Source organism: Pseudomonas sp. KK18, from assembly GCF_037094675.1.
Taxonomy (GTDB): Bacteria; Pseudomonadota; Gammaproteobacteria; order Pseudomonadales; family Pseudomonadaceae; genus Aquipseudomonas.
Window position 1 is genome coordinate 3,528,633 of record NZ_CP146605.1, and the last position, 115,343, is coordinate 3,643,975.

Here is a 115,343-nt window from a genome sequence, read left to right on the forward strand (position 1 = left end):
AGTGCCGCCTGTGAAAGGCGGCATCGGGGGGCAGTCAAGGCAGTATGGACTTGACCTTGTCACGCAACTGATCAATCGAGAACGGCTTGCCGATCACCTGCATGTCGGCTGGCGAATCGATATTTTCGGCATAACCGCTGGCGAACAGGATGGGCAGGGCGGGGCGTATTTCACGGGCCTTGAGGGCCAGTTGCTTGCCGTCCATGTCCGGCAGGCCGACGTCGGTCATCATCAGGTCGATGGTCTGGTCGGTGTCTTGAACAATTTTCAAGGCTTCTTCGGCATCGGCCGCTTCAAGCACTTGGTACTCCAGCTCTTCGAGGACATCGACGATCAACATGCGCACGATGGCGTCGTCTTCGACTACAAGGATGGTGGAGGGGGCGGCTGACATAGTGGAGGTTCCCGAACAGTGGAAGGGGCAGGTCTTGGGCGATGGGAAGACCGTTTTCATCCTGAGTATTGTCGGTCCCGGCAAGTTCCCCAGATAAGCAAAACATTGTGCCGGTAACGGCTACAAATGTCGCGTATCACCGCCACTCACTTGCCAGGGGCTTGCTGGAACAACCAGCAAGCCCCGGCCATGGTCTCAAGCTGCCGGTTTTATCGGTTAAAGGGATCCGTACACCAACCCATGCACCCGGCTCTGGTTCTCGCTTGCCTTGAATGTGCTGACCGTATATTCCGGGTTTGTCGGCGTCCCAAACGCTCCCGGGATGAGCGGCGTCTTACTGTTGGCCAGCGATTCCTTCATTCCTTTTTTCATGGCGTCCTCGGTCGGAAAATTGACCAATCCGAAATTGGGGTCGAAATAGAACCATTTTCGCGTGCCGCCTTCCACGATCACTCCCGCTGTCATCGCGTGGACGGGCGTGGCGATGATGAGTGTCTTGGACGTCGTCGCGTTGGCCAGGTCATCGATGATGGCCTGATAGGACTTTTGCGTGACGACTTCAGCCGAGTGCGGTCGCTTTCTGAAGTGATCCTGGGCTTCGCTCATGTCCTTGATGAACCTCGCCGATTTTGGGTTGGTTTCCTTGGTTGCCGCCGCAATGAAAAGCTTGTCGATGTACTCGTCCTGTTTTCCAACGGACACGGCGTAGGCCATTGCGTTGGCTAACACGCCACATTCGCCTCCGGTCACCGTGTCCACATGGCTCAAATAGAAATTCTGGGGCATGCCCCTGAGCTTGATGCCGGGGATGCGCTCAATTTCGGCTTTGTAGAACTCATAGTTTTTAAGGCCGACTTCTGATCGCTTTTTGCCTATTGACTGTGCCAGGGCGCCGATTTCTTCGGGGCTTCGATTCGGCTTAAGTGCCAGTTCCATGAGCTCTGCGATATCCATGGAGCCCGAGTAGCCCGGGATGTCATCCACTACCCCGTTGTTATAGCCACGCATATACGAATCGTGGCTCGTTGTTCTGGCGTGTTCCTGCGTAGCCTTGAATGAGTTGGATAATTGCTTGGAGGGTGTGTTTTGCGCCTTGGTGGCCGGCCCTCCGACAAAGTACTCCCAGAAGCTTTCAACGTTGTCCTGGATCGACACGGTCTGTGGCGTGAACCCCTTCAACGGTGGGCCATAGGGTTGTTTCTTGAGGGCGTCGTACGCGTACCATTCGCCCTTGTTCAATACAGCGGAGGCTTCGACGGTTTGATCCGCCAGCTTGATGGTGCCGATTGCCGCGACGCCATGCTCCTTGCCGGCGGCTTTCAACAGGTCATGGCTGCCGGCTGCCCCCTTGAGTTTGTTTAGCCCGTTAATGCTTTTTTCGACTACAAACTTGCCGCCCCGGTTAATCAGTCCTGCGCCTCCCAGAAGCAAATCGCCCAAGCCGCCCACCGGGTTCAAGGCGCCGATGGTGGCGACACCGATCTTTTTGGCAACATTCAGCGCCTTGGCGCCTGCACTGAGGGCTTTTGTGCCCGCCTGTGCCGCTTTGGACGAACCCAGGCTGACAAAGCCCAGCAGGTCCAACTGGAGGTCAATCGCCCCCTCCAGGTAATTACCCTTGGTAAAGTTGGCAATCGCTGACTTGAAGGGAATGAGGTCGAGGAAGAAATGGGTCACCTTCAGCTCGGTTTCCATTTGCTTGTCGTAGGTCGTGGCGCCTTTGGCTTGCTTGACGACATCCTCGTTGCCCAGGTCGAGGTTTTCGACAAATGCCTCCGCGATGTACTGGGTACGGGCGGTGGCAAAGCTGTTGGGAGGCAGTGGGTTCGTGTCTGTACTGGCTGAGCGCTCGGGCTCAGTGGCCTCTGAAGCGTCGAATTTTTTTATTCTGTTTTCCTCGATCGCCAGTTCCCAGGTACTCGCAGAGAAATCCTGGGGCGTTACTTTTTTGATGCTGCCGTTTTTTATGTCCAGCCTATAGGTAACAGGTTCCGTGCCACCCTCTACCTGTATCAGCAGCTCATTTTTAATCGGTTTGAAAAGCGAGGTGACCAGGTTTGGGCCCAATTGATAAACAGAGGGCTGGTAAAAAGTGAGGTTGCCCTGCTCGATGTTTTTTCGATCTTCCAGCGGCAGGCTGGCGATCAGGTGCTTTACGGTGGTGGCAACCCCGTCATTCAGCGACTTGATCGACGCTTCAAACTGCTTTTGAAATGTCGCGTTTACGTCGAACTTGAGCGACTGGCCTTCCAGTGCCTGGGTGATGTCTGGATCCTTGGATTCCCAGGTGTAATCGCCCAAGCCACTCATGGCGATGTCCAGCAACGAATGCAGGCCCGCAGGTGCGCGGTTTGGGTCGTAAAGCGGTACGCCAAACTGTTGTTGGCGGGTGTCCTTCACCGTCAGGGCCTTTTTTTCAAACGGCACATCTTCGCCAAATCGCTCCTTGAGCTGGGCCAGTGCAATGGCCTTGCGGCTCGGGATATCGGTCTCCAGCAGGGTGGAGGCCTTCATGCGTTCATCCACCTGCTGAGTGAACTCGACGCGTATCGCTTCCAGCTGGTCGGGGCTGTAGGCATCGTTGGGTTGTTTGCTGATAACGCCGTTGGCCACGGCCCAATCAATCAGCGCTGCCCTCTGTGCGCTTTGGGTCACGGCGGGCTCGGCGAGTGCAGCGCTTTCGGCCTTGAGCATCACTTGGGCGAAAGTCATGTTCGGTACCGAGCCCGGCGACTGCGCTTCAATCGACGCCGCCGCAACCGCCAGGTTGACCCAGGCCGGGCTGCCATAGGTCACGCTGGCCGGGATGTCTTTGATCAGGAACTCCGGGGCTGTTCTTGCCAGCAATACGTAAGCACCCGCCTGGGCCATCTCGGGGCTCGTTCTGCCCTCGCTCGACAGGTGTGCGCTCAGCCCGTTGACGATGGCAGAGGCCGGCTTGCCCCAATGTTCTTCACTGGCCACGTCGAAACCGGCCAGTTTGTTCCGTTGAGGCGCCTGGATTGACTCGGGATCCATCTGTGCACTGATGGCGGCCAGCAGGTAGTCGTAATGGCTGTTCTTGGTCTCGATACCATTGAGCCCGCGCTGCAGGGCCTGGCCCATCAGCTGGCCTTCGGGCGAGCTTAAAAGAAACTCGAGGATCTTCGCCGGGTCGTTCAAGGCGGCCACAGGAATGGGATTCTGGTACGCGAGAAAGTCCAGGACGCTCTTTGTCTGCGTGACTTGCGGCTGATCGCCGAGGTGGTGGGCGTGGTTCATCGCAAGCAGGCGCAACTGAGTTTGCTGGTTCTGGTCCAGCGGTGCGGGCCAGGACAGGGCACCGCCCAGGTCACCGAAAGGGTGGGCGGCGATCCTGACGGTCGCTTCCAGTTTCAGCTTGAGCAACTCGGCCTTGGAGGTTGGCAGAGGCACCCCGTTGGCATTCAGGAATGCCTCCAGGCTTTGGTTGACCCTGGTCCCCATATCCAGGGTGTTGTGATGGGACGAGTCCGGATGAATGGCCATTTGTGTGAGCTTCAGGACGGACTGTACATAGGGGGCGGTGTCGTAGTCTTGCAGGGCCGGGGCAGCGAGGTTGATGGCGTCCAGCAGGTTCTGCCAGTTCTGCCGGTCGGCCATGGGCTGTTTCAGCACATCGGAGCGGCTGGCGGCTGATGCTGGCGCTGCTGCAACGGCAGGGGGCGTGGCTGGCAGGGGGCTCAGGGACGATGCCCCGGAAGCAGGGGAGGAAAAGAATTGGGGCGCAGGCTGTTGCACGGAGAGGTTGCTGACATTTTGCATCGGTGGGTACCTGTTTTATTAGGAGATACGCGCCTTTTCCGGGGAGGTTCCCTGTTCCCCACGGCACCCCTTTGGGTGGGGCGGCCCACACACAACGTTCCAGGCTCACTTCGGTTCCCATGTAAGAAGGAAAGTCAATTGCCGAGTGTTAAAAACACATCCATTCGTCTATTTATCAATGGGTTATGTAATCCATGTCGCTACGGGTAGCAGAAAAATAGCGCTCAGGCGCAACTTTGGGGCAAACTCCTCGTTTTTCCGTATTGGCCAAGGCATGCCCATGACTCCCGCGTCGTCTGTCGATGAGAAAAGCTTCCGTAAATTGCTGGGCCGCAACGTGGCACTGCCGTTGGGCGTTGGCGTGCTCAGCGCGGTGTTTTTCGTCGTTCTGATCACCTACCTGTTGTCGGTGATCCAGTGGGTCGAACACACCGACCGGGTAATCAACAATCTCAACGAAACCTCGAAACTGACCGTGGACCTGGAAACCGGCATGCGCGGCTTCCTGATTACCGGTGACGAGCATTTCCTCGACCCGTACGAAGTGGCCAAGCCGCGGATCATTTCCGACTTGCGCAACTTGCAGGCACTGGTGGCGGACAATCCGGAGCAGGTGGACCGGCTCAAGCGTCTGGAATCGTTGCAACAGGCGTGGAACACCTACGCCCAGTCGATGATTGACATGCAGCGGCAAAACGGCGATTACCGCACCGCCGTGAAAGCCGGGCGTGGCAAGAGCCTGACGGACGAGATTCGCAAGGAGTACGACCGGGCGGTGGCGATGGAGCAACAGTTCCGCATCACCCGCAATGAAGACGTTACCCGCACCACGATCATCAGCGTCACCTTGTACCTGGTGTTTGTGCTCGGCCTGAGTGGCTTCCTGGCGTATGTCGGCCGAAAGAATCTTTTAGAACTTTCAAACAGTTACAGCGAAAACCTGATGTCGCAGCAGAGGATCGCCAAGCGCCTCGAGCAGCAAGCCTGGTTGCGCAACGGCCAGACCGAGCTGGCCGAGCAGGTCCTTGGCCAACTGACGCTGAACCTGCTGGGGCGCAACATTTTGCAGTTCTTTGCCCAGTACATGGGCTCGGCGGTGGCGGCGTTGTACGTGCGTGAAGAGCACGGCGGCCTCACACGCGTGGCGACCTATGGCTTCTCCCGCGAGCAGGAGCAGCAGGAACAGTCGATCTACAACGACGAAGGCATCGTCGGCCAATCGGCCCGGCAGGACCGCCTGATTCGCCTGGACGATGTGCCGGTGGATTACTTCAAGGTCAGTTCCGGCCTCGGCGAAGGTTCGACCCGCAGCGTGCTGGTGGTACCGACCAGCGATGATGGCCGGGTCAACGGGGTGATCGAACTGGGTTTCCTGCGTGCACTCGATGACCGTGATGTCGAACTGCTGGAGTTGATTGCCGACAACATCGGCACCTCCATCGAAGCCGCGCGTTATCGCCAGCGCCTGCAAGAAGTGCTGGCCGAAACCCAGCAGCTCAATGAAGAGCTGCAAGTGCAGCAGGAAGAGCTCAAGACGGCCAACGAAGAGCTGGAAGAACAGTCGCGCATCCTCAAGGAGTCCCAGGCCCACCTGGAAACCCAACAGGCGGAGCTGGAACAGACCAACGAACAATTGGCCGAACAGACCCAGACCCTGGCCGAGCAGCGCGATGCCATGGACCAGAAGAACGTCCAGCTCAACCGCGTACAGATCGAGCTGGAAGAGCGTGCCGACGAGTTGCAGCGCTCCAGCAAGTACAAGTCCGAATTCCTCGCCAACATGTCCCACGAGCTGCGCACGCCGCTGAACAGCTCGTTGATCCTGGCCAAGTTGCTGGCGGAGAACCCCCAGGAAAACCTCAGCGCCGAACAGGTCAAGTTCGCCGAGTCGATCTACTCGGCCGGTAACGACTTGCTCAACCTGATCAATGACATCCTCGATATCTCCAAGGTCGAAGCCGGTAAGCTGGAAATGCGCCCGGAGAACACCAGCGTTGCGCGCCTGGTGGATGGGCTGCGCGGCATGTTCGAGCCGCTGGCGGCCGACCGCAAGCTCGGGTTCCAGGTGGAGGTGCAGGAAGGCTCGCCACACATGCTGTTCACCGACCGCCAGCGCCTGGAGCAGATTCTGAAGAACCTGCTGTCCAACGCCATCAAGTTCACCGAGAAAGGTGAGGTCAGCCTGTCGGTATCCCGGGCACCGGGGGAGGGCATCGCCTTTACCGTACGCGACTCGGGGATTGGCATCGCCCCGGACCAGCAGGAAAGCATCTTCGAGGCCTTCCGCCAGGCCGATGGCACCACCAACCGTCGTTACGGCGGCACCGGCCTGGGCCTGTCGATTTCCCGGGACCTGGCGAACCTGCTGGGCGGCTATATCAGCGTCACCAGCGAACCTGGCCAGGGCAGTATCTTTACCCTGGTGGTGCCCGAGCACTATGTAGAGCGTGACGAAGACACCCCGGCGCTGGAACAGCCGCGCGCGGTAGTCCCTGTGCCTGCACCGGCGCCGATCAAGGTGTCGCCGATGCCGATCGCCCACGAAGCGCAGATCCCGCGCTTTATCGATGACCGCGACAAGGCTCCGTTCGCCACGCGTTGCATCCTGGTGGTGGAAGATGAGCCCAACTTTGCCCGCATCCTCTTCGACCTCGCCCATGAACTGGGTTACCACTGCCTGGTGGCCCATGGCGCAGACGAAGGCTACGCCCTGGCGGAACAGTACATTCCCGACGCGATCCTGCTGGACATGCGCCTGCCGGACCATTCCGGCCTGACCGTGCTGCAACGGCTCAAGGAACATGCCGGGACCCGCCATATCCCGGTGCACGTGATTTCCGTGGAGGACCGCGTCGAAGCCGCCATGCACATGGGCGCCGTGGGCTATGCAGTCAAGCCGACCACCCGCGAAGAGCTCAAGGATGTGTTCGCCCGCCTGGAAGCCAAGCTGACGCAGAAGGTCAAGCGTGTGCTGCTGGTGGAAGACGATGACCTTCAGCGAGACAGCATTGCCCGCCTGATCGGCGACGATGATATCGAGATCACCGCCGTAGGCTTCGCCCAGGAGGCCCTGGACCTGCTGCGCACCCACATCTACGACTGCATGATCATCGACCTCAAGCTACCGGACATGCTCGGCAACGAGCTGCTCAAGCGCATGTCCATCGAGGACATCTGCTCGTTCCCGCCGGTGATCGTCTACACCGGGCGCAACCTGACCCGCGATGAAGAGGCCGAACTGCGCAAGTATTCGCGCTCGATCATCATCAAGGGCGCGCGTTCCCCCGAGCGCCTGCTGGACGAGGTGACACTCTTTCTGCACAAAGTCGAATCGCAGTTGTCCCATGAACGCCAGACAATGCTCAGGACTGCCCGCAGCCGCGACAAGGTGTTCGAGGGCCGCAAGATCCTGCTGGTGGATGACGATGTACGCAATATCTTCGCCCTGACCAGTGCCCTGGAGCACAAGGGCGCGATTGTCGTGATCGGCCGTAATGGCCGCGAGGCGATCGAGAAACTCAATGAAGTCGATGACATCGACCTGGTACTGATGGACGTGATGATGCCGGAGATGGACGGGTACGAGGCCACCGCCTTGATCCGCCAGGACCCGCGCTGGCGCAAGCTGCCGATCATCGCGGTGACGGCCAAGGCCATGAAGGACGATCAGGAGCGCTGCCTGGCGGCAGGCTCCAACGATTACCTGGCCAAGCCCATCGACCTGGACCGGTTGTTTTCATTGATTCGCGTGTGGCTACCCAAGATGGAACGGATTTAATTGGAACGAAGCACTGACATCGAACTGCGCTTGTTGATTGAGGCGATTTACCTCAAGTACAGCTACGACTTTCGCGACTACTCCGGCGCTTCGGTCAAGCGCCGCGTGGCTCATGCGTTGCGTCAGTTCGACTGCGCCACCATCTCGGCCTTGCAGGAACGGGTGCTGCATGACCCGACGGCGTTCATGCAGTTGCTGCAGTTCCTGACGATTCCGGTCAGCGAAATGTTTCGCGACCCCTCGCACTTCCTGGCGATTCGCAAGGAAGTGGTGCCGCTGCTCAAGACCTACCCGTCGATCAAGATCTGGATCGCGGGCTGCAGTACCGGGGAGGAGGTGTATTCCATGGCCATCCTGTTGCGTGAGGAAGGCCTGCTGGAACGCACCATCATCTACGCCACCGACATCAATCCCCGGTCCCTGGAAAAAGCCAAGCAGGGGATTTTTTCCCTCGAGAACATCCGCGCCTATACCCACAACTACCAGCAGGCCGGTGGCCAGCGTTCGTTTGCCGATTACTACACGGCGGCTTACGATCATGCGATCTTCGACAAGACCCTGCGGGAGAACGTGACGTTTGCCGATCACAGCCTGGCGACCGACAGCGTATTCTCCGAAACTCAATTAATTTCCTGTCGCAACGTATTGATTTACTTCAATAAAAAGTTGCAGGATCGGGCGTTCGGACTGTTCCATGAGTCGCTGTGTCATCGCGGCTTCCTGGTGCTGGGCAGCAAGGAAACCCTGGATTTTTCCGCCTACAGCAAACAGTTCGAACCCCTGGTCAAGCAAGAACGGATCTACCGAAAATTATGAATGAAGCTACTGCCAGCCCGGTATCCGGGATCGAGGCCATTGTGATCGGCGCTTCCGCGGGCGGTGTCGAGGCATTGCTGAGCATTTTTGGCGAGCTGCCGGCGAGCTTCGGCCTGCCGATCATTACCGTGCTGCATTTGCCGGACGAGCGCCGCAGCCAGTTGGCGGAAGTGTTTGACCGACGCGTATCGATGAAGGTGGTGGAGGCCCGCGACAAGGAAGTGCTCCAGCCTGGCACCCTGTATTTTGCCGGCCCCGGTTATCACCTGTCGGTGGAGCACGACCGCAGCCTGTCACTGAGCCAGGAGGACCGCGTGCACCATTCCCGCCCGGCAATCGACTACCTGTTTGATTCAGCCGCCGATGTCTACGGCAAGGGGTTGCTGGCGATTTTGCTGACGGGGGCCAACCAGGACGGCGCCCGGGGCCTGGCCCACGTCAAGCAGAGCGGCGGTACCACGGTGGTGCAGGACCCTTTGGAGGCCCGCGTCGCCGTGATGCCCCGGGCCGCCCTGGCGCTGCATGAACCTGACCATATCCTCACCTTGAGCCGCATCGGCACCTTGCTGGCTTCCCTGGAATCCTCCCCATGTTAAGTACTGTCCAGGCCAAACTGCTGATCGTCGACGATCTGCCGGAAAACCTGCTGGCCCTTGAAGCGCTGATCAAGCGCGAGGACCGCCAGGTCTATAAGGCATTGAGCGCCGACGAGGCCTTGTCGTTGCTGCTGGAGCACGAGTTCGCCATGGCCATTCTCGACGTGCAGATGCCGGGCATGAACGGCTTCGAGCTGGCCGAGCTGATGCGCGGCACCGAAAAGACCAAGAACATTCCCATCGTGTTTGTCAGCGCTGCCGGCCGTGAGCTCAACTATGCGTTCAAGGGCTACGAAAGCGGCGCCGTGGATTTCCTGCACAAGCCGCTGGATATCCACGCGGTCAAGAGCAAGGTCAACGTATTCGTTGACCTGTACCGCCAGAGCAAGGCGATGAAGCAGCAGGTTGAAGCCCTGGAGCAAAGCCGGCGCGAGCAGGAAGCCTTGCTCACGCGCTTGCAGGCCACCCAGGCCGAACTGGAGCAGGCCGTGCGCATGCGCGATGACTTCATGTCGATCGTCGCCCACGAAGTGCGCACGCCCCTCAACGGGCTGATCCTGGAAACCCAGCTGCGCAAGATGCACCTTGCCCGGGACAACGCCGCGGCGTTTACCCTGGACAAGATGCACGCCATGGTCGACCGCGATGAGCGGCAGATCCAGAGCCTGATTCGCCTGATCGAAGACATGCTCGACGTGTCGCGCATTCGCACGGGCAAGCTGTCAATTCGCCCCGGTCGCTTTGACCTCACGCAACTGGTGCACAACCTGCTGGAAAATTTTGCGCCGCAGGTGGCGGCGGCGGAGTCTTCGGTGGCCTGGGTCCAGGAAGGGCCGGTGGTGGGCAACTGGGATGAATTCCGTATCGAACAGGTGGTGTCCAACCTGTTGACCAACGCCTTGCGCTACGGGGCCAAGAGCCCGGTGGAAGTGCGGGTGTACGCCGAGCATGGCGAAGCACGGGTAGAAGTACGTGACCACGGGATCGGCATCAGCGAAGACAACCAGAAGCGTATTTTCCAGCAGTTCGAGCGCGTGTCGGCCAACCATGCCGTGGCGGGTCTGGGCCTGGGGTTGTTTATCTCCGAGCAGATTATCGCGGCCCACGGCGGGACCATTGAAGTGGAAAGTCGGATAGGCGAGGGCGCGCTGTTCCGTGTCTGCCTGCCCCTGGAGGCCGGGGCATGAAATCAATCGCAAATCCGACGCAACCTCTGCGTGACCCCATGGTCGTATCAGCAGCAATTGACCGGACAAAGGCTTCCCATGAGTGAAGATGCACAAGATGTTGTACTGATCGTCGAAGATGACGAATCGATTATGTTTGTGTTGGGCGAGTACCTGGCGGGCCTGGGGTATCGGGTGTTGAAGGCGATTGACGGTGAGCAGGCGTTTGAAATCCTGGCCACCAAGCCGCACCTGGACCTGATGGTGACCGACTACCGCCTGCCTGGCGGCATTTCCGGGGTGCAGATCGCCGAGCCTGCGATCAAGCTGCGACCGGAATTGAAAGTGATCTTCATCAGCGGTTACCCGCAGGAGATTCTCGACTGCAACAGCCCGATCACGCGCAATGCGCCGATCCTGGCCAAACCGTTTGACCTGGATACGTTGCAGGAACATATCCAGCGGCTGTTGGCTTAACGTCTTGAGAAGAGGGAGCACACTCCCTCTTCAAGCCTTGATCATCTCCCTCACCTTTGCCGTCAACAGATCAAAGGTGAACGGCTTGGTGATCATCTGCATGCCCGGGTCCAGAAAACCGCCCCGTACAGCCGCATGCTCTGCATAGCCGGTAATAAACAACACCTTCAACTCGGGCCGCACCTGCCGGCCGATCTCCGCCAGTTGCCGGCCGTTCATGCCGGGCAGGCCAACGTCGCTGATCAGCAGGTCAATGCGCTGGCTGGACTCGATGATCGGCATGGCACTGTCGGCATCACCGGCTTCGACGAAGGCATAGCCCAGTTCACTCAGCACGGCGCTGACCAGCACCCGCACGGCCGGGTCGTCCTCGACGATCAGCACGGTCTCGCCGGCATTGGCGAACGGCAGCAATGCCGGGTTGAGCGGTTCATCTGCAATGACCTCGCCGACATACCTCGGCAGGAACAGGCTGACGGTGGTGCCTTGGCCCACCACACTGTGGATCGACACATGCCCGTGGGATTGGCGCGCAAACCCGTAGATCATCGACAACCCCAGCCCGGTGCCCTGGCCGATGGGTTTGGTGGTGAAGAACGGGTCAAATGCACGGCTGATCACGCTCTCGGGCATGCCGCAGCCGGTGTCGCTGACGCTCAGTTCCACATAGTCGCCAGGGGTGAGGGTGCCGTAGGCTGCGGTAAACACACTGTCCAAGTGGCGGTTGGTGGTTTCCACCACCAGTTTGCCGCCGTTGGGCATCGCATCCCGGGCATTGATGGCGAGGTTGAGCAGGGCGCTTTCCAGCTGGTTGGGGTCGGCTTCGGCGGTCCAGAGTTGCTCGGTCAGGCGGATATCCAGGGCAATACTTTCATTCAGGCTGCGTTGCAGCAGCTCACCCATCGAACTCACCAATTGATTGATCTGTACCGGTTTTGAATCCAGCGACTGGCGACGGGAAAACGCCAGCAAGCGGTGGGTCAGGGCGGCCGCGCGGTTGGCTGAAGTGACACCCAGGTCGATCAGGCTGTCGAGGTCTTCGGTGCGGCCCCGAGCCACGCGCCTGCGCAGCAGTTCCAGGCTGCCGATGATGCCGGTCAGCATGTTGTTGAAGTCATGGGCGATGCCGCCGGTCAATTGGCCGACGGCTTCCATTTTCTGTGACTGGCGCAACGCTTCTTCGTTATTGCGCAGCTGCGCCGTGCGTTCTTCCACCTGTTGCTCAAGGGTTTCCAGGGTGCTTTGCAGGCGCTGTTCGCTCTGGCTCAGGTCGATCAGCCGGTCGCGGGCCTCGTATTGCCGACGACGTCCGCGCAGCGCCGTGGTCACGAGGCTGATCAGGGTGATCGGGTGGAACGGGCGCTCCAGGAACGTCACGTTGCCCAGCAAGGTGCTCAGGTGCGACGAGCCATTCTGTTCGCTGCCGCCGTGGTGCGTCATCAGCACAATCGGCAGGTCTGACCACGCCGGTTGTTGATGCAGGTGCGTGAGCAGGGGTTCCAGGTCGATACCGCGCAGGGCTTCGGCAGCAATGACCAGCAAGCCGGCACCGTGCTCCAGCTCCTCGCAGAGCATCTGCAAATGGCTGGCGATGATGCCGTTGAAACCAGCCTCATTGAGCATCATCAACGCCAGGGAGCTGTCGCGACCCAGGGGCGCCAGAATGATCGCCCGTTCGAAAATGGCCGGCAGGCCACTCATGAACTTTCATCCTTGAGCAGCGGGTTGTCGGTGCCCATGTAGGTCGGTACGCCGCGCAATACACCCTGGAACGCATCAAGCGGTTCGCCGATGGTCATGCCACGACTGCCGATGCGGTATTCGCGAATGGTCGATTCGTGGCTGCCGGTGCGTTTCTTGATGATCGAAATCGCACGCCGCACCTTGCCCAGGGCTTCGAAGTAACGCAGCAGGATCACGGTGTCGGCCAGATAGGTAATGTCCACCGGCGCCTGCATGTCCCCCACCAGCCCGTGCTGGGCGACGGTCATGAAGGTCGCAGCGCCACGGCGGTTGAGGTACAGCAGCAGTTCGTGCATGTGCAGGATCAACGCGTTCTCTTCCGGCATCGCGGCCTGATAGCCATTGACGCTGTCGATCACCACGGTCTTGATCCCGCGTTCGTCCACACAGCGGCGCACCCGATGGGAGAACTCGCCGGGGGACAACTCGGCGGCGTCTACCTGTTCGATCAGCAGGTTGCCGGTGGCTTGCAGGGCCTCCAGGTCGATGCCCATGTTCTTCATGCGCTCGAACAGCAGGCCCAGCTCTTCGTCAAAAATGAACAGCGCGGCTTTTTCGCCCCGGGAGACGGCTGCCGCGGCAAAGATCATCGAGATCAGCGATTTGCCGGTACCGGCCGGGCCCAGGATCAAGGTGCTGGAACCGGTCTCGATCCCGCCGCCCAACAGGGCGTCCATCTCGCGGATGCCGCTGGTGAGGGTCTGGCGGTTGTAGCCGCCACGGTGCTCGGCTGCCACCAGGCGCGGGAACACATGTACGCCGTCTTCCATGATGGTGAAGTCGTGAAAACCGCCGCGGTATTTCTGGCCACGGTACTTCACGATCCGCACGCGGCGGCGCTCGGCGCCGTAGTTGGGGGTCAGTTCTTCCAGGCGAATCACACCGTGGGCCACGCTGTGTACGGTCTTGTCGAGGGACTCGGTGGTCAGGTCGTCCAGCAGCAGCACGGTGGCGTCGTAGCGCACGAAGTAGTGCTTGATCGCCAGGATCTGCCGGCGATAGCGCAGGGAGCTTTGCGCCAGCAGGCGGATTTCCGAAAGGCTGTCGATCACGACGCGGGTAGGCTTGACCCGTTCCACCACTTCGAAAATCTGCCGGGTGGCTTCGCCCAGCTCAAGGTCCGAGGAATACAGGAGGCTTTGCTGGTGCTCGGCGTTGAGCAGGCTTTCGGGGGGAGTCAGTTCAAAGATGTGAATGTGTTCGTCCAGGTCCCAACCATGGGACTTGGCACCCTGGCGCAACTCGCGCTCGGTTTCCGACAGGGTGATGTACAGCGATCGTTCGCCGTTTTTTGCGCCGGCCTGGAGGAAATGCAGGGCCACGGTGGTTTTACCGGTGCCGGGTTCACCTTCCAGCAGGAACAAATGGCTGCGGGAAAGCCCTCCGGCAAGAATGTCGTCCAGACCTTCAATACCGGTGGCCGCCTTTGCTGTGAACAGCTCTTTGGATGTAGACAAGAAGTGCCCTCGGGTCACAAATAAGTAGTCGGCAGCGCCGTCTGGGGCGCGCCATATTTACTTGACCTTGGCGCCGTGTGGCGGTTCAACGTTTTGTATCAAATACCGCTTTTACAGGCCCTGTTGCAGCGCCGGGTCGTCCGGATTCTGCTGTTCAAGCTGTGCCAGCAGCACCTGCACATTCTGCAACTGGCCGGTTTCCTTCCAGTAATTGACCAGCAGCACCCTGGCTTTGCGATTGGCCGGGTTGCGCTGGATGATTTCTTCCAGCTGGCGCTGGGCGGCCTCCAGTTCCTGCTGGGCGTGCAGGGTGGTGGCCAGGTCGTAGCGGTAATCCTGGTTGTTCGGTTCGAGCTCCACCGCCCGGGACAGGCTGAGCAGGGCAAAGGCGCGCTCGCCATGGTGCAGCAGCCACATGCCCAGGGCATGTTGCAGGTAGGCCGAATCGGGGTGGGCCTGCAACTGTTTGGCCAGGAGTTGGCGGGACTCGTCGACCTTGCCCTGTTTGTCCAGCAGTTCAATTTGCGCGACCACGGCTTGCAGGTTGTCCGGTTGCAGGCGCATCGCCTGCTCCAGGGCGTTTTGTGCGTCGGGCAGCAGCGCGCTGTGAATGTACAGGCGTGCCAGCTGGATCCAGCCTTCGGGGCTTTCGGGTTGGCCCTTGAGCAGCTTTACGTATTCGTCGAGCACTTGCTGCAACGGGCCGAAGTACAGGCCCAGGGTATCCGGGGACAGCCCGAGCAAGGCATTGGCCGCGGCAAACCTGACGCTTTGCTCGGGGTCATCCAGCAGTGGCCCGAGCAACAGCGTGCGCTGGCCGCTGGGCACCAGGCCGACAATGCTGTGAATCGCCGCCTCGCGCACCATTGGCGCGTCGTTGGCCAGGTCCTTGTCCGCCAGCTTAAGGGCCTGGGGGCTGGGGTAGTTGGGCAGTTCGGCATGCAGGGCGGCGCGGCGCACATCGGAGAGGTCCGGGCGGCCCAACTGTTGATACAGCACACGGGCGGCGCCGGGTTCACCGTTATGCGCCTGCTTCAAGGCCTTGGCGTAACCATGGGCGATGGCCGGGGGCACGACCACCGGCGTGGTGCGGGTGAAATACCAGGTGATCAGCACAATAAACAACAGGGCGCACAGGCCGACGATGGAGTAACGGCGTGACTTTGACATGCAGGCGTCCGAAAGCTGGGCAGCTAGTGCAAAGCCATCAGCTTCGGTCAGGTTATCGCGAGTGTCAAACCCGCATCACGTCAGCACGAACTCAATCGGCTCAAGGGCCGGCGGCAGCGTGGTTTCGCCGAGGGCGGCGAGAATCTCGCGCTCCAGGGTGCGCACGATGGCGTTGCAGGGCAGGTCGTTTTCGTCGAAGCCGAACGGGTCTTCGAGGTCGTCGCCGATTTCGTCCAGGCCGAAGAAGGTGTAGCTGACGATGGCGGTGAACACCGGGGTCAGCCAGCCCAGCGGCTCGGCCATGGCGAAGGGCAGCAGGATGCAGAACAGGTAGATGGTGCGGTGCAGCAGCAAGGTGTAGGGGAAGGGCAGCGGGGTGTGTTTGATCCGCTCACAGGAGGCCTGGACCTGGCTCAGGCCGTACAGCCGGGTTTCCAGTTGGGTGTAGCGCCAGTCGCTGATGTGGCCCTGTTCGGCGAGGTTCGAGCAGCGGGCGCCGAGGTCTTGCAGGATGCTGTCGGGCAGGTTCGGGTGGCCGGGTTCTGGGTTGGCCCACGGTTTGATCGCCTGGCTTTCGTCTTCCAGGCGCAGGCGGGCGATCAGGCCATGGGCGAAACCGCACAGGCTGCGCAGGACGTGTTTGCGTTCGGCAGGGTTGAGGACCTGGGTTTCGCGGACCAGTGAGCGGATCTCGATGATCATCTGGCCCAGTTGTTTGCGGCCTTCCCACCAGCGGTCGTAGCAGGCGTTGTTGCGAAAGCTCATGAAGATGGACAGTGACAGCCCCAGCAGTGTGAAGGGTGTGGCGTTGACCTTGGAAAAGTAGGCCGGGTGCAGGGTTTCTACCAGCACGATGACTGAGGCCAGGAGGGTGACCAGCAGGCTGCGCAGCGCAATGCGTTTGGCGATCGAGCCCTTGAGGGAGAACAGGATGCCGAGCAGGTTGGGTTTGGGACGGACGATCATGGGCGAGCTTCTTGGGTGGCGCAGGCTGTCAGGTTAGAAGCATGTTTGCGTTGCGTCCAATTGCTTGGGCTGACTGGGTGATTGGTGGGGTCTATCGGGATTGGGTACATATCCGTTTTTTCGGTGACCAGAGCGAAAGCAGATCTGCTTTTCTGTGGGAGCGGGCTTGCTCGCGAAAAACCTGAGGGCGCCGCGTTCATCCAGAATGCCAGCGTCATCGTTAACGACCTTCGCGAGCAAGCCCGCTCCCACATTTGGACCGTGCCCGCTTTAGCTTTTGATTTGGCTTCTAAACACTCAAGCCGGCCGGGAGGCCGCTGTGCTCTTGCTTTTGATCTTGATCTTGATCTTAGGCGCCCCGTTAAACCACGCTGGCCGAACGCAGGCTTTGGAGCGTGGGTAACCCGGCAGGACGCCGGGTTAGCCGTCCTGGGCCAAGGATGGCCCATGACGGCGGCCCACGGTCCAAAGCCGGAGTGAGGGCACACCGAGCCTAGGCGAGGTGCCGAGTGGTGGGGCAAGAGCGTTTTGCTTACTTTTGCGCTGTTCAAAAGTGAGCCGCTGTAAGAGCGGAACCAATACAAGCCATCACCCAAAAAACGAATATACACACACACCAAACAGCGCCCCCCATTGGCCAAACCAGTCAACCAAGTTGAAAGCTTTGACCATTGCCCACCCACCGCTCTAGAGCGACTATTTCACCGGTCTACGTACCCATCCTGAAAATAAAAAACACACAGGGATTTGAAGCGATGCGTGATTACTCGGCTGCCACCACCCAGTTCAACTACCAACACACCGTCGACGCTGCCTTGTCGGGCAACCTGCAGGCCCTCAACGCCTGCGTCGAATGCTGCGACCGCCACGCATTACCTGGCCGCATCGCACTGTTCTGGGAGGGCAAGGACGGCCGCAGCGCCACGTCCACCTTCACCCAACTGCAAGACCAGGCCGCACGCTTCGCCAACTTCCTCCTGGCCCAGGGCGTCAATCGCGGCGACAAGGTAGCAGGCCTCCTGCCACGCACCGCCGAGCTGCTGGTGGTCGTCCTCGCCACCTGGCGCATCGGCGCGGTCTATCAGCCGCTGTTCACCGCCTTCGGCCCCAAGGCCATCGAACACCGCCTGAACAGCTCCGGCGCCGCGCTGGTGGTGACCGATGCAGTAAACCGTCCCAAACTGACGGAAGTGGCCGACTGCCCGACCATCGTCACCGTCGCCGGCCCCAACGGCGAAGGCATCGTGCGCGGCGATTTCAGCTTCTGGGCCGAGTTACCCAACTATTCCAACCTCTGCGAACCCGTATTGCTGGCCGCCGACGACCCGTTCCTGCTGATGTTCACCTCAGGCACCACCGGCCCGTCGAAAGCCCTGGCCGTGCCGCTCAAGGCAATCGTTGCGTTCCAGAGCTACACCCGCGACGCCGTCGACCTGCGCCCCGAAGACGCATTCTGGAACGTCGCCGACCCGGGCTGGGCCTACGGCATCTATTTCGGCGTGACCGGCCCCTTGTCCATGGGCCACCCGATCACCTTCTACGATGGCCCGTTCACCCTCGAAAGCACATGCCGTGTCATCAACAAATACGGGATTACCAACCTCACCGGTTCTCCCACGGCCTATCGCCTGCTGATTGCCGGGGGCGAGCAGTTCGCCAAGTCGATCAAGGGCAAGCTGCGTATTGTCAGCAGTGCCGGCGAGCCGCTTAACCCGGAAGTGATCCGCTGGTTCGCCGATAACCTCGGCGTGACCATCCACGACCACTACGGCCAGACCGAGTTGGGCATGGTGCTGTGCAATCACCATGGCCTGGAGCATCCGGTGCACGTCGGCTCCGCGGGCTTTGCCTCGCCGGGCCATCGCATCGTGGTGCTGGACGACAACCATCAGGAGTTGCCCGCCGGCCAACCGGGCATCCTCGCCATCGACCGCGAGCAATCGCCGATGTGCTGGTTTGCCGGTTATGACGGCGTCAAGACCAAGGCCTTCGTCGGCAAGTACTACCTCAGCGGCGATACGGTGGAGCTGAACCCCGATGGCAGCATCAGCTTTGTCGGGCGCAGCGACGATGTGATCACCACCTCCGGCTATCGCGTGGGGCCGTTCGACGTAGAGAGCGCCTTGATCGAGCATCCGGCCGTGGTGGAGGCCGCCGTAGTGGGCAAGCCATGTCCGGAACGCACCGAGATCGTCAAGGCGTTTGTGGTGCTCAGCGAGCAGTACCGCGCCGAGCCGGCCCTGGCCGAAGAGCTGCGCCAGCACGTGCGCAAGCGCCTGGCCGCTCACTCGTACCCGCGGGAAATCGAATTTGTCAGCGAGCTGCCCAAGACCCCGAGCGGCAAGCTGCAACGCTTCATTTTGCGTAATCAGGAAATTGCCAAGGCCCAGGCGGCCACGGCGTGACCCATTCTTCAAGGAAACAATGATGCAGATTGAGAACAAGGTTTTTCTGGTCAGCGGTGGCGCTTCAGGCCTCGGCGCGGCAACCGCCGAGATGCTCGTGGCGGCCGGTGCCAAGGTGATGCTGGTGGACCTGAACGCCGACGCAGTGGCCACCCAGGCGCAAAAGCTCGGCGCGCAGGCCCGCAGCGTAGTCGCCGATATCAGCCAGGAAGCCGCTGCCGAAGCGGCGGTACAGGCCACCGTCGCCGCCTTTGGCGGTTTGCATGGGTTGGTCAACTGTGCCGGTGTGGTGCGGGGCGAGAAAATCCTCGGCAAAAATGGCCCGCACGTGCTGGCCAACTTCGCCCAGGTGATCAACGTCAACCTGATCGGCAGTTTCAACCTGCTGCGCCTGGCTGCAGCGGCTATCGCTGAAACCGAGGCGAATGCCGATGGCGAGCGCGGTGTGATCATCAATACCGCTTCAGTGGCAGCGTTTGACGGCCAGATCGGCCAGGCGGCCTATGCCGCTTCCAAGGGCGCGATTGCCAGCCTGACCCTGCCGGCGGCCCGCGAACTGGCGCGCTACGGGATTCGGGTGATGACCATCGCCCCCGGTATTTTCGAAACTCCGATGATGGCGGGCATGACGCCGCAAGTGCGCGAATCCCTCGCCGCCGGCGTGCCATTCCCGCCGCGCCTGGGCAAACCGGGCGAGTACGCCGCGCTGGTGCGGCATATCATTGAAAACAGCATGCTCAACGGCGAGGTGATCCGTCTCGACGGGGCCTTGCGCATGGCAGCCAAATAAGGAGATTTTCATGACTGATCCAATCGTTATTGTCAGCGCGGTACGCACCCCGATGGGCGGGTTCCAGGGCGATCTCAAAGGCCTCACCGCTCCGCAACTGGGCGCTGCGGCGATTCGTGCAGCGGTCGAACGCGCCGGTATCGCTTCCGATGCCGTGGATGAAGTGCTGTTCGGTTGCGTGCTGCCCGCCGGCCTCGGCCAGGCGCCGGCACGCCAGGCGGCGCTGGGTGCTGGCCTGGACAAGTCCACGCGCTGCACCACCCTCAACAAGATGTGCGGCTCGGGCATGGAAGCCACGATCCTGGCCCATGACGCGTTGCTGGCAGGCAGCGTGGAGGTGGTCATCGCCGGTGGCATGGAAAGCATGTCCAACGCGCCGTACCTGCTGGACCGTGCCCGCAGCGGCTATCGCATGGGCCACGGCCGGGTGCTCGACCACATGTTCCTCGACGGCCTTGAAGACGCCTACGACAAGGGCCGCCTGATGGGCACCTTTGCCGAGGACTGCGCCGAGCACAACGGCTTTTCCCGCGAGGCCCAGGACGCGTTCGCGATTGCGTCCCTGACCCGTGCGCAACAGGCGATCACCGACGGCAACTTCATCGCCGAAATCGTCCCGGTGCAGGTCACCGTGGGCAAGGAACAGAAAACCATCATCCACGACGAACAGCCGCCGAAAGCCAAGCTGGACAAGATCGCCACCCTGAAGCCGGCCTTCCGTGAAGGCGGCACGGTGACGGCAGCCAACTCCAGTTCGATTTCCGACGGTGCGGCGGCGCTGCTGCTGATGCGCCAGTCCGAAGCGCACAAGCGCGGGCTCAAGCCTCTGGCGGTGATCCATGGCCACGCGGCGTTTGCCGATGAGCCTGGCCTGTTCCCGGTAGCGCCGGTGGGGGCGATCCGCAAGCTGATGAGCAAGACCGGCTGGAACCTCGACGAAGTCGACCTGTTTGAAATCAACGAAGCCTTTGCCGTGGTCAGCCTGGTGACCATGAGCAAGCTGGAGATTCCCCACAGCAAGGTCAACATCCACGGCGGTGCCTGTGCCCTGGGCCATCCGATTGGCGCGTCCGGCGCGCGGATCCTGGTGACCCTGCTTTCGGCCCTGCGCCAGAAAGGCCTCAAGCGCGGCGTTGCAGCGATCTGCATCGGCGGCGGTGAAGCCACGGCCATGGCCGTTGAATGCCTGTACTAAGGAACACCTATGCTACCGAATGACGAACAACTGCAAATCAGCGAAGCCGCCCGGCAATTTGCCCAGGAACGCCTTAAACCGTTCGCTGCCGAGTGGGACCGCGAGCATCGCTTTCCCAAGGAAGCCATTGGTGAAATGGCCGAGCTGGGCTTTTTCGGCATGCTGGTCCCGGAGCAATGGGGCGGCTGTGATACCGGCTACCTGGCCTACGCCATGGCCCTGGAAGAGATCGCTGCCGGGGACGGCGCCTGCTCGACCATCATGAGCGTGCACAACTCCGTGGGCTGCGTGCCGATCCTCAAGTTCGGCAATGATCAACAGCGCGAGCAGTTCCTCAAGCCCCTGGCCAGTGGTGCGATGCTCGGTGCGTTTGCCTTGACCGAGCCCCAGGCCGGTTCCGACGCCAGCGGCCTGAAAACCCGTGCCCGGCTGGAGGGCGATCACTACGTCTTGAATGGCTGCAAGCAGTTCATCACCTCCGGGCAAAACGCCGGGATCGTGATTGTGTTTGCAGTCACCGATCCGGCTGCCGGCAAACGCGGCATCAGCGCCTTTATCGTGCCCACCGACTCGCCGGGCTACAGCGTCGCGCGGGTCGAGGACAAGCTCGGCCAGCATGCTTCCGACACCTGCCAGATCCTGTTTGAGGATGTGAAGGTGCCGGTGGCCAATCGTTTGGGCGAGGAGGGCGAAGGCTACCGGATCGCCCTGGCCAACCTCGAAGGCGGGCGTGTCGGCATTGCTTCGCAAGCGGTAGGCATGGCACGGGCGGCGTTTGAGGCGGCCCGGGACTACGCCCGCGAGCGGGAAAGCTTTGGCAAGCCGATCATCGAGCACCAGGCCGTGGCCTTCCGCCTGGCGGACATGGCGACGCAAATCGCCGTGGCGCGGCAGATGGTGCATTACGCCGCCGCCCTGCGTGACAGCGGCAAGCCGGCGCTGGTGGAAGCGTCCATGGCCAAGCTGTTTGCTTCGGAAATGGCCGAAAAGGTCTGCTCGGCAGCCTTGCAAACCCTCGGCGGTTACGGTTACCTGAGCGACTTTCCCCTGGAGCGGATCTACCGCGATGTGCGGGTCTGCCAGATTTACGAAGGCACCAGCGATATTCAACGCATGGTCATTTCACGCAATCTCTGAGGAGTCTCTATGAGTTACGAAAGCATTTTGCTGGACGTGCAGGGCCGGGTCGGGCTGATCACCCTCAATCGCCCGCAAGCGCTGAACGCCCTGAACGCGCAGCTGGTCAGCGAGCTGAACCAGGCGCTGGACAGCCTGGAAGCCAACCCGGAAATCGGCTGCATCGTGCTAACCGGCTCGAAAAAAGCCTTTGCCGCCGGTGCCGACATCAAGGAAATGGCCGAGCTGACCTATCCGCAGATCTACCTCGACGACCTGTTCAGCGACAGCGATCGCGTGGCCAACCGCCGCAAGCCGATCATCGCGGCGGTCAACGGGTTTGCCCTGGGTGGCGGCTGTGAACTGGCCTTGATGTGCGACTTCATCCTGGCGGGTGACAACGCCAAGTTTGGCCAGCCGGAAATCAACCTCGGCGTGCTGCCGGGCATGGGCGGCACCCAGCGCCTGACCCGCGCCGTGGGCAAGGCCAAGGCCATGGAAATGTGCCTGACCGGGCGCTTTATCGATGCGGTGGAAGCCGAACGCTGCGGGATCGTCGCGCGCATCGTGCCGGCGGATGAGCTGTTGGACGAAGCATTGAAGGTCGCGACCCTGATCGCCGGCAAGTCGGTGCCCATCAGCATGATGGTCAAGGAAAGCGTGAACCGCGCGTTTGAAGTGAGCCTGTCCGAAGGCGTGCGCTTTGAGCGCCGGGTGTTCCACGCGGCGTTTGCCACACTGGATCAGAAGGAAGGCATGGCGGCGTTTGTGGCCAAGCGTGCGCCGGAGTTCAAGGACAAGTAAACACTGTCCTGAAACGCTGAAGATCAAAAAATGTGGGAGCAGGCTTGCTCGCGAGGGCGGTGTTACAGTCACCCGATGTATTGACTGATCCACCGCCTTCGCGAGCAAGCCCGCTCCCACATGGGTTATGCGAAATACCTGTTACAGCTGGTAGTTTTTCAATTCTCTGGCAATCACCATCCGCTGAATCTCGCTGGTGCCCTCGTAAATCTGGGTAATCCGCGCATCCCGGTAGTAACGCTCCACCGGGTAGTCCTCCAGATAGCCATAACCCCCATGAATCTGCATGGCTGAAGAGCACACCTTCTCGGCCATTTCCGAGGCAAACAGCTTGGCCTGGGAGGCCTCCGACAGGCATGGCTTGCCCGCACTGCGCAATCGGGCGGCATGCAGGATCAGCAGGCGCGCCGCATTCAGGCGGGTTTGCATGTCGGCCAGCAAGTTGGCCACGCTCTGGTGCTCGATGATCGCCTTGTCGAACTGCACCCGGTCACGGGCATAGGCCAGCGCGGCCTCAAAGGCGGCACGGGCGATACCCAGCGCCTGGGCGGCAATCCCGATGCGTCCGCCTTCGAGGTTGGACAGGGCGATGGCCAGGCCCTTGCCGCGTTCACCCAGCAGGTTGGCTTCCGGTACGGTGCACTGGTTGAGGGTGACGGCACAGGTGTCGGAGGCACGAATGCCCATCTTGTGTTCGGTACGGTCCACCGCGAAGCCCGGGGTGTTGGTCGGCACCAGGAACGCCGAGATGCCTTTCTTGCCCAGCTCCGGGTCGGTCACTGCAAATACGATCGCCAGCTTGGCGCGCTTGCCGTTGCTGACAAACTGCTTGGCGCCGTTGATCACCCACTGGCCGTCCCGCAGTTCGGCACGGGTGCGCAGGTTGTGCGCTTCGGAACCGGCCTGGGGTTCGGTAAGGCAGAAGCAACCGATGGCCTGGCCGCTGGCCAGTTCCGCCAGCCAGGTTTCCTTTTGTGCTTGTGAGCCGTAGTTGAGGATTGGCCCGCAACCCACTGAATTATGGATACTCATCAGTGCGCCGGTAGCGCCGTCGCCAGCGGAAATCTCTTCCACTGCCAGGGCGTAGGCCACGTAGTCGACGTAGGTGCCGCCCCATTCTTCAGGCACCACCATGCCCAGCAAACCCAACTCGCCCATCTTGGCGACCAGGGCATCGTCGATCCAGCCGGCCTTTTCCCAAGCCTGGGCGTGGGGGGCGATTTCGCCACGGGCAAAGTCCCGCGCCATGTCGCGGATCATCACTTGTTCTTCTGTAAATTCAATATCTTGCATGATTTAGTTCCCGTTCTTGTCGAAGTCGCGGAAGAAGCTTTCGACATGATCAGCCTCCAACGCCTGCAGGGTTGGAGGGTTCCAGCGAGGGGTTTTGTCCTTGTCGATCAGCAGGGCGCGGACGCCTTCGATCAGGTCGCCACGGGCAAACCATTGGCGGTCCAGGTGCAGTTCCAGGGCAAAGCACTGCTCCAGCGGCAGGTGGCGCCCGCGACGCAGCATCTGCAGGGTCACGGCCATGGCCAGAGGGGAGCGCGTCTGCATCAGGCTGGCGGTGGTCAATGCCCAGTCATGGCTGTCGGCGACGGTGACTTGCTGCAATTGCTCAACGATGCTCGGCACGTCCGGCAAGGCAAAGAAGTGATCGATGGCTGGGCGTAGCGCCGCCAGAGGGGCGTCGGGCAATTGTTGCACCGCGAGGCTGGCCAGCAGGCCTTGCAGGTCCTTGAGGGGAGAATCGTGCCATTCCAGGCGGTCCAGGCGCTGGTCGAGGTCGGCGAGCCGGGTGCTGTCGAGGTACCAGTCCGCCAGGCCGCAATACAGGGCGTCGGCGGCACGAATCTGCACGCCGGTCACCCCGAGGTAGATCCCCAGTTCCCCGGAAATGCGCGGCAGGAAATAGCTGCCGCCCACGTCAGGGAAATACCCGATCGCCACCTCGGGCATTGCCAGGCGGCTGCGGTCGGTGACCACCCGCAGGTCGGCGCCTTGCACCAGGCCCATGCCACCGCCAAGGACGAAGCCGTCCATCAGTGCCAGGACCGGTTTGCGATAGTTGTGAATGGCGAGGTCGAGGGCGTATTCCTCGACGAAGAAGTCTTCGTGGAGGGTGTCGCCGCTCTTGAAGCTGTCGTACAGCGAGCGAATGTCGCCGCCGGCGCAGAAGGCTTTTTCACCGGCACCGCGCAACACCACGGCATGCACCTGGGGATCGTCCGCCCACGCCTGCAAATGCCGGCTGAGGCTGCGGACCATGTCCAGGGTGAGGGCGTTAAGGCCTGCGGGGCGATTGAGGGTCAGGTGGCCAATATGGTTGCGTACGTGCGCCAGGACCTCGTCTTGCACAATCCCGGCGCTGCTTGCCTCGGATGAAACCTGAGCAGTCATCTCTAACTCCCTGCTTTTATTGTTCTTTATCAAGATGTTCGCGGGCGAACCATCTCGCGATCGTACCAGTGCAAATTTGCCCAGTACAAGTCGGAATCATGCAGGTCGTTTTTGCATTTTTGCCTTATGGAGGAGGCTGGCCCTGGTGCTGGAAAACCGCGCCGATGGTGCGCCGCCGGGCATACCGCTCGCTGGCCTGGATCAGCTCTTCCAGTTCCTGCGGGGTAACGTCCAGGAACTGCTCGCGCTCGGCGAGGGCCTGCTTGAGGTCCTCGGCGCTGATCCCGGGGTTTTCGGTGGCGATTGGCATAAAGATCGGCGCAGCCGGTTCGCGGGTGCCCTTGGGGTAACGCGTGCGCGTGGCGTTGTTGTAGGCCAGCGCGCAGGCCAACAAGGCCGTGGCGCCCAGCATGACTGCGGCAAGTTCGTGCCAGCCCATGGCAATCGAGGCGGGGTCAGCCAGCACCAGGCTCATGGCCAGGCCGCCCGCCGGTGGATGCAGGCAGCGCAGCCAGCAGATCAGGATCACGGTCATCCCGGCAGCCAGGCATGCGCTGCCCAGCGTTCGGCCCAATACCCGGGCCACCAGCAGCGCAACGATCCCGGCACACAGGTAGCTGCCGATGATCGACCAGGGCTGGGCCAGCGCGCCGGAGGATACGGCAAACAGCAGCACCGCCGAGGCTCCCAGCGGGCCTATCAGGTGCAGGGCCACCTCGGTGCCGAACACCTGGGCGCACACCCAGACGCTGAACAGTGTGCCCAGGGCCATGCCGATGGCGGCACGACTCCATTCGGCAGGGCGGGTATTGATGGCAGCGGGTAACCAGCGAGCGAGCATTGACAGACGATCCGTGAAAAGCGGGCGAAAAAAAAGGCTTGCCTGGTTTCCCGGAAAAGCCCTTTAAAGAAGTTCCTGCATTTGGGGGAGGAACCTGCGCAGTGTGCCAATCGATGAAGACTGCTGCCAATGCATATTAATGCAGGTCAAGTGCAGTATTTTTGCAGTAAAACGTGTCAGCCAAACGGTATCAGGCGGGTTGGCGGTGGCATGGGGTTGCTGATCTTGCCCAGCACACGGTCATCGGTTTCCTCGTTGATCAGCAGGTTTTGTACATTTTCCCGCAGCGATGGATTGTTGGCCAATGGCCCCTTGAGCACCACCAGTGCATCACGCAGTTCCATGAGCCGATCCAGTTTTGGCAGCGGGATGTAACCCGCATTGACTCTGTCGCGGGACAAAGGCGCGACAGCGTCAGAGGTTGAGGGGTCGGGCAATCGACGGTCGGACACAAAACATTCCTCTAAATGAAATAAACGGCAGCGCTGAATGCTGTTTAAAACGTCTTTATTGTTATTTCGACTGTTCGTTTAAGCGGGGCATGTCTTGATTGATGGCTTGCTGCTACGTTCGTCGAGTTTCTTTCGAAAGTAACAGGAATGCCTTACACCGCACCTTTGGAACTTCTGAAAATAGTTAAAAGGTATTAAATAATTAACTCGCTTGGCAGGCGAGTCTACAGTCGAGGGCTAGGGGCGGGAAGAGGGCGTCTTATCGGTAGCAGCGTATAGATGCGTAGGATGTTTCTCGATAGTTGCTACGCTAAAAGTTTCGAAGTTGAAGGGGCAAAGAAGTTTCTTACATACACTTGGATTTATAACTACTGAATGTACTGGCGCGGGATAAGCGGTTGGTTCCGCTTATCCCGCGCCCTGTATCAAGGTTGTGCGGGTTTGATCAAATGCAGCAGTACGTAGGGGTTCTTGTCGAACTGGCCGGTCAGTACCGGCTGCAGTGAACGAAAACGCGGGTCGCTCAACGCTTCATAGTCCGACTGGCTCATGATCAGCCATGCAGGAGCCTGGATCGGCGCCAGGTCGGCAGGCAACTGGGTAAACAACGGCACCCGGTCGCAATCGAGGTTGACCATGAACTTGATGGCTTTTGCGTCCTTGCCGAGTGCGTGCAATACCAGCGGCGCCGGTTGTTGCTGGGTCAGCGCATGGGCCTGGAGGGTAAAGGTGCGCGTGTCATACAACCGGCGCTCCAGCGGCTCGACCATCACGATATACGCCAGCCACACCGCCAATACCGCGGCGAAGGCCGGGCCCACGTAGCGAAGCCGCCGGTTGAACAGCAAGCCCAGTGCCAGCACCTGGATCGCGATCAGGATCCCGAACACCGGATTGAGGCTGCCAATCTGCTCGGGGAAGCGGTGACGCGCCACGAACAAGCCTGCGATCAGCAGCCCCGGAATGACCGTCCACAACCCCAGCATCAGCCAGCGCAGCCCGGCGAACAGTCTGCCTCGCGACACCTGGAACGGGTACGCGGCGATGATTGCCGCCAGGGGCAGCATCGGCAGCACATAGCGCGCTTTTTTTGCTTGGGGCACAGACAAGCCGATCATCACGATCAAGCCTGCAGCGAGGCAGTACAACACCAGCTTCAGCGCCGGGCCCTTGTCCTCCCGGCCACCGGCGACAATCGCAACCAGCGCGAGTATTGCCAGCGGATACGCCGGTGCGTAGTTGCCCAGCGAACTGCTGAAATAATACAGCGCGCTGCCGGAGCCTTCGGTGCCATCCATGCGACCCAGGAACTGCATGCGGATTACGTCCTGCATGAACGTTTCACCGCCACTGAGCTTGGCCAGCAGCAACAGCAGGCCCACGCACGCCGCCAGTAACGCCAACGCCAGCAGGCCGAAACTGAACAGCTGGCGCCATTGCCGGTTGATCAGGTAATAGCTGCACAGCATGCCGGTGGGAATGACCAGGCCAATCGGTCCACGGATTGCAAACCCCAGGATCAGCAGCGCAAACAGCCAGTGCAGGCGCTTGGCGGCGCCGAAGTGGTCATGGGCATAACCCAGGTAAAACACCGCCAGGGCCACGGCAGCCAACATCTGGTCGAGGGACACCGCGCGGGTTTCGCTGATGAAGGTGCTGCTGAGCAGCATCACCGCGATGCTCAGCAGCGCCCAGCGCCGGGAGTAGGGCGCCGTCAGCCGGTAGACCAGCACCACGAGCAGCGCCGAAGCGATGGCCGTGGGCAGCCAGGCCGTCAGGCTGGTGACCTGCCCCAGGGGCAGGGACAGCAGCCAGGTCATCAGCGTCGAGGTGGCCAGGTAATCGGCATAAGGTTGCCCGTACGTCGTCGGGAAGAACCCCGGCCCATGGCGCAGCATCTCCTGGGCGAACAGCACGAAGCGCGAATCAAAGCCGATGATTGCCTGGTTCCAGTTGCCTGCGATAAACAGGGCCAGTGCCAGCAGCCCCAGCACCCATGAGTGTCGGCGGATCGTCGGGCTGAGCAGGGGCGGATGAACTTTGTCCACGTCTTAGGCTTCCTCGGCCTGAGGCACCCAGTTTTGCTGGGGGATCGGCAAATTGCAGGAATCGCCACGGCCCATCGGGAAGTACTGGATGCCTTTGCGCGCCAGGCGTTCGCCGTCGTACAGGTTGCGGCCGTCGAAGATCACCGGGGTTTTCAGGCGTTGCTGGATCAGGTCGAAATCCGGTGCCTTGAACTGTTGCCATTCGGTGCAGATGATCAAGGCGTCAGAGCCACTCAGGGTGGATTCCGGGGTGCCCATCAGCATCAGGCGCGGGTCATCACCGTAGATGCGCTGGGTTTCCTGCATGGCTTCCGGGTCAAACGCACGTACATTGGCGCCGGCGGCCCACAACGCTTCCATCAGCACCCGGCTTGGCGCATCGCGCATGTCGTCGGTGTTGGGCTTGAACGCCAGGCCCCACAAGGCGAAGGTCTTGCCACGCAGGTCGCCCTTGAAGAACGCGTTGGCGCGCTCGAACAGCTTGCTCTTCTGGCGCTGGTTGATGGCTTCCACGGCTTCCAGCAGGTCGCTGGAGCAGTTGGCGGCCTTGGCGCTGTGGATCAGGGCGCGCATGTCCTTGGGGAAACACGAGCCGCCATAACCGCAACCTGGGTAGATGAAGTGGTAGCCGATACGCGAGTCGGCACCAATGCCCAGGCGCACGGCTTCGATGTCGGCGCCCAGGTGTTCGGCCAGTTCGGCGATCTGGTTGATAAAGCTGATCTTGGTTGCCAGCATGCAGTTGGCGGCGTACTTGGTCAGTTCGGCGCTGCGCAGGTCCATGAAGATGATGCGGTCGTGGTTGCGGTTGAACGGTGCATACAACTCACGCATCACCTCGCGCACTTCCTCACGTTCGCAGCCGATGACGATCCGGTCCGGGCGGCGGCAGTCGGCAACGGCCGAGCCTTCCTTGAGGAATTCCGGGTTGGAGACGATATCGAACTCCAGGTGGCGGCCGGCAATGCGCAGGGCTTTTTCCATGTGCGCACGCAAAGTGTCGCCAGTGCCTACAGGTACGGTGGATTTTTCCACGAGGATCACCGGGTCGATACGGTGGCGAGCCACTGCATCGCCCACGGACAGCACGTATTTCAGGTCGGCCGAGCCGTCTTCGTCCGAAGGGGTACCCACGGCGATGAACAGCACTTCGCCGTGTTCGACCGCGAGTTTTTCGTCATAGGTAAACGTCAGGCGTCCGCCTTCGAGGTTTTCCTTGACCATGGCCGCCAGGCCCGGCTCGAAAATGCTCACATGGCCCTGTTGCAGCAACTTGACCTTTTTCTCGTCAACGTCCATGCAGATGACATCGTGGCCGACTTCGGCCAACACGGTGGCCTGTACGAGACCGACGTAACCGCTACCAAATACACTGATTTTCATGGGGCATTCCTGGGACTTGTGGTGCTAGCACGACGAGAGTTGATAGTCAGGACTCCGAGAATGACCAAGGCCACTCCCGCAGTTTTTGAAAGCGAAAAATGTTCGTTGAACACCGGCAGGCTGGCGGCCAGCAGGTAGACCAATGCGTAGCTGATGCTGAGCAGCGAATAGGCGCGGCCCAGCGGCAGGTCTTTGAGCGCGCCGAGCCAGCAGAGCATCGACAGGGCATAGGCGATGATCGCCAGGATCACCACGCCCAGTGCGCCGAGGTCGATGGCACCCGTGTTGAGTGCTGTCAGCCATTCAGCAGGCAGTGGCAGGCGCGTCATGCTCCAGCGCATGCCCAACTGCGCACCGCTGACCAGTGCCACGCTGCCCAGGGCCAGGGCAAAACCGCGAGCGCGACTCATACCTGGCGCCCCAGCAGCACCACACCGGCAATCACCAGCAGCACGCCGAACCAGTGGCGACCATCGATGTGTTCATGGAACACAAAGCGCGCCACCAGGGTGACCAATACAAAGTTGAGGCTCAGCATCGGGTAGGCGATACCGACTTCCAGGCGTTGCAACACCAGCAGCCACACCAGCAAACCCAGGCCCAGGCACACCAGCGCCGACCACAGCCACGGCGAGCGCAGCTTCGGGGCCCAACCGTCGGGCTGGTCACGCCAGCCTTCCACGGCAAACTTCTGGGACACCTGGCCCATGCAGGTCAGCAGGCAGGCACCTAACAACAGCAGCAGAGTGGTCATGGCGCGCTCTGCGGGAAGATCAGAATCACGATATTGCCCTGCTCGTAACGCTTGCCGTCTTTGGGCAGCAGGTCCACTTCCTGGCGCTCGTCGTCACCCTTGACCCGCATCACCACGCCCACCGAGCCTTGCTTGCGCGCCTCGCTCATCCATTGCTGGACGCTGGCGGCATCGATCTTGCGGTAAGCGGTGTCCGGGAAGGCGATGCCGTATTTCACTTCGCCAACGGTGTTGTAGAGCATCACTTCAGGACGCTGCAGGCGCCATGACAAGGCCGATGCGGCGCCGAGGTCGTTGCTCAGCAATGCAGTGGTCGGCTGCAGCTCCTGGAGGTGGTCGATGATGAACTGGTCGGGGGTCTTGTTATAAACCACCGAGTGCGGCAACGCGGCCGGCACCAGCGCCACCAGCAACCAGCTGCCCATCACCGGTGCGGCCCACATGTGCAACGGGCGGGCGGCTTGCAGCAGGTTGGCGATGATCCAGCCGAACAGGAAGATGAACACCAGCACCAGGCTGAGTGTTTCCTGGCCGTGCTCGTACACCGGTTTTTTCAGCTGGAACCAGGTCAGGGCCAGCAACGCCAATACGCCAATGACCAGATTCACCCAGCCGTTGATGCGCAGTACGCGGCCACGGGCCTGGGCCAGTTTGTCGGCGAGGGTATGCCCCATCAGCAGCGCCAGTGGCAGCAGGCACGGCATGATGTACGACGGCAGCTTGCCCTTGGCCAGGCTGAAGAACGCCAGCGGCATCAGTAGCCACAGCAGCAGGAAGGCGACCTTGCTGTTGCGTTTTTCCAGCCATGCCTGCTTCACGGTGGACGGCAGCAACGCCATCCACGGCAGGGTGAACGCAACCATCAGCGGCAGGTAATACCAGAAGGGCTCGGAGTGCTGGGCGTCGTCGCCGGCAAAGCGCTGGATGTGCTCGTGCCAGAAGAAGAAATTCCAGTAGTCCGGTTCCTGGGCATGCACCATCAGCGCCCAGGGCAGGCTCACGACAATCGCCACCACCACGGCCACCAGGCCATAGGTGAGCAGTTCACGAATGCGTTTTTGCCAGAGCACGTAGGGCAGGGCGATCAGCACCGGCAGCAACCAGGCAAGGAAACCCTTGGTCATGAACCCCATGCCGCAGGCGAACCCGAGCAAGGCCCACGACCACAGCCGGCCGCGGGTGGTGGTGCTATCGAAGCAGAACCACAGCGCCGCCCCGGTCAGGTTGACCCAGAAGGTAAACTGCGGGTCGAGGTTGGCATAGCCCGCCAGGAACGCGACGCTGACAAAACTCATGTACAGCACGGCGCTGACCAGGCTCTTGCGCGGGTCGTTCCACAAACGCCGGGCCACGAAATACACCAGCAGGATGCTCAAGCCAGTGCTCAAGGCCGAGGCAAAACGCACGCCGAACAGGTTCTGCCCGAAAATCGCCTGGCCCAGCGCGATCATCCAGTAACCGGCCGCCGGTTTCTCGAAGTAGCGAATCCCCATGAAGTGTGGCGAGGCCCATTTGCCGGTCAGCAGCATTTCCTGGCTGATCTGTGCATAGCGGGTTTCGTCGGGAATCCACAGCCCGTGGGTGGCCAACGGGATCAGGTAGAACACCCCGAAGGCCAGCAGGAGCAGGGGCAGGGCCCAGCGCCGGATCATGCCTTTTGCACTCCGAGCCAGCCTTCACGGCCGCTCAACGCACCACGCACCAGCTGTTGCTGGGGCAGGGTGGTGAGGTCGGCGGGCAACAGGTCGCCCAACGGTTTGAACGCGATGCCGCGCTGCCCTGCCTGGGCGAGCAACTGGCGAAAATCATTGGCCATCAGAATCCCTTCTACTTCTGCGTGGATCGTATAGACGTTGAGCTTCGACGGCTTGAAGCGGTCGAGGATGTAGCTATTGAAATCCTTGGCGGCCACCACCGGGCCCACGACTTCGTCGAAGGTCGGCATGTCCACCGGAATTTGTGGCGTGCCGGCACTGCCATCCGCCAGGGTTGGCCGGAACAGGCTGGTACCACGGCAATCGCTGTTGTAGCGGAAATTGAACTGTTGCTTGGCTTGCACCACGCGCTCATCGGCACGCCAGCCGGCGGCGGCTGAGCAGTCGATGGGTTCACCGAGGATGTCGCTCAAGGTGTCGACGCCACGGCGAATCTGCTCGATCAGCTGTGCATCGCTCCAGCGCCCGGTGTTGGCTTGCCAGCCGTGATGATCCCAGGCGTGCAGCCCGACTTCATGCCCGGCGGCCTTGGCCTGGCGCATCAGGTGCCCCAGGTCGCGGCCAATGGGTTTGCCCGGCCAGGCGGTGCCGGCCAGCAAAATGTCCCAGCCGTACAAACCGGCCGCGTTGGAGCGCAGCATCTTCCACAGGAACTGCGGGCGGATCAGGCGCCACAAGTGGCGCCCCATGTTGTCCGGCCCGACGCTGAAGAAGAAGGTCGCCTTGACCCCGGCTTCATCAAGCGACTCCAACAACCTTGGCACCCCTTCACGGGTGCCTCGGTAAGTGTCGACGTCGATGCGTAGACCCGCTTGCATCAACGCTTGTCCGCGATTTCGAGCATGGCTTCACGCAGGAAGAAATCCAGAGTGTTGCCGATGGTTTCGCTCATCTCCACGGTAGGCTCCCAGTTCAGCAGGCGCTTGGCGTTGTCGATGCTTGGCTTGCGGTGCGCCACGTCCTGGTAACCGGTGCCGTAGAACGCCTTGCTCTCTACGTCGCGGAAACCGGCAAACGGAGGGAAGTTGCTGCGCAGCGGGTGAGCTTCGAACTGACGCAGCAGTTCTTCTCCCAGCTGACGGATGCTGGCTTCGTTTTCCGGGTTGCCGATGTTGATGATCTGGCCGTTGCAGTTGTCGTTGTCGTTATCAATGATGCGCGCCAGGGCTTCGATACCGTCGGCGATGTCAGTGAAGCAACGCTTCTGCTCGCCACCGTCGAACAGACGGATCGGCGTGCCTTCCACCAGGTTCAGGATCAACTGGGTGATGGCGCGGGAGCTGCCGATACGGGCCGAATCCAGGCGGTCGAGGCGCGGGCCCATCCAGTTGAATGGACGGAACAGGGTGAACTTCAGGCCCTTGTCGCCGTAGGCCCAGATCACGCGGTCCAGCAGTTGCTTGGAGACCGAGTAGATCCAGCGCTGCTTGTTGACCGGGCCCACCACCAGGTTGGAGGTGTCTTCGTCGAAGTACTGGTCCTGGCACATGCCATACACTTCGGAGGTCGACGGGAAGATCACGCGCTTGTTGTACTTCACGCAGTAGCGAACCAGTTTCAGGTTCTCTTCGAAGTCCAGTTCAAATACGCGCAGCGGGTTGCGGGTGTATTCGATCGGGGTGGCGATGGCCACCAGCGGCAGGACCACGTCGCACTTCTTGATGTGGTACTCGATCCACTCGGAGTGGATGCTGATGTCGCCTTCCACGTAGTGGAAGTTCGGGTGACTGCGCAGGCGCTCGATGGCGTCGGAGCCGATGTCCAGGCCGTAGATTTCGTAACGGTCGTCACGCAGCAGGCGCTCGGACAGGTGGTTACCGATGAAACCGTTCACACCCAGGATCAGCACGCGGGTACGACGGGGCTTGCGGCCGGACTCGGCGCCGCGCAGTACGGAACCGTCCACCAGGCCCAGTTCATCCGCCAGGGACGGGCCGGCCAGGTACAGGCCGTTTTCGTTGCGCTGGCCGAACTTGACTACCAGGGAGTCTTCACCGCAGGCGATGCGCAGCGGGTTGACGCTGATCACTCGGCCTGGCGCCAGGCCTTCGTTGCCCTTGACGACTTCGGCGCTCCAGACGATCAGCTTGTGCTCGCCCACGGCGCAGAAGGCACCCGGGTATGGTTGGGTAACGGCGCGAACCAGGTTGAACAGCTCTTCAGCCGGTTTTTTCCAATCCAGTTTGCCGTCTGCGGCGGTGCGACGACCGAAGTAGGTGGCCTTGCTTTCGTCCTGGGCGGTTTCGGTCAGCTTGCCTTGAGCCAGTTGCGGCAGGGCATCGCGCAGCAGGTTGGTGGCGGCGTCACGCAGTTTGGCGTGCAGGGTCAGGCCGGTGTCGGTGCGCTCGATCACGACTTTCTGCTGGGCCAGGATCGCGCCGGCATCGGCACGCTTGACCATGCGGTGCAGGGTCACGCCGGTTTCGGTTTCGCCGTTCACCAGCACCCAGTTGGCCGGTGCGCGGCCACGGTACTTAGGCAGCAGGGAGCCGTGCAGGTTGAACGCGCCTTTCTTGGCGGTGGCCAGCAGGGCTTCGCTCAGCAGGTTGCGATAGTAGAACGAGAAGATGTAGTCCGGGTTCAGCTTGGCGATGCGCTCGATCCACAGCGGGTGGTTGGCGTCTTCCGGGGCGTGTACCGGGATGCCATTGCGGGCGCACAGCTGGGCGACGGAACCGTAGAAATTGTTTTCCTTGGGATCATCGGCATGGGTGAACACGGCAGCAATTTCGTAACCCGCATTGAGCAGGGCTTCAATGCCAGCACAGCCAATATCGTGGTAAGCGAAGACAACAGCTTTTGAATTCATGACGAAACCTGATCGGAAGGAGAAGTAGAGGTGTGGGAGGACGTCAGGCCGTCGACCGTAAAGGTCTCGGCCGGTGCTGCCGGTTGGTTGCGCAGCACTTTTTCGATAAAGAACCGTGGGCGGGCCCGCACATCGCTGTACATGCGGCCCAGGTATTCACCCAGGAGGCCCATGCCGATGAACTGGCCACCGGTGAACACGAACAATACGGCGAACAGCACGAACATGCCGTCGCCAGCCCAGCCGGAGCCGAAAGCGAGACGCAGCACGATCAGTGCAAAGGCGAAGAGCATGCCCAGGGCCGCCAGGCTGAAACCGACGATGCTCAACAGGCGCAATGGCGTGGTGGTCATGCAGGTCAGCAGGTCGAACATCAGGCTGATCAGGCGCATCGGGCTGTATTTGGACTCGCCGTGTTCACGCTCGGCGTGATGCACCAGGATTTCCGTGGTGTGGCGCGCAAAGCTGTTGGCCAGGATCGGGATAAAGGTGCTGCGCTCGCGGCAGGCCAGCATGGCGTCGACGATGGTGCGGCGATAAGCACGCAGCATGCAGCCGTAGTCGCTCATGGCCACGCCGGTGGAGCGTTGCACGGCGAGGTTGATCAGGCGCGACGGCCAGCGGCGAAAGGCCGAGTCCTGGCGGTTGTTGCGCACGGTGGCAACCACGTCGTAGCCCAGGGCGGCCTGTTCGACCAAACGCGGGATTTCTTCCGGCGGGTTTTGCAGGTCGGCGTCCAGGGTGATCACCACGTCGCCCCGGCAATGCTCGAAGCCGGCCATGATTGCGGCGTGCTGGCCGTAGTTGCGGTTGAGGATCACCGCCACCACGTTGCTGCCTTCGAGCGCGGCGGCGTCTTCCAGCAATTGCGCGGAGTTGTCGCGGCTGCCGTCGTCCACCAGGATGATTTCGTATTCGTAAGCCAGTTGTTTGCAGGCCGCCATGGTGCGGCGCAGCAGTTCAGGCAGGCTTTCTTGTTCGTTGTAGACCGGGATAACGATCGACACGCAATGAATTGGATAGGGTTTCAAAGATTCATTACCTCGGGGGTTAGAGCAACTTGGAGCGTAAAGACAGCAGTTATCGTCAGCCTCGGATGCCGGGCATCCGATCAAAGATAGCGTTGATTTGTGGCATTCATTCGACAGTCCTGACAGGTCACAGTGGGTCTTCCATGGCATACGTGAGTAAAGACTAAAATGCTCAAAGGTAAAGCGGAATCAACGAGTTAACCTGCAAAGTACGGTTCGTTCTCAAGTCGTGCCGCCAAGATTAAGCGCAAAAATGTTCAACGAATATGAAACGCAGATGAAAAAGTCGTTTTTTTGGCAGGTAGACAGCTAGGGTTCAGGTAAACAGCAGAAGCACGGACAACGCCGTGCCGATGAGGGGAGAAGGGGCGGTAGCCTTTTTCTTCACGCGGGCAGGTTCCTGAAGAATCTTCTCTGCAATGCCACGCAAGTGCCGGTAAAGTAAGCCATCTCTTGCCAGGGCAGTCGGATGAATAGCGTGCAGCGTTTACGGCCAATGTTGATGGTGTTGTTGATGACGGTGGCCTGGGCCACGAGTGTGCGGGCCGATGACGGCGTGGCACTGACGTCCATCGACCAGGTGCCCGATGGCGTAGAAGTGCGGGGTAAACAGGTCGGCGCCTTCGTCTGGAGCGACAAACAGGGCAAGAACCTGTTGGTACTCGCAGAGCAAGTCAGCGAACGCGACGACGACGGTGCGCAGTCGGCCTTTGTCTACGCCGCCCAGTACCTGCTCGACGGTGACCGGCCCAAGCGCCTGTGGATGCTCTACGACGACGTGCAGCATTGCGAGTTCGATGCCGGCGCGCACTTCAATAGCGACGCCACCCGGGTCACCGACCTGCTGGGCGATGGCATCAGCCAGGTCACCGTGGGGTATAGCCGCACCTGCACCAGTGACGTCAGCCCCAATGATTTCAAGCTGATCATGCACATCGGCAAGTCGCAGAAGTACCGCCTGCGTGGCATCGACCGCTATGGCGCCAGCTGGTGGGATGAAGACGCCGGCGCCCTGCAGGGCATGCCGTTGCCCAAGGATTGCAGCATCGCCGCCCAACAGGCGCTGGTCAGCCAGTACAAGGAGCAGGGTACCGAGCTGCCGCTTCCTGGCTGTTACGGCGACGAAGAAGATTTTGCCAAGGCGCCCAAACCGTACCTGGAGTTCATGCGCCAGCACTGGTTTGCCTTGATGCAGAAGCAGGACACCGACTGGAGCCAGCAGCAGACGCCAGCCCCGGCGGAAGACGATCAGGAATAGCCCCGGGGATTGACCTGCGCTAGACTCGGCGCTCGCCAATTCACTAAATATGTCGATTAAACAGATGGTTAGTCGACATATTTAATCCAAAGGCTGATCTACCTTGACTGAGTCTACCCGCAACCCGCTGACCCTCTATCTCACCCGCCTGGCGCCCTCCAGCCAGCTGACCATGCGCTACGTGCTGCAGGACGCCGCCGACCGCCTGGGTTTTGAAGACATCAACCTCGAAGACATCGACTGGCACCTGCTGCAGCCCGAACACGTCATGGCCCTGGTGGCGGTGCTGCGGGAAGACGGGTATGCGCCGAACACCTCATCGCTGTACGTCAACGCCGTGCGCGGGGTGATGAACGAAGCCTGGCGCATGAGCCTGATCAGCCAGGACCACCTGCTGAAGATGCGCTCGGTCAAGGCCATGGCCGGCACCCGCCTGAGCCAGGGCCGCAACCTGCGGCGTACGCTGATTCGTGAGTTGATGGAAGTCTGCGCCGCCGATCCGCGCCCCCAGGGCCTGCGGGATGCGGCGGTGATCGGGATCCTGTATGGCTCGGGCATGCGCAAGTCGGAATCGGTGAACATCGAGCTGGGCCAGGTCAACTTTGACGAGCGCAGCCTGCAGGTTACCGGCAAGGGCAACAAGCAATTGATCAAGTACGCACCGGCCTGGGCCTTTGCCAAGCTGGAGGCATGGCTGGAGTTTCGCCGCAGCCAGCTGAAACCGGGGGAACAGGACGACGGTTTCCTGTTCAACCGGATTCGCCGGGGCAGCCATATCACCCGCGAGCGCATCACCAAACACGCGATTTACTACATCGCCCGCCAGCGTGGGGAACAGGTCGGCGTAAAAATCATGCCCCATGATTTCCGCCGTTCGTTTATCACGCGGGTCATTGAAGAGTACGACCTGTCGATCGCCCAGAAGCTGGCGCACCACACCAATATCCAGACCACCGCCACCTACGATGTGCGCGACGACAATGAGCGGCGCAGGGCCGTGGATCGGTTTGACCTGTAGGGCCGCCCGTAACCTGGCCCGCCAACTGCCTTGAACTCTGCCCGGCAGCCGCGCTCGCAATAGTAGGGCGCGGGTTTTGCCGCGTGCCGTGTTTATTCAGTCGAAGGAGCAGACCATGGATACCTACAACATCAACAAGACCGGCACCGGTTGGGCGTTGACCAAGCAGGGCTCGGCACGGCCGTCGAAAACGGCAGAGACCAAGGAGGCGATCGTTGAGTTGGCGAAAGAGTTTCTCAGCGACAAGACGGCGTCGCTGAGGATTCACAGCATGGATGGGCGGATTCAGGAGGAAAGAACCTATCCGCGCAAGGCTGACCCGACACGATCTCCGGGCTGACCGAGCACCCAATGTGGGAGCGGGCTTGCTCGCGAAGGCGGTGGTTCAGTCACAGGTGCATTGCCTGACACTCCGCCTTCGCGAGCAAGCCCGCTCCCACATTGGATTTGCATCCGACCCTAGAGAATCGGCTTGCCACCCGTCACCGCATACCGCGAGCCCGAGATGTAACTCGCCTCATCCGACGCCAGCAACACATAGATCGGTGCCACTTCCACCGGCTGGCCGGGGCGGCCCAGCGGTGTCTCGCTGCCGAAGCTGTTCACGTCTTCGTCCGGCATCGTCGAGACAATCAATGGCGTCCAGATCGGCCCCGGCGCCACGCTGTTCACGCGGATGCCCTTGCTGCCCAGCAGTTGTGCCAGGCCACCGGTAAAGTTCGCAATCGCGCCCTTGGTGGCGGCGTATGCCAGCAACGTTGGCTTGGGCATATCGGAATTCACCGAGCTGGTATTGATGATCGACCCGCCGGCCTTCATATGCGGCAGCGCCGCCTTGCAGATGCGAAACATCGCGGTGATGTTGATATCGAAGGTCTTGACCCATTCCTCGTCGGGTATCTCTTCGAGGGTCTCGTGGGTCATCTGGAATGCGGCGTTATTGACCAGCACGTCGATCCGCCCGAACTGCTCGACGGTCTGGTCGACAATCGCCTGGCAGTTGGCTTTTTGCGCGAGGTCGCCGGGCAGCAGCAGGCATTGGCGGCCGGCTTCTTCAACCCAGCGTGCGGTTTCCTTCGCGTCCTCGTGTTCGTCCAGGTAGGCGATGGCCACATCGGCACCTTCGCGGGCAAAGGCAATCGCCACGGCGCGGCCGATACCGCTGTCGGCGCCGGTGATCAGGGCGATCTTGTTGGCCAGGCGGCCGGAGCCGGTGTAGCTCTTCTCGCCGCAGTCGGGATAGGGGTCCATCTTCTTCTGCGAACCGGGAACGGATTGGGCCTGGCTGGCGAAAGGTGGGCGTGGGTAGTCAGTCATCTCAATCTCCATAGATCACAACGGGTTCTATGGATTAGTGATTTTCAGCTGCCGGATAGTTGTAATCGATGCCGGCCGAGCCCGACGAATGGTTTGCGCTCAACCGTGCTGGCAGGCATCGCCCAGGCGCATGTAGTCCAGTTCATGACGCACGCCGTGGCTGTCGATGTAGACCATATGACCCTTGACCGGCCCGCACTCTGTGGAGGATTCGGTACTGACGCGCACCACCTTGGCGATGTCCAGGTCCTGGGAATAGTCGTACGCCTCGCTGGCGGGGGTGTTGGCACTCACAGTGGGTACCGGGGTTTCGCCCTGGGCGAAGGCAAGTGTGCTGAACAGGCCCAGCACGGCGATAAGCAGATAACGCATGAGAACCTCCGACACCACGAAGGTGGTGGCTTGACTGTGGGGTTCATTCTACAAAGCACCTGGCGCGGGGATGAACGCTTGCGGGCCAATAGAAGACATCAGCCAAATCGATGCAGCAAGCCTCTTATAACCGGTTATAAACTCATAGCATCTTCGCCTAAACGCAGCCCTATAAATATCCGTCTGCCGTTGCTCATCCCTGTAGACACATACAACAGGGAGTTCCTCGATGTTTTTATTCAAACAACAACTACCAAGGCTGACGCTGACGGCGGCGCTGGCGATGGGAGTGTGCACGACATCGGTGATGGCCCAGGAAGTGGCCGGCCAGGTGTTCACCTTCGATATCGCTGGCGGCCCGCTTGATACGGTGCTGCTGGATATCTCCCGGCAGACCGGGGTGATGATTTCGTTCAATCAACAGTGGGTGCAGGGCAAGCGCAGTGCCGCCATCCGCGGCGATTTGGGCAGCCTGCAAGCGGTGGACAAGGCGTTGCAGGGCAGCGGCCTGCAAGTGAGCGACAGCGAACAGGGGCTGACGGTGCATCCAGCACCCGTGACGTCCACCAGCGTCGCACCGGCCGAGGGCAAAAGTACTGATTACCGCCTGGAAAAAGTCACGGTGACCGGCTCGGCGATTCGCCGGGTGGACGCGGAAACGGCAGTGCCGGTGACCATCCTGCGGGTCGAGCAATTGCGCGAGCAGGGTGTGAGCACCACCGAGGAGTTGATCAACCGCATTTCGGCCAACCAGTCTGCCGTTGGCTCCGGGCGTTCGGTGGGCTCCAGCAGCGGCGGTGCGGCGTATGCCGACTTGCGCGGGATTGGCGCGAACAAAACCCTGGTGCTGCTCAATGGCCGGCGCCTGAGCAACAACGCCGTCAACACCACCAACGGTTCCGGGGTGGACTTGAATACCATCCCGTTTGCCGCCATCGACCGCGTGGAAGTCCTGCGCGATGGCGCCTCGGCGCTGTACGGCACCGATGCGATTGGCGGGGTGATCAACTTCATTACCAAGACCAGCCTCACCGGGGGCCAACTCTCCACCAACTACGATTCGCCGACGCGCTCCGGCGGCGGCGACAGCCATAACTTCAGTGGCAGCTACGGTTTCGGCGACCTTGAAGAGGACCGCTTCAACGTGTTCGGCGTGGTCAGCTACGACAAGCAGACGCGCCTGGCGGCCAAGGACCGTGACTTCACCTACAACTACCAGCCAGGTCGCGGCCTGGATTTCACCTCCGGCACCGCCGCGCCGGCTAACTGGAGCCAGGGCAGCAACGCGACCAACCCGCTGGCCGGCTCCGGTTGCAATTCTCCCGGGCTGCTGTCACGCAATGGCATCTGCCGCCAAAGCCTGTGGAGTTACCTGGACCTGGTGCCGGAAACCGAAAAAACCTCGGCCTTTGCCAAAGCCACCGGCAAGCTGGCCGATGACCATACCGTCAGCCTCGAATACTTCTGGGCGCGCAACGAAAACCGTACGCAGATTGGCCCAGGCACCCTGATGGGCGCCCAGGTCAATCCGGGTACGCCTTTCTATCCGGGCAACGGCATCACCCCGGGCCCCACGGGGTTCGCCCTGGACCCGACACAGCCGGTAGACGTGAACTGGCGTGAAACCGATGCCGGCGCGCGCAAGCACGAAGATGACAACACCAGCCAGCGGCTGCTGCTGAGTTTCGAAGGTAATGTGGCGAACTGGGACTACAACGTCGGCGCGTCCTACAACCAGAACAAAGTGGTGCAAACCATTCTTGACGGCTATGTAAACGACCAGACCATCAGCCAGGGGATTGCCAACGGTGTGATCAACCCGTTCGGGCCGCAGAGTGAAGCGGGCAGGGCGTTACTCGCCTCCAGCCGCGTGGATGGCGATTACGCCACCGCCGTGGGCCGAGTGAAGAGTATCGACGGGCGCGTAAGCCGTGAAATCGGCGACTGGTTCGGTGCGGGGCCGACGGGCCTGGCGCTGGGTGGTGAATATCGCAAGGAGGATTTCCACCAGGATTTCGCCCAGTTTGCCGAGACCGTGCAGAGCCTGGGCGTAGACCCCAATGGCGCAGTGCGCGGCAATCGCAGCGTGTCGGCCGAGTACGCCGAGGTCAACGTGCCGGTGCTCGAAAGCCTGGAACTGTCTGCCGCCGTGCGTCATGACAAATACAGCGACTTTGGCAGCACCACCAACCCGAAATACTCGTTCCGCTTCCAGCCGTTCAAGGAACTGGTGGTGCGCGGTGCCTACAGTGAAGGCTTCCGTGCGCCGTCGCTGTACGAGTTGTACAACCCGACCTACACCAGCTACACCGTGGCCAACTACAACGACCCGCGCCTGTGCCCGGGCGGCACCCCGGCCAATGGCGGGATCGGCAACCGCGACTGCGCCCAGCAGTTCCGCCGGCAAAGCGGGGGCAACGGCAGCTTGAGCCCGGAAACCGCACGTAACGTGACCTTTGGTTTCGTGTTCCAACCGATCGAGCGCCTCAGTGCCGGCCTGGATTTCTGGTGGATCACCATCGCCAACCAGATTGCCGAGTTTCCTGAGTCGTCGGTATTCGACGACCCGGATGCCTACGGCGACCGCTTGATTCGCAAGGCGGATGGCTCCATCGATCACATCGTTACCGGCCTTGCCAACCTGGGTAAGACCAAGACCAACGGCGTGGATGTGAGTTTCGACTACCGCTTCCCGAGCACCGCCATCGGTGACTTCGGCATCGGCCTGCAAGGCACCTACGTCAACGAATACAAATACCAGCAGGAGCTCAAGGGCGACTACATCGACAAACTCGGTGATTTTCGTGGCGGCGAGTTCTCCACCGCGGGCGCCGTTGCACGCTGGCGCCACAGCCTGACCGGCACCTGGGCCCGCGGACCGCTGGGCGTCAGCCTGACCAACCGCTACACCAGTGGCTATCACGACTCGGACCCCGACACTCACGACTCCGTAGGCTCTTACAACGTCTGGGACCTGGCGGGTACCTACAACTGGAGCAAGTCCCTGGCCGTCACGCTGGGCGCGAAAAACCTGTTTGACCGCGCACCGCCGTTCAGCAACCAGACCTATGCGTTCCAGAGCGGGTACGACCCGAAATACGCCGACCCGTTTGGCCGCATCCTCTATACCCGGGTCAGCTATAACTTCTGATTGTTCATCAGGTCCAGACACTGCTCTATAAAACAGGCGGATCCACTGCACCCATCCCGTAGGTGCAGCGGGATTCGCCGGTCCATAACCTTATTCCAAAACGGTATTTCCAGGCTTTTCATAAGACTCCTTATGATCACGTCATAACTCGTTATGACAAGTGGTCCTGATGAACGAATCAACCGTCGCCTTATCCCCTCTGTCCAGCGTTCCGCTGCATGCCCAACTGCGGGACCTGCTGCGCAGCCGCATCCTTGATGGTGAGTACGCGCCGAACACCCAGATGCCTTCCGAGAGCGAACTGGGCACGCGCTTCAAAGTCAGCCGCATCACCGTGCGCCAGGCCCTGGGTGATTTGCAAAAGGAAGGCCTGATCTACAAGATCCACGGCAAAGGCACCTTTGTTTCCAAACCCAAGGCTTATCAGAACGTCAGCACCCTGCAGGGGTTGGGCGAGTCCATGACCGAGCGCGGCTATGAAGTGATCAACCGCCTGCGCAGCTACCGCTTCGTGCCCGCCGACAAGCTGGTGGCCGAGCGCCTGGGCGTGGAGGAGGGCAGCACTGTCGCGCAGATCAAGCGGGTACGGCTGATCAACCGCGAGCCGGTGTCGCTGGAAATCACCTACCTCAGCCAGGCCCTGGGCGAACGCCTGGAAAACGCCGACCTGGTGACCCGCGACATCTTCCTGATCCTGGAGAACGACTGCGGCTTGCAACTGGGTCACGCCGACGTGGCGATTGACGCGGTACTCGCCGACAGCGAGCTGACCCAGGCGCTGAACGTCGAGGCCGGCTCGCCGATCATGCGCATCGAACGCCTGACCCACACCGCAGACGGTCAGCCCGTGGACTTCGAACACCTGTATTACCGTGGCGACGCGTTTCAGTATCGCCTGCGCATCGACCGTCAGCGAGGTAGCCGCCCGTGAGCCGCCAAACCCTGGAACTGGAATACGACATCGTGGTGATCGGCGGCGGTACAGCCGGCCCCATGGCGGCGATCAAGGCCAAGGAGGCCAACCGCGATCTGCGCGTATTGCTGATCGACAAGGCCAACGTCAAGCGCAGCGGCGCCATCAGCATGGGCATGGACGGCCTCAACAACGCGATCATTCCCGGCCACTCCACGCCGGAGCAGTACACCAAGGAAATCACGATTGCCAACGACGGCATCGTCAATCAGGCGGCGGTGTACGCCTACGCGACCCACAGTTTTGAAACTATCGAGCAGTTGGACCGCTGGGGCGTGAAGTTCGAGAAGGACGAAACCGGCGATTACGCGGTGAAAAAAGTCCATCACATGGGCGCCTACGTGTTGCCGATGCCTGAAGGGCACGACATCAAGAAGGTGCTGTATCGCCAGCTCAAGCGCGCCAGGGTCAGCATCACCAACCGCCTGGTGTGCACCCGCTTGCTGACCGACAGCGAAGGCGCGGTGAATGGCGTGATGGGTTTTGACTGCCGCACTGCGGACTTCCAGGTGATCAAGGCCAAGGCGGTGATCCTCTGCTGCGGCGCGGCCGGCCGCCTGGGCTTGCCGTCCTCGGGTTACCTGATGGGCACCTATGAAAACCCGACCAATGCCGGCGACGGCTACGCCATGGCCTACCACGCCGGAGCCGAACTGGCGAACCTGGAGTGCTTCCAGATCAACCCGCTGATCAAGGATTACAACGGCCCGGCGTGCGCCTATGTCACCGGCCCCTTGGGCGGCTACACCGCCAACAACAAGGGTGAACGCTTCATCGAGTGCGACTACTGGAGCGGGCAGATGATGTGGGAGTTCCACCAGGAACTGGAAAGCGGCAACGGCCCGGTGTTCCTCAAACTCGATCACCTGGCGGAGGAAACCATCCAGAACATCGAGCAGATCCTGCACAGCAACGAGCGCCCCAGCCGTGGGCAGTTCCACGCCAACCGGGGCACCGACTACCGCAGCCAGATGGTCGAGATGCATATCTCCGAGATCGGCTTTTGCAGCGGGCATTCGGCGTCGGGCGTGTGGGTCAACGAGCGCGCGGAAACCTCGGTCAAGGGCCTGTATTCAGCGGGCGACATGGCGGCGGTGCCACATAACTACATGCTCGGCGCGTTCACCTATGGCTGGTTTGCGGGCACCAACGCGGCAAGCTTTGTGGCCGGGCGCGAATTCAGCGCGGTGGATGCCCGGCAAGTGGCCGCCGAGCAGGCTCGGGTCTATGCGCCACTGGACCGCGAAACCGGTCTGCCGCCGGCCCAGGTCGAGTACAAGCTGCGGCGCTTCGTCAACGATTACCTGCAGCCGCCCAAGGTCACCCGCAAGATGGAAATCGGCTTGCAACGCTTCGCCGATATCGAGCGCGACCTGGACCAGATGAAGGCGCACAACCCCCATGAATTGATGCGCGCCATGGAAACCAGCGTGATCCGCGACTGCGCCGAAATGGCTGCCCGCGCCTCGCTGTACCGCGCCGAAAGCCGCTGGGGCCTGTACCACTACCGGGTCGATCACCCGCAACGCAACGACGCCGACTGGTTCTGCCATTGCCACCTGAAAAAGGGCGACGACGGGCAGATGGTCAGCTTCAAGAAACCCGTCGAGCCCTATGTGATCCCGCTGGATGCCGAAGAGATGCAGGCTTACGACCGCCTGCGCGTAGGGGCTGACGCCGCCTGAATGTGCCCCCCAAGCTCGCTCACCACAGGACACCGTGAAATGGCCTATCAGCCCCAGGAAATATTCTTTCGCTCCAACGCCCCGGTAACGGTGGACGAGGACAAGTGCATCGCCGAAAAAGGCTGCACGGTCTGCGTCGACGTGTGCCCGATGGACCTGTTGGCGATCAACCCGGCAACGCAGAAGGCGTACATGGCGTTCGATGAATGCTGGTACTGCATGCCCTGTGAAAAAGATTGCCCCACCGGCGCAGTCAAGGTCGAGATTCCGTACCTGTTGCGCTGAGACCTGCCGCAAACGCCATCCGCCAACCCCGGACGCAGCCCTAGCCACACCCCCTCGTTTCCCACCGCGCCAGACCGTGGCGGAGACGATTCCTTCAACCATGATTCGAGGGGAACTACCCAATGTTATTGCGCGCAACCCTGGCCGGCCTGGTGCTGGCTTGCTTGAGCCTGTCGGCCCAGGCACAAACGATTCGGGTGGCCATCGGCACCCAGGACACCACCATCAACTGTGCCGCGGGCGGCTTGCTGATCCGCGAGCTGGGGCTGCTGGACAAATACCTGCCGCACGACGGCAAGTACAAGGACGCTACCTACGACGTGCAGTGGAAAAACTTCACCAGTGGCGCGCCGCTGACCAATGAAATGGTCGCCGGCAAACTGGACTTTGGCGCAATGGCCGACTTCCCCGGTGCCTTCAACGGCGTAGCGTTCGAGGCGGCGGGCAAGCACAGCCTGTTCATCAGCGTGTTGTCGGGCAACATCAAGGGCAGCGGCAACGGCATTGTGGTGCCGGTCGCTTCCAGCGCCCAGTCCCTGGCCGACCTCAAAGGCAAGACGATTTCCGTGCCGTTCGCCTCCACGGCCCATGGCATGTTGCTGCGCGCTGTTGCGGCCCAGGGCTGGGACCCGCTCAAGGACGTCAACATCATTGCCCAGGCGCCCGAAGTGGCAGGCTCGGCGTTGCAGGCCAACAAGATCGACGCCCATGCCGACTTTGTGCCGTTCGGCGAACTGTTCCCCAACCGTGGTTTCGCCCGCAAGATCTACGACGGCTCGCAATCCAACACCCCGACGTTCCACGGCGCGCTGGTGGACGAAAGTTATGCCAAACAGTACCCGGAAGTGGTCGTCGCCTACCTGCGCGCGAGTATCGAGGCCAATCAGTTGCTGGCCGCAGAGCCGGAGAAGTACAGCGAGCTGATCGAAAAAGTCACCGGCGTCGAAGCCGAGGTCAACTACCTGTTCCATGGCCCGCTGGGCGTGCAGACCCGTGACTTGAGCTGGAAACCCGAATACCGCCAGGCCGTGGGCACCGCGATCGACACCCTCAAGCTGCTGAAAAAGGCCGACCGTGGCCTGGACCTCAATACCTTTATCGATGACCAGTACATCCGTGCCGCGTTCAAGGCCTCGGGCCTGGACTATGCGGCGCAATTGGGCAACTACGGCCAGGCCCCGCTGAAGGCCAACGACGCTCTGAGCGGCGCGCCGATCACTGACTGGAAGCACGTCGCGCAAATCTGGGTCAAGGGTGAGCCCAAGGTGCGCGATTACGCGTCGGCCGAGGCGGCGTTCACCGCGCTGGACAGCCTGAACAAACAGGGCAAGGCGGTGCGCGCCGTGTATGCCCAGGCCGAAGACAGCGGCATCAAGCTGCTGGCGAGCCAGGCCTGGTTTGCCACCAACCAGCACGGCCAACTCAGTGCATTCCTGCTCAAGGGCCAGGCGCAGCAATTTGCCCAGGCCCAGGGCGGCAAGGTGTTCAACTTTACCGACGCCGGCGCGCAGGCCGTTGCCGGTCGCTGAGGGAGCGTGTTCATGACAAGCACCCCATGGCGCTGGCTGCCCAAGGCCGCTTCCTTGCTGTTGTGCCTGCTGTTCTGGCAGTTGGCGGCCAGCCAGCACTGGAACCTGTGGCTGGTGACATTTGCCAATGTGCCCACGCCGGGCTCCGTGCTGCAGGCTGCCCTGGGGCTGGCGGACTCGGGCAAGCTTGTGCGGCACTTGAGCGCAAGCCTGACCCGGGTGTTCGAGGGCTACCTGGCGGCCGCGCTGGTGGGGATCGGCCTGGGCATCGCGATTGGCCGCTGGAAGTGGGCGGAAGACCTGCTGTTGCCGCCGCTGGAGGTGATCCGGCCGATCCCGGCGGTAGCCTGGATCCCGCTGGCGATCCTGATGTTCCCGTCGTCGGAGCTGTCGATGATCTTCATCACCTTCACCGGCGCGCTGTTTCCGGTGCTGCTCAATACGGTGCATGGCGTGGAAGGCGTCGATCCTCGGCTGATCGCCTCGGCGCGCAGCCTGGGGGCAGGGCGCCGGGCGATCCTGCTGGAGGTGATTTTGCCGGGCGCCGCGCCGAGCATCATCACCGGCCTGGCGATTGGCATGGGCACTTCGTGGTTCTGCCTGGTGACAGCGGAAATGATCTCCGGCCAGTACGGTATCGGCTATTACACCTGGGAGTCCTACACCATCCAGAACTATGCCGACATTGTCGTCGGCATGCTGTTGATCGGCGTGCTGGGCATGGGCAGCAGCCTTTTGGTCAAGCGTCTCGGCGCACTGTTCACTCCCTGGCATCGACCACGAGGTAAAGCCTGATGAGTCATCTTGAAGGCCGTGTCGACATACGCGGCTTGTCCATTGTATTGGGCGAACAGCAGCAGGCATTCGAGGCGGTGAAAGCCCTGGATTGCAGGATCGAGCCGGGGCAGTTCGTGTGCATCCTCGGCCCGTCCGGGTGTGGCAAGTCGACCTTGCTCGGCGCGCTGGCCGGGCATCTCACGCCAAGCCAGGGCACGCTGGAAATGGATGGCCGGCCGGTTGCCGGCCCTTCCCAGCAACGGGGCATGGTGTTTCAGCAACACACACTGTTCCCTTGGCGTACGGTGCGCGAAAACGTTGCCTTCGGCCTGAAGATGCGCGGCGTAGGCAAGGCCGAGCGCCTGGCCGCCGCCGATGAGATCCTTCACCTGGTGGGCCTGGAAGGTTTTGCCGAGCGCTGGCCCAACCAGCTGTCGGGTGGCATGCAGCAGCGGGTGGAAATTGCCCGGGTGTTGATCAATCGTCCCGGCCTGCTGTTGATGGATGAGCCGTTCGGCGCGCTGGATGCCCTGACCCGCATGAAGATGCAGGCCTTGCTGCTGGACATCTGGACGCGCATCCGCACCACCGTGGTGTTTGTCACCCATGACATCGACGAAGCGCTGTTCCTGGCCGACCGCATCCTGGTGATGAGCCCGCGGCCCGGGCGCATCATCGAGGATTTCCAGCTGACCTTCCCAAGGCCGCGCAGCACCGAACTGATGACCTCGCAGGAATTTACCCACCTCAAGCGCCATTGCCTGGAGCTGCTGCACCACGAAGATGGTCGCCAGTTACCACGGCTGAACCCGCTCGGGCTACCCAACGATCACCCAAGACCGCGATTTGCCATATGACCTATGAAACCGAAAACCCCGACATCCAAGCCCTGCGCCCGCGGCTGCAAGCGCCGGATGCCGGCATGCGCCGGATCGCCCTGATTGACCTGGCTGACCTGGAAGACCCCGACGGCCTGGTGTGGCTGGTGGACAGCCTGCGCCACGACCCGGCCACCGACGTGCGCGCCCAGGCTGCCAGCCTGCTGGAGGCGTGGGAAGAAGACGCAGTGGTCAAGGCGCTGTGCCAGGCGCTGACCGACACTGAAGCGTCGGTACGTGATGCCGCCGCCCAGAGCTTGAGCGTACTCAAGACGACGCAGGCGGGCCGGCTGTTATTGCCATGGGCCACCCACGCTGACGTCAGCGTGCGCACGGCAATCTTCCGTGCCCTGCGCGAGTTGCGCCTTGAAGCGGCGGCGCCGTCTGCAATGCTGGCGCTGAACGATACCGATGCGGGGGTGCGCCGCGAAGCGGTCGGTGTACTCGGCTGGCTCAAGCACCTGCCGGCATTGGACGCCCTGGCGAGGTTGGCCAGCAGCGATCCGGACACCGAAGTCCGGCGTGCCGCCACCGGCGCCCTCGGCCTGGCCAGTGATGAGCGGGTACTGCCGGCGCTGTATGAAGCGTTGCAGGACGCCACCTGGCAAGTACGGGAAGAGGCCGCGACCACCTTGGGCAAAGTCGGTAGCACCCGCGCGGGAGACGCCTTGATCACGGCGCTGGCCGATGACTACTGGCAAGTCCGCCTGCGCGCCACCCGCAGCCTTGGGCGCCTGCGGTATGCACCGGCGTTGCCGGCGCTGCTCCTGACGTTGGGCCACAGCATCAGCAACCTGCGCAAGGAAGCCGCCCTGGCGCTGGGCGAGTTGGGCGACCGACAGGCCCTTGGCCCGCTGCGTGACGCGGCCGACGATGGCGACCCGGAAGTACGCAAGGCGGTGCGCATTGCCCTGGCACAACTGCAATGAACAGTGCACCGAACGGCATTGGCCGCGATGATGATGGGCGCTTGAGGCTGGAATGGCGCGACGGCGTGCAATGGATCGACCACGCTCGCCTGCGCCGTGAATGCCCGTGCTCGCAGTGCCGGGCCTTTCGGTTGAGAGGCACGCCGCCGCTGGTGTCGGACCGTGTCCGGGTGCTGGAGGTCCATCCCCAGGGGTATGGCGTGCAGTTGATTTTCAGCGATGGGCACCAGCGGGGGATTTACCCGTGGGCTTATTTGGCGGCAATGGGGCTCCAGACCGGGGCGCCAATCTCCGCTGGTCAGGTGCGCGACTGAGGTTGCAGGTGTGCCGGCAGGCGGCGCAGCGTCCACCACACCGTCAGCATCGCTGCCACGGCGCTGAGGGCGATGCCGATCAACATCGGCGCCGGTGTGTGGTCTGCGAACAGGCCGGCCAGGGACATGGCTACGGCGGCGGTGATCATCTGGATCGCGCCCAACAGCGCCGAGGCCGAACCGGCCACGGCACCGTGATCTTCCAGGGACAACACGCCGGCCGCCGGCAACAGCAAGCCGAGAAAGCCAAAGCCAATAAACAGCAGTGCCATCATTAACGGCAGGCTGTTGCCCCACAGTGTGGTAAGTGCCAGCAAGGCCATGACCGTTGCCACGCCCGCCACCGACCAGCGAATCAACGGCGCGAGGCCGAAGCGTGCACTCAAGCGCGCGGTCAACTGGCTCAGGGCAAAAAACGACGCCGCGTTGAGGGCAAAGCACAGGCTGAATTGCGTTGGCGTGAGCCCGTAGTACTCGATGTAAACGAATGGCGCGCTGCCGATGAACACGAAGAACGTCGCAAGGCCGAAACCGCCCACCACCGACAACCCGGTAAACACCGGATCACGCAGCAACGCGCCGTAGCTGCCGAACGCATTGCCCAGGGTCTTGCCCAGGCGGCGTTCGGCGGGGTGGGTTTCCGGCAATTGCACGGCGGTCATGATCAGGCACAGCACTGCGGCCACACCCAGTACCCAAAACACTTCGCGCCAGCTCCACACGGCAATGATCACGCTGCCGGCCAGCGGTGCGAGAATCGGTGAAATGCTCACCACCAGCATCAGCAACGCCATCAGGCGCGCGGCTTCATGGCCGGTGTACAAGTCACGCACAATCGCCCGCGGAATCACCATCCCGGCGCAGGCGCCAAAGGCCTGCAACGCCCGGAAGCCGATCAGCACCTCGATGGAGGGGGCGAGGGCGCAACCAATGCTGGCCACGATGAAAATCGCCAGGCCGGCATAAATTGGCGGCTTGCGCCCGAACACATCGCTGATCGGGCCGTAGAACAGCTGGCACACACCGATGATCATGAAGAACACCGTCAGGCTCATCTGCACCGCGGCAGGCGAGGCATGCAGGCTGGCGCCGAGTGTCGGCAACGCCGGCAGGTAGCTGTCGATGGCAAACGGGCCGACGGCGGTGATCAACCCCAGCAGCAGGGCGAGGTGGGCGATACTTCGAGACATGGTGGTTCCGGGCGGCGGTAAAAAAGAGGGGCCAGCTTAGTGATCGCCCTCGGCGCATACAAGCCGGTGTTTACAGACTCGCTACATAGTCACCAACGGCAGGGTGTCGTGAATAGGCAATGGATACGGGAGATAGACGTAAGGTATTGATTTAACTCAACTAAATATCCATTTAGTCGAGTTGGATATTTCGCGAATTTAAGGCTGGGCGAGGGCGGTCGTTCGGCGCTCACTGATGCGTTCAACCGCCAGCATATGGTCGGTGCCCCATTGGCAAAGCGGCCCCAATGCCTGGGCCAGCGAGCGTCCGAAGGGAGTCAGGGAGTATTCAACCTTTGGCGGTATCTCCTTGTAGTCAATACGCTTGATGATCTCATCGCGTTCCAGCTCCTTCAATTGCTGGATCAGCACCTTGTCCGTCACGCCGCCAACGGCGCGCCGCAGTTCGCCATAACGGTGAACTTCATGGGCCAGGTGATACAGGACCAACGGTTTCCATTTCCCGCCAATCACCGCCAGGGCGGCGTCGAGCCCGCAGTTAAAGGTGCTGTTTGACATGTTTTTGCCCTCAGGCTGAGGTACTTACCAAAAGGTGCATACTATTCAAAACAATAGCGCAGATCTACGCTTGGGCCTCAACATTTGAGGGAAACACTCATGAACAGGCTCAACGGGAAAATCGCCATCGTCACCGGTGGCAACAGCGGGATCGGCTTGGCCAGCGCCATACGCTTTGCGGCCGAAGGTGCACAGGTCGTTATCGTGGGACGCCGCCAGGATGAACTGGACAAAGCCTTGGTCCTGATCGGGCATGACGCGATCGCGATCCAGGGCGACATTTCAAACCTGCGTGATCTTGAGCGGGTATTCGCGCAGATCAAGGCTGACAAAGGTCGTGTTGATGTGTTGTTCGCCAATGCGGGCCTTGGGGATCTGGAGCCCATTGGTGCGATCACGGAGGATTCGTTTGATCGCACCTTTGGCGTGAACGTAAAAGGCACGTTGTTCACCGTACAGAACGCGTTGCCATTGATGAGCGCCGGTGGCTCGATTGTGCTGACAGGTTCGACGACGGCCTCGATGGGCACCGCAGCGTTCAGCGTATACAGCGCGTCGAAAGGCGCACTGCGAAACTTCGCAAGAAGCTGGGCGCTGGATCTGCAAGGCACAGGTATTCGCGTGAACGTGCTTTCACCTGGGCCGACAACGACACCAGGTTTGGACAGAGCGCTATCAGGTACCGGCCAGAAGGATGCGATTGTCGATTCGATGGTTACGCGTGTACCGCTGGGTCGTATGGGGCAGCCAGATGAAGTGGCGAATGCGGCATTGTTCCTGGCATCGGATGAGAGCAGCTTCATGACGGGCAGCGAGATGTTCGTGGATGGCGGTTTCGCTCAGGTGTGATCCAGGCTCATCGACCAAATCGAGAAAGGCTGGGTTTGGTCGATGAGGAGCGTGGTGCACTGGTTGAAATCTGGCTGGCACTGACCCTGATAACGGATCATATGGTTACGCATAATGTATATTATGTTAAATGACGTATAGCGCCCGGGATTTGCTTGAGCAGGAAATGCGCTCGAGTGGCTAACGCACCTTGCCCTTTCAGATCAAACCGACCGGCCATGTACTTGGGGACAGTCAGTGCCAGCGCGACGACAGCCAACACCAGCGGTAAAAGCGAAACCCACAGCACTGTATTCCAGCCATAAGCCGACAGCAGCCCACCCGACGAAAAAGACCCGACCGCCATTACGCCGAACACTCGGAGCTGGCCTACTACGTCATTTATCGGCCTGAGTGCGCCAGCCTGCCCAAACTGACGACGTTCCGGGACTGGTTGTTGGCAGAAGCACTGCAGACGGTAAAGCGTGAGATCAGCGCCCACTAGGCTGTACTACTCGCGATTCCTCAACGACGACGCTACCAGCAAATCCCGCGTATAGGCATGCTCCGGCGCGTCGAACAACTGCTCGGTACTCCCCGCCTCCACGACCACGCCATCCTTCACCACGATCAAGTCGTGAGCCAACGCCCTTACCACCGCCAGGTCGTGGCTGATAAACAAGTAGGTCAGCCCATGCTCCTCCTGCAACCTGCGCAGCAAGCTCACCACCTGCTTTTGCACGGTGCGGTCGAGGGCTGAGGTGGGTTCGTCGAGCAATATCAAATCCGGCTTGATCACCAGTGCGCGGGCGATCGCGATGCGTTGGCGCTGGCCGCCGGAGAATTCGTGGGGGAAGCGATGGCGCGTATCGGGGTCGAGTCCGACGTCGCGCAACACGGCAATCACTTGAGCTTCGCGCGCGCAAGCATTGAGGTCCGTGTGTACGCGCAGGCCTTCTTCGATGATTTGCTGCACGCTCATGCGCGGACTGAGGCTGCCGAACGGGTCTTGAAACACCACCTGTAGTTTGCGCCGCCACGGACGCAGGGCCTTGCCTTTGAGTGCGTCGAGGGCCTGGCCCTGGAAGCGAATGCTGCCTTGGGCGTCGATCAACCGCAGGATCGCCTGGCCAAGGGTGGATTTGCCCGAGCCGGATTCGCCAACAATGCCCAAGGTTTTGCCACGTTGCAGGCGCAGGTCGATGCCGTCCACCGCCTTGATCGGCGGTTTGCGCCGCAGCAGGCCGCCTTGCGGGAACCAGACCTTGAGGTTGTCCACCTCCAGCAGGTTGTCCGCCGTTTCACGCACCACCGCCCTGCCCTCTGGCTCGGCTTCGAGCAACTGCCGGCTGTAGGCGTGCTGCGGCGCGGCAAACAGTGCCTGGCAGTCGGCCTGTTCGACGATCTGGCCGGCGCGCATCACCGCCACGCGCTGGGCGATGCTGCGCACCACGTTGAGGTCGTGGCTGATCAACAGCAGCGCCATGCCCAGGCGTTGCTGCAGGTCTTTGAGCAGCGCAAGAATGCGTCGCTGCACGGTCACGTCCAGGGCCGTGGTGGGCTCGTCGGCGATCAACAGCAGCGGTTCGCAAGCCAGGGCCATGGCGATCATCACCCGCTGGCGCTGCCCCCCGGAGAGCTGATGCGGGTACGCCGCAAGGCGCTGGCGCGGCTGTTGGATGCCCACCAGTTCGAGCAACTCCAACACACGCTCACGCGCCGCCGCACCGCCCAGGCCTTTGTGCAGCAGCAGGGTTTCGGACAGCTGCCGTTCCACGCTGTACAGCGGGTTGAGCGAGGTCATCGGCTCCTGAAAGATCATCGCGATGCGATCGCCGCGAATCTGCCTTAAACGCTCCGGCCGCGCGCCGAGCAGCTCTTCGCCCTGGTAGCGAATACTGCCCTGGGTACGCGTGGTGTGGGGCGGCAGCAATTGCAGGATCGAGTGGGCGGTCACCGATTTACCGGAGCCCGACTCGCCCACCAGCGCCAGGCACTCGCCCGGGTGAATATCCAGGTCGATGCCACGCACCGCTTTGTGCCCGTCGAACGCCACTTTCAGGTTACGAATTTCAATCAACGCGTCAGTCACGGCACAGCTCGCTTATCAGGATCGGGGGTCGAAGGCGTCGCGGCAGGCTTCGCCGATAAACACCAACAGGGACAGGATCAACGCCAACGTAAAAAACGCGGTCAGCGCCAGCCACGGGGCTTGCAGGTTGTTTTTTCCCTGGCCGATCAACTCACCCAGGGACGCACTGCCCGTGGGCATGCCGAAGCCAAGAAAATCCAGGGCGGTGAGGGTCGAAATGGCCCCGGTCAAAATGAACGGCAAGTAGGTCAAGGTGGCAGTCAGCGCGTTGGGCAGAATGTGCCGCAACATCACCTGAACATCGCCCACACCCAGGGCTCGCGCGGCCTTCACGTACTCCAGGTTGCGCCCGCGCAGGAACTCGGCGCGCACCACATCCACCAGGGTCAGCCAGGAAAACAGCGCCATGATCCCCAGCAGCCACCAGAAACCCGGTTCGACAAACCCGGACAAGATGATCAGCAAGTACAGGACCGGTAGCCCCGACCAGATCTCGATCAGGCGCTGCCCCAACAGGTCGACCCAGCCGGCGTAATAGCCTTGCAGCGCGCCGGCAGCGACCCCGATCAAAGTGCTCACCACGGTCAGCGCCAAGGCAAATAACAGCGATACCCGGGTGCCGAAAATCACCCGCGCCAATACATCCCGGGCTTGATCATCGGTGCCCAGCCAGTTGCTCGCGCTGGGCGGCGCCGGCGAAGGGGTCGTGAGGTCGTAGTTGACCGTGTCGTAGCTGAACGGAATAGGCGCAAACAGCATCCAGCCGCCCTGCCCTTCAATCAGTTCATGCACGTAAGGGTCACGGTAATCCGGCTGAAACGGCAACGTGCCGCCGAAATCCTGCTCGGTGTAGCGCTCGAAGGCCGGGAAATACAGTGAGCCCTGGTACGCCATCACCAGTGGCTTGTCGTTGGCCAGCAGTTCGGCACCCAGACATACGGCGAACAGCGCCAGGAACATCCACAGCGACCACCAGCCGCGGCGATTGCGCTTGAAGTGCAGCCAGCGGCGACGGGTGATCGGAGTAAAAACCGGCATCAATGCGACCTCGCGGAAAAATCCAGCCGGGGGTCCAGCAGGCGGTAGCACAGGTCGCCCAGCAACTTGATGACCAACCCGACCAGGGTAAAGATAAACAGCGTGCCGAAGACCACGGGATAGTCCCGTGCCACTGCCGCTTCGTAGCTCAGGCGACCGAGGCCGTCGAGGGAGAAAATCACTTCAATCAGCAACGAGCCGCCGAACAACATCGCGGTGAGCGCCTGGGGCAGGCCAACCACGATCAGCAGCATGGCGTTGCGAAACACGTGTTTGTACAGCACCTGTTTTTCGCTGAAACCCTTGGCCCGCGCGGTCACTACGTACTGGCGGCTGATCTCGTCGAGGAAGCTGTTTTTGGTGAGGATGGTCAGTGTGGCAAAGCCGCCAATCACCAGCGCCGATACCGGCAAGACAAGGTGCCAGAAGTAGTCCACGACCTTGCCCGCCCATGACAGGCTGGCAAAGTTCTCCGAGACCAGGCCGCGCACCGGAAACCAGTTCAACAGGCTACCGCCGCCGAATACCACGATCAGCAGCAAGGCGAACAGGAACGCCGGCATGGCGTGGCCGATAATGACCGCCGCACTGCTCCACACATCGAAGCGGCTGCCATGGCGCACGGCCTTGCGGATGCCCAGCGGGATCGACACCAGGTAACTGATCAGCGTGGCCCAGAAGCCCAGGGACAAAGTCACCGGCAGTTTTTGCAGGATCAGGTCGGTGACCTTGGCGCCGCGAAAGAAGCTATCGCCAAAATCCAGCCGCGCGTAGCTGCTGAGCATCAACCAAAGGCGCGCGCCAAGGGGCTTGTCGAAGCCGTATTGGCGCTCGATATCGGCCACCAGCGCGGGGTCCAGGCCACGAGTTGTGCGCGATTCAGTGCTGCCGGTTTCCACCCGTGTGCCGGCCACCGACGCTTGGCTGCCGATGCCTTGCAAGCGCGCGATGGCTTGCTCAACCGGGCCACCCGGGGCGGCTTGCACGATAAAAAAGTTGACCAGCAGGATGCACACCAACGTTGGTACGATCAGCAATAAACGGCGCGCGCTATAGGCCAGCATGTTGAGAAGCCTCAGTCAGTTGACGCATCTGTGCGGTGGTCAGCGGTGTCGGGCTCACTTCCCACCAGGTGTCGATGCCCACGTCATTGAGCGGCGCTGTGCGGGGCCGACCAAAACGGTTCCACCACAGCGAGGACGAGCCCGGCGGGTAATAGTTGGGAATCCAGTAGAAGCCCCACTGCAACACGCGGTCGAGGGCATGGGCGTAGCGCACCATGGTCCGGCGGTCGTTGGCGCGGACAAGGCCATCGATCAAGGCGTCCACCGCCGGGTTGCGCAGTGCCATGTAATTGTTGGAGCCAGGGTCATCGGCACTCTCGGAACCGAAGTAGTTGGTCAGCTCGCGGCCCGGCGATGGGCTGACCGGGTAGCCGTTGACGATCATGTCGTAGTCCCGTGCGCGCACGCGGTTGGCGTATTGGGCCGAGTCGATCATGCGGATCGTGAAGCCGATGCCGATCTGCGCCAGGTTGCGTTTGTAGGGCAGCAGCAAACGCTCGAAGCCTTTCTGGGCATTCAGGAAGGTGAACTGCAACGGCGTGCCCTCGGCGTTAACCAACTGGTCGCCGCGCGGGGTCCAGCCCGCATCGGCCAGTAACTTCAGCGCTTGCGCCTGCTGCGGCCGAATGCGCCCGCTGCCATCGGTGCGCGGCGGCTGGTAGACCTGGGTGAACACCTCCTCCGGCACTTGCCCGCGCCAGGGTTCCAGAATGGCCAGCTCCTGGGCATCCGGCAGCTGGGTGGCCGCCAATGCGCTGCGGGAAAAGAAGCTGCGCTGGCGCAGGTACAGGCTGTGCATCATCTGCCGGTTGCTCCAGTCGAAATCCCACAACAGGCTCAGCGCCTCGCGCACGCGGCGGTCCTGGAACTGCGGTTTTTGCAGGTTGAACACAAAACCCTGGGTGCCCTGCACGGCATTCGGTGCCAGTTGTTCACGTTGCAGACGACCGTCGCGCAAAGCCTCGCCGTCGTAGCCCACCGAATAACTGGTGGCGGAAAATTCGCGATTGAAGTCGTAACCCTGGGCTTGCAGGATCTGGCGCGACACGTCGCCGTCGGCAAAAAACTCAAGCCGCAGGGTGTCGAAGTTGTACTGCCCCTGCGTCACCGGCAGGTCTCGCCCCCACCAATCCTTGACCCGTTCGAAGGTGACACTGCGGCCGTTGTCCACGCTGCTGATACGGTACGGGCCGCTGCCCACCGGCGGTTCAAAGCCGCCGCCGTTGGCGAAATTGCGCCCCTGCCACCAATGTTCCGGCAGCACCGGCAGTGAAGCGAGGTCCAGAGGCAAGGTGCGATTGTCGGCGCTTTTGAAGGTGAACCGCACTTGGGTCGGCGATTCCACCAGCACCTGGTCCACATCGGCAAAGCTTTGGCGATACGCCAGGCTGCCTTCGGTGGTGAACAGCTTGAAGGTGTAGGCCACGTCCTGCGCGGTGATGGGCGTGCCATCGGCAAAACGCGCCTTGGGATTGAGGTAGAAACGCAGCCATGAATGGTCATCTGCCAGCTCCATGCCTTGCGCGACCAACCCGTACACGGTGTACGGCTCATCCTGCGAACGGTACGCCAACGGGCTGTAGAGCCAACCCTGGATCTGGGTGATGCCGGTGCCTTTGTCGACATACGGGATCAGGTGATCAAACGCCCCGCCTTCCATGGACGAGCGACGAAAACTGCCGCCCTTGGGCGCGTTCGGGTTGACGTAATCCAGGTGTTTGAAGTTGGCCGGGTACTTGGGCGCTTCGCCGTATACCGTCAAAGCGTGCGTCGGTTGAGCGAGCAGTGACGGCGCCCAAAGGCCCGTCAGCAGTGCCCACACCATGAAGCGAAACAGGCTCACAAACTCAACTCCTTTTCCAAAAACACTGAAGGCTCACTTATGCAGGGTTGTGCGTCGACGCCAGGGTTTTTATAGAGCACCGGTTAGACCGTTAGCGCATGGGCTTATGCGCTACTTGCCGAAGTGGTAACTCACGTCCAGCCAGACCTGGCGGCCATAGGGGTCGTAGTTGCCGCTGGGGTAATACGGCCAGCCGGCGGAGTCATCGTGCTTGACCTGATTGAGCAGGTTGTTGACGGTCAGGCCGACACTCGCCTGCTCGTTCACCTGGTAACGGGCGCTGGCGTTGAAGGTGGTCCACGGCGACAGGCGCCCATCGCCGGCGCCATTGGTCACGCTGCCGTAGCGAATGCCGGTCAGCGTGGTGGTGAGGTGCTGGTAGTCCCAGGTCAGGCTCGCGTTGACCTTGCTGCGCCAGTCGTGGTTGTCGGTGCTGGAGCGCAGGTTCTGGGTTTGCGCATCGTCCGATTCCTTGAGGTAGTGGGACAGCACCAGGCTGTAGCCAATCGCCGAACTGAACGCGCCGTACTGGCCTGCGCCCCAGCGAATATTACTCTTGAGGTCCAGGCCGCTGACCCGCTCGCTGGCGGCGTTGATCGCATTGACCTGCACCCGTTGCAGCACGTTCGGGTCCACTGCCGCCGTGCTGGCATTGCGCTGGATGCGTGCCAGGACGTCGGCGCAAGTGGTCGCATCAAGCTGGCCGTTGCGGCACTGGTTTTCCTGTTGCAGCAAGCGGTTGATGTCGACGGTGGTCAACAGGTCCTTGATTTCGACGCGCCAGAAGTCGGCGGAGAAATCAAACTGATGCGAGGGCGACCAGACAAAGCCATACGTCCAGGACTTGCCACGCTCGGAGGCGAGGTCCGAATTACCGGTCTGGGTGTAATCCACGCGGCCTCGGTCACACGCCCCTTCTACGCCCTTGCTGCAACCGTAATAGTCGATCTGGTCAGGCGTGTAGCCATTGGTCGCGGCCTGGTAGAGGTAGTTGAGGTCGGGTGCGCGAAAGCTGGTGCCGTAGCTACCACGAAACAGCAGGCTGGTCACCGGGCGCCATTCCAGGCCCAGGTTGTAGGTTTTTTGTTGCTCGGTGCGGCCACTGAATTTGTATTGGTCCCAGCGCCCGGCCGCCGAGGCGAGCAAGGTGTCGGTAACGGGAATGCTCAGCTCGCCACCCGCGGCGTAGCGGTCACGCGAACCGCCTGAATTGGAGGCCGGCGTGGTGTTGTAAAACGTGCCGTCATTGAGTTGGTCGTCGACATCGACGCTGTAGGATTGCCGCCCCACTTCGGTCACACCGGCAAAGCCCACCGGCCCGGCGGGCAGCTCGAACAGGTCGCCGTTGATGTTGGCGCTGAAGGTTTGGGAAACCGATTTACTCTTCTGCACCAGGTTGCCGCGAAACTGATCCCACTGCTCCGGAGTCAGCGGCTGGTCCAGCCGCGAAGGGTCTGGCGCGAAGACCGGGTGCCCGTCCTGTGTGCCCAGTTGCGGCCCGAGGTAGTAATCGCGGATGCCGCTCAAAGGCGTGTAGCGGGTGGTGCGGTCGCTGGTGTACTCGGAGCGGTTCGCCGAAATCTGATAACCCCAATCACTGTTGGTGAACTTGTCTTCCAGGCCCAGGGTGCCGGTCCAGGACACTTCGCGCCATTTGCTGTTGTTGCTGGTCTTGCCACCGATTTCCTCGCTGGAAAAGTTGCGTGACCAGCGCTCCAGGTTACCGGTGTTGCGGTTGATAAAGTCCGGCGAGGTGAAGCTTGGGCCGCGCGTGTTGTTCTGCGTGTGATCAAAGCCAAACATCAAGTCGGCGAACACTTTGCCGGTGTCGCTGAAGTGCCAGGTGCCGCGCGTGTAGCCGTCATAGTTTTCCTTTTGCGCCTGCAAGGTCCAGTAGTCGTTGTAGTACTGGTTGGTGGTGCAGCGGGTGCTGCTGCCACCGAGCTTGCCGTTGTAGATACCGCCATAGGCGCCGCAGCCGGGGCCGAGGTAGGCGCCGCTGTCGAGGTTACGGCGGTAGCCCACATCCTTGGCCGGGCCGTCGCTCATAAAGCCGCGCTGGTTGGCCCAGATCGGTTGGCGCTGGGTCAGCTCCAGGCCGAATACCCCGTCAAAATCGCCCCAGGTGTCGCCGCCGCTGATCTGCAGGCGCTGGTTGTCGCCGCCGCCACGCTCGGCGGCGCCACCACGCAGATTGACGTCCACGCCGCTGATCTTGTCTTTGAGGATGATGTTCACCACCCCGGCAATCGCGTCGGAGCCATACACCGCCGAGGCGCCGCTGCTGAGGATCTCGATACGCTCGATCATCACCGCCGGGATGTTCGCCAGGTTGGTGAAGTTGACCGCGCCGTCGTACGCCGTGGGGTAGTCGGCCACGCGCCTGCCGTTGATCAGCACCAGTGTGTGGTTCGGCCCCAGCCCTCGCAGGTTGAGGGCACTGGCGGCCGGTTGGAAGGTGTTGCCGTAGTCTTCGCCCTGGGTCATGCCGGTGTTCTGGGTTTGCGAAGCGATGGCGTCGTAGACGTTTTTGTAGCCCCTGCGGGTGACTTCGTCAGCGGTGATGACCGTGACCGGCGACGGCCCTTCAACCTGGGCACGGGCAATGCGTGACCCCGTGACCACGACCTTTTCCAACGCCACATCACCCGGGACTTTCGCCGCCGTGGGCGCCGCCTTGACCGCCGCTGCAGGTGGCTTGGCCGCCCGGCGCAGGGTCCAACCGCCGTCGCCACTGGGCACGGCGTCGAGGGCTGCACCGCGCAGCGCCTGTCGCAGCGCTTGCTCGGTGGTGAAGGTGCCCCGCACCGGCGCGCTGGTCAGGCCTTGCACAAGGTCTTGCTGGAAGGAAATGATCTGCCCGCTGCTGCGCGACAGGGTCAACAGCGCTTGGTCGAGGGGGCCGCTGGCGATATCAAAATCAAAAGTCTGGGCGGTCGATATCGCAGACAGCGGCTGTGCCAGCACCGCCGTGCCATGTCCCGCCAAGGTCAGGCCAATCGTCAGAGACAGTGCCGCCAGAGATGCGCGACTGAGAGGTTTGCGTTGCATGGTTGAGGTTCCCATCATTGATATGCCGTTGATGGGTTGAACAACAGATCGGGTTTTTTTATAGGCGGCCGTTAGGCTAAAAAAGCATGGGTTTATAACGGCCCGAAACAACTCTCCCAGGCAGATACACCCTGGCCTGTATTGGGTTGTGCAACAGTGGCGGGGGTTTTATAGGGCTGGGAAAATTATTTTTATCGGCGCTCGATACTGACCCAATAAGGGCTGTGATAATCGATCTGCACCGGCAAGGATTTGGCCAGCAATTGCAGGGCGCCCTGGCTGTCGTCCAGCGGGAAAATCCCGCTCAGCCTCAGGCTCGCCGCCTCGGGGCTGACGCGGATGATGCCGCGCCGGTAGTCACGCAGGGCTTGCACCACTTCACCCAATGAGCGGTCACGCACTTCCAGCAAGCCTTGGGTCCACGAGGCCTCGCCGCCGCTGGCGGTTTCCAGGTCGAGGATGCCATGGGCATTGAACGTGGCTTTCTGGCCGGCACTGATCACCTGCACAGCGCCGTCGCGCGTGGTGATTTCCACTTGGGAATGCAGCATCGTGATTTGGGTTCGATCCTCGCCCTGCTGTACCAGAAACCGCGTACCCAACGCGCGCATGCGGCCGTGTTCGGTCTCGACGATAAACGGTCTGAGACTGTCCTTGAAAACGTCGACCAGCAGCTTGCCGTCGAGCAACTGCAACAGCCGTTGCCGAGCATCGAAATGCGTCAGCACCTTGCTGCGCGCATCCAGGGTCAATGCACTGCCATCCTCCAGCGTGAGGTTCAAGCGCTCGCCCGTACCGGTGCGCAAAGCGCCCAACGGCAACCAGCTGTCGGACAGCCGCGTGATCAGACTTCCAAACGACACAACGCCAACCAGCGCCAGGGTATTGCGCAAGAAGCGCCGGCGGCCCGACGGTGCGTTGAGGGTGTGCAACAGGCTGTCGCGGGGCATGCGGCGCAGTTCGTCATTGTTCAGCACGGCCGGAACGCCGCCCATCATGTTGAAGATTTCGGCACGCCGTGGGTCGCCCTCACTCCAGCGACGGAACGCCTGGTGCTCCTGAGCACTGGCGTGCCCGGATTGCAGCAACGCCATCCACTGCGCCGCCTCGTCGATGATCGCCTCATCCGGCGCGCTGTGGCTCATGGCTGTGTCATCGCCAGGTAGCAGCGCTTGAACGCATCGGCCATGTATTGCTGAACCCGGCTGACCGAGACCTGCAGGCGCTCGGCAATCTGCGCATAGGTCAAACCGTCCAGCTGGTGATACAAAAACGCCGCCTTGGCCTTGGCCGACAAACCGTCGAGCAAGCGGTCGACTTCCAGCAGCGTCTCGATCAACAGCAAACGCTCCTCGGGCGACGGGTGCACCATCATCGGCGCCTGGGCCAATGCTTCCAGGTAGGCACGTTCCAGGTCCTGGCGACGCCAGCCCTCATACATCAGGCGCCGCGCGATGGTGGTCAGCAACGCCCGCGGCTCGCGGATTTGCGAAGGGTCGGGCAATGCCAGTACCCGCAGGAAGGTCTCCGATGCAATGTCCTGAGCCCCATGGGCACAACCCATCGCCCGGCTTACCCGCGTGCAAAGCCAACTGTAGTCACTTTTGAACATCTGCCCAATCAGACCGAAATGTGGGTTCTGATTCACACCCATTGCATGCTCCATGCGAATAAAGGCCATTCAGCCTGGCGGTTGATGAGCAATGGAAAGCCATCGCTGGAGGCGGACTTTGCATGAGGGGAGCATAGGTTAGGAAAGAATAAAAAATAACAGCAGCCTGTCAAATTGGCATATGCAGAAAAATCAGATACGGGGCAGCGCCCTGGCTGTCAGGTCAGTGCGAAGACACATAGACAGAAGGCTGCACCGGCGCTGGCAGCGAATAGGTTGCTTTCATCCATTCGACTTCAGCATGGGGTGTGCGGCCGAAGTAGCGCTTGAACTCTCGGCTGAACTGCGATGCGCTTTCATAGCCCACGTTAAAAGCCGCAGATGAGGCCGACATGTCGTCGCGGAGCATCAACAACCTTGCCTGGTGCAGACGCGTCGATTTCAGGTACTGCATGGGTGAGGAGTCGGTGACTGTTCGAAAGTGCAGATGAAAGCTGGGTACGCTCATACTTGCCTCCTGGGCCAGGCACTCGACGTCCAGCCGCTCCTGGTAACAGCTGTGTATCTTGCGAATGGCGCGGGTCACCTTTGCGAAATGGCCTTGCTTGCCAAGGGCCGCCCGCATGGACCCTCCTTGTTCACCTGCGATGATCCGGTAGTAAATCTCGCGCACCAGCGAGGGGCCGAGGATCGGGCCATCGACCGGATGGCTCATCGCTTCGAGAAAGCGCAGTGTGGACTCGCGCAACATCTCGTCCATCGGCGAGGAATACATGCCTTTGGGACGTTCGTGGGTCGGACCGGATTTTTCGTCAATTTCCAGGATCAGTTCGCCAGCGAGTTTGAAATCCAGGCGCATGTATACCGCCAGCATCGGTTCCTCTTCGCTGGCGTCGGTTTCCATGGTGAAAGGCACTGGCACAGACACCACCAGGTAGTGCTGGGCGTCGTAAAGGTAGACCTCGTCGCCCAGATAGCCGAGCTTGCGCCCCTGGCACAGGATGACGATGCCAGGCTCGTAGAGCACTGGCGTGCGGGTCAGCGGGCGATTGGAGCGCAGAAAGCGTATGTCTTCCAGTGCGCTCAGGTTGTAGCCCTCCAGGGGGGCCAACTGCTCCATCAGTTGGACCATGCGCCGGGTTCGCGCGGCAAAATGATTCATAGGCCCCTCTTGCGGTTTCACGAAGCGTGACCATCCGTAGAGCGTGTCAGTGCTTCCCATTGGTCGATGTCACGCAGGGATTGCGTCAGCTTTTCGCGCACAAAGCCTATCGCATCGCTGCCGAGCAGCAGGTGGGCCGGTGGGTTGTCGCTGGCGATCAACTGCAGCATGGCTTGCGCGGCTTTTTGCGGGTCTCCCAGTTGGTGGCCGCTTTTCGCTTCGCGCGCCTGGCGTACCGGATCAAAGCTGGCATCGTAGTCGGCAATGCTGCGGGGCGTACGCTGCATCGAGCGGCCGGCCCAATCGGTGCGAAATGAGCCTGGCGCCACAGCGGTGACAAAAATGTTGAATGGCTTGAGTTCTTTGCTCAGGGTGTCGGAGATGCCTTCCAGCGCGAACTTGCTGGCGCAGTAGTAGGCGATACCCGGCATCGTGATGGTGCCGCCCATGGACGTGATGTTGATGATGTGCCCGCTGCGGCGCTGGCGGAAGTACGGCACGAACGCCTTGGTCACGGCAACGGCGCCGAACACGTTGACGTCGAACTGACGACGCATTTCTTCCAGCGGCGACTCTTCGAAAATGCCCTCATGGCCGTAACCTGCGTTGTTCACCAGCACATCCACCGGGCCGTAGCGGGTCTCGATCTCGGCAACGACGCTGTCGATCCGCTCAAAGTCGGTGACATCCAGGATCACGCCATGAGCACGCTCCGTTGATAATGCCTCGAACGTTTGCAGCGCGGCTTCGTTGCGAACGGTACCAATGACACGGTGGCCTGCAGCCAGTGCCTCGGTCGCGAGGGCCTTGCCAAAGCCGCTGCTGATGCCGGTGATGAACAGGGTTTTGCGAGTGCTCATGGAAATTCCTCTCGGTTACTGAGTGCTAATGGTAGCCAAGCAACCGCTGGCGACCTATGCCGGATCATCTATGAGGCTTGCCTATTCCTATTCGCTTCTGCTCATACGCTCAATTGTTCCGATGTGGCTCGATTGACGCAGGCTGATGCGTGGTCCGGCCCGCCCCAGTGGGTGTCACTGAGGCGGTCGGCACCACTCCACGTTACGTCAGCCAGACATCGACCTGCCGCTCCGCGCCCTCTATAAACACCAAGGCCTCGACCTGCCCCGCCTCTATCAGGTCTTGGCTGACGCCTTTTATCAGTTCAAGCTGCGCGGCGCTGTCGACCAACTCAACACGTGCTACCGGAGCCTTCATGGACTGGCTGGCATCAGACTTTGCTTTGCGAATCGCAGACAGCACGCTGCTCAGGCTCATCAATAACTGTTCAACAGCCGCGTCAGGGCAAGCGCCCCCTTGCGGCCAGGGCGCCTTGTGCACTGAGCCGCAATTCCAGGATTGCCAGACCTCCTCACACACAAAGGGCAGAAATGGCGCAAACAGTCGCTGCTGCACGCTCAGCGCATGTGCCAATGCATTACGCGCCGAGTAGCCGTCGGGTCGATAGGCACGACGCTTGACCAATTCGACGTAGTCATCGCAAAACCACCAGAAGAATCCTTCGATACGCGACAACGCCCCGCTGTAGTCATAGGCCTCCAGCGCGACGGTAGCGTCCTGGACTACGCCACCCAAGCGTTCAAGCATGGCTTGATCCAGCGGTTGGTCGATATCCCCGGTGTCATCCTTCGCAAAGCCTTGAACCAACCTCGAAAGATTGAACAGCTTGACGGCCAGGCGGCGGCCGATTTTCATCTGCTGCTCTTCAAAGGCTGTGTCACTGCCGAGCCGCGCCGAGGCAGCCCAATAGCGCACGCCGTCACTTCCATACTGGTCGAGCAAGGCTTGAGGGGTGACCACATTCCCCTTGGACTTGGACATTTTCTTGCGATCAGGATCAAGGATCCACCCGGAAAGCGCTACGTTGCGCCATGGCGCGCAACCGTGTTCAAAATGGCTGCGTACCAGTGTCGAGAACAGCCAGGTTCGGATTATGTCGTGACCTTGGGGCCTGAGGTCCATCGGGTATATTTTGGCAAACAACCCATCGTCTTCTCCCCAGCCGCCGGCAATCTGAGGCGTCAGGGAACTGGTGGCCCAGGTGTCCATGATGTCTTGTTCACCGATAAACCCGTTGGGTTGACCACGCTGCTCGGGTCGATACCCAGGCGGTATATCCAGGCCCGGATCAACAGGCAGGCTTGCCTCACTGGCGATAATCGGAGCGCCATGCTCGGCTTCGCCTTGCGCGTCCAGGCGATACCAGAACGGAATCGGCACGCCGAACGTACGTTGGCGACTGATTAGCCAGTCTCCATTCAACCCCCCTACCCAATGCTCGTAACGCCTGAGCATGTGCGGCGGATGCCAGTCCAACGCCTGGCCAGCGTCGAGCAACACGTCCCTCAGGTTCGCGTCGCGTCCGCCATTGCGCAAGTACCATTGCCGCGTCGCGAGAATTTCCAAAGGCCGGTCGCCTTTCTCGAAGAACTTTACCGCGTGGTTAATCGGTCGTGGTTCATCTCGCATGGCGCCGCAGTCACGCAACATCGAAACGAGCTGCGTACGAACCTGGGACAGGGTACGGCCGGCCAGGCCTGCGTAGGCCTGTTGGCTGCGCGGAGTCGTCAACCAGGAGGGCGTCTCAAGTAACAGGCGCCCGTCCTTTCCCAGGACTGACCGTGTGGGCAGCTGCAACTCCCGCCACCAAATCACATCGGTTAGATCGCCAAAGGTGCAGACCATCGCCAACCCGGTGCCCTTGCCGGGGTCACCCAAAGGGTGGGCCAGCAGCGGAACGTCCAGGTCAAAAATCGGCGCACGCACGGTCTGCCCGAACCTCGCCTGATAACGAGCGTCGTCCGGGTGAGCCACCAGCGCCACGCATGCCATCAGCAACTCAGGTCGAGTCGTAGCAATCTTCAGTTCGGCACCATCAGCCGCGTCGAAGCCGAGTTCGTGATACGCACCCGCAACCTCGCGCTCCTCAAGCTCTGCCTGGGCTACGGCCGTCTGGAACGTCACATCCCAGAGGCACGGAGCCTCCTGGCTATACAGTTCGCCACGCTGGTAGTTACGCAGTAACGCGCGCTGACTGGCTCGTTGGGAGCGTTCATCAATGGTGGCGTATGAAAGACTCCAATCAACGGACAAGCCCAGTTGCACGAACAGTGCACGGAACGCTTGCTCATCGATGGCCGTCAGCTCATGGCACAACTCGATAAAGTTGCGCCGACTGATGACGGCAAAGTCAGCCCGTTTTAATGGAATCGACTCGGAGGGTTTGAAGCCAGGCTGGTAAGCGGCCAACGAGTCGCAACGTACGCCGTAGAAATTCTCGACCCTGCGTTCGGTCGGCAAGCCATTGTCGTCCCAACCCATGGGGTAGAACACAGCCTTGCCGCGCATCCGCTGGAACCGGGCGATGATATCGGTGTGGGTGTAGCTGAAGACATGGCCAACGTGCAACGAACCTGAGGCTGTCGGTGGCGGCGTGTCGATGGAGAATACAGCGTCGCGTTGGGCGCTGTGGTCAAAGGCATACGTGCCTTCGAGCTGCCAATGCTGAGACCAGCGTGTTTCGAGGTTTTCAAGCGAGGGGGTGACGGTTTGATCGTTTAGAACTTCATCACGTTTAACGGTGACATAGCTTCCTCCTGTCAACATCATGGGGCGCAACAACGGTTGTGCGCCGAAGCAAACTTTATATTCAATCGCCTGCGGAAAGTAAACCCCTTGAACCAGGCCATTTTTTCCACAAAATAGCGTAAAAACAGTCCGGAAGATTTCTCACATTCAACAGGTACCCTATGCACACCCCCGTCACAATCATCGGTGCTGGCCTGGGCGGTCTCATCCTGGCTCGCGTGCTGTACGTCCACGGTATTGCCGCCACCGTCTATGAAGCAGAGCCGTCGGCAACCGCACGCGCCCAAGGCGGGATGCTCGATATCCACGACTACAACGGCCAACTGGCCTTGCAGGCAGCGGGCCTGACGGACGAGTTCCGCGCGCTTATCCTGAAAGGTCGCGAGGCGACTCGGGTGCTTGATTGGCAGGGTGCCACTCTGTTGGATCAACCCGACGACGGCACAGGCGGCCGTCCCGAGGTCATGCGTGGCGAACTGCGCAAGATGCTCCTCGATTCACTGCCCGCCGGTACTGTGCGTTGGGGCCACAAGGTCAAGAGCGTGCGCGCCCTCGGCGAGGGTCGCCACGAAGTGACCTTCGCCGACGGCACTTGCGTTGCCACCCACCTGCTGGTTGGCGCGGACGGAGCCTGGTCAAAGGTCCGGCCGCTGCTCAGCGACGCTGCCCCCGAGTACATGGGCCGCTCGTTGATCGAAACCTACCTGTATGACAGCGACGCCCGGCACCCGGCCACCTCCAGGGCGGTAGGTGGCGGTGCGATGTTCGCACTTCAACCGGGAAAAGGGATCCAGGCGCACCGTGAGACGGGCGCCACGCTGCACACCTACGTAGTGCTCACCGAATCCCAAAGCTGGTTTGCCGCCATCGATTTCACCGACACGCCAACGGCGGCGGCACGGATCGCGCAGGAATTCGCAGGCTGGTCCCCTGCCCTCACGGCGCTGATCACCGACAGTGACACCGAACTGGTCTGGCGCCCGCTCTTTATGCTGCCGGTTGAGCACCGCTGGGACCGGGTGCCGGGCGTAACGCTGATCGGTGATGCCGCACACCTTGCGGCCCCGAATGGCGAAGGCGCGAACCTGGCCATGTACGATGGTGCCGAACTCGGCAAGGCCATCGCCTCATACCCTGATGACGTCGAAGCCGCCCTGGGCGAATACGAACAGGCCATGTTCCCGCGCAGCGCGCAAATGGCTGCCGAGGGGAATGAACTGCATGAGTTGCTGTTTGGTGACGATGCCCCCTATAGCCTGGTCAGCATGTTCAACGGGGCAAGTGCCTGAACAGGGCTCGATAGCCGACCGTATCGGCGGGGTCAATCACACTGGAAGGACTCAAGGACGTTATAAATTTCGGCAACCACCTGCCGTGTCGCGCCCTCAATGGTTCCTTCATTCCGGCATAACACCCAGCCGTGATCCGCAACCGCTCGCTCGAACGCCCGGGTACAGGCGACATGTTCTGCCAGCGTGTGGATCACGGTACTGCTCAGCCCACGCCGGCGTGCCGCGGCCCGTGCCCATGAAATATCAGGGTCAGTGACGACCCCGATATGCAGGTCCGGCACTTGCACGTTTCGATCAATGTTCAACTGCAGGATTTCTGCCAGCGGGACTTCCCGGCGAAACGCGGCATCAGACGGGTACCAGCGGTCGATCAGGACGATGCTGCCTGGTGGCTGTCTAGCCAGCACGTGCCGGGAAATCCACGCGCGGCTATCAGCGAAGCGTTCACAAACCTCCCACTCCAGATCCAGGCCGGGATGCCTGGCGAGTCTGTTAACGAGGGTCATTGTTTCACTTCTGAAGGGATCGCTTTTTCTCTCGCAAAGCCGGATCACCATTCTGTTGTCAGCCCTAAGCGCTTTTGTTACGGACTCCAGCAATGTGGTTTTGCCAGTACCCTTGGGGCCATCCATGGAAACAAACAACGGACGGCCAGCCGCCTGGCTCAACACGGCTTGTCGGTCCGGCTGCGCATGGTTTCGGCGATCACCCTGGCCAGTGCAGATTGATCGAATGGCTTGGGTAAGCGCGTCAATGTGGTCTTGAGGTCCAGGGAGATTTCCGCAAAGCCCGAGGAAAGAATGATGGGAAGGTTGGGATACAACGACTCGATGTTGCCGGCAAGCTCGATCCCGGTCATGTCCGGCATTGCCATGTCTGTCACGACCAGGTCAAAGCACGCGCCTTGCGCCAGGAACGCCAACGCAGCATGCCCGTCTCCTGCCGACACAACATGATGACCCAGGTCTTCAAGCATCGCCCCGGTGCTGATCAGCACCAGCGGGTCGTCATCTACCAGCAGAATCTCGAGGCATTGCTGATGGGCTGCATCGGGTGTATCTGCAGTTGATGCCAGCGCCGCAGACTGTGTGGTGGCGGTCACCGCCACCGGTAACCAGAGCTCTGCGGCTGTGCCCTCTCCTACCCGACTCTTCAGCACAAAGTGGCCCTGTGACTGTGCCGCCAGGCCATGCACCATCGAAAGCCCAAGCCCGGTGCCTTTTCCCGCTCCCTTGGTGGTGAAGAACGGCTCCATGGCCCGTTGCAAGGTCGCGTCATTCATCCCGGGGCCGGTGTCGATGACAGAGATGCAAATCAGCCTTTGCGAGTCATTCGTCCCGCCGGGAAACGCATCCTCCCGCGCTGAAATCAGGATCCTGCCCCGACCTTCCATTGCGTCCCGGGCGTTGATCACCAGGTTCATGACGGCCATTTCCAGTTGGCTCATGTCGACCAATACCGGCCGCAGGATCAATGGGAACTGTGTGTCGACGTTGATGCCTGCGCCCAACATGCGGGACAGCAGGTCTGACATGTTGCGGATCAGATCGCCCACATCCACAGGCTGAGGGTCAAGCTCCTGGCGACGGGCAAAGGCCAGCATGCGCTGAGTCAGCGTTGCGCCCCGCTGGGCGCCCGCGATGGCATTATTCAGTAAGGCGCAGGTTCTCGAGTCCTGCGGGACACGCTTCTTGGCGAGTTCAAGACTCCCCAGAATCACCATCAGGAGGTTGTTGAAGTCATGGGCGATGCCGCCGGTGAGCTGGCCCAGGGACTCCATTTTCTGGGATTGGAATAACGCCTCTCGGGTTTCCTTGATCTCCTGTTGAGCCTGGACGCTTTCGGTAACGTCCCGGGTGATCTTCGCAAACCCCACCAGCTCACCCAGTTCATTCTTGATCGGGTCGATAACCACATGGGCGAGGAATCCCGTGCCGTCCTTGCGCAGGCGCCAGCCCTGCCCTTCGTAACGACCTTCCCTGACCACCGTTTCAAGGGCGCGCTGCGGGACGTTGTGGTCTACGTCCTCACGCTGGAAGAACATGGAGTAATGCCTGCCGATGACTTCTGCCGGCTGATAACCCTTGATGCGCTGGGCGCCGGCGTTCCAGGTGGTGATCACGCCGTTGGGGTCCAGCATATACAGCGCGTAGTCGGTGACGCCTTGCACCAGCAGGCTGAATTGCTGCTCGCTCTGGCGCAGCGCCTGCTCCGCGGCCTTACGCTCGGTCAGGTCCCGTGTGACCTTGGCGAAGCCAATCAACGTGCCGTCGTCGGCGCGTATCGGGTCGATGATCACCAGTGCCCAGAGACGAGTCCCATCCTTGCGGATGCGCCAACCTTCGCCCTCGAAGCGCCCTGACTGCTCGGCGCTCTTGAGTGCCCGGCCCGGCAAGTCCGAGGCCAGGTCTTCCGGGGTGTAGAACAGCGAAAAATGCCTGCCCAGCACTTCACTCTGTTCGTACTGCTTGATCTTTCTCGCCCCGGAGTTCCAACTGCGAATCAAGCCGTTCGTATCAAGCATATAGATGGCATAGTCGACCACTGCGTCGACGAGCAGTCGATACCGGTCGTCCTGATTGAAAGGCCCTTGTGCAGGATGGGATGGCATCAGGAAAGTCTCGGGACAAATGAGTGGCTTGAGCCCTCAGTATGTCTAAAAAAATCCCCGGCCCACCAATTTATTCATCTGGACAGTTTTTTGAGTCAACCGCCGCCGTTGCGCGCAAACCGTGGAATCTTCAATCCCAGGCTTTCCCGCAAGGTCGTACCTTCATAAGCCGTGCGATACACGCCGCGCTCCTGCAACAACGGGATGACCTCGTGCGTGAAGCGCTTGAACTGCTCCGGATGGCCGATGTAGATATTGAAACCATCCACCGCGCGGGCTTCAAGCCAGTCAGCCATTTTCCGAGCGACGGTATCCGCCGATCCGACAAACGCTCCCGGGCGCAGTTGCCGCCCAAACTCCACCGCCTGGCGCAATGTAAAATCTTTCTCCCGTGCCTGATCGGCAATGCGTTTGGCCGCGGTAAAAAAGCTGCTGCGTGCCGCCTCCAGGCTTTCCTGCGGGAACGGCGCATCAAGGTCGTACTGGCTGAAATCATGCCAGCCGAAATTGCGTCCGAACTCCTTCAGCGCCAGCTCGAAACTGTGGTCGGCCTGATGGTAGTGCCGCTCGATTTCACGCGCCTGTTCATCGGTATCGCCCACATAAATCTCGGCGCCGGGCATCACCAGCAATTGCTCCGGGTCACGGCCATGTTGCAGCGCCCTGCCCTTGATATCCCGATAAAAAGCCTGGCCCTGCTCGATGCTGGCAGCATGGGTAAAGATCACATCGGCCGTGGCTGCGCCGAGGTCGCGGCCTTGTTCCGAATCGCCAGCCTGGAAGATCACCGGTTGGCCCTGGGGTGAGCGCTGGATATTCAGCGGCCCGACCACGGAAAAGTGCTCGCCCTTGTGATTCAGGCTGTGGAGTTTGGCGGGGTCGAGAAACCGGCCGGTGGCGCGGTCACGCACGAAGGCATCTTCCTCATAGGAGTTCCACAGGCCCTGCACGACCTGGACGTGTTCGGCCGCCCGGCCATAGCGGGTGTCGTAGTCATAATGTTCGTCGCGGCTGTAGTTGCCGGCGGTACCGGCGTCGCCGCTGGTGACCACGTTCCAGCCGGCGCGGCCTTTGCTGATCAGGTCGAGTGAGGCCAGGCGCCGCGCGACGTTATAGGGCGAGTTGTAAGAGGTCGTCAGCGTACCGACCAGGCCCAGGTGCCGGGTGCTTACGGCAAGTGCCGATAACAGCGTCAGCGGCTCCAGCCGGTTCAGGTAGTGGGATGGCGAGCCTGGTGTGATGAATTGGCTGTCGACGATGAACATCAAGTCGAACAATGCCGCCTCGGCCTGGCGTGCAATGTCGATGTACCAGTCGACGTTGACGCTGGCATCGGCCGGCAGTTGAGGGTCGAGCCATAGATTGTGGCGGCCGGGCCCGCCGCAGCCCATGGTCAGGGCGCCCAGTTTGAGCTGTCTTTTTTGGGTCATGTCTGACGTATTCCTTGAAGCGTTCAGGGCTGAATTTTGGCGACGGCAGGCTGCAAGGACGCCGCGAAGGAGTCGTCGAACAGCTTGGCTGCCGGGTAAGACTTGACCAGTCCCTGGCTTGCGAAAAAGTCCACGGTCTTTTGTGCTTCTACAGGCGACTGGGCTGTCACCGGTTCGACCGTCGTGCGTGCCCGGGCAAACCAGGCGCGGGCAATGTCGGCATCTGCGCGGGTGCGCTTGGCCCAGGCATCTGCATACGCGTCGGCGTTGGCCGGGCTTTGGCGTGTCCAGTCACGGGCTTTCTTCAGGCGTTGGAGAAAATCGCTGATTTGCGCACGCTTGTTATCGACGGCCCTGGTGCTGGCGGCGACGAAACTCTGAGCCGGGATCAGCCCGTCTGCGGTCGCCAATACCCGTGCACCCTGGCGTTCCTGTTGGGTGACGTAGGGTTCCCAGGTGGCGATGACGTCGACCGAACCGCCTTCCAGTGCATGGGAAGCATCCAGTGCACTGAGGTAACGCAACTCCAGGGCCTCTTTCGGCACGCCGGCCTTATCCAGTGCGGTCAGCAGCAATTGCTGGCTCCAGGAGCCTTTCCAGATGGCGGCGCGCTTGCCTTTGAGGTCCGCAAGGCTGTGGATCGAGGAATCCTTTTTCACCAGGATGGCCACGCCCTCGAGGTTTTGCCGGCTGATGGCAATCACCTTGATCGGTGCGCCGAGTGCACCGAGGAACAGCACGGGCGCATCGCCGAGCAGGCCGATGTCGAGGCTGTTGGTATTGAGGGCTTCCGCCACCGGAGACCCGGCGGTGAATTGCTTCCATTCAAGTGTGTAGGGCAGATCATCCAGCACCCCCGCCGCTTCCATCACGGCCTGGGCGTTGTAGCTTTGGTCTCCGACCACCAGCGTTTGCGCGTTCGCGGTCAGGCACAGCAGCGTGGCGGCCAACCCGGCCGCCAGTTTTGTCAGGTAACGCACGTTCGTCTCCAGATGCCTTCTCAAGCATTGAAAGTCGATCCGCGCGTGCGGTCTCGGCAGTGTTCGTAGGGAGGGCTACGATGAGGGGCTGACGGCTGCATGTAAAATACTTATAACGCATAACCTAATTCGATATTAATGCGTTAAATGCATTTTTGTGGATGGTCGGCGCGCACGGACGTTGCGTACCCGCCTGCACCACCTACACTGATTTGAATTCGGCGACTCTCGCGCCATTTTTTCAGCCGTATGGCCCGATGCCCGCGCACTCATTGCTCAACAAATAAAGCAGTTAACCAACTGATTAATCAGAGTAAATATGAAAGAGCAGCCTCGGCAGCTTGCATCGGCACCGCAACCAGTGGCGCACAGCCGCGCCCTTTTTCGACCACCCCACCTTCTGGCTCCGTTGAGCCTGCTGTGCATCGCCCTCGCCGGCTGCACCGTCGGGCCCGATTTCGCGGGTCCTGAGGTGCCGGCGAACGCCGATTATTCACGAGAAAAACTCACCTCCACCGCCAAGGCCGATATCGACACCGGCGGTGCGGCGCAGCGGTTGATCGCCGGGATGGATATTCCCGGGCAATGGTGGACGCTGTTCCGCTCACCGGAACTGAACGCGCTGGTGGAGGAAGCCTTGCGCGCCAACCCGGATGTCACCGCCGCGCAGGCGGCATTGCGCCAGGCCAACGAGCTGGTCTATGCCGACCAGGCGTCGCTGTTTCTCTCGGTGAGCGGCAACGTGCAGAAGGCCCGCGAGAAAGTATCGGGCGTCACCTCGGGCCTGCCGGAGTCGCCGATTCTCACGGTGAGCTCGGCGTCGCTGAGCGTGTCCTATGCCCCGGATGTATTCGGCGGCACGCGTCGGCAAATTGAATCCACCTCGGCCCAGGCCGAGTACGAGCGCTTCCAGTTGGAGGCGACCTACCTCACGTTGACCTCCAATGTGGTGAACACCGCAGTCAGCCTCGCCTCTATACGCGACCAGATCGCCGCCACCGAAACCATCATTCGGCTACAGAGTGATCAGCTCGACGTCCTGCAGGCGCAGCGCCGGCTGGGTGCGATCGGTGACACCGACGTGCTCACACAGCAGACCGCGCTGGCGCAAACCCGTGCCACCTTGCCGCCCCTGCAAAAGCAGTTCGCCCAGACCCGCAACCAGTTGATGGCCTACCTCGGCCGGTTTCCCAACCAGGACCGGGACGAGCGCTTCAACCTCGCCTCCCTGCACCTGCCCGAAGAACTGCCGCTCAGCCTGCCTTCGGCCATCGTTGGCCAGCGGCCCGATGTGCGATCTGCGCAGGCGCAACTGCATCAGGCCAGTGCCAATATCGGCGTGGCCGTCGCCAATCAGTTGCCCCAGTTCAGCATTACCGGGTCGGTGGGCTCCACGGTGGCCAGCGGGACCAAATTGTTTTCGGCGGGCAGTGGGGTCTGGAGCCTTGCCGGGTCGATCACCCAACCGATCTTTGATGCCGGCGCACTCGAACATCGCAAACGCGCTGCCGTGGCCGCCTATGACGAGTCGGCAGCCCGCTACCGTGGCACGGTGATCGGCGCGTTCCAGGACGTGGCCAATGCGCTGCGGGCGCTGGAGGCGGATGCCGATGCGCTCAACCAGCAGGTGGTGGCCGAGCGCTCTGCCCAAGCCAACCTGGACCTGGTGCAGGCGCAGTTCAAACTCGGTGCCGTGGCGTACATCAACCTGCTCACGGCCCAGCAAACCTACCAGAACACCGTGCTGGCCCGCGTCAGGGCGCAGGCCTCCCGCTACAGCGACACCACCGCGCTCTTCCAGGCATTGGGTGGCGGATGGTGGAACCGTGCCGATGTGGACCCTGCCACCAAGGGCCGGCCTGATCGGTTCGGCCTGCCGTCGTGGAACGAGATCATGCCGGCCAGGAACGAGGCAGCGCCTGCCGATTCGGCACGGTTCAACTGAACTGAACTCTTGAAACAGCGAGAACATCCATGGCTGACGTCATAACCGCCTCTCCCCTGCCCACCGAGCCCGGCGCACCGCGCAAGCGCCGACTGTGGCGGCCGATGATCATCATGATCGTGGTGGTGCTGGTGATTGTCGCGATCATTGCCGGGGTGAAGTTCGTGCAGATTTCGGCGCTGATCGCCCAGTCGAAAATGCCCCTGCCGGCCTCCGTGGTCACGGCCATGAAGGTGCCGTTCAGCGACTGGCAACCGAATGTCAGCGCCGTGGGCTCAATGAAAGCGGTCAGGGGGGTGGATGTGACCACTGAAGTGGGCGGCATCGTGCGCACCATCGGCTTCACGCCCGGGCAAGAAGTGGCGGCCCAGGCGCTGCTCGTCCAGCTGAATGCCGACTCGGACATCGCGCAACTGCATTCCCTTGAGGCCACGGCTGACCTGGCGGTGATCGTCCTCAAGCGGGACAAGGCGCAACTGGCGGTTAACGCCATCTCCCAGGCACAAGTGGACACTGACACCGCCGACCTCAAAGCCAAGCTCGCCGCCGCCGAACAACAGCGCGCGCTAGTGGCGAAAAAAACCATCCGCGCGCCGTTTGCCGGGCGCATCGGCATCACCAGCGTCAACCCTGGCCAATACCTCAACCCCGGCGACAAGATCGCCACGCTGCAAACCTTCGATCCGATCTACATCGACTTCACGGTGCCCCAGACTCAAATGGAGGCCATCGCCATCGGCCAAGGGGTTTCGGTAACGGCCGACGGACTGTCGAATCAAACCTTCACCGGCAAGATCAGCACCATCGACACCCAGTTCGACGCCACCACGCGCAATGTCACCGTGGAAGCCACCGTCGACAACCCCAAACAGAACCTGGTGCCCGGGATGTTTGCCCGCGCCGTGGTCAACTCCGGTGCGACGCAGCGCTACCTCACCGTTCCGCAGACATCGGTGACCTACAACCCTTACGGCACCACGGTATTCATTGCCACATCGAGCAAGAACGACAAGGGTGAGGAAGTCCTCACCGCGCAACAGACCTTTATCAAGACCGGACCGACCCGGGGCGATCAGGTGGCGATCCTGTCGGGCGTGAAGGAAGGCGACCTGCTGATCACCAGCGGCCAGATGAAGCTCAAGAATGGCTCGCCGGTGAAGGTCGATAACAGCGCCGCGCCGCTGAACGATCCTGCGCCGACTCCCCAAGAACACTGAAGGTGTCCCATGAAGCTTACCGATACCTTTATTCAGCGGCCGGTCTGGGCGATTGTTGTCTCGCTGTTCATCCTGATCCTGGGGCTGCGCTCGATCTTCGAATTGCCGGTGAACCAATGGCCACGCACCGAAAATACCGTGGTCACCATCACCACCGCCTACTACGGCGCGGACGCCTCCACCGTTGCCGGCTTTATCACCCAGCCGCTTGAATCGGCCATCGCCCAGGCCCAGGGCATTGACTACCTGTCTTCAACCAGCATCACCGGTGTCTCGACGATTACCGCCACGCTGCGGCTGAATTACGACGCGAGCAAGGCCCTCACCGAGATCAACACCCAGGTCAACTCGGTCAAGAACCAACTGCCGGCGCAGTCCCAGGAGCCGGTGCTGACGGTGGCGGTCGGGCAGACCACCGACGCCATGTACCTGGGTTTCTACAGCGACACCCTGCCCACCAACAACATCACCGACTACCTGGTGCGGGTGGTCAAGCCCAAGCTGGACTCGATCCAGGGCGTGCAAACCGCAGAAATCCTCGGCGGGCGCCAGTTCGCCCTGCGCGCCTGGATGGACCCGAACAAACTGGCGGCGCATAACGTGACCGCCCAGGACGTGTCCACCGCCCTGGCCAACAACAACTACCTGTCTGCCGTCGGTTCCACCCGTGGGCAAACGGTGACGGTCGACCTGACGGCCGGGACCGACTTGCACACGGTGGATGAATTCAAGCGGCTGGTGGTCAAGCAGAAAGGCGATGCCCTGGTGTACCTGGAGGACGTGGCCACCGTCACCCTCGGCGCCGAAAGCTACGACAGCAGCGTGGCGTTTTCCGGCAAGCGTTCGGTGTTCATCGGCATCAAGACGGCGCCGACTGCCAATATCCTGACGGTGGCCGACAGCGTGCGCGAGGCCTTCCCCGAGCTGCAATCCCAGTTGCCCACCGGGGTACGCGGCGAGATCGTGTATGACTCCACGGAGTTCATCAACACCTCGATCTATGAGGTGGTGAAGACCCTGGTCGAGGCGATGATCATTGTGTCGGTGGTGATCTACCTGTTCCTCGGCTCGTTCCGCGCGGTGATCGTGCCGCTGGTGGCGATCCCGCTGTCGCTGGTCGGGACCTTCTTCATCATGTACCTGCTGGGGTACTCGATAAACCTGCTGACCCTGCTTGCCCTGGTATTGGCGATCGGCCTGGTGGTGGACGACGCGATTATCGTGGTGGAAAACGTCGACCGGCATATCAAGGAGGAAGGCAAAGGCGTGCTGGAAGCTGCGCTGGTTGCCGCGCGGGAACTGGGTGGGCCGATCATCGCGATGACCGTGGTGCTGATCGCCGCCTACGTGCCCATCGGGCTGCGCAGCGGCCTTACCGGTGCGCTGTTCAAGGAGTTCTGCTTCTCGCTCGCGGGTGCCGTGACCGTGTCGGCCGTGGTGGCGTTGACGCTCTCGCCGATGATGACGTCCCGGCTGTTCAAGTCCGGGCAGGAAGAAGGCCGGTTTGCGCGCAAACTCGATCAGTACTTTGACTGGTTGCGGGGCCGTTACCACCGCATACTCTCGGGTGGCCTGAACGTATGGCCGGTGCTGGTGACGTTTGGTTTTGTGCTGTTCCTGCTGGTGGCCGCCAGCGGCATGACCGCCAAAAGCGAACTGTCGCCCACCGAGGACCAGGGGCTGGTGTTCATGCAGATCAAGGGCCCGCCCACCGCCTCTCCGCAGCAGATGGAGCGCATCGCCGACCAGGCCTTCCAGATCGCCAACAAAGAGCCGGAATACGCGCAGATGTTCCAGCTGACCGGGTTGCCTATCCTCAACCAGGGCCTGGGCGGTGTGCTGCTGAAAAACTGGGGCGACCGCTCGCGCTCCCAGGCCCAACTGATATTGGAACTCCAGCAGAAATGGAACCAGGTGCCGGGCGCCACCATTGCGGCCTTCCCGCTGCCATCGCTGCCGGGCGCCCAGGGCTTGCCGGTGCAGTTCGTGATCACCACCACCGACTCGGTGGAAAACCTCAACGAAGTCGCCCAGGCCGTGGTGGCCGAGGCCCAGAAACAACAGCTGTTCTATTTCTCCGACATGGACCTGAAACTCGACAAGCCACAAGCCAAGCTGGTGGTGGACCGGGAAAAAATCGCCGCACTGGGCATGACCCAGGCCGACGTCGGTGCGGCGCTGTCCGCGGCACTGGGCGGCAACTACGTGAACTACTTCTCCACTGCCGGGCGCTCGTACAAAGTCATTCCCCAGGTGTTGCAGGTTGATCGCCTCAACCCGGACCAGATTCTCGATTACTACATCCGCACCCCATCCGGCAGCATGATCCAGGCGCGCACCGTGGCGCATATCGAAACCTCGACCCAGCCGGAATCCATCAACCACTTCCAGCAACTCAACTCGGCGACCCTGTCGGGCGTCAGCGGCGTGGCCCAGGGCGAACTGCTGGCGAAACTGAACACCATTCTGACCAATATTGCGCCGTCGGGTTACACCTCGGACTTCTCCGGCGAATCACGCCAGTTCATGCAGGAATCCGGCGGGTTCTTCGGCCTGCTGATGTTTTCGATCCTGATCGTGTACCTGGCCCTGGCGTTTCAGTTCGAGAGTTTCCGCGACCCGGTGGTGATCCTGTTCTCGGTGCCCCCTGCACTCTTCGGCGCGCTGGCGTTTATCACCATGGGCTTTGCCTCGATCAACGTGTACACCCAGGTGGGGCTGGTGACGTTGCTGGGGTTGATCACCAAGCACGGGATCCTGATCGTGCAGTTTGCCAACGAGTTGCAGCGCGCCGGTCACAGCAAGCGTGAGGCCATAGAAGAAGCCGCCGGCGTGCGTCTGCGGCCGATCCTGATGACCACCGCCGCCATGGTGCTGGGCGTGGTGCCGCTGGTGTGGGCCTCCGGTGCCGGGGCTGCGGGACGGCATGACATGGGCCTGGTGATCTTCGCCGGGTTGTCGATCGGTACCGTGCTGACGCTGTTCATGGTGCCGGCGATGTATATGTTCATTGGCTCCACGCACCATCAGGAGGCGGAACAGCCGGTCCCCGTGTAGGAGCGAGCTTGCTCGCTCCTGCAGTGGATCAGTGGGTCAGATCACTACCCGCAGCGCCAAGCCTTCATACGCATCCAGGGTGATGGTGAAATCACCCTCGGGTGTCAGATCGCCCTCCACCCGCTCATTGATGATGTCCACCACCGGCCCGGGCGCAATATCGGGCAGGTGCAGGGTTTCCGTAATCGGCGTCGAGCCGAAGTTCAGCGCCGTGATCTGAGTACCTTTGCCCGCCGGCAGCTCGTGCACCATGATCAACAGCCCCGGGTGCTGCACATCCGGCACCAGGATCTGGCGGCTGGCGGCGATGTCGTAGGCTCGGCGCACCGCGAGGATTCTTTGCAGTTGCGAGGCAAATGAATCCGGGTCGGCCAACTGGCTGATCAGGCTGCCATACAAGGTTTTCGGGCGTGGCATCTGCCCGGCGGATTGCTCCGCATCCGGATTCAGGTCCACCAGGTCATAGGCGCCGCGATGGATCCAGCGTGTGTCGCCATCCAGCATCAAGTGGGCCACCTCCTGCGCCGGTAACGGCAATGCGCCCACCAGGTCCCAGCCGGACAGTGCAAACACCCCCGGTTGCATCGCGTTGTACATCACCAGCAGCAGGTGAATCTGGCGGATCTGCTGGATATCCGCCGGGGTAATCGCCTCAAGGTCGCGAATGCCCAGCGCCGCCGTGATGATGCTGGCGGTGGTGCAGGACACGCCATTGGTCACGAACTTCAGGTTATACGGCGCGTGTTCGCCAGCCAGGCGTTCGTACATCTGCTCACGGATATGCTCGCGCAGGATGCCGCCGGGAAAGGTCTGCCCCTGATAGAGGTAGGTGTCATGGGCGTGCAACGTCCAGAAGTGCACAAGTTCCAGGGTCAGCTCGTCATGGTTCTGCAAGGCGTGGATCAGCGAGCCGGGGTCGATGCCCAGGGTGTGCATCTCCCGCAGCATCAGGCGCAGGAATTCGGTGTCGCCCATCAATAACGCGTGCTGGTAAGCCGGGCGCGTGATGAAGTCGTAGGACAGGTCGGCGCCGCCGTGGGACATGGCGGCGATGTCGTCCACCGTCAGGTTCAGTTCCTGGAAGCTGAAACCGCCCGCCTTGCGAATCGCGCCGCCCAGGATCTGGTTGCCGGTGATGGACAGCGGATGGCTTTCAGACCAGGCGTTACCTTCCAGTTTTCGTTCCACGCCAAGGAAACCGTTGGCGTCCAGGCGCAGGATTTTCGCCCCCATTACGTCGATGGCGTGCAGGGCGTCGCCGATGATCATCTGCTGCGCGGCGAAGGTCGGGTCCAGCCAGTTCAGCGACGGCTGCCCTTCCTTGAAGTAATGCAGGTACACCCAGCGGCGGGGCTTGCCGTCCACGCCGATGACCACATCGGTCGCGCTCCAGTCGGTTTCCTTGACCCCGGGCTCGAAGAAGATCACCCGTTGCAACTGGCCGACGATGTAGTGCTTGTCCCTGAGCACGTCGACCTGCTGCGGGCTGAGGTTCTGCGCATCGCGGCCCTCGCTGATATCGGGCAGCAGCGGCCAGTCTTCTTCGCGGATCTCCACCATGTGGTAGAGCCCGGGATAGTCTTCGTAGGCCATCTCGGCCAGGCGGAAGTCTGCGCCCTTGCCGGTGTGGGACGGGATCACATCGTCAATGATCACCGCGTTGTGCGCGGCGGCCATGCGAGCCAGCGCCTGAAGCTGGGCTTCGGTGCCCAGTTGCGGGTCGATGTCGAAGCTGATGCGGTCAAAATTGCCGTCAATGGTGGGAGTGTGCTCGGTACCGGATAGACCGCCCGAGCGTTTCAACGGGCCGTTATGGATGCCCTGGATGCCGATTTTCGACAGCGCGTGCCACAAGGTTTCATCCCCCAGGGCCTCCAGTACGCTGCCGTTCTCGCGGGTGACGATGGACGCCGGATAGGCCGTGAACCACACCGATGCCAGGGCTGAAGCATCACGGGGCCGGGTATGGGCATATGGCTGTTGCCACAACCGGCCTTGCCCCGAATAAAGCCTGGCGCGCTGCTTGGCGGCATGCAGCATCGATTGTTCCACCAGCCAGGCCACATGTTTCTTATCGGCGTCCGTCATAAATCAATCACCTGCACCCATGAAGTAGTCGGTTGCGGTGGCTGCATATGAGCCACCGTTCGTTACTGTATGAGGCCCCGGGCGGCGATTCGTTGCATTCGGGATGGCGACCCTTCCCCGGCCTAGACCCACCCACCGTCCACAATGAAGTTCTGTGCGGTACACATCGCCGATACATCAGAGGCCAGGAACAGCGCCATATTGGCGATATGTTCCGGCTCCACACTGCCCGGCAGGCACTGGCTGCGGGCGATCAACTCCCGGGCCGCGTCATCCACCCACATCGCCAGTTGTTTCTCGGTCATCACCCAGCCCGGCACCAGCGTATTGACCCTGATACGGCTGGGCCCAAGCTCCCGCGCCAGGGCCCGGGTCATGCCGTGGGCGGCGGCTTTGCTGGCGGCGTATACCGGGTAGCCGCTGGAAGCCATCATCCAGCCGATGGAACCCAGGTTGATGATCGACCCACCGCCTGCGGCCTTCATCATCGGCACCACGGCCCGGGCCGCGAAAAACCCGTGCTTCAGGTTGACCGAAATCAGTTGGTCGAACCGCTCCGAGTCGATTTCATCCAGGGTGTGCCGAACGTCGTTGGCGGCATTGTTCACCAGCACGTCGATCGGTCCAAGGCTCTGCGCCAGGCACGCTATCGCGGCCTTGTACGCGATCTCGTCGGTGATATCGCAATGGGCGAATTCAACGGCATGGCCCTCGGCCGACAATATCGCCGCCAATCGGTCGCCCTGCCCTTGCGCCCGGTCCACGAAGGCTACCTTGGCCCCCTGGCGTGCGAAGGCACGCACCATGGCCTCGCCTATCCCGGAAGCACCGCCGGAGATCAGCACGGTTTTATCCCGCAGGTCCGGGTACATCGCCTGCGCGCCGGGCTGTTTTTCAGTGTTCATGGGGCAGTCACTCCGCTGTATTTAGTCTTATTTTATATTGCATGTTTTGCGATATTGGCTATAAATCAGCCCTGCAGCCGAATAAATAGTAGAACTATTTAATTAACAACAATAAAGGTAGCTCAGTCATGCGGCAATCCCGATTCCTGCTTACCGGCCTTGGCCTCTCCCTGGCGGTGGCCAGCCTGGGCGCTCAGGCGGCTGGCTTGTCCAGCGAACACAAACCCTTCGGCAAAACCAATGACGGCACCGCCGTCGAGCAGTATGTATTGCGTAACAGCCATGGCGTACAAGCCACGGTCATCACCTATGGCGCGGTCTTGCAGTCGCTGAAAGTACCCGACAAACACGGCCAGTTCGCCGACGTGGTGCTGGGCTTCGATGACGTCCAGGGCTACCAGGCCGGTACCGCGTTCTTCGGCGCGACCATCGGCCGTTTTGGCAACCGCCTGGACAAGGGCAGCTTTGAACTGGACGGCAAACGCTATCAAGTGCCCCTCAACGACGGGCCGAACTCGCTGCACGGCGGCCCGCAAGGTTTCGACAAGCATGTGTGGAAAGCCCAGCCGGTCAAGCAGGACGATTCGGTGGGCGTGACCCTGAGCTACCTGTCCAAGGACGGCGAGATGGGTTTCCCCGGCAACCTGAAAGTCGATGTCACCTATAGCCTCAACGACAAGAACGAACTGCACATCGACTACAAGGCCACCACCGACAAACCCACGGTGCTCAACCTCACCAACCACAGTTACTTCAACCTCGCCGGCGCCGGCAGCGGTGATGTGCTCAAGCAAGTCGCCACCCTGCATGCCAGCCATTACACCCCGGTCAACAGCACCCTGATTCCCATCGGCGAACTGGCCCCGGTCGCCGGTACGCCGATGGACTTTCTCAAGCCCACTGCCATCGGCCAGCACATCAAGGACGATCATCCCCAGCTGAAATTCGCCGAACCTAAACAAGGTGGCTTTGACTTCAACTGGGTGCTGGATGCCAAGGGTGATATCGGCAAACTGGTCGCCGACGTTCGTGACCCGCAGTCCGGTCGCCGCTTGCAGCTGTATACCAGCGAGCCTGGCGTGCAGTTCTATACCGGCAACTTCCTCGACGGGACGATCAAGGGCAAGGGTGGCAAGCCTTACGCCCACTGGAGTGCGTTCACCCTGGAAACCCAGCATTTTCCCGACGGCCCCAACCAGCCGAGCTTCCCCTCTACCCGTCTCGATCCTGGCCAGACCTACACGCAGAATACCGTGCTGAAATTCTCTGCTGACTAAACTTGTGGGAGCTGTCGAGCTTTGGCGAGGCTGCGATGACGTCGGCACTATCAATATCCAAGGTGCCTGACCCACCGCTATCACAGCCTCGCTGAAGCTCGACAGCTCCCACAGTACCGGCGTTAGCAGGGCTGCCGGGAAACGTCAGCGGCCATCAGTTCCACAAACCGATCTTTTGCAGCTCCTGCTTGAAGTTCTCGCGGGTGATCAGCGTCACCTCATCCATGGCCGTGTACTTCGGCGGCTCCTTACCCGTAGTGACCCACTCGAACATCATGCTCGCGGTGTTGTAGCCCTCGATGTGCGGGCTGGGCAGCATCGAGCCGAAGAAGCCGCTGTTGGCTTTCTTCAATTCGCCAATGGCATCGGTGCCGTTGATGCCGATGCCGATGACATTCGCCGCCGCAAACCCGGCGCTTTCGGTGGCGCGCACGCCGCCAAGCACGGTGTTGTCATTCATGCCGCCGATGATCAGGTTTTTCGCGCCGCCGGGCAGCTTGACCAGCGCCGAGTTGGTGGCGTCCATGCTGCCGGGGACGTCGAGGGTCTTGAGGGCTGCGTACAGGATGTGATCATCCGGAATGCCCGCGGCCTTCAGGGATTTGACCGAGCCATCAGTGCGCTTTTTGCCGGTATCGAGTTCGTTGTAGGTGTTGATCACCGCATAGGTGTCCTTCCAGTCCCAGCCACGTTTTTTCGCTTCAGTGGCCATGGCACTGCCCTGCTTCTCGCCCACTTCAAACGCGGCCATGCCCAGGTAAGGCACGTCTTCCATGAAGTTGCCCTTGGCGTCCACAAAACGGTCATCCACGGCGATCACTTTCAAGCCGTTGGCTTTGGCCTTGGCCATGATCGCCGGGCCGAGGGACACGTCCGGCGGGCAAATCACAAAACCCTTGGCACCGTTGGCCGCCAGGCTGTCGATGGCCGAGAGGGTTTTCTCGCCGTCGGGCACGGCGATCTTGATCACCTCGAAGCCCTTGTCCTTGCCGGCCTTTTCGGCGAAGGCCCATTCGGTCTGGAACCAAGGCTCTTCCGCCTGCTTGACCAGAAAGCCGATCTTCACCGGCTCGGCCGCCAGCAACAGGCTGCTCAGGCCGACGGCGGACACCGCCACAGCGGCGCAGCACAGGGAACGGATACCACGACGACGATTCATAGGGTGACTCCTTGTTGTTGTTTTTGAGTGCGTTAAACAGCCTGTTGGTTATCCTGCAAAGCGGTGGCAGGTTTTCCCCGGCACATCGACCTCAATGGCCAGCACCGCACCGTCCAGCGGGTGATCCAGCGGGCTGGCGGCACTGGTGATGTACAAGGTCTTGAGGTCGGGGCCTGCGAACACGCAACTGGTGGGACGGCTGACCGGCAATTCGATGACCCGGTCAACTTCACCGTCCGGCGTCAGCCGCAGCAGGCAGCTGCCGTCCCAGCGGGCGTTCCAGATATAGCCTTCGGCGTCCATGGCCGAGCCGTCCGGGCCACCCCGGGAGTGAGGCCCGAACCAGACTTGCGCAGGTGCGAGCTGGCCCTGTTCATTAATCGGATATTGATAGAGCGTGCCGTCCAGGCTGTCGCCGAAATGCACGTGGGTGGCGGCGTCGTTCCACAGCAAGGTGTTGGGAATGCCCAAGCCTTGCAGCAACGGCGTGACCTGCCCGTCGGTATCGACCCGGAACAGGCCGCCGGAACGTCGCAGCACCGGCAAGTCTTCACCGTGCTCGCCGATGTTGTTCTGCATGGTGCCCAGCCACAGCCGGCCCTGGGCGTCGCAGCGGGCTTCGTTGGCACGGTTGCCCGGTTGCGGATCGGCGACGCAAAGCAAGGTCAGGCGTGGATCGCTCGGCGTCGAATCGAGGTCGAGGCGATACACGCCGCTGCTCAGGGTCACCAGTGCATCGCCGCTGGCGCACGGAATAAACGCCGAGACCGGCTCAGGCAATTGCCAGGTGTGCAATTGCCTGCCCTGCAGGCGCAAGGCCTGCTGGCCGATGATGTCCACCCAATACAAGGCCTGGCCCGGTACATCCCAGAACGGCCCTTCGCCCAGCCGAGCCCGGTGCGGTGTGACTGCGGTCCACGACATGAAACCTCCTGCTTTCTTGTTGTTTTCAGGTGGTACCGGTTACAGCGCGTCGCGCGACGGCTGCCCATCTACCAGACGCTGAATGCGCAACGGGTTGGCATTCTTCAGCGCGTCGGGGAGCAGGCTATCAGGGTAATTCTGAAAGCACACAGGTCGCAGGAAACGCTCGATCGCCAGGGTGCCCACGGAAGTGCCACGGGCATCCGAAGTCGCCGGATACGGCCCGCCATGGACCATCGCGTCACACACCTCGACGCCCGTGGGGTAGCCGTTGAGCAGGATGCGGCCAACCTTTTGCTCCAGCAGCGGCGTCAACTCGCCGAACTGGGTGAAATCCGCCGGCTCGCCGATGATCGTCGCGGTCAATTGGCCGTGCAGGCCGTGCAACGCCGCAGCGAGTTGGGCCTGGTCGGCGACTTCCACGAACACCGTGGTGGGGCCGAACACTTCCTCCTGCAGCACTTCATCGCCGTTGATCAGCAGGCTGGCGTCCGCTTTGAACAGCTGTGGCTGCGCCTGATTGCCGGTTTGCGTCTGGCCCGCCAGGTGCTCGATGCGAGGATGGGCCAGCAGCGTGTGCAGGCCTTTGCCGTAGCTGTTCAAGGTGCCGGCATTGAGCATGGTTTGCGCGGGCTGGCCGCCGATCAGTTGGGCGACCTGTTGGGTGAAGCCTGTGAACGCTGGCGAGGCAATCCCGATCACCAGCCCCGGGTTCGTGCAGAACTGGCCGCACCCCTGCACCACCGAGGCGACCAGGTCGCGGGCGATGGTGTCTGCCCGGGTTTGCAGGGCCTGGGGCAAGACGATCACCGGGTTGATGCTGGACATCTCGGCGAACACCGGGATCGGTTGCGGGCGTGCCGCCGCCATATCGCACAACGCCCGGCCGCCTTTGAGCGAGCCGGTGAAACCCACGGCCTGGATCGCCGGGTGCTTGACCAGCGCTTCCCCCACACCGCCGCCGAAGATCATGTTGAACACGCCGCCGGGCATACCTGTGCGCTCGGCCGCCCGCATGATCGCATCGGCGACCCGCTCGGCGGTGGCCATGTGGCCGCTGTGGGCCTTGAACACCACCGGGCAACCGGCCGCCAGCGCGGCGGCGGTGTCGCCACCGGCAGTGGAAAAGGCCAGGGGGAAATTGCTCGCCCCAAACACCGCGACCGGCCCCAGGCCGATGCGGTATTGGCGCAGATCCGGGCGCGGCAAGGGCTGACGATCCGGCAGCGCCTGGTCGATCCGCGCGCCGTAGAAATCACCGCGCCGCAGTACCTTGGCGAACAACCGCATCTGGCCGCTGGTACGACCGCGCTCACCCTGGATACGCCCGGCGGGCAACGCCGTTTCGCGGCAGACCAGAGCGACAAAGTCATCGCCCAGGGCGTCCAGTTCATCGGCTATCGCCTCCAGGAACGACGCACGATGCTGCGCGCTCAGGCTGCGATAAGCCGGGTAAGCCTGAGCGGCGGCGTTGGCCGCGGCGTCGACCTCCTGCGCGGTGGCCTGGTAGAAATCAAAGGGCAATGCCTCGCCACTGGTGGCGTCGATGCTCTGCAGGGTGATGCTGCCGGCAGCGCTGCGCTGGCCGCCGATGTAGTTGTGGCCACAAATCCGGGTCATACCTGTCTCCTTCAAAGGGTGCCTATGCCGCCAGGTGCCACGCCGCTGTTGGCCACGGCAATGCCGTTGATCAATGGCGCGCCGAATTCGGCCTGGCTGATTTCAAACACATCGCCTGGCTGGGTACGAATGCCGTCGGCAAACGACAAGGTGGCGGTGCCGAAGAAATGGATATGCACGTCACCTGGGCGCAGGAACTGGGTGTATTTGAAATGGTGGTATTCAAGGTTTTCGAGGCTGTGGCACATGTTGGCTTCGCCACTGAGGAATTCGTGCTGCCACAACACCTCGCCATTGCGCACGATACGGCTGGTGCCCGCCAGGTGCCGGGGCAGTTCACCCAGGCGCAACTCGGGACCATAGCTGCAACTGCGCAGCTTGGAGTGGGCCAGGTACAGGTAATTCTTGCGCTCCATCACGTGGTCGGAAAACTCGTTGCCCACCGCGTAGCCCAGGCGATACGGCTTGCCGTCGTGACCAATCACATACAGCCCGGCGATTTCCGGCTCTTCGCCGGCGTCTTCGGCAAACGCTGGCCACGGGAATGGCTGGCCCGGACGCACCACGATGCTGCCGTCGCCCTTGTAGAACCATTCCGGCTGCACACCGGCCTGGCCAGCAGCCGGTTTGCCGCCCTCCACGCCCCATTTGAAGATGCGCATGCTGTCGGTCATCGCGCTTTCGTCACTGGCGTTCTGGTGCATCTTGTCCCGCGCCGACGCACTGCCCAGGTGGGTCAGGCCGGTACCGCTGACCAGCGTGTGGGCCGGGTCCGGGTGATCCAGCGGTGGCAAGATCTTCTGCGCGGCCAGCAGTCTGGCGTAGTCGTGGCTCTCGGCCAGGCCGAGGTGGTCTATGTGCTGTTGCAGGGTGACGCCAGCCTCGATGGCGGCGAGTGCCAGGTCGCGTACCGTGCGGGCGGCCCGCACCTCGCGTACCTGATCGCCGTCGACCACGCCCACTCGGCGTTCGCCGTTGTTCAATTCAAACTGCACTAACCCCATGAGTGTTCTCCTGATTGCCAATTAAGTACGCGTGGCGCCACGGGCGCTGGCGGCGAACTGATCGGGCGGCAGCACGTGCCTGCGCTCCAGCAACCGATAGACCACCCCGGTCAACACCACCCCGAACAGCATCACGCACGCCAGGAAGTACAAGCCCGACGCAAGGTTGCCGGTGTACTCCTTGAGGGCGCCGATCACGAACGGCCCGATGTAGCCGCCGAGGTTGCCCACCGAGTTGATCAAGGCGATGCCCGCCGCTGCACTCGCGCCGGCAAAGAAACGTCCCGGCAAGGTCCAGAACACCGCCGTGCAAGAAAACAGCGCAAACGCCACCAGGCACAGCGCTGCCAGTTGCCACAGCGGCACTGTCAGCCAGGCGCTGAGGAACAGGCCGATGGCGCCCAACACGTAGAGCACGGCAAGATGACCGTAGCGATCATTCAGGCGATCGGAACTGCGCGGGACGATCAGCAAACCGATGATCCCGAAGATGTAGGGCACTGCCGACACAAACCCGGTGGTCAGGTCGCTGCCGCCAAACTGCTTGATCAAGGTCGGCAGCCACAGGCCCAGGCCATAAATGCTCAAGGTCACCGGCAGGTAGAACAGCGCCAGCAGCAACACGCGTTTGTCCTTCAGCGCATGCAGCGGGTTGCCGTGCCGGGTCTGGCCGTAGGCTTGCAGGTCTTTGGCCAGCTCGCCGGTGAGCCAGGCCTTCTCCGCCTGGTCCATCCATTTCACCTGTTGCGGCCCATCCGGCAGGTAGCGCAGCACCGGCCAGGTCAGCAGGATCGCTGGGGTGCCGATGACGATGAACAACCACTGCCAGCCGTGCAGGCCGAGTATCCCGTCCATGCCGAGCAAGCCGCCCGCCACGGGGCCGGTGATCATCATGGCGATGGGTTGGGACAGGATGAACAGCCCGAGGATCTTGCCGCGGTGCCTCACCGGGAACCATTGGGTGATGTAGTAGAGGACACCCGGGAAGAACCCGGCTTCGGCGGCGCCCAGCAGAAAGCGCATCACATAGAAACTGTGGGGGCCCTGGACGAATGCCATGCCGATGGTAATCGCGCCCCAGGTCACCATGATTCGTGCGAACCAGCGCCGCGCGCCGAAACGGTCGAGCATCAGGTTGCTGGGGATTTCCAGCAGGAAGTAGCCAATAAAGAACAGCCCTGCTCCCAGTCCATACGCCGCATCGCCGATGCCGACATCCGCGCCCATGTGCAATTTGGCGAAGCCCACGGCCGAGCGATCCACGTAGGCAATCAGGTACAGCAGGATCAGAAAGGGAATCAGTTTCAGCGTGATGCGACGTATCAGCCGCTGTTCCTGGCTCATGTGAGCGGTCTCCGATTGTTATTTTTATAGAGCGTTTCGGGTTGCCTCTCGCGGAAAACCGCCAGGGCCAGGCCTCGTTGAATCGGACTATATAGTAATACTATTTAATCAACAACACTTCCAAACACCCGAATTTACGCCTATGTTAAGCCGAGAATGGATCAATATAGTCTTACAATAAGAGAGTCAGCCATGTCCGAAAAAAAGCCCGTCCTGCGCTCCGCCAGCTGGTTTGGTACCGCCGATAAAAACGGCTTCATGTACCGCAGCTGGATGAAAAACCAGGGGATTGCCGATCATCAGTTTCACGGCAAACCGATCATCGGGATCTGCAATACCTGGTCGGAGCTGACGCCCTGCAACGCGCACTTCCGCCAGATTGCCGAGCATGTGAAACGCGGCGTGATCGAAGCCGGTGGCTTTCCGGTGGAATTTCCGGTGTTCTCCAACGGCGAATCGAACCTGCGCCCCACCGCGATGCTCACCCGTAACCTGGCCAGCATGGACGTGGAGGAAGCCATTCGCGGCAACCCCATCGACGGCGTGGTGCTGCTGACCGGCTGTGACAAGACCACCCCGGCGCTGCTGATGGGCGCCGCCAGTTGCGACGTGCCGGCGATCGTCGTCACCGGCGGGCCGATGCTCAACGGCAAGCACAAGGGCCAGGACATCGGCTCGGGCACCGTGGTGTGGCAGCTCAGCGAACAGGTCAAGGCGGGCACCATTACCCTCGACGATTTCCTCGCGGCCGAAGGCGGCATGTCCCGCTCGGCGGGCACCTGCAACACCATGGGCACCGCCTCGACCATGGCCTGCATGGCCGAAGCACTCGGCACTTCCCTGCCCCACAACGCGGCGATTCCCGCGGTGGATGCGCGGCGTTATGTACTGGCGCACATGTCCGGCATGCGTGCGGTGGAGATGGTGCGTGAAGACCTGAAGCTGTCGAAGATCCTGACCAAGGAGGCTTTCGAAAACGCGATTCGTGTGAACGCAGCCATCGGCGGCTCGACCAACGCGGTGATTCACCTGAAAGCCATCGCCGGGCGCATCGGCGTCGAGCTCGACCTGGACGACTGGACCCGCATGGGCCGTGGCATGCCGACCATCGTCGACCTGCAGCCGTCCGGGCGCTTCCTGATGGAGGAGTTCTACTACGCTGGCGGCCTGCCGGCGGTGCTGCGCCGCCTCGGTGAGGCCAACCTGATCCCGCACCCGAATGCCTTGACCGTCAACGGCAAGTCCCTCGGCGAAAACACCCGCGAAGCACCGATCTACGGCCAGGACGAAGTGATCCGCACCCTCGACAACCCGATCCGCGCCGACGGCGGCATTTGTGTGCTGCGGGGCAACCTCGCACCACTGGGTGCAGTCCTCAAGCCTTCGGCTGCCAGTGCCGAACTGATGCAGCATCGCGGGCGTGCCGTGGTGTTCGAGAACTTCGACATGTACAAGGCACGGATCAACGACCCGGAACTGGACGTGGATGCCAACTCGATCCTGGTGATGAAAAACTGCGGGCCCAAGGGTTATCCGGGCATGGCGGAAGTCGGCAACATGGGCTTGCCGGCCAAACTGCTGGCCCAGGGCGTGACCGACATGGTGCGGATTTCCGATGCGCGCATGAGCGGCACGGCCTACGGCACCGTGGTGTTGCACGTGGCGCCGGAAGCGGCGGCCGGCGGCCCGTTGGCCACGGTCAAGGAAGGCGACTGGATCGAACTCGATTGCGCCAATGGCCGCCTGCACCTGGACATTCCGGACGCCGAACTGGCGGCCCGCATGGCCGACCTTGCGCCGCCCGAGCAGCTGATTGTCGGGGGTTACCGGCAGCTGTACATCGACCACGTATTACAGGCAGACCAGGGCTGCGACTTCGACTTCCTGGTGGGCTGCCGTGGCGCCGAAGTGCCGCGTCATTCCCACTAATTGGGACGGGAGCAATGCTATGATGCCGCGTATTTCGCCAGAGTAGCCTCCCTGTTATGGATCAGCAGCCGACCAAGCCGCGCAAGAGCATGCACGCCCAAATCGTCCAGGACTTGGGCATGCACATCGTTTCCGGGCGCTTCAAGCCGGAAGAACGGTTGCCCATGGAGGCCACCTTGTGCGAGGAGTACAAGGTCAGCCGCTCGGTATTGCGTGAGGCGACCCGGGTGCTCAGCGCCAAGGGCCTGGTGATTTCCAAGCCCAAGGTTGGCGCCGTGGTGCGCCCACGGGTGCAGTGGCACCTGCTGGACCCGGACGTGCTGACCTGGCTGATGCAGTCGACACCCCACAGCGAGTTTTTCAACACCCTGGCCGGTGTGCGCCGGATCCTCGAGCCGGAAATCGCCGCGATGGCCGCGACCACCGCCACCGACGCCGACATCGCCACCATCGAAAAAGCCTACCTCGGCATGGAAACCGCCAATACCCACGAAACGTTGCTGCAGGCCGACCTGGACTTCCACCGGGCGATTGCCGATGCGACCCGCAACGACTTGCTGGCCTACATGTGCAATATGCTGTCGCTGCCACTTCGCGAGTCCATCAACATCACCAACCGTCGCCCCGACATCCAGGGCCTCAGCCTGCCCCGGCACAAAGCGATCCTCACCGCGATCAAGAACCGTGACGCCCTCGGCGCGCGGCATGCCTCCCTGGTGCAACTGGACGATACCCGGGTGGCGCTGGACACCGTGATGAACGTGCTGACGCCGCTGTAGCGCCAGGCAACCCACCGTCAAGTCGAGGCCGCCCTTGGATTACTTCGCTGCGTTAACCGCCTTTGTCGAAGCCGCCGAGGGCAATAACTTCTCCCGCGCCGCCGACCGGCTTGGCATCAAGGCCTCCACGGTTTCCCGTTACGTGAAGGACCTTGAACAGGACCTCGGCATCGCCTTGTTCAACCGCTCTACCCGTACGCTGCACCTGACCGAGGGTGGCCAGACATTCCTGACGCACGCACGCCGGGTGCTGGACGAGCTGGAACAAGCCAAGGCGGCCACCTCCGCGCTGAACGAACAACCACGGGGCGTGCTCAAGCTCAACCTGCCGCCCGCCTTTGCCCGCCACCATGTCCTTCCCACCTTGAATGCCTTCCTGGCCCGCTACCCGCAGATCAAGCTGGAACTGGTGCTGGACGACAGCCACGTCAACCTGATTCATGCCGGCGCGGACCTGGCGATCCGCATTGGCACCCTGGCGGATTCCACGTTGAAGGCACGCAAGATCTGCGATGAGCGCTACCGGCTGGTGGCCAGCCCGGCGTTTTGCCGGGAGTATCCGGCGCCGGTCAACCCTGCCGACCTGGCTGCCATGCCGGCGATCCTGGGAGCGGCTGACAGCGCATTTGCCAACGGGCGTGAGGTGTCACCGCTGGTGCATAAAGACAGCATCCGGATCAACGACCTGGACGCACAATTGATCGCCGCACAACAGGGCCTGGGATTTGCCTTGCTGCCCGACTGGCTGGTAGCCAAACCCATTGAAACCGGCGAGTTGCTGGTGTGGTTGCCTGAGTGGGATATCCGCATCGCAGGCCGTGAATCGGCGGTTTGGTTCGTTTATCCACCCAAGCGCATCGTGTCTTCCAAAGTGCGGTGCTTCATCGACTTTATCGTCGAGCAACTGGGCGAAACACCGCACTGGAAACGTCTCAGCTGAAGCGGATATCCAGCGACCGCAGATAGGTTTGCAGCCCCGCATCCTGGATCGGAATCAGGAAGGCTTCCGTGTCGGACTCATTGAAGTGGGCATGCCAGTAACCTGGCGGGGTGACGAACGCCAGGCCCGGCGACCAGTCGACCCGCACCGGGTTGCGGATCTGCCCATCGGCGTCTAGTTCGGTGCCCACCAGCGAATAGCAGCCTTTGGGGCAATCAATGATGAAATCCAGCGCAATCGACTGGTGTCGGTGGGGCTTCTGAATCGACCCCGGCGGCAGGATGCCGTACATCGCCCACAGCACATGGGTCACGGTGCGAGTCTGCGGGAAGTTGCGATTGCCCAGCAGGATGCTGATACGGCTACGGTCCTGGGCGCGGGGATCATCGGCCGCTTCGCGCAGTTTTGCGTTGGCCAGCTCCGCGGGATACAGCGTCGGCACGAAGCGATCGGCACTGCGGATCACGCCCAGGTAACGCAACAGCGGCTCATCGTGGACGTAATACAGGCGCGCATCCTCTGATGCGCTGAACCGCGCTTGCTGCAGACCTGGCAGCGCAATGAAGCAGCCTTTGGTCCAGTCGATGCGGTGCGCGCCCTGAACCACACTGCCCTGCCCGGCGATGACATAAAACACCTGTGAGGTGGCGTTGGGGTGCAGTTCCAGCGTATCGCCGGCGTTCAGGCGAATGAAGTTCGCACACAGCCCCGGACCGGTGGCCGGACCTTCGCAACCCAAGGCATCGCTGAGGTCCAGCGGCACTACCCGAGAGGGCCCACTGTCGTACAGCGAGGCCGGGAAGCTGTGATAGGGAATGCGCGTGATCAGGTTGGCGCTGATGGGATTGGCGGCTTTGCTGTATTCAAAGTATTCGGCATCGAGCAGGTGCTGCGGTTGGGTATCGGCCACGTCAGGCTTGAATTCGCTATTCATTATGATCACCTCAATCTACGACTGGATTTCGCAACGGCCCGTAGGACGTTGCGACGGTGAGAGAACTATAGGCACTGTACGGCAGTGGATTAATCCCCCAAGTCGCACAGCAGTTGTGCGACCAGGGGCAGGTAAATTGTTAAAAGTAGTACTTGGCGACCAACTCATACTCATCCTGCCCCGTATAGTCGCCTTGCTTGTTCCTGGCCATATCGAACTTCCTCTCCAGGCCAATCGCCAAAGTGTCATGCAAGGTGATCAGGGCAAAACCGGCCACCGAGTAGCCGCTGCGCCCTGAGCTGTTCTTGTCCGAGAACAGGTTGATCCCGCCATACGCCTTGAAGAATCCCAGCTCGCCCATTTCCGGAAACGAATAGCTGCTGTAAGACTCCAGTGCCTTAGCCTCGCGATAACCACTGGCGGTGGGCGCTGATGCATTCAGGTTGCGGTACTCGCCGTAAACCACCGCGTGATACCAGGGCGCATTGGTGTAGGTCACCCCCGACAACCAGCCTTCGACATTCGGGTGCCGGGTGTTGAGTTGAGCGTGGCCGTCCAGTGAACGCTCGCTCATTTCGGTGTAGCCGTAGGCCAGGCGCAATGACCAATGATCCGCCGGGCGCCAGACAGTACCCACCTGGTACAGCGCATTGCGGGAGCTGTCGACGAATTTGCCGGCGCCCACGCTGCTGGGGTTGACGGAGTTGTGTACCGGGCCGGTGCCCAGGCCATACATCACGCCAAATTCGAAATCGTCGCTTCTTACCCGGTAATACAGGGTTTTGTTCGGCCGGGAGAAGCCCAGCAACTGGTTGCCGCCATACCCATTGAACGTGCCCTGCCCTTTAGTGCCGTAGCCCAAATACCAGTCGGTGATCGAACCCACCATGTCGAAGGTCAGGGACTTTTGCTGACCGTAGCTCAGTTGCCCCCAGCGCGCATTGCGCACGAACACATACTGGAAACGCTTGGTCTGGGCGGCGGTGCCGTCGTAGTAGAACGGGTCGTAGGCCCATTCCTGACGCATGCCCACGGCCCACTGCGAGTCGAGCTGGTGGGTGTAGATCATGTTGATGCGGTGGCCGATGCTGCCGGTGTGACGGCCCTGGATGTAGACCTTGTCGTTTGACGCGAAAATGCCCTGGGCGTGCAGCTCCAACCGATCGCTGTCGGTCTTGATCAGATCGATGGCCATGGCTGGCTGCACGCTGCACAGCGCCAGGAAGCACGCCAGGATAAAACGATGACGCACGCAAAAGCCTTGTCCAGTTGGACGAACAGAGAAATTCATCGGTGAAAGCTCCCGCTGCGCCACCAGGCAATGGCGCAGACGTTCAAGAGGTAGGTGACGCTAAAGCCTGGATATTTTTATTTTTATGGGGTGTAACGGTCAGAACGAGACGACGTGGCTGGCCCTCACGTTGTCCGACGCACTGGCGAGTTTCAAGGTGCGCTGGCCTCGCGGCAGCTCCCAGGATTGGGTCTTCACCGCCCAATACTGGAGCTTGCGCAGCGGCACGGTGATGGACACCGCCCGAGTCTCCCCGGCCTTGAGGCTGACCCGATCAAACCCGACCAGGGTCTGCGGTGCGAACTCGGCACCTTCGACCTTGTGTTGCGGTGCACTCAGGTACAGCTGCGGTACTTCATCCCCCGCAACGCCACCACTATTGGTCAGTTTGAAATCAACCTTGAGGTCGCCATTGCCCAGGCGATAGGTTTGCAGCGCGCTGTAATCGAAGCGGCTATAGGACAACCCATAACCGAATGGGAACAGCGGTGCCTTATGCTGCGACTCAAACCAGCGGTAGCCGATATTGACGCCCTCGGTGTAACTGACCACGCCATCCAGTTGCTGGCCACGCTCGGGGTACTTGGGATCGGTGGCGGGATAGTCCTGCAGGCTGCGGGCCCAGGTAAACGGCAGGCGGCCTGCAGGGTTGCTGCGGCCGGTGAGGATGTTCGCAGTCGCAGGGCCGCCTTCATCACCTGTCCACCACATCTGCACCAGGCCCTTGACCTTGTCCAGCCATGGCATCGCGACCGGGCTGCTGGTGTTGAGCACCACTACGAGATTGGGATTGATCGCGGCGATTTCTTCGATCAGTTTGTCCTGGTCGCCCGGCAAACCAAACTGTGGGTCGGTACGCGCCCAGGCAAAAAATACGACCTTCTTCGCGCTGCGGGCAGCAGCCAGCGCCTGCGCCCGGTTGGCTTCGCGCATGGCAGGCGTGACCCACGCCAGGCGTACTTGAACCGGTTCACCAGACGTGTCGTTATAGGTGCTGACTTCAATCAGATGTTCGCCACGGCTGAGCTTGACCATGCGCCGCACGTTGTTGAGGCCATCGGTGGTTGGCATCAGGGCATCCTGCCCCGGATGCACCACATCACCGTGCAGGGCGTTTTTCAACGAGCTGCTTTCACCGATGATTTTCCCGTCGACCTTCAGCACGGCACCGGCGCCAAGCATGTGCAGGTTGAGGTTGTAGTCGCCTTCCTGATCGATGGTCAGGTGGGTTTTCCAGCTTGGCAAGGTGTTTGCCGCCAGGGCATTCGCGCCAGTGAATTGCAGTTGTTGGTCACGCTGGTTCTGCCCCTCCTCGACTCTAACCCAACCTGGCTTGCCATCGAACGAAACCCGGTCTGCCGGAATCACGACGCCGGTCATGTCATTGGCCACCGTCACGCTGATCGCGGCATTCGGTTCGATTGCCTTTAGTGCAGTGGCCGGCCCGACTTGTAGCTGCGGCATGCCGATCGCGTGCTCGGCTGAAACTCCCAGCGCAACGGGCTGGACAGCGCCCGGGCCGATCATCGCTATGCCCGTGAGGTCGTCCTTCGATAGCGGCAGTACGTTGTCCTGGTTTTTCAGCAGCACCGCCGAATGCTCACTGGTGCGGCGCACGATGGCGGACAACCCGGCAACCATCGGGGTCGACTGTGGCTGGTGGCTGCCCTTGTCCAACAGGCCGAAACGCTCCATCTGCCCGAGCACGCGCCTGGCGGCCGTGTCGATGTCCTGTTCCCTGACGGTTTTATCCCGCAGGGCTTCAAACAGGTTGCTCGGCTTCTCGTCGTTGGGGAATTGCCCCAGCAGCACGTTTGGCCGCTGGCCGACCATCCACTCCTCCGGCATGGGCCGAGCGAAGACCTTTTTCATGCTGCCCATGGACGTGTGCAGCGCAGGCTGTTGCTGCTCGGTGTCGTCGTAGTAGGAACGCATGATGTCCCAGAATGGGTGCTGTTCATCGATGCGCCCGGGCATCTCCATGTCCATGCCCCGCTTGATGTATTGCGCACTGTGCACGCCGCCCCAGTCAGAGGTGACAAAGCCCTTGAAGCCCATCTGCTTGCGCAGCACCTGTTCCAGCAATTGTTCGTTGCCGCAGGCGAATTCGCCGTTGAGCTTGTTGTAGGAGCACATGATTGACGCTACGCCGGCGTCAACGGCGTCCTGGAACGGAGCCAGGTACACCTCGTGCAGGGTTTGCTCGGGGATGCTCACGTCAAAGCCGGTCATGTCGTAGCCGACCAGGTGCTTGGCTTGCGCCATCACGCCCTGGCCCTGGATGCCCTTGATCAATTCAGCGCCCATGCTGCCGGTCAGGAGCGGGTCTTCGCCATAGGTGTTCCAGCCGCGCCGAAAGCCCGAGTCGCGGAACATGTTGATGAAGGGCTCCAGCGCAACGTCGATGCCCAGGCGCTTTGCTTCCTCGCCAATCACCGTGCCGTTATCAAAGGCATCCTGTTTGCTGAAGGTGGCGGCCAGGCCCATGGTCGAGGTGGGAATGATCGAGGCCTTGCGGGTCAGGATACCGGGTGGCCCGTCTGCCATGCGCAGGGCCGGCACGCCGAGGCGCGGTACGCCCGGCAGGTAGCCGGCCTGACCCTGGTTGGTAGCATCCGCTTCGGTCATGCCGCGGATCAGGTTGAACTTGTCGTCAAGGGTCATCTTTTTCAGCAGGGCATCCACCCGGGCCTCATCGGTTTCCCTGGCCATGGACGGCCCCGCCAGGGTTGAACACAACACCGCCGCTGCCAGCGTCGACAGTCGGAAAAAACCAGGGCATACGCGCCCGTACCGCGTTATTGAGGTAGTCATGAAAAGCTCCGTTACTTCTGGGTTAACGTTGAGTGGGTTCTTTGACAAGCGCCAGGCCCAGCAGGGAAACCAGCCCGCACACAATCAGGTAGAACGCCGGGGCGCTGGGGTTGCCGGTAAGTGAGATCAGCAGCGTGCAGAAGAACTGCGCAAAGCCGCCGAAAATGATGCTGGCCAGGGCGTAGGTCACCGAGAGGCCTGTCGCCCGGACCTGAGCGGGGAAAATTTCCGCAAGCAACACCAGCGAAGGCACGGTATTGCACACCAGCAACGCCGCCAGGGTACTCGCTACAATCACCAGCGCGGGCAAAGTAGGCGAGTGCTGCAACAGCACGAACGCCGGGTAGATCAACAGCAACAAGGCCAGCCGCGACCAGAAAATCATGCGCTTGCGCCCCCAGCGATCACAGGCTCGGCCGGAAGCCACCGCCAGCGCCACTTGCACGGCACCCGCTGCGCAGCCGGTCCAGATCCCGGCAGACAGCGGCAGGTGTAACTGCGCCACGGCAAAATTCGAGAGGTAATGCAGGATTACATAGGAGCCCGAAGTGCCGCCGATGGCGATCAGGATTCCGGCGACCAACGCACGTTTATGCTCGCCCCAGCTCAAGCGATGGCTGACGTCGTGCTTCACCTGGTCACTTTCCTGCAGGTGCCGGCGCATATACGAGCCCACCGGGATCACCAGCAGCCCGATCACAAATGGCAGACGCCAGCCCCAGGCCATGACTTGTTCCTCGGTCAGGGTGTAGTTCACGCTCAGGCCCACCACTGCACCGAGCAACACGCTCAGGCCTTGGCTGAAGAATTGCCAACTGGTGAAGTAACCTCGTTCGTGGCTGTCGGCTTTTTCCATCAGGTAAGTCGTCGACGCGCCGACCTCGCCGCCAATCGCGAAGCCTTGCAGCAGTCGGGCAAACACGATCAGCAAGGGCGCGGCGATACCTATCTGGCCATAAGTGGGCGTCAGCACAAAAATCAGCGAACCGATGGCCATCAGCCAAAGGGTCAATATCATCGCGGCCTTGCGCCCTACCCGGTCGGCATACTGGCCGAGCAAAATGCTGCCCAACGGGCGCATGAAAAAACCGATGCCATAGGTGGCGAACGCCAGCAGCAGCTGGTTTGAGCCTTCCATGGGAAAGAACTGCTTGCCGATCACCGTGGCGAAAAAGCTGTAGACCGTGAAGTCGTAGAACTCCAGGCCATTGCCGATGGTGACGGCGGCGATGTTGTTTTTCCTGCCGGGCTGGGCCGGTGCCGATGTGCGCACAGACACGGCGGACGCTTCAGTTGAAGTAGTTTCCATGATCGGGTCCGGGCCTCAATTGACAGCAGCAGTGTGCTTGAGCATTTTTTCCACCAGCTTGACCCAGTAGGACGCGCCGACCAAAAGGCACTGGTCGTTGAAGTCGAATTTGGGATGGTGACACATGACGTTCTCCGCACTGTCGCCATTGCCGATGATCAGGTAGGAGCCCGGGCATTTCGCCAACATAAAGGCGAAGTCTTCGCTGCCTGTGAGCGGGCGCATATTCTCGATCAGGCCGTCTTCCCCGCACCATTCCAGAGCTGCACTGCGGGCCAGTTCCGTCTCCGCCTCATCATTGACCAGTACCGGGTAACGCCGGTTGTAATGCACGTCTGCGTTGCCGCCGTAACTCTGTGCGATGTGCTGCGCCAGGGTAGTAATGCGGGTTTGCAGCAGGTCGCGAGTGTCGGCTCGCAATGACCGAACGCTGACCAGCAGCTTGGCGGATGCCGGGATCACATTTGCAGCGGAACCTGCATGAATAGAGCCAACGCTGACGATTGCGGTGTCCAGTGGGTCGATATTGCGCGATACCACACTTTGCAGGCACAAGGTCAAAGTAGCCGCGATCACTACCGGATCCACTGTCTTGTGGGGCACTGCTCCATGCCCTCCCACGCCGTTCAGGGTGATCGTCGCCGTGTCGGATGAGGCCATGAACGGCCCGGCGAGAAAGCCCAGCTTGCCCTGGGGGAAGCCCGGCATATTGTGCATGGCGAAGATCGCATCGCACGGAAACAGCTCAAACAAACCCTGTTCGACCATTTCACGGGCGCCGCCCAAGCCTTCTTCCGCCGGCTGGAAGATCACGTTCAGGGTGCCGCTGAAGCGTCGGGTGTTGGCCAAGACTTTGGCCGCTGCCAGCAGTGTGGCGGTGTGACCATCATGGCCGCAGGCGTGCATTTTGCCGGGCTGGGTGCTGGCGTATTCCAGGCCCGTCTCCTCGGCAATCGGCAGCGCGTCCATGTCGGCCCGCAAGCCTATGCGCGCGCCGTCACCGTTGCGCAATTGCCCTACTACGCCGGTGCCGGCCAGGCCGCGATGCACCTCGAAGCCCCATTCCTCAAGTTTTTGCGCCACCAGGTCACTGGTTGCAAACTCCTCGAAGCCCAATTCCGGATGAGCGTGGATAGCGCGCCTGATGGCTATCATCTCGTCCTGAATCTGTTCGATCTCTGCCAGAATCTTCATTTTTGTTGTCTCCTCAGACCCGATATGGGCTTGATTCTGACCCGTATTGACAGAATGAAAAGACAACCTTTAGGCTCGATGACAACATTTAGTTGTCATCAGGGACAGCATGAAAACCAACCAGTTCACCGCTTTGGTGGCGGTCGCCGAAACCGGGAGCATCCGCAGCGCGGCCAAATCCGTCGGCCTGACCCAGGCCGCAATCACCCGCACCTTGCGTGATCTGGAGCAGCAACAAGGGGTGGAATTGCTGGAGCGCACCCACACCGGCGTGCGTTTTACCGAGGCTGGCAAAAGCCTGCTGCACCACGCGCGCCTGATACTCAGCGAGATTGAAAAGGCCAAGGCCGACCTGAACCTGATTCGCAGCGGGCAGGCCGAACGCCTGCGTATTGCCGTCTCGCCGTTTATCAACTTCAGCTTTCTGCCGGAATGCCTGAGCCTCTACCAGCAAAAGTACCCCCACGTATTCCTCGAGGTGTTCGAGGGGCTGCACGGCATTTCGGTGCCGCAGCTTCGGGACGGCTATCTGGATTTCGCGGTGATCCAGGCCAGTAATTTCATTACCGAAAACGAGTTCTCCATCGAACCGCTGTTTTCTTATCAGGCCCATGTGGTGGGGCGTAAAGACCATCCGCTACGGCACTCCAGTTCCATTGATGAACTGAATGCCATGAAGTGGCTGGCGAACTACCCGCCTTCGCTGCACAACACGTTTATCAGCGATCTGAACCGGGAGTTTCGCCTGTCACCCCCGCCCAGTCATGTGGTGAGCGTGCACTCGGCGGGGATTTTGCTGCCGGTGCTGTTGCAGACGGACTCGCTGACTGTATTGCCTGACTTATTGCTCAAATCCGCGTGTTTTGCCGATGCGGTTGCGCCGTTGAGTGCGTTCAAAGGCTCCAAATCAAGGATCCTCGGCGTGGTCAGCCGCCGGGGTAACGTGCGCAGCAAAGCTGCAACTGCCTTCATCGGTGTGTTGAAGCAGGTCATTAAGCAACACGCCAGGAATCCCGGTTCACGGTTCAGCGAGAGGCTGTCGCCGAAGGATTTGTTCTTTTGAGTGACCTCTTAACAAGCGATTAATCCGCCTAAAAATTTCTTAATTCCTCCCCGACATACTCCGCCTCAGCGCTCCCTCTGAGAACACACCTATGTCGCCCATCGAAGCTAAATCGCCGCCCGTGAACGCGTTGACCTCGTTTGTCGGGACACTGTGCCTGGCCAGCCTGTCGCTGCTGCCCGGCATCACCCTCGCGGCGCCAGAAAGCGACAAGGCATTTGGCTGGGGACTGGGCCTGGGGGCCGCCGTGACAAATTCCCCCTACCGCGGCCATGACAACGACAGCCAACTCTTGCCGGCGGTGTCCTATGAAAATCGCTGGATCAGCGTGATGGGCCCTGGTATCGACTTCAAGATTCCCAGCGACAGCGCGCTGTCCTTTCGTTTGCAGGCCCGGTACGGGCTGGGTGAAGGCTATGACGCCTCCGATTCCGAGGACCTGGACGGCATGCGTGACCGTGATCCCGGCATCTGGCTGGGGGGCAAGGCCATCTGGCAGAGCCCGGTCGCGCAGTTTTCCGCGCAATGGGCAGGCGATGCGTCAGGCAACAGTGACGGGCAAATCATCCGGCTGGCCGTCGAGCGACGCTTTACCGCGGGAAGCTTCGACTTCACCCCGCGCCTGGCAGCGGTGCACCTGGATGCAGATTACGTCGCTTACTACTACGGTGTACGCGCCCGCGAAGCCACGGCGACGCGTCGGGCCTACACCGGTGACGCCACCGTCAATATCGAGGCAGGGGTACGCGTTGGTTATCAGCTGGAGGCCAACCAGCACGTCTATCTGGACCTGAGCGCCACACGCCTGGGCAGTGAGATTGAAGACAGCCCGATCGTGGACCGATCCACCCTCGGTTCGGCACGGCTTTGGTACATGTACCGTTTTTGACTGACATGGCCGTCGCGGGCCCTGCCTGCGGCGGCTTTACGGTGCTTGCTCACGCCCACGGAGGCCCCATGAAATCACTCGGGACGCTGTTGTTGTCCTGCATCGCCGGCTGCGCCGAGCTGCCGGCCAGCCCTGTATCGCCGGTGCCGGCGAGTTTTGCCAACTACCGCCAGCAAACCCTCTTGCTGCTTGAACGTGACCGACGCTTCCAGGGCACGGACCATGCCCTGGAACTGGCCTGGAACGCCCCTCGCGAATGGCTGCCTGAACACCCCAACGGCAAGGGGATTCTGCTGGTTCACGGCCTGGGGGACTCACCGGGCTCGTTCATTGATATCGCACCACAACTCGCCGGCCAGGGTTATCGGGTGCGCACGCTGTTGCTGCCCGGGCACGGGACTCAACCCGCCGACATGCTGGGCGTCGATATCACCGACTGGCAACACAGCGTGGCGCGGCAAGTGGCGTTGCTGCGCCAGGACGCCGACGAGGTGTACCTGGGCGGTTTCTCCACCGGGGCCAACCTGGTGCTGGAATACGCCATGGACGACCCGGCCATCGCTGGCCTGCTGCTGTTTTCGCCCGCGTTCAAGGCCCGCCTGCCCTTCGATTGGTTGTTACCGTGGCTGTCCAGGGTCAAGCCCTGGTTGCGCCAGCCCGACGGCCCTGCCCCCCAGCAGACGCCGTTGCGCTACCAGAACGTACCCACCAACGGCTTTGCCCAGTTCTACCTCACCAGTACCGTCGTGCGCAGCAGGCTGGCGATGCAGACCTATGACCGGCCAGTGCTGATCGTCAGCGCCGCCCATGATTCGGTGGTGGATGTGGGGTTTGTGCGGGAGACGTTCAGTCAGCGCTTTCCGAACCCGGCATCCCGGATGATCTGGTATGGCGACCTGGTTGCCGGGCAGCGCCACCCTAGGATGCTGGTGCGCAGTGATCAGTTTCCCGCCGAACACATCAGCCAGTTTTCCCATATGAGTGTGCTGTTCTCGCCGGACAACCCCCAGTACGGTCGACAAGGCAAACAGCCGATGTGTTCCAACGGGCAGAACGCCGACGGCTACCGCCAATGCCTGGCGGGGGCCGCTGTGTGGTATTCCGATTGGGGCTATCGGGAAGCAGGCAAGGTGCATGCCCGCCTCACGTACAACCCTTATTTTGAATGGCAGGCCCAGGTTATGGCGCAGGTGCTGGAGGCGGCACAACCCCAGGAAAATACACGCTGATGGACAATCCCTTGCCGGCCAGGCCGCTGCTGGTGATGAGGCTTGCGTGGTGCCCTTGAACGATATTTTTCACCAGCGACAGGCCGATCCCGCTGCCCTGCCCGCCATTGCCGGGAACGCGGTAAAAGCGCTCGAAGATCGACTCCCTCTCGGCGGCCGCCACCCCCGGCCCGTTATCGGCGACTTGCAGGCAAGGCCCCTGGGGCGATGGGCCACAACTGATTTTTACGTGGTCGCCTGGCGCGGTGTAGCGCAGGGCATTGTCGATCAGGTTGCGCAGCAAAATGCCCATGGCGTCGACATCGCAGTCGATCAGGCACGGTTGGGTCTCCACCAGCAGCGTGCGCTGCGCCTGCGCGGCCTGCACCTCAAATTCATCGGTGACATAGCCGATGAGTTCGCTCAAATCGACCTGGGTGCGATGGGGTTTGTGCACCGCCTCCAGGCTCGCCAGGTCCAGCAATTGCTCAGACAAACGCGAGCTGCGCGCCACCACGGCCAGCAGCTTGTGCAAGGTCGCGTCCTTTTCAGCCAGGGTCGTGGCCCGCAGGGCAATTTGCGCATGGGCCTGCAAGGCCGAGAGCGGCGTGTGTAACTCATGGGCCGCATTGGCGATAAAACGCCGTTCACCTTCCAGTGCCTGGTCGAGTTGGCGCAGCAAGTGATTGAACCCCTCCACCAGCGGGCGCAGCTCGACGGGCAGCGCGCACACCCACAACGGCGTAAGGTCAAAACGATGCCTGCCCCGCAGGGCATTTTCGATCACCATTACCGGCCGTAGCGCACGCCGCAACACCTGCCACATCAACAGCCCTACCAGCGCCAGCAGCGATGAGGCGATACATAGCGCCACGAAGGCTTTTCGACGCATGTCCGCGCTGATCACACTGTGCAGGTAGCCGACCTGGACCGTCAGTTGCCGGTTGCTGTCGGAAATTGAATAGACCCGCCACTTGCGCCCATCGATCATCGGGCTCGAAAAGCCGTCCAGGAAACTCCCCTGCAACGCCGTCGACGGAGCGCCCGGCGCACCGGCCAGCAAACGGTCGTGGCGCGCCCACACCTGGTACGTCAACAACCCGGCTTCGGCCAGCCCGGCGCTGCGTAGTTGCGGGCTGGCGTCCTTGCCCGGGAGCTGCTCATTGTTCTGCGGGACAGCCAGCAACAGCTGGGTGGCGATGGCTTGCAGCTTGCTGTCCCAGATGCTGCTGGAGCTGACCTGGGTGTAAATCAGCAATGCCGTCAAGGCCAGCGCCCAGCAGATACCGATGGTCAGGAACAGCACACGCATCATGCGTTGGCGCAGGGATTTCATTGACGGGCCCCGGCGATCATATAGCCCTGGCCATGGACCGTGGTGATCAGCTCATCGCCCAATTTGCGCCGCAATTGGTGGATATACACGGCAATGGTATTGCTCTCGATGTTGCTGGCGTGGCCATAAACCACCGCTTGCAAATGATCACGCGCAAGCACGTGACCGGGGCGCTCCAGCAGCGCGAGCAACGTGCGGTATTCATACGCGCTCAATGCCACCCGCTGGCCGCCTCGTGTGACCACGTGACGGCTGCGGTCCAGCACGATATCCCCCAGGGTCAGCAGTGAGATCACCCGCCCTTCACTGCGCCGGCTCACGGCCCGCAAGCGCGCCCACAGTTCGTCGAGCTGGAACGGCTTGACCAGATAATCATCGGCCCCCGCATCCAGGCCGACGATGCGCGCACTCAGTTGCCCGCTGGCCGTGAGGATCACCACCGGTGTGGGGTCGTGTTGTTTGCGCAGGGCCTTGAGCACGCTCAAACCGGACTCACCCGGCAGGCCCAGGTCAAGCAGGACCGCGTTATAGGTATGTTCGACCAAGGCCAGGCGCGCGTGGGAGGCGTCCTTGACATGGTCAATGTTCCAGCTGTTTTGCCGTGCGCCATCGCAAATGGCTTCGGCCAGCATGGCGTCGTCTTCCACCAACAATAAATACACAGCAGGCCCTCGTGTGCTGCTTGGAATGGGGCAACACAATCCACACATACGGGATGATGAGCAAGGGCCAGAACCATAGACCGATTTTTTTAAGAAAGTATTAAAACGGAGGGAGTTGATCGGTTCACGTGCTGTCGCGCCAATAAAAGCGCCGGCAATTAGTTGTGGAAGTTAATAGAAAACAAAGTACTCGCCGTACTTTTTATAAACCCAACACTAAATAAATTTACATGGGTATTTATAAAAAATCCGCCGCAGAGCCTGCGGCGGCAAACCAAAGTTTTTTGTCGAAGCAGAGCGGCTAAGACAGGCTCAAAGTTACACCAGCCTGCCGCCTGAAAAAGTGAATATTAATTAATCGAGTTTAAGATCCCTTCACTGGTTCTTTAACACAATTCGGTTAAAAATCGCCCGTCGCACACAGGCCAGCAATGCCCGCCAGGGTGGTGCCCGGCTAAAACTATAAGACGCGAAACCCGGCTTCAACGCCAGCCTTAATAACGCCTGCCGAAAAGTTATATACGCCATAAAAAATAAGGTCGTGCACCTGTGCACGCAACTTTTAGCGATTAATTAATCCGGGGAAGTCATTACCATGGTTAAACAGTGGAACCTATTAGCGCTGGTCATATCTACCAGCCTGAGCCAAGTAGCCTTGGCAGACACAGTAACGGATCAGGCCGCCGCCACGGGGTTTGTCGATGGCAGTAGCCTCACCGGGGTCGCGCGCAACTATTACTTGAACCGTAACCGGGAAGAAGGCCGGGCCGACCAGCGCGACTGGACCCAAGGGGTCATGGCCAATTACATCTCCGGCTTCACTCAGGGCACCATCGGGTTTGGCGTCGACGCCTATGCCTACGGCGGGCTGAAACTCGACTCCCAGCGCAAATACGCGAACACCGGCAACCTGCCCCTTGATCGCAACGGCGACCCTCAGGACGCCTACGGCTCGTTGGGGGGAGCGATAAAGCTGCGGATCTCCAAGACGCAGCTCAAGTACGGTGAAATGCAGCCCACCGCGCCAGTGTTTGCCGTCGGGGGTGTCGGGCTGCTTGACCAGACCGCCACCGGCTTTGACCTGACCAGCAACGAAATTGCCGGCCTGAACCTTGAAGCCGGCCACTTCACCGCGACCAACAGCGGCGATACCAACAACCATGAGCACGATATCTTTGCCACCTACGCCAACGTGGCGACCAAAAGTGCCAGTTTTGTCGGTGGCAAATACACCTTCACCCCGGACTTGAGCGCCACGGTGTATGCCGGCGAGTTGCAGGACGTGTGACGCCAGTACTACACCAACCTCAATTACGTGATGCCGCTGAGCAATGGCCAATCCGTGACCCTGGACGGCAACCTGTACCGCACACTGGATACCGGGAGTGCCAACGCAGGCACGATCAACACCACGGCGTACTCGCTGGCGGCGGCCTATTCGTTCCTGCAGGTCCACACGCTGACGCTGTCGTTCCAGAAGATCGATGGCAACGAGCCGTTCGACTACATCGGCGCGGGTGACAACGGTGCTGCCGCGGCCGGCGACTCGATCCTGCTGGCCAACTCGGTGCAATGGTCCGACTTCAACGGCCCTGGCGAAGCCTCCTGGGCCCTGCGGTACGACTTGAACATGGCGACCTACGGTGTGCCGGGGCTTAGCTTTATGAGCCGCTACATCAACGGTTCCGACATTGACGGCAGCCACACCCCGGCCAACAGTGCCTACCTCGGCGCCTACGGCAACGGCGCCAAGGAGCACGAAACCGACGTGGAAGTGACGTACGTGGTGCAGAGCGGGCCGGCGAAAAACCTCGCGTTCCGCCTGCGTCAGGCCTACCACACCGGCAGTTCCGAGTCGGGCAGTGGCGGCGACGTCAACGATACGCGCCTGATCGTCAACTACCCGTTCAACATCCTGTAAGCCCTTCCCGGGACGTGCCAGCGACACAGGTCGCTGGCACGCTGAACAGCTATTTGGGTTGGCAGTTCTGCGGGAGGCGTTAAACTGCGCGGCCTCACTCTGCAGCAAAACGAGACCTTCATGGCCAACCACGACCTCGCGTTCACCCCCGACCTCGATCCGGACTCCATCTCTTCCGACGTCATCGGCTTCAACGGCATCCTCGTCTCCACCCAGATCCCCACCCGCGCCGACGGCAGCCTGGAACTGGGCGACATCACCCTGCAAAGCGAATGCACCCTGCAAGCCCTGAAAGTGGCCCTGGAACGCGCCGGCAGCTCGATTGACCGGGTCATGCACCTGACCATCTATCTGACGGACATGGCCGACCGCGCCGCCTTCAACGAAGTCTACAAACGCTATTTCGCCAAGCCCTGGCCAGTGCGCGCAGCGGTTGGCGTGGCCGCCCTGGCGGTGGAAGGCATGCGGGTTGAAGTCACGGCGATGGCCGCCAAGGGTTGATGGGATGCCCGGCGGGCATTTCACAGCTACAATGCCCGCCTCCGTGACAAGCCTGACTAAAAAAACTATGTCCTTGCCCAAGCATCACCTGGAATTGCTCAGCCCTGCGCGCGATGTTGCCATCGCCCGCGAGGCCATCCTGCATGGCGCCGACGCCGTGTACATCGGCGGCCCGAGTTTCGGCGCGCGCCATAACGCCTGCAACGACGTGAGCGATATCGCGCAGTTGGTGGAGTTCGCCCGGCGCTACCATGCGCGGGTGTTCACCACCATCAACACGATCCTGCACGACAACGAGCTTGAGCCGGCGCGCAAGCTGATCCACGAGCTTTACGATGCCGGCGTCGACGCGCTGATCGTCCAGGACCTGGGGGTGATGGAGCTGGATATCCCGCCCATCGAACTGCATGCCAGCACCCAGACCGACATCCGCACCCTGGGCCGGGCCAAGTTCCTCGACCAGGCCGGGTTCTCGCAACTGGTGTTGGCCCGTGAGCTGAACCTGCAAGAGATCCGGGCGATTGCCGATGAAACCGATGCCGCCATCGAGTTCTTCATCCACGGTGCCTTGTGCGTGGCCTTCTCCGGCCAGTGCAACATCTCCCACGCCCAGAATGGCCGCAGCGCCAACCGCGGCGATTGCTCCCAGGCCTGCCGCCTGCCCTACACCCTCAAGGATGACCAGGGCCGTGTGGTCGCCTTTGAAAAGCACCTGTTGTCGATGAAAGACAACAACCAGAGCGCCAACCTGCGCGCCCTGGTGGATGCCGGCGTGCGTTCGTTCAAGATCGAAGGCCGCTACAAGGACATGGGCTATGTGAAGAACATCACCGCCTATTACCGTCAGCGCCTGGACGAGATTCTCGAAGACCGCCCGGACCTGGCTCGCGCGTCCAGCGGCCGCACCGCGCATTTCTTCCTGCCGGACCCGGAAAAGACCTTCCACCGTGGCAGCACCGACTACTTCGTCACCGACCGCAAGGTCGACATCGGCGCCTTCGACACCCCAACCTTTACCGGCCTGCCGGTGGGTGTGGTGGAAAAAGCCGGCAAGCGTGACTTGCAAGTGATCACCCATGAGCCGCTGTCCAATGGCGACGGCCTCAACGTGCTGATCAAGCGTGAAGTGGTGGGTTTCCGCGCGAACATCGCCGAGCCAAAAGGTGAGTTCGAAGAAGACGGCGAGAAGCGCTATCGCTACCGCGTCGAACCCAACGAGATGCCGGCCGGCCTGCATCAACTGCGGCCGAATCATCCGTTGAACCGCAACCTGGACCATAACTGGCAGCAGGCTTTGCTGAAGACTTCCGCCGAGCGCCGTATCGGCGTGTCGTGGGCGGCTCGCCTGCAGGAAGATCGCCTGGAACTGACCGTCACCAGCGAAGAAGGCATCAGCGCCAGCGTTGCCCTGCCCGGCCCATTTGGCGTGGCCAACAAGCCGGAACAGGCCCTGGAAACCCTGCGCGACCTGCTGGGCCAACTGGGCACCACCCAGTACCACGCCACCGCGATCGAGCTGGATGCGCCGCAGGCGTTCTTCATCCCGAATTCGCAGCTCAAGGCCCTGCGCCGTGAAGTGATCGAGGCGCTGACCGAGGCGCGTATCCAGGCTCATCCACGGGGCGGCCGCAAGGCGGAAACCACGCCGCCGCCGGTGTATCCGGAATCGCACCTGTCGTTCCTGGCCAACGTCTACAACCAGAAGGCTCGCGACTTCTATCACCGCCATGGTGTGCAACTGATCGACGCGGCGTACGAAGCCCACGAAGAAACCGGCGAAGTGCCGGTGATGATCACCAAGCACTGCCTGCGGTTCTCGTTCAACCTCTGCCCCAAACAGGCCAAGGGTGTGACGGGGGTGAAGACCAAGGTTGCGCCGATGCAGTTGATCCACGGCGACGAAGTACTGACGCTAAAGTTCGACTGCAAGCCTTGCGAGATGCACGTGATCGGCAAGATCAAGGGCCACATCCTCGGCCTGCCGCAACCGGGCAGCGTGGTGGGTTATATCAGCCCGGATGACCTGCTCAAGACCATCCCGCGCGGCGCACATTGAGTCGCCGGTGAGCGTCATGCTACGGCGTGACGCTCATCACTGTTTTCGAACGCCACCACCAACCCCGCTGCAACCCCGCCGCCGCGAGCAAAATCGCCGCCACGCCCAGCCATTGCAACCAGCCCAGGCGATGCCCAAAGGCAATCCAGTCGACAAAGATTGCCGCAATCGGGTAGATAAACGACAGCGCCCCGGTGATTGCCGTCGGCAACTTCTGGATCGCGCCATACAGCAGCACGTACATCAAGCCGGTATGCACCACGCCTAAGGTCAGCAATGCCGCCCAAGCATCCATCGATGCAGACAGGCTGTGCCACTGCATCAGCGGTGCCAGCAGCAAGGCGCCTGTGGTCACCTGGATCAACGCCATCAAATGCGGCGGCACCTCCTTCAAGCGCTTGATGATCAGGGCGGCAATCGCGTACAAAAGCGCCGCGCCCAGCGCCAATGCCACGCCCACCAGATAGTCGTCCCCGGTATTTGACTGATCGCCATGGGCAGTGACAATCGCCAGCATTCCCACGAACGCCACGCTCAGCCAGGCGAGCTTCTGCACGGTGATTTTCTCCCCCAGGAACACTGCCGCCAGCATCACCAACATGAACGGCTGCACGTTATACACCGCTGTACTGATGGAAATGGATGCCCTGGCGTAGGACTCGAACAGCAGCAACCAATTACCCACGATCGCCACGCCGCTGAGCATCGCCAGCCCGAGCTTGGTGTAGTCCAGCAAGTCCAGGCGCAGATAGCCGAGCAGCCAGCACACCACCAGCAACGTCAGCGCGCCGATCACGCAGCGCCAGAACACCACTTCGACCACCGGCACTCCCGACACCAGCACGAACCAGCCGATGGTGCCGGATATGAGCATGGCGGCGACCATTTCCCATGAACCGCGACGTATGGATTTGTCCATGATTGAGCTCCTCAAGTGAGGCTCAATTATGGCAATCTGGCCTGTAGCGACTCCAGATTCTAAATAAGGCGAACCTTGCATTTCGCCTATTCTTATTAGGCAAACCTGAGCAATCGCTTTCGGAGCGACCATGATTGACAGCATTGACCAGCAACTGATCGCCGCGCTGATGGACGATTCGCGCCTGTCCCTCAAGGCCTTGGCGGGTATCACCGGCCTGTCCTCCCCCAGCGTCGGCGAGCGGCTGCGGCGCCTGGAAGAGCGCGGCGTCTTGAAGAACTACACCGTGGACATCGACCCCAAACATTTCGGCTACCTGCTGCAAGCCATCGTGCGCATCCGCCCACTGCCCGGGAAACTGCAGGAGGTGGAGCGCCAGATCCAGGCGATCCCCGAGTTCACCGAATGCGACAAAGTGACCGGCGATGACTGCTTCATCGCACGCCTGCATGTGCGCACCATGGACCAACTCGACACACTGCTGGATAAGCTCAACGCTTACGCCGAAACCAACACCGCCATCGTCAAGAAAACCCCGGTAAAACGCCGATTGCCACCACTGAGTGATTCATGATTCTGAGTCACTGATGCAGTGACGGGATCGCTATTCTGTCAATCCAGGGCGGTGTTTATGCTTGATCCACACATTGGAACAACAGGCGTAAACACCATGTATGTCATCACCGGAATCACAGGCAAAGTTGGCGGCGCCCTCGCGCGCTTTCTCCTCAACGATCGTCAACCCGTGCGCGCAGTCATTCGCGATGCCGGCAAAGGCGCCGTATGGGCCGCCCTTGGTTGCGAGGTCGCCATCGCCAATATGGACGACGCTGCGGCCCTCACTGAAGCATTCAAGGGTGCCACCGGCGTGTTTATCCTGCCGCCTTCGGATTTCGACCCGGAGCCGGGTTTTCCCGAGGCGCGCAAGGTGATTGCCGCCGTCGCTCAGGCCATTGAAGCGGCGGCCCCGCAGAAAGTTGTTTGCCTGTCGACCATCGGCGCCCAGGCCGAGCACCTGAACCTGCTGACCCAACGCACCTTGATGGAACAGGCGCTGAGCGCGTTGAACGTGCCGGTGACCTTTTTGCGTCCGGGCTGGTTCATGGAAAATACCGCCTACGACGTAATCACGGCCCGTGAACACGGAGTGATCCACAGCTTCCTGCAACCGCTGGATAAGACCGTACCGATGATCGCCACCGCCGACGTCGGCCGCCTCGCTGCGCAATTGTTGCAGCAACACTGGAGCGGGCGTCGGGTAGTTGAGCTGGAAGGCCAATGGGTCAGCCCGAACGACATCGCTCGCACGTTGACCGAAGTGCTTGGTCGTGGTGTGACAGCACAGGTGGTGCCTCGCGATGCGTGGGAGCCGATGTTTCGTGAGCAAGGCGCGCAGAATCCAATGCCGCGCATGCGCATGATTGATGGGTTTAACGAAGGTTGGATCTGCTTTGAGCAGGCGGACGTGGTTAAGGGTGAGACCACATTGCTCAAGGTGCTGCGGGAGTTGGCTGCAAAAACCTGATGCCATGCCTGCAAGCCAGCTCAGTGATTGGGTACATATCCGTTATTTGGGTAACGGCGGCGTATGGTTTCGCTCTTACGGCGAGTCACTTTGCAAAAGCGGCAAAGTCCACCAAACGGCATTGCTCCGCGGGCCGCCGCTCCGCAATACCTGCGTTCGGCCTCGGGCTTATTGGGGCAGTCAGATCAAAATCAAAAGCAAGAGCACAGCGGCCTCCCGGCGGGCTTGAGTGTTAAAAGCAAAGACCAGAGCGAAAACAGATCTGCTTTTCTGTGGGAGCGGGCTTGCTCGCGAAAAACCTGAGAGCGCCGCGTTCATTCAGAATGCCCGCGTCATCGTTAACGACCTTCGCGAGCAAGCCCGCTCCCACATTTGGACCGTGCCCGCTTTAGCTTCTGATTTTGCTCTTCAACACTCAAGCCGGCCGGTAGGCCGCTGTGCTCTTGATCTGCTTTTGATCTTGATCTTGGGCGCCCCGTTAAACCACGCTGGCCGAACGCAGGCTTTGGAGCGTGGGTAACCCGGCAGGACGCCGGGTTAGCCGTCATGGGCCAGGGATGGCCCATGACGGCGGCCCACGCTCCAAAGCCGGAGTGAG

89 protein-coding genes and 1 pseudogene are annotated in these 115,343 nt (G+C 61.3%); 39 read left to right on the forward strand and 51 right to left on the reverse strand.

Annotation, left to right across the window (positions count from 1 at the left end):
• Window positions 1–34 precede the first annotated feature (34 nt).
• Window positions 35–394: a response regulator gene (locus V6607_RS16165; protein WP_003217574.1), complete on the reverse strand. Its 360-nt coding sequence runs from the start codon at window positions 392–394 to the stop codon at window positions 35–37.
• Between the two features lie 216 nt (window positions 395–610).
• On the reverse strand, window positions 611–4,177 hold the full coding sequence (locus tag V6607_RS16170) for a hypothetical protein (protein ID WP_256662426.1): 3,567 nt from the start codon (window positions 4,175–4,177) through the stop codon (window positions 611–613).
• Between the two features lie 280 nt (window positions 4,178–4,457).
• On the opposite strand from V6607_RS16170, the gene V6607_RS16175 reads away from it, so the two are divergent.
• The 5 genes from V6607_RS16175 to V6607_RS16195 all read left to right on the forward strand — a co-directional run bounded on the left by V6607_RS16175 (window position 4,458) and on the right by V6607_RS16195 (window position 11,010).
• The gene (locus V6607_RS16175; RefSeq protein ID WP_134326614.1) at window positions 4,458–7,955 is read left to right on the forward strand and encodes a response regulator; all 3,498 of its coding nucleotides are present in this window, start codon (window positions 4,458–4,460) and stop codon (window positions 7,953–7,955) included.
• Window positions 7,956–8,771: a protein-glutamate O-methyltransferase CheR gene (locus V6607_RS16180; RefSeq protein ID WP_003217583.1), complete on the forward strand. Its 816-nt coding sequence runs from the start codon at window positions 7,956–7,958 to the stop codon at window positions 8,769–8,771. It abuts the gene before it with no gap.
• Complete coding sequence (locus V6607_RS16185) at window positions 8,768–9,367, forward strand: chemotaxis protein CheB (protein WP_134326615.1); 600 nt, start codon at window positions 8,768–8,770, stop codon at window positions 9,365–9,367. Before V6607_RS16180 ends, V6607_RS16185 begins: the two co-directional genes overlap by 4 nt.
• Window positions 9,361–10,554, forward strand: coding sequence for a hybrid sensor histidine kinase/response regulator (locus V6607_RS16190; RefSeq protein ID WP_003217587.1), 1,194 nt, complete (start codon window positions 9,361–9,363; stop codon window positions 10,552–10,554). The genes V6607_RS16185 and V6607_RS16190 overlap by 7 nt, the downstream gene beginning before the upstream one ends.
• Before the next feature lie 78 nt (window positions 10,555–10,632).
• Complete coding sequence (locus V6607_RS16195; protein ID WP_003217591.1) at window positions 10,633–11,010, forward strand: response regulator; 378 nt, start codon at window positions 10,633–10,635, stop codon at window positions 11,008–11,010.
• 30 nt (window positions 11,011–11,040) lie between these two features.
• On the opposite strand, the gene V6607_RS16200 is transcribed toward V6607_RS16195, so the two are convergent.
• The 4 genes from V6607_RS16200 to V6607_RS16215 form a co-directional block, all read right to left on the reverse strand.
• Window positions 11,041–12,711, reverse strand: coding sequence for a response regulator (locus V6607_RS16200; RefSeq protein WP_008431031.1), 1,671 nt, complete (start codon window positions 12,709–12,711; stop codon window positions 11,041–11,043).
• Entirely contained in the window at window positions 12,708–14,210 is a 1,503-nt protein-coding gene (locus tag V6607_RS16205; protein ID WP_102369051.1) for an ATPase domain-containing protein, read from the reverse strand. The genes V6607_RS16200 and V6607_RS16205 overlap by 4 nt, the downstream gene beginning before the upstream one ends.
• A 111-nt stretch (window positions 14,211–14,321) precedes the next feature.
• Entirely contained in the window at window positions 14,322–15,380 is a 1,059-nt protein-coding gene (locus tag V6607_RS16210) for a tetratricopeptide repeat protein (protein ID WP_102369052.1), read from the reverse strand.
• Window positions 15,381–15,455: 75 nt separating this feature from the next.
• Window positions 15,456–16,346, reverse strand: coding sequence for a bestrophin family protein (locus tag V6607_RS16215; protein WP_134326617.1), 891 nt, complete (start codon window positions 16,344–16,346; stop codon window positions 15,456–15,458).
• Between the two features lie 755 nt (window positions 16,347–17,101).
• Between V6607_RS16215 and V6607_RS16220 the strand changes: the two genes are divergently transcribed.
• Genes V6607_RS16220 through V6607_RS16240 form a run of 5 tightly spaced genes read left to right on the forward strand, consistent with a single transcriptional unit; the run spans window position 17,102 to window position 22,656 of the window.
• A complete protein-coding gene (locus V6607_RS16220; RefSeq protein WP_134326619.1) occupies window positions 17,102–18,751 on the forward strand; it encodes an AMP-binding protein in 1,650 nt (549 codons plus the stop codon).
• 22 nt (window positions 18,752–18,773) lie between these two features.
• Entirely contained in the window at window positions 18,774–19,541 is a 768-nt protein-coding gene (locus V6607_RS16225) for an SDR family NAD(P)-dependent oxidoreductase (RefSeq protein ID WP_134326620.1), read from the forward strand.
• A 10-nt stretch (window positions 19,542–19,551) separates the two neighbouring features.
• A complete protein-coding gene (locus V6607_RS16230; protein WP_087693007.1) occupies window positions 19,552–20,736 on the forward strand; it encodes an acetyl-CoA C-acyltransferase in 1,185 nt (394 codons plus the stop codon).
• A 9-nt stretch (window positions 20,737–20,745) separates the two neighbouring features.
• On the forward strand, window positions 20,746–21,873 hold the full coding sequence (locus tag V6607_RS16235) for an acyl-CoA dehydrogenase (protein WP_008433455.1): 1,128 nt from the start codon (window positions 20,746–20,748) through the stop codon (window positions 21,871–21,873).
• A gap of 9 nt (window positions 21,874–21,882) precedes the next feature.
• Window positions 21,883–22,656, forward strand: a complete 774-nt coding sequence (locus V6607_RS16240) for an enoyl-CoA hydratase (RefSeq protein WP_003217608.1) — start codon at window positions 21,883–21,885, stop codon at window positions 22,654–22,656.
• Between the two features lie 141 nt (window positions 22,657–22,797).
• Here V6607_RS16240 and V6607_RS16245 read toward each other — a convergent pair whose 3' ends face one another.
• The 12 genes from V6607_RS16245 to arnC all read right to left on the reverse strand — a co-directional run bounded on the left by V6607_RS16245 (window position 22,798) and on the right by arnC (window position 36,089).
• The gene (locus V6607_RS16245; RefSeq protein ID WP_134326621.1) at window positions 22,798–23,949 is read right to left on the reverse strand and encodes an acyl-CoA dehydrogenase family protein; all 1,152 of its coding nucleotides are present in this window, start codon (window positions 23,947–23,949) and stop codon (window positions 22,798–22,800) included.
• 3 nt (window positions 23,950–23,952) lie between these two features.
• Window positions 23,953–25,056, reverse strand: a complete 1,104-nt coding sequence (locus V6607_RS16250) for an enoyl-CoA hydratase/isomerase family protein (protein WP_008433451.1) — start codon at window positions 25,054–25,056, stop codon at window positions 23,953–23,955.
• Window positions 25,057–25,180: 124 nt separating this feature from the next.
• Window positions 25,181–25,897, reverse strand: coding sequence for an HPP family protein (locus V6607_RS16255; RefSeq protein ID WP_102369056.1), 717 nt, complete (start codon window positions 25,895–25,897; stop codon window positions 25,181–25,183).
• A 176-nt stretch (window positions 25,898–26,073) separates the two neighbouring features.
• On the reverse strand, window positions 26,074–26,253 hold the full coding sequence (locus V6607_RS16260; protein ID WP_256344058.1) for a type VI secretion system contractile sheath small subunit: 180 nt from the start codon (window positions 26,251–26,253) through the stop codon (window positions 26,074–26,076).
• 521 nt (window positions 26,254–26,774) lie between these two features.
• The gene (locus tag V6607_RS16265) at window positions 26,775–28,397 is read right to left on the reverse strand and encodes a phospholipid carrier-dependent glycosyltransferase (protein WP_134326622.1); all 1,623 of its coding nucleotides are present in this window, start codon (window positions 28,395–28,397) and stop codon (window positions 26,775–26,777) included.
• Between the two features lie 3 nt (window positions 28,398–28,400).
• A complete protein-coding gene (locus tag V6607_RS16270; RefSeq protein WP_003217621.1) occupies window positions 28,401–29,780 on the reverse strand; it encodes a UDP-glucose/GDP-mannose dehydrogenase family protein in 1,380 nt (459 codons plus the stop codon).
• Window positions 29,777–30,190 carry a 4-amino-4-deoxy-L-arabinose-phosphoundecaprenol flippase subunit ArnF gene (gene arnF / locus V6607_RS16275; protein ID WP_134326623.1) on the reverse strand — a complete coding sequence of 138 codons (414 nt, stop codon included), beginning with the start codon at window positions 30,188–30,190 and terminating at the stop codon, window positions 29,777–29,779. Before arnF ends, V6607_RS16270 begins: the two co-directional genes overlap by 4 nt.
• Entirely contained in the window at window positions 30,187–30,534 is a 348-nt protein-coding gene (arnE, locus tag V6607_RS16280; protein WP_087693002.1) for a 4-amino-4-deoxy-L-arabinose-phosphoundecaprenol flippase subunit ArnE, read from the reverse strand. Before arnE ends, arnF begins: the two co-directional genes overlap by 4 nt.
• On the reverse strand, window positions 30,531–32,186 hold the full coding sequence (arnT, locus tag V6607_RS16285) for a lipid IV(A) 4-amino-4-deoxy-L-arabinosyltransferase (RefSeq protein ID WP_023658827.1): 1,656 nt from the start codon (window positions 32,184–32,186) through the stop codon (window positions 30,531–30,533). The genes arnE and arnT overlap by 4 nt, the downstream gene beginning before the upstream one ends.
• The gene (gene arnD, locus V6607_RS16290; RefSeq protein WP_023658828.1) at window positions 32,183–33,067 is read right to left on the reverse strand and encodes a 4-deoxy-4-formamido-L-arabinose-phosphoundecaprenol deformylase; all 885 of its coding nucleotides are present in this window, start codon (window positions 33,065–33,067) and stop codon (window positions 32,183–32,185) included. The genes arnT and arnD overlap by 4 nt, the downstream gene beginning before the upstream one ends.
• On the reverse strand, window positions 33,067–35,058 hold the full coding sequence (arnA, locus tag V6607_RS16295) for a bifunctional UDP-4-amino-4-deoxy-L-arabinose formyltransferase/UDP-glucuronic acid oxidase ArnA (protein ID WP_102604346.1): 1,992 nt from the start codon (window positions 35,056–35,058) through the stop codon (window positions 33,067–33,069). The genes arnD and arnA overlap by 1 nt, the downstream gene beginning before the upstream one ends.
• The gene (gene arnC, locus V6607_RS16300; RefSeq protein WP_008433430.1) at window positions 35,055–36,089 is read right to left on the reverse strand and encodes an undecaprenyl-phosphate 4-deoxy-4-formamido-L-arabinose transferase; all 1,035 of its coding nucleotides are present in this window, start codon (window positions 36,087–36,089) and stop codon (window positions 35,055–35,057) included. Before arnC ends, arnA begins: the two co-directional genes overlap by 4 nt.
• Window positions 36,090–36,558: 469 nt before the next feature.
• On the opposite strand from arnC, the gene V6607_RS16305 reads away from it, so the two are divergent.
• The 3 genes from V6607_RS16305 (at window position 36,559) to V6607_RS16315 (ending at window position 38,705) form a co-directional block, all read left to right on the forward strand.
• Window positions 36,559–37,347, forward strand: a complete 789-nt coding sequence (locus V6607_RS16305; protein WP_023658829.1) for a hypothetical protein — start codon at window positions 36,559–36,561, stop codon at window positions 37,345–37,347.
• A 103-nt stretch (window positions 37,348–37,450) separates the two neighbouring features.
• Window positions 37,451–38,365 (forward strand): site-specific integrase, encoded by a 915-nt coding sequence (locus tag V6607_RS16310; RefSeq protein WP_008433427.1) that lies wholly within the window; start codon window positions 37,451–37,453, stop codon window positions 38,363–38,365.
• Window positions 38,366–38,480: 115 nt separating this feature from the next.
• Window positions 38,481–38,705: a DUF2188 domain-containing protein gene (locus tag V6607_RS16315; RefSeq protein WP_003217639.1), complete on the forward strand. Its 225-nt coding sequence runs from the start codon at window positions 38,481–38,483 to the stop codon at window positions 38,703–38,705.
• A gap of 119 nt (window positions 38,706–38,824) precedes the next feature.
• On the opposite strand, the gene V6607_RS16320 is transcribed toward V6607_RS16315, so the two are convergent.
• Both V6607_RS16320 and V6607_RS16325 read right to left on the reverse strand, forming a co-directional pair.
• The gene (locus tag V6607_RS16320) at window positions 38,825–39,682 is read right to left on the reverse strand and encodes an SDR family oxidoreductase (RefSeq protein ID WP_003217640.1); all 858 of its coding nucleotides are present in this window, start codon (window positions 39,680–39,682) and stop codon (window positions 38,825–38,827) included.
• Window positions 39,683–39,781: 99 nt separating this feature from the next.
• Complete coding sequence (locus tag V6607_RS16325; protein WP_102369062.1) at window positions 39,782–40,054, reverse strand: DUF2790 domain-containing protein; 273 nt, start codon at window positions 40,052–40,054, stop codon at window positions 39,782–39,784.
• Between the two features lie 229 nt (window positions 40,055–40,283).
• On the opposite strand from V6607_RS16325, the gene V6607_RS16330 reads away from it, so the two are divergent.
• The 9 genes from V6607_RS16330 (at window position 40,284) to V6607_RS16370 (ending at window position 50,575) form a co-directional block, all read left to right on the forward strand.
• Complete coding sequence (locus tag V6607_RS16330; RefSeq protein WP_087692995.1) at window positions 40,284–43,205, forward strand: TonB-dependent receptor; 2,922 nt, start codon at window positions 40,284–40,286, stop codon at window positions 43,203–43,205.
• Between the two features lie 169 nt (window positions 43,206–43,374).
• Window positions 43,375–44,136: a GntR family transcriptional regulator gene (locus tag V6607_RS16335; RefSeq protein WP_008433419.1), complete on the forward strand. Its 762-nt coding sequence runs from the start codon at window positions 43,375–43,377 to the stop codon at window positions 44,134–44,136.
• Entirely contained in the window at window positions 44,133–45,863 is a 1,731-nt protein-coding gene (locus V6607_RS16340) for a fumarate reductase/succinate dehydrogenase flavoprotein subunit (RefSeq protein ID WP_008433417.1), read from the forward strand. Before V6607_RS16335 ends, V6607_RS16340 begins: the two co-directional genes overlap by 4 nt.
• Before the next feature lie 39 nt (window positions 45,864–45,902).
• Entirely contained in the window at window positions 45,903–46,148 is a 246-nt protein-coding gene (locus V6607_RS16345; RefSeq protein ID WP_003217650.1) for a ferredoxin family protein, read from the forward strand.
• Window positions 46,149–46,270: 122 nt separating this feature from the next.
• Window positions 46,271–47,677, forward strand: a complete 1,407-nt coding sequence (locus V6607_RS16350; RefSeq protein WP_008433414.1) for an ABC transporter substrate-binding protein — start codon at window positions 46,271–46,273, stop codon at window positions 47,675–47,677.
• Between the two features lie 12 nt (window positions 47,678–47,689).
• Window positions 47,690–48,472, forward strand: coding sequence for an ABC transporter permease (locus tag V6607_RS16355; protein WP_134326624.1), 783 nt, complete (start codon window positions 47,690–47,692; stop codon window positions 48,470–48,472).
• A complete protein-coding gene (locus V6607_RS16360) occupies window positions 48,472–49,311 on the forward strand; it encodes an ABC transporter ATP-binding protein (protein WP_134326625.1) in 840 nt (279 codons plus the stop codon). Before V6607_RS16355 ends, V6607_RS16360 begins: the two co-directional genes overlap by 1 nt.
• Window positions 49,308–50,261, forward strand: coding sequence for a HEAT repeat domain-containing protein (locus V6607_RS16365; protein WP_134326626.1), 954 nt, complete (start codon window positions 49,308–49,310; stop codon window positions 50,259–50,261). The genes V6607_RS16360 and V6607_RS16365 overlap by 4 nt, the downstream gene beginning before the upstream one ends.
• The gene (locus tag V6607_RS16370; RefSeq protein ID WP_087692990.1) at window positions 50,258–50,575 is read left to right on the forward strand and encodes a DUF971 domain-containing protein; all 318 of its coding nucleotides are present in this window, start codon (window positions 50,258–50,260) and stop codon (window positions 50,573–50,575) included. The genes V6607_RS16365 and V6607_RS16370 overlap by 4 nt, the downstream gene beginning before the upstream one ends.
• On the opposite strand, the gene V6607_RS16375 is transcribed toward V6607_RS16370, so the two are convergent.
• Together V6607_RS16375 and V6607_RS16380 are read right to left on the reverse strand one after the other, a co-directional pair.
• Window positions 50,560–51,765, reverse strand: a complete 1,206-nt coding sequence (locus tag V6607_RS16375; RefSeq protein WP_134326627.1) for a multidrug effflux MFS transporter — start codon at window positions 51,763–51,765, stop codon at window positions 50,560–50,562. The two genes, V6607_RS16370 and V6607_RS16375, sit on opposite strands and share 16 nt — an antisense overlap.
• A 198-nt stretch (window positions 51,766–51,963) precedes the next feature.
• A complete protein-coding gene (locus V6607_RS16380; RefSeq protein ID WP_134326628.1) occupies window positions 51,964–52,323 on the reverse strand; it encodes a helix-turn-helix domain-containing protein in 360 nt (119 codons plus the stop codon).
• Between the two features lie 99 nt (window positions 52,324–52,422).
• On the opposite strand from V6607_RS16380, the gene V6607_RS16385 reads away from it, so the two are divergent.
• Window positions 52,423–53,172, forward strand: a complete 750-nt coding sequence (locus V6607_RS16385; RefSeq protein ID WP_134326629.1) for a glucose 1-dehydrogenase — start codon at window positions 52,423–52,425, stop codon at window positions 53,170–53,172.
• Window positions 53,173–53,662: 490 nt separating this feature from the next.
• Here V6607_RS16385 and V6607_RS16390 read toward each other — a convergent pair whose 3' ends face one another.
• The 10 genes from V6607_RS16390 to valS form a co-directional block, all read right to left on the reverse strand.
• Entirely contained in the window at window positions 53,663–55,243 is a 1,581-nt protein-coding gene (locus tag V6607_RS16390) for an ABC transporter ATP-binding protein (RefSeq protein ID WP_008433389.1), read from the reverse strand.
• Between the two features lie 15 nt (window positions 55,244–55,258).
• Window positions 55,259–56,281: an ABC transporter permease gene (locus V6607_RS16395; protein ID WP_166742170.1), complete on the reverse strand. Its 1,023-nt coding sequence runs from the start codon at window positions 56,279–56,281 to the stop codon at window positions 55,259–55,261.
• Window positions 56,281–57,345, reverse strand: a complete 1,065-nt coding sequence (yejB, locus tag V6607_RS16400) for a microcin C ABC transporter permease YejB (RefSeq protein WP_003217676.1) — start codon at window positions 57,343–57,345, stop codon at window positions 56,281–56,283. The genes V6607_RS16395 and yejB overlap by 1 nt, the downstream gene beginning before the upstream one ends.
• Window positions 57,332–59,170: an extracellular solute-binding protein gene (locus tag V6607_RS16405; protein ID WP_087693838.1), complete on the reverse strand. Its 1,839-nt coding sequence runs from the start codon at window positions 59,168–59,170 to the stop codon at window positions 57,332–57,334. Before V6607_RS16405 ends, yejB begins: the two co-directional genes overlap by 14 nt.
• Before the next feature lie 129 nt (window positions 59,171–59,299).
• Complete coding sequence (locus V6607_RS16410; RefSeq protein WP_134326630.1) at window positions 59,300–62,239, reverse strand: TonB-dependent receptor; 2,940 nt, start codon at window positions 62,237–62,239, stop codon at window positions 59,300–59,302.
• A 191-nt stretch (window positions 62,240–62,430) separates the two neighbouring features.
• Window positions 62,431–63,384 carry a FecR family protein gene (locus V6607_RS16415; protein ID WP_003217682.1) on the reverse strand — a complete coding sequence of 318 codons (954 nt, stop codon included), beginning with the start codon at window positions 63,382–63,384 and terminating at the stop codon, window positions 62,431–62,433.
• Window positions 63,381–63,893, reverse strand: coding sequence for a sigma-70 family RNA polymerase sigma factor (locus tag V6607_RS16420; protein ID WP_003217684.1), 513 nt, complete (start codon window positions 63,891–63,893; stop codon window positions 63,381–63,383). Before V6607_RS16420 ends, V6607_RS16415 begins: the two co-directional genes overlap by 4 nt.
• 181 nt (window positions 63,894–64,074) lie before the next feature.
• Window positions 64,075–65,013 carry an AraC family transcriptional regulator gene (locus V6607_RS16425; protein ID WP_087693824.1) on the reverse strand — a complete coding sequence of 313 codons (939 nt, stop codon included), beginning with the start codon at window positions 65,011–65,013 and terminating at the stop codon, window positions 64,075–64,077.
• A gap of 17 nt (window positions 65,014–65,030) precedes the next feature.
• A complete protein-coding gene (locus tag V6607_RS16430; protein ID WP_087693825.1) occupies window positions 65,031–65,873 on the reverse strand; it encodes an oxidoreductase in 843 nt (280 codons plus the stop codon).
• Between the two features lie 202 nt (window positions 65,874–66,075).
• Window positions 66,076–68,643: a valine--tRNA ligase gene (gene valS, locus V6607_RS16435; protein WP_177409856.1), complete on the reverse strand. Its 2,568-nt coding sequence runs from the start codon at window positions 68,641–68,643 to the stop codon at window positions 66,076–66,078.
• A gap of 140 nt (window positions 68,644–68,783) precedes the next feature.
• On the opposite strand from valS, the gene V6607_RS16440 reads away from it, so the two are divergent.
• Window positions 68,784–69,911 (forward strand): NAD(P)/FAD-dependent oxidoreductase, encoded by a 1,128-nt coding sequence (locus V6607_RS16440; RefSeq protein WP_087693826.1) that lies wholly within the window; start codon window positions 68,784–68,786, stop codon window positions 69,909–69,911.
• Between the two features lie 32 nt (window positions 69,912–69,943).
• Here the strand turns inward: V6607_RS16440 and V6607_RS16445 are convergent, their stop codons facing one another.
• From V6607_RS16445 to V6607_RS16460, 4 genes are all read right to left on the reverse strand, one after another.
• Window positions 69,944–70,546 carry a dTMP kinase gene (locus V6607_RS16445; RefSeq protein ID WP_087693827.1) on the reverse strand — a complete coding sequence of 201 codons (603 nt, stop codon included), beginning with the start codon at window positions 70,544–70,546 and terminating at the stop codon, window positions 69,944–69,946.
• A 32-nt stretch (window positions 70,547–70,578) separates the two neighbouring features.
• Window positions 70,579–72,525: a PAS domain-containing sensor histidine kinase gene (locus tag V6607_RS16450; protein WP_134326631.1), complete on the reverse strand. Its 1,947-nt coding sequence runs from the start codon at window positions 72,523–72,525 to the stop codon at window positions 70,579–70,581.
• Between the two features lie 95 nt (window positions 72,526–72,620).
• Window positions 72,621–73,955, reverse strand: a complete 1,335-nt coding sequence (locus tag V6607_RS16455) for an LLM class flavin-dependent oxidoreductase (RefSeq protein WP_087693829.1) — start codon at window positions 73,953–73,955, stop codon at window positions 72,621–72,623.
• Between the two features lie 23 nt (window positions 73,956–73,978).
• Window positions 73,979–74,935, reverse strand: coding sequence for an ABC transporter substrate-binding protein (locus V6607_RS16460; protein WP_087693830.1), 957 nt, complete (start codon window positions 74,933–74,935; stop codon window positions 73,979–73,981).
• A gap of 319 nt (window positions 74,936–75,254) precedes the next feature.
• On the opposite strand from V6607_RS16460, the gene V6607_RS16465 reads away from it, so the two are divergent.
• The 3 genes from V6607_RS16465 (at window position 75,255) to V6607_RS16475 (ending at window position 81,154) form a co-directional block, all read left to right on the forward strand.
• Window positions 75,255–76,880: an efflux transporter outer membrane subunit gene (locus tag V6607_RS16465; protein WP_134326632.1), complete on the forward strand. Its 1,626-nt coding sequence runs from the start codon at window positions 75,255–75,257 to the stop codon at window positions 76,878–76,880.
• A 104-nt stretch (window positions 76,881–76,984) separates the two neighbouring features.
• Complete coding sequence (locus tag V6607_RS16470) at window positions 76,985–78,097, forward strand: efflux RND transporter periplasmic adaptor subunit (protein WP_008433355.1); 1,113 nt, start codon at window positions 76,985–76,987, stop codon at window positions 78,095–78,097.
• A 9-nt stretch (window positions 78,098–78,106) separates the two neighbouring features.
• Window positions 78,107–81,154 (forward strand): efflux RND transporter permease subunit, encoded by a 3,048-nt coding sequence (locus V6607_RS16475; RefSeq protein WP_134326633.1) that lies wholly within the window; start codon window positions 78,107–78,109, stop codon window positions 81,152–81,154.
• A gap of 36 nt (window positions 81,155–81,190) precedes the next feature.
• On the opposite strand, the gene treS is transcribed toward V6607_RS16475, so the two are convergent.
• Window positions 81,191–83,242, reverse strand: coding sequence for a maltose alpha-D-glucosyltransferase (gene treS, locus V6607_RS16480; RefSeq protein ID WP_008433350.1), 2,052 nt, complete (start codon window positions 83,240–83,242; stop codon window positions 81,191–81,193).
• 122 nt (window positions 83,243–83,364) lie between these two features.
• The gene (locus V6607_RS16485) at window positions 83,365–84,147 is read right to left on the reverse strand and encodes an SDR family oxidoreductase (protein WP_003217767.1); all 783 of its coding nucleotides are present in this window, start codon (window positions 84,145–84,147) and stop codon (window positions 83,365–83,367) included.
• A gap of 128 nt (window positions 84,148–84,275) precedes the next feature.
• On the opposite strand from V6607_RS16485, the gene V6607_RS16490 reads away from it, so the two are divergent.
• Window positions 84,276–85,424 (forward strand): aldose epimerase family protein, encoded by a 1,149-nt coding sequence (locus tag V6607_RS16490; RefSeq protein WP_338743966.1) that lies wholly within the window; start codon window positions 84,276–84,278, stop codon window positions 85,422–85,424.
• 154 nt (window positions 85,425–85,578) lie between these two features.
• On the opposite strand, the gene V6607_RS16495 is transcribed toward V6607_RS16490, so the two are convergent.
• Genes V6607_RS16495 through V6607_RS16515 form a run of 5 tightly spaced genes read right to left on the reverse strand, consistent with a single transcriptional unit; the run spans window position 85,579 to window position 91,475 of the window.
• Complete coding sequence (locus V6607_RS16495) at window positions 85,579–86,583, reverse strand: substrate-binding domain-containing protein (RefSeq protein WP_087693833.1); 1,005 nt, start codon at window positions 86,581–86,583, stop codon at window positions 85,579–85,581.
• 48 nt (window positions 86,584–86,631) lie between these two features.
• Window positions 86,632–87,507, reverse strand: coding sequence for an SMP-30/gluconolactonase/LRE family protein (locus V6607_RS16500; RefSeq protein ID WP_134326634.1), 876 nt, complete (start codon window positions 87,505–87,507; stop codon window positions 86,632–86,634).
• Window positions 87,508–87,546: 39 nt separating this feature from the next.
• Entirely contained in the window at window positions 87,547–89,127 is a 1,581-nt protein-coding gene (locus V6607_RS16505) for an aldehyde dehydrogenase (NADP(+)) (protein ID WP_008433344.1), read from the reverse strand.
• An 11-nt stretch (window positions 89,128–89,138) separates the two neighbouring features.
• Window positions 89,139–90,131 carry an AraD1 family protein gene (gene araD1 / locus V6607_RS16510; RefSeq protein WP_134326635.1) on the reverse strand — a complete coding sequence of 331 codons (993 nt, stop codon included), beginning with the start codon at window positions 90,129–90,131 and terminating at the stop codon, window positions 89,139–89,141.
• 21 nt (window positions 90,132–90,152) lie between these two features.
• Window positions 90,153–91,475 (reverse strand): MFS transporter, encoded by a 1,323-nt coding sequence (locus V6607_RS16515; protein ID WP_087693837.1) that lies wholly within the window; start codon window positions 91,473–91,475, stop codon window positions 90,153–90,155.
• Window positions 91,476–91,667: 192 nt separating this feature from the next.
• On the opposite strand from V6607_RS16515, the gene V6607_RS16520 reads away from it, so the two are divergent.
• From V6607_RS16520 to V6607_RS16530, 3 genes are read left to right on the forward strand one after another with little or no spacing between them, the layout of a single operon-like run.
• Window positions 91,668–93,404, forward strand: coding sequence for an IlvD/Edd family dehydratase (locus V6607_RS16520; RefSeq protein ID WP_008433338.1), 1,737 nt, complete (start codon window positions 91,668–91,670; stop codon window positions 93,402–93,404).
• Between the two features lie 56 nt (window positions 93,405–93,460).
• A complete protein-coding gene (locus V6607_RS16525) occupies window positions 93,461–94,183 on the forward strand; it encodes a FadR/GntR family transcriptional regulator (protein ID WP_003217775.1) in 723 nt (240 codons plus the stop codon).
• Between the two features lie 34 nt (window positions 94,184–94,217).
• Window positions 94,218–95,123 carry a LysR family transcriptional regulator gene (locus tag V6607_RS16530; protein ID WP_134326636.1) on the forward strand — a complete coding sequence of 302 codons (906 nt, stop codon included), beginning with the start codon at window positions 94,218–94,220 and terminating at the stop codon, window positions 95,121–95,123.
• Here the strand turns inward: V6607_RS16530 and V6607_RS16535 are convergent.
• The 5 genes from V6607_RS16535 to V6607_RS16555 all read right to left on the reverse strand — a co-directional run bounded on the left by V6607_RS16535 (window position 95,116) and on the right by V6607_RS16555 (window position 102,665).
• Entirely contained in the window at window positions 95,116–96,057 is a 942-nt protein-coding gene (locus V6607_RS16535) for a cupin (RefSeq protein WP_008433330.1), read from the reverse strand. The genes V6607_RS16530 and V6607_RS16535 overlap by 8 nt on opposite strands.
• Before the next feature lie 139 nt (window positions 96,058–96,196).
• Window positions 96,197–97,309, reverse strand: coding sequence for a porin (locus V6607_RS16540; RefSeq protein WP_102369092.1), 1,113 nt, complete (start codon window positions 97,307–97,309; stop codon window positions 96,197–96,199).
• Window positions 97,310–97,447: 138 nt separating this feature from the next.
• Window positions 97,448–100,162 (reverse strand): glycoside hydrolase family 3 C-terminal domain-containing protein, encoded by a 2,715-nt coding sequence (locus tag V6607_RS16545; protein WP_256662358.1) that lies wholly within the window; start codon window positions 100,160–100,162, stop codon window positions 97,448–97,450.
• A 22-nt stretch (window positions 100,163–100,184) separates the two neighbouring features.
• Window positions 100,185–101,471, reverse strand: a complete 1,287-nt coding sequence (locus V6607_RS16550) for an MFS transporter (protein ID WP_256662359.1) — start codon at window positions 101,469–101,471, stop codon at window positions 100,185–100,187.
• 15 nt (window positions 101,472–101,486) lie between these two features.
• On the reverse strand, window positions 101,487–102,665 hold the full coding sequence (locus tag V6607_RS16555; protein ID WP_003217783.1) for a M20 aminoacylase family protein: 1,179 nt from the start codon (window positions 102,663–102,665) through the stop codon (window positions 101,487–101,489).
• Between the two features lie 109 nt (window positions 102,666–102,774).
• Between V6607_RS16555 and V6607_RS16560 the strand changes: the two genes are divergently transcribed.
• The 3 genes from V6607_RS16560 to V6607_RS16570 all read left to right on the forward strand — a co-directional run bounded on the left by V6607_RS16560 (window position 102,775) and on the right by V6607_RS16570 (window position 105,846).
• Entirely contained in the window at window positions 102,775–103,728 is a 954-nt protein-coding gene (locus V6607_RS16560) for a LysR family transcriptional regulator (RefSeq protein ID WP_134326637.1), read from the forward strand.
• A 91-nt stretch (window positions 103,729–103,819) separates the two neighbouring features.
• Window positions 103,820–104,617, forward strand: a complete 798-nt coding sequence (locus tag V6607_RS16565) for a MipA/OmpV family protein (protein WP_134326638.1) — start codon at window positions 103,820–103,822, stop codon at window positions 104,615–104,617.
• A 68-nt stretch (window positions 104,618–104,685) separates the two neighbouring features.
• Entirely contained in the window at window positions 104,686–105,846 is a 1,161-nt protein-coding gene (locus tag V6607_RS16570; protein WP_023658846.1) for an alpha/beta fold hydrolase, read from the forward strand.
• Here the strand turns inward: V6607_RS16570 and V6607_RS16575 are convergent.
• Window positions 105,797–107,161, reverse strand: coding sequence for an ATP-binding protein (locus tag V6607_RS16575; protein ID WP_134326639.1), 1,365 nt, complete (start codon window positions 107,159–107,161; stop codon window positions 105,797–105,799). The two genes, V6607_RS16570 and V6607_RS16575, sit on opposite strands and share 50 nt — an antisense overlap.
• Entirely contained in the window at window positions 107,158–107,823 is a 666-nt protein-coding gene (locus V6607_RS16580; RefSeq protein WP_003217793.1) for a response regulator transcription factor, read from the reverse strand. Before V6607_RS16580 ends, V6607_RS16575 begins: the two co-directional genes overlap by 4 nt.
• A gap of 595 nt (window positions 107,824–108,418) precedes the next feature.
• On the opposite strand from V6607_RS16580, the pseudogene V6607_RS16585 reads away from it, so the two are divergent.
• From V6607_RS16585 to V6607_RS16595, 3 genes and pseudogenes are all read left to right on the forward strand, one after another.
• Window positions 108,419–109,744, forward strand: a pseudogene (locus V6607_RS16585) (OprD family porin).
• A gap of 120 nt (window positions 109,745–109,864) precedes the next feature.
• Window positions 109,865–110,245: a RidA family protein gene (locus V6607_RS16590; protein WP_003217799.1), complete on the forward strand. Its 381-nt coding sequence runs from the start codon at window positions 109,865–109,867 to the stop codon at window positions 110,243–110,245.
• 67 nt (window positions 110,246–110,312) lie between these two features.
• On the forward strand, window positions 110,313–112,301 hold the full coding sequence (locus tag V6607_RS16595; protein WP_134326640.1) for a U32 family peptidase: 1,989 nt from the start codon (window positions 110,313–110,315) through the stop codon (window positions 112,299–112,301).
• A gap of 19 nt (window positions 112,302–112,320) precedes the next feature.
• Here V6607_RS16595 and V6607_RS16600 read toward each other — a convergent pair whose 3' ends face one another.
• Window positions 112,321–113,220: a DMT family transporter gene (locus V6607_RS16600; RefSeq protein ID WP_008433324.1), complete on the reverse strand. Its 900-nt coding sequence runs from the start codon at window positions 113,218–113,220 to the stop codon at window positions 112,321–112,323.
• 130 nt (window positions 113,221–113,350) lie between these two features.
• On the opposite strand from V6607_RS16600, the gene V6607_RS16605 reads away from it, so the two are divergent.
• Complete coding sequence (locus tag V6607_RS16605) at window positions 113,351–113,794, forward strand: Lrp/AsnC family transcriptional regulator (RefSeq protein ID WP_003217805.1); 444 nt, start codon at window positions 113,351–113,353, stop codon at window positions 113,792–113,794.
• 96 nt (window positions 113,795–113,890) lie between these two features.
• The gene (locus V6607_RS16610; RefSeq protein ID WP_003217807.1) at window positions 113,891–114,745 is read left to right on the forward strand and encodes an NmrA family NAD(P)-binding protein; all 855 of its coding nucleotides are present in this window, start codon (window positions 113,891–113,893) and stop codon (window positions 114,743–114,745) included.
• The last annotated feature ends 598 nt before the right edge of the window (window positions 114,746–115,343 follow it).

What these genes read in the sequence shown, in the direction of transcription:
- V6607_RS16165 (WP_003217574.1), bottom strand. Translation starts at nt 394, where the DNA reads ATGTCAGCCGCCCCCTCCACCATCCTTGTAGTCGAAGACGACGCCATC.
- V6607_RS16170 (WP_256662426.1), bottom strand. Translation starts at nt 4,177, where the DNA reads ATGCAAAATGTCAGCAACCTCTCCGTGCAACAGCCTGCGCCCCAATTC.
- V6607_RS16175 (WP_134326614.1), top strand. Translation starts at nt 4,458, where the DNA reads ATGACTCCCGCGTCGTCTGTCGATGAGAAAAGCTTCCGTAAATTGCTG.
- V6607_RS16185 (WP_134326615.1), top strand. Translation starts at nt 8,768, where the DNA reads ATGAATGAAGCTACTGCCAGCCCGGTATCCGGGATCGAGGCCATTGTG.
- V6607_RS16190 (WP_003217587.1), top strand. Translation starts at nt 9,361, where the DNA reads ATGTTAAGTACTGTCCAGGCCAAACTGCTGATCGTCGACGATCTGCCG.
- V6607_RS16195 (WP_003217591.1), top strand. Translation starts at nt 10,633, where the DNA reads ATGAGTGAAGATGCACAAGATGTTGTACTGATCGTCGAAGATGACGAA.
- V6607_RS16200 (WP_008431031.1), bottom strand. Translation starts at nt 12,711, where the DNA reads ATGAGTGGCCTGCCGGCCATTTTCGAACGGGCGATCATTCTGGCGCCC.
- V6607_RS16210 (WP_102369052.1), bottom strand. Translation starts at nt 15,380, where the DNA reads ATGTCAAAGTCACGCCGTTACTCCATCGTCGGCCTGTGCGCCCTGTTG.
- V6607_RS16215 (WP_134326617.1), bottom strand. Translation starts at nt 16,346, where the DNA reads ATGATCGTCCGTCCCAAACCCAACCTGCTCGGCATCCTGTTCTCCCTC.
- V6607_RS16220 (WP_134326619.1), top strand. Translation starts at nt 17,102, where the DNA reads ATGCGTGATTACTCGGCTGCCACCACCCAGTTCAACTACCAACACACC.
- V6607_RS16225 (WP_134326620.1), top strand. Translation starts at nt 18,774, where the DNA reads ATGCAGATTGAGAACAAGGTTTTTCTGGTCAGCGGTGGCGCTTCAGGC.
- V6607_RS16230 (WP_087693007.1), top strand. Translation starts at nt 19,552, where the DNA reads ATGACTGATCCAATCGTTATTGTCAGCGCGGTACGCACCCCGATGGGC.
- V6607_RS16235 (WP_008433455.1), top strand. Translation starts at nt 20,746, where the DNA reads ATGCTACCGAATGACGAACAACTGCAAATCAGCGAAGCCGCCCGGCAA.
- V6607_RS16240 (WP_003217608.1), top strand. Translation starts at nt 21,883, where the DNA reads ATGAGTTACGAAAGCATTTTGCTGGACGTGCAGGGCCGGGTCGGGCTG.
- V6607_RS16245 (WP_134326621.1), bottom strand. Translation starts at nt 23,949, where the DNA reads ATGCAAGATATTGAATTTACAGAAGAACAAGTGATGATCCGCGACATG.
- V6607_RS16250 (WP_008433451.1), bottom strand. Translation starts at nt 25,056, where the DNA reads ATGACTGCTCAGGTTTCATCCGAGGCAAGCAGCGCCGGGATTGTGCAA.
- V6607_RS16255 (WP_102369056.1), bottom strand. Translation starts at nt 25,897, where the DNA reads ATGCTCGCTCGCTGGTTACCCGCTGCCATCAATACCCGCCCTGCCGAA.
- V6607_RS16270 (WP_003217621.1), bottom strand. Translation starts at nt 29,780, where the DNA reads ATGAAAATCAGTGTATTTGGTAGCGGTTACGTCGGTCTCGTACAGGCC.
- arnF (WP_134326623.1), bottom strand. Translation starts at nt 30,190, where the DNA reads ATGAGTCGCGCTCGCGGTTTTGCCCTGGCCCTGGGCAGCGTGGCACTG.
- arnE (WP_087693002.1), bottom strand. Translation starts at nt 30,534, where the DNA reads ATGACCACTCTGCTGCTGTTGTTAGGTGCCTGCCTGCTGACCTGCATG.
- arnT (WP_023658827.1), bottom strand. Translation starts at nt 32,186, where the DNA reads ATGATCCGGCGCTGGGCCCTGCCCCTGCTCCTGCTGGCCTTCGGGGTG.
- arnD (WP_023658828.1), bottom strand. Translation starts at nt 33,067, where the DNA reads ATGCAAGCGGGTCTACGCATCGACGTCGACACTTACCGAGGCACCCGT.
- arnA (WP_102604346.1), bottom strand. Translation starts at nt 35,058, where the DNA reads ATGAATTCAAAAGCTGTTGTCTTCGCTTACCACGATATTGGCTGTGCT.
- V6607_RS16305 (WP_023658829.1), top strand. Translation starts at nt 36,559, where the DNA reads ATGAATAGCGTGCAGCGTTTACGGCCAATGTTGATGGTGTTGTTGATG.
- V6607_RS16315 (WP_003217639.1), top strand. Translation starts at nt 38,481, where the DNA reads ATGGATACCTACAACATCAACAAGACCGGCACCGGTTGGGCGTTGACC.
- V6607_RS16320 (WP_003217640.1), bottom strand. Translation starts at nt 39,682, where the DNA reads ATGACTGACTACCCACGCCCACCTTTCGCCAGCCAGGCCCAATCCGTT.
- V6607_RS16325 (WP_102369062.1), bottom strand. Translation starts at nt 40,054, where the DNA reads ATGCGTTATCTGCTTATCGCCGTGCTGGGCCTGTTCAGCACACTTGCC.
- V6607_RS16330 (WP_087692995.1), top strand. Translation starts at nt 40,284, where the DNA reads ATGTTTTTATTCAAACAACAACTACCAAGGCTGACGCTGACGGCGGCG.
- V6607_RS16335 (WP_008433419.1), top strand. Translation starts at nt 43,375, where the DNA reads ATGAACGAATCAACCGTCGCCTTATCCCCTCTGTCCAGCGTTCCGCTG.
- V6607_RS16345 (WP_003217650.1), top strand. Translation starts at nt 45,903, where the DNA reads ATGGCCTATCAGCCCCAGGAAATATTCTTTCGCTCCAACGCCCCGGTA.
- V6607_RS16350 (WP_008433414.1), top strand. Translation starts at nt 46,271, where the DNA reads ATGTTATTGCGCGCAACCCTGGCCGGCCTGGTGCTGGCTTGCTTGAGC.
- V6607_RS16355 (WP_134326624.1), top strand. Translation starts at nt 47,690, where the DNA reads ATGACAAGCACCCCATGGCGCTGGCTGCCCAAGGCCGCTTCCTTGCTG.
- V6607_RS16360 (WP_134326625.1), top strand. Translation starts at nt 48,472, where the DNA reads ATGAGTCATCTTGAAGGCCGTGTCGACATACGCGGCTTGTCCATTGTA.
- V6607_RS16365 (WP_134326626.1), top strand. Translation starts at nt 49,308, where the DNA reads ATGACCTATGAAACCGAAAACCCCGACATCCAAGCCCTGCGCCCGCGG.
- V6607_RS16370 (WP_087692990.1), top strand. Translation starts at nt 50,258, where the DNA reads ATGAACAGTGCACCGAACGGCATTGGCCGCGATGATGATGGGCGCTTG.
- V6607_RS16375 (WP_134326627.1), bottom strand. Translation starts at nt 51,765, where the DNA reads ATGTCTCGAAGTATCGCCCACCTCGCCCTGCTGCTGGGGTTGATCACC.
- V6607_RS16380 (WP_134326628.1), bottom strand. Translation starts at nt 52,323, where the DNA reads ATGTCAAACAGCACCTTTAACTGCGGGCTCGACGCCGCCCTGGCGGTG.
- V6607_RS16385 (WP_134326629.1), top strand. Translation starts at nt 52,423, where the DNA reads ATGAACAGGCTCAACGGGAAAATCGCCATCGTCACCGGTGGCAACAGC.
- V6607_RS16395 (WP_166742170.1), bottom strand. Translation starts at nt 56,281, where the DNA reads ATGCCGGTTTTTACTCCGATCACCCGTCGCCGCTGGCTGCACTTCAAG.
- yejB (WP_003217676.1), bottom strand. Translation starts at nt 57,345, where the DNA reads ATGCTGGCCTATAGCGCGCGCCGTTTATTGCTGATCGTACCAACGTTG.
- V6607_RS16405 (WP_087693838.1), bottom strand. Translation starts at nt 59,170, where the DNA reads ATGGTGTGGGCACTGCTGACGGGCCTTTGGGCGCCGTCACTGCTCGCT.
- V6607_RS16410 (WP_134326630.1), bottom strand. Translation starts at nt 62,239, where the DNA reads ATGCAACGCAAACCTCTCAGTCGCGCATCTCTGGCGGCACTGTCTCTG.
- V6607_RS16415 (WP_003217682.1), bottom strand. Translation starts at nt 63,384, where the DNA reads ATGAGCCACAGCGCGCCGGATGAGGCGATCATCGACGAGGCGGCGCAG.
- V6607_RS16420 (WP_003217684.1), bottom strand. Translation starts at nt 63,893, where the DNA reads ATGGGTGTGAATCAGAACCCACATTTCGGTCTGATTGGGCAGATGTTC.
- V6607_RS16425 (WP_087693824.1), bottom strand. Translation starts at nt 65,013, where the DNA reads ATGAATCATTTTGCCGCGCGAACCCGGCGCATGGTCCAACTGATGGAG.
- V6607_RS16430 (WP_087693825.1), bottom strand. Translation starts at nt 65,873, where the DNA reads ATGAGCACTCGCAAAACCCTGTTCATCACCGGCATCAGCAGCGGCTTT.
- valS (WP_177409856.1), bottom strand. Translation starts at nt 68,643, where the DNA reads ATGATGTTGACAGGAGGAAGCTATGTCACCGTTAAACGTGATGAAGTT.
- V6607_RS16440 (WP_087693826.1), top strand. Translation starts at nt 68,784, where the DNA reads ATGCACACCCCCGTCACAATCATCGGTGCTGGCCTGGGCGGTCTCATC.
- V6607_RS16445 (WP_087693827.1), bottom strand. Translation starts at nt 70,546, where the DNA reads ATGGATGGCCCCAAGGGTACTGGCAAAACCACATTGCTGGAGTCCGTA.
- V6607_RS16450 (WP_134326631.1), bottom strand. Translation starts at nt 72,525, where the DNA reads ATGCCATCCCATCCTGCACAAGGGCCTTTCAATCAGGACGACCGGTAT.
- V6607_RS16455 (WP_087693829.1), bottom strand. Translation starts at nt 73,955, where the DNA reads ATGACCCAAAAAAGACAGCTCAAACTGGGCGCCCTGACCATGGGCTGC.
- V6607_RS16465 (WP_134326632.1), top strand. Translation starts at nt 75,255, where the DNA reads ATGAAAGAGCAGCCTCGGCAGCTTGCATCGGCACCGCAACCAGTGGCG.
- V6607_RS16470 (WP_008433355.1), top strand. Translation starts at nt 76,985, where the DNA reads ATGATCATCATGATCGTGGTGGTGCTGGTGATTGTCGCGATCATTGCC.
- V6607_RS16475 (WP_134326633.1), top strand. Translation starts at nt 78,107, where the DNA reads ATGAAGCTTACCGATACCTTTATTCAGCGGCCGGTCTGGGCGATTGTT.
- treS (WP_008433350.1), bottom strand. Translation starts at nt 83,242, where the DNA reads ATGACGGACGCCGATAAGAAACATGTGGCCTGGCTGGTGGAACAATCG.
- V6607_RS16485 (WP_003217767.1), bottom strand. Translation starts at nt 84,147, where the DNA reads ATGAACACTGAAAAACAGCCCGGCGCGCAGGCGATGTACCCGGACCTG.
- V6607_RS16490 (WP_338743966.1), top strand. Translation starts at nt 84,276, where the DNA reads ATGCGGCAATCCCGATTCCTGCTTACCGGCCTTGGCCTCTCCCTGGCG.
- V6607_RS16495 (WP_087693833.1), bottom strand. Translation starts at nt 86,583, where the DNA reads ATGAATCGTCGTCGTGGTATCCGTTCCCTGTGCTGCGCCGCTGTGGCG.
- V6607_RS16500 (WP_134326634.1), bottom strand. Translation starts at nt 87,507, where the DNA reads ATGTCGTGGACCGCAGTCACACCGCACCGGGCTCGGCTGGGCGAAGGG.
- V6607_RS16505 (WP_008433344.1), bottom strand. Translation starts at nt 89,127, where the DNA reads ATGACCCGGATTTGTGGCCACAACTACATCGGCGGCCAGCGCAGCGCT.
- araD1 (WP_134326635.1), bottom strand. Translation starts at nt 90,131, where the DNA reads ATGGGGTTAGTGCAGTTTGAATTGAACAACGGCGAACGCCGAGTGGGC.
- V6607_RS16515 (WP_087693837.1), bottom strand. Translation starts at nt 91,475, where the DNA reads ATGAGCCAGGAACAGCGGCTGATACGTCGCATCACGCTGAAACTGATT.
- V6607_RS16520 (WP_008433338.1), top strand. Translation starts at nt 91,668, where the DNA reads ATGTCCGAAAAAAAGCCCGTCCTGCGCTCCGCCAGCTGGTTTGGTACC.
- V6607_RS16525 (WP_003217775.1), top strand. Translation starts at nt 93,461, where the DNA reads ATGGATCAGCAGCCGACCAAGCCGCGCAAGAGCATGCACGCCCAAATC.
- V6607_RS16535 (WP_008433330.1), bottom strand. Translation starts at nt 96,057, where the DNA reads ATGAATAGCGAATTCAAGCCTGACGTGGCCGATACCCAACCGCAGCAC.
- V6607_RS16545 (WP_256662358.1), bottom strand. Translation starts at nt 100,162, where the DNA reads ATGACTACCTCAATAACGCGGTACGGGCGCGTATGCCCTGGTTTTTTC.
- V6607_RS16550 (WP_256662359.1), bottom strand. Translation starts at nt 101,471, where the DNA reads ATGGAAACTACTTCAACTGAAGCGTCCGCCGTGTCTGTGCGCACATCG.
- V6607_RS16555 (WP_003217783.1), bottom strand. Translation starts at nt 102,665, where the DNA reads ATGAAGATTCTGGCAGAGATCGAACAGATTCAGGACGAGATGATAGCC.
- V6607_RS16560 (WP_134326637.1), top strand. Translation starts at nt 102,775, where the DNA reads ATGAAAACCAACCAGTTCACCGCTTTGGTGGCGGTCGCCGAAACCGGG.
- V6607_RS16565 (WP_134326638.1), top strand. Translation starts at nt 103,820, where the DNA reads ATGTCGCCCATCGAAGCTAAATCGCCGCCCGTGAACGCGTTGACCTCG.
- V6607_RS16570 (WP_023658846.1), top strand. Translation starts at nt 104,686, where the DNA reads ATGAAATCACTCGGGACGCTGTTGTTGTCCTGCATCGCCGGCTGCGCC.
- V6607_RS16575 (WP_134326639.1), bottom strand. Translation starts at nt 107,161, where the DNA reads ATGAAATCCCTGCGCCAACGCATGATGCGTGTGCTGTTCCTGACCATC.
- V6607_RS16590 (WP_003217799.1), top strand. Translation starts at nt 109,865, where the DNA reads ATGGCCAACCACGACCTCGCGTTCACCCCCGACCTCGATCCGGACTCC.
- V6607_RS16595 (WP_134326640.1), top strand. Translation starts at nt 110,313, where the DNA reads ATGTCCTTGCCCAAGCATCACCTGGAATTGCTCAGCCCTGCGCGCGAT.
- V6607_RS16600 (WP_008433324.1), bottom strand. Translation starts at nt 113,220, where the DNA reads ATGGACAAATCCATACGTCGCGGTTCATGGGAAATGGTCGCCGCCATG.
- V6607_RS16605 (WP_003217805.1), top strand. Translation starts at nt 113,351, where the DNA reads ATGATTGACAGCATTGACCAGCAACTGATCGCCGCGCTGATGGACGAT.
- V6607_RS16610 (WP_003217807.1), top strand. Translation starts at nt 113,891, where the DNA reads ATGTATGTCATCACCGGAATCACAGGCAAAGTTGGCGGCGCCCTCGCG.